Annotated in this window: 106 protein-coding genes (2 of these 106 only partly in view); 63 read left to right on the forward strand and 43 right to left on the reverse strand. The window is 69.6% G+C overall.

The window, feature by feature from the left end; all coding sequences use genetic code 11:
* A protein-coding gene (locus OG947_RS20560) for an ATP-dependent helicase (RefSeq protein WP_328812761.1) crosses the window boundary here: on the reverse strand, nucleotides 1–2,616 show its 5' portion. The gene continues 1,944 nt to the left of window position 1, outside the view; only the first 2,616 of its 4,560 coding nucleotides appear in the window; the start codon lies at nucleotides 2,614–2,616; the stop codon falls past the left edge of the window.
* Between the two features lie 137 nt (nucleotides 2,617–2,753).
* Nucleotides 2,754–3,356: a hypothetical protein gene (locus tag OG947_RS20565; protein ID WP_082544656.1), complete on the reverse strand. Its 603-nt coding sequence runs from the start codon at nucleotides 3,354–3,356 to the stop codon at nucleotides 2,754–2,756.
* A 71-nt stretch (nucleotides 3,357–3,427) separates the two neighbouring features.
* Between OG947_RS20565 and OG947_RS20570 the strand changes: the two genes are divergently transcribed.
* The 3 genes from OG947_RS20570 to OG947_RS20580 all read left to right on the forward strand — a co-directional run bounded on the left by OG947_RS20570 (nucleotide 3,428) and on the right by OG947_RS20580 (nucleotide 5,861).
* Nucleotides 3,428–4,582: an NAD(P)H-binding protein gene (locus tag OG947_RS20570; protein ID WP_328812762.1), complete on the forward strand. Its 1,155-nt coding sequence runs from the start codon at nucleotides 3,428–3,430 to the stop codon at nucleotides 4,580–4,582.
* 69 nt (nucleotides 4,583–4,651) lie between these two features.
* A complete protein-coding gene (locus OG947_RS20575) occupies nucleotides 4,652–5,362 on the forward strand; it encodes a CPBP family intramembrane glutamic endopeptidase (RefSeq protein ID WP_056447710.1) in 711 nt (236 codons plus the stop codon).
* Nucleotides 5,363–5,396: 34 nt separating this feature from the next.
* Nucleotides 5,397–5,861, forward strand: coding sequence for an Lrp/AsnC family transcriptional regulator (locus tag OG947_RS20580; protein ID WP_027503691.1), 465 nt, complete (start codon nucleotides 5,397–5,399; stop codon nucleotides 5,859–5,861).
* Here the strand turns inward: OG947_RS20580 and OG947_RS20585 are convergent.
* Genes OG947_RS20585 through OG947_RS20595 form a run of 3 tightly spaced genes read right to left on the reverse strand, consistent with a single transcriptional unit; the run spans nucleotide 5,849 to nucleotide 10,762 of the window.
* A complete protein-coding gene (locus OG947_RS20585) occupies nucleotides 5,849–8,551 on the reverse strand; it encodes a molybdopterin-dependent oxidoreductase (RefSeq protein ID WP_328812763.1) in 2,703 nt (900 codons plus the stop codon). The genes OG947_RS20580 and OG947_RS20585 overlap by 13 nt on opposite strands.
* On the reverse strand, nucleotides 8,548–9,360 hold the full coding sequence (locus OG947_RS20590; RefSeq protein WP_328812764.1) for an FAD binding domain-containing protein: 813 nt from the start codon (nucleotides 9,358–9,360) through the stop codon (nucleotides 8,548–8,550). Before OG947_RS20590 ends, OG947_RS20585 begins: the two co-directional genes overlap by 4 nt.
* A 4-nt stretch (nucleotides 9,361–9,364) precedes the next feature.
* Nucleotides 9,365–10,762 carry an 8-oxoguanine deaminase gene (locus OG947_RS20595; protein ID WP_231476080.1) on the reverse strand — a complete coding sequence of 466 codons (1,398 nt, stop codon included), beginning with the start codon at nucleotides 10,760–10,762 and terminating at the stop codon, nucleotides 9,365–9,367.
* 113 nt (nucleotides 10,763–10,875) lie between these two features.
* Between OG947_RS20595 and OG947_RS20600 the strand changes: the two genes are divergently transcribed.
* The gene (locus OG947_RS20600; RefSeq protein WP_328812765.1) at nucleotides 10,876–12,429 is read left to right on the forward strand and encodes a PucR family transcriptional regulator; all 1,554 of its coding nucleotides are present in this window, start codon (nucleotides 10,876–10,878) and stop codon (nucleotides 12,427–12,429) included.
* Here the strand turns inward: OG947_RS20600 and pucL are convergent.
* The 4 genes from pucL to OG947_RS20620 are packed head-to-tail and all read right to left on the reverse strand — an operon-like array spanning nucleotide 12,411 to nucleotide 16,100.
* Complete coding sequence (pucL, locus tag OG947_RS20605; protein WP_328812766.1) at nucleotides 12,411–13,331, reverse strand: factor-independent urate hydroxylase; 921 nt, start codon at nucleotides 13,329–13,331, stop codon at nucleotides 12,411–12,413. The genes OG947_RS20600 and pucL overlap by 19 nt on opposite strands.
* A 4-nt stretch (nucleotides 13,332–13,335) precedes the next feature.
* The gene (gene uraH / locus OG947_RS20610) at nucleotides 13,336–13,659 is read right to left on the reverse strand and encodes a hydroxyisourate hydrolase (protein ID WP_027503685.1); all 324 of its coding nucleotides are present in this window, start codon (nucleotides 13,657–13,659) and stop codon (nucleotides 13,336–13,338) included.
* A complete protein-coding gene (gene uraD / locus OG947_RS20615; RefSeq protein WP_328814081.1) occupies nucleotides 13,656–14,165 on the reverse strand; it encodes a 2-oxo-4-hydroxy-4-carboxy-5-ureidoimidazoline decarboxylase in 510 nt (169 codons plus the stop codon). Before uraD ends, uraH begins: the two co-directional genes overlap by 4 nt.
* A 30-nt stretch (nucleotides 14,166–14,195) precedes the next feature.
* Nucleotides 14,196–16,100 carry a solute carrier family 23 protein gene (locus OG947_RS20620; protein ID WP_328812767.1) on the reverse strand — a complete coding sequence of 635 codons (1,905 nt, stop codon included), beginning with the start codon at nucleotides 16,098–16,100 and terminating at the stop codon, nucleotides 14,196–14,198.
* 202 nt (nucleotides 16,101–16,302) lie between these two features.
* On the opposite strand from OG947_RS20620, the gene OG947_RS20625 reads away from it, so the two are divergent.
* The 3 genes from OG947_RS20625 to OG947_RS20635 all read left to right on the forward strand — a co-directional run bounded on the left by OG947_RS20625 (nucleotide 16,303) and on the right by OG947_RS20635 (nucleotide 18,326).
* The gene (locus OG947_RS20625; RefSeq protein WP_328812769.1) at nucleotides 16,303–16,944 is read left to right on the forward strand and encodes a pyridoxamine 5'-phosphate oxidase family protein; all 642 of its coding nucleotides are present in this window, start codon (nucleotides 16,303–16,305) and stop codon (nucleotides 16,942–16,944) included.
* Between the two features lie 287 nt (nucleotides 16,945–17,231).
* On the forward strand, nucleotides 17,232–17,771 hold the full coding sequence (locus tag OG947_RS20630) for a nucleotidyltransferase family protein (protein WP_328812770.1): 540 nt from the start codon (nucleotides 17,232–17,234) through the stop codon (nucleotides 17,769–17,771).
* A 42-nt stretch (nucleotides 17,772–17,813) separates the two neighbouring features.
* A complete protein-coding gene (locus tag OG947_RS20635; protein ID WP_328812771.1) occupies nucleotides 17,814–18,326 on the forward strand; it encodes a class I SAM-dependent methyltransferase in 513 nt (170 codons plus the stop codon).
* Here OG947_RS20635 and OG947_RS20640 read toward each other — a convergent pair.
* The 12 genes from OG947_RS20640 to OG947_RS20695 all read right to left on the reverse strand — a co-directional run bounded on the left by OG947_RS20640 (nucleotide 18,305) and on the right by OG947_RS20695 (nucleotide 31,480).
* The gene (locus OG947_RS20640) at nucleotides 18,305–19,030 is read right to left on the reverse strand and encodes a haloacid dehalogenase type II (protein WP_328812772.1); all 726 of its coding nucleotides are present in this window, start codon (nucleotides 19,028–19,030) and stop codon (nucleotides 18,305–18,307) included. The two genes, OG947_RS20635 and OG947_RS20640, sit on opposite strands and share 22 nt — an antisense overlap.
* Before the next feature lie 115 nt (nucleotides 19,031–19,145).
* Nucleotides 19,146–20,939 carry an acetyl/propionyl/methylcrotonyl-CoA carboxylase subunit alpha gene (locus tag OG947_RS20645; RefSeq protein ID WP_285188779.1) on the reverse strand — a complete coding sequence of 598 codons (1,794 nt, stop codon included), beginning with the start codon at nucleotides 20,937–20,939 and terminating at the stop codon, nucleotides 19,146–19,148.
* Between the two features lie 89 nt (nucleotides 20,940–21,028).
* Nucleotides 21,029–22,486 (reverse strand): condensation domain-containing protein, encoded by a 1,458-nt coding sequence (locus tag OG947_RS20650; RefSeq protein ID WP_328812773.1) that lies wholly within the window; start codon nucleotides 22,484–22,486, stop codon nucleotides 21,029–21,031.
* Nucleotides 22,487–22,588: 102 nt separating this feature from the next.
* A complete protein-coding gene (locus tag OG947_RS20655; protein ID WP_037186768.1) occupies nucleotides 22,589–23,008 on the reverse strand; it encodes a SufE family protein in 420 nt (139 codons plus the stop codon).
* Nucleotides 23,005–23,892 (reverse strand): sulfurtransferase, encoded by an 888-nt coding sequence (locus OG947_RS20660; RefSeq protein ID WP_222627152.1) that lies wholly within the window; start codon nucleotides 23,890–23,892, stop codon nucleotides 23,005–23,007. Before OG947_RS20660 ends, OG947_RS20655 begins: the two co-directional genes overlap by 4 nt.
* Nucleotides 23,893–23,974: 82 nt before the next feature.
* A complete protein-coding gene (locus OG947_RS20665; RefSeq protein WP_222638696.1) occupies nucleotides 23,975–24,655 on the reverse strand; it encodes a Maf family protein in 681 nt (226 codons plus the stop codon).
* Complete coding sequence (locus tag OG947_RS20670; protein WP_027506905.1) at nucleotides 24,652–24,909, reverse strand: acyl-CoA carboxylase subunit epsilon; 258 nt, start codon at nucleotides 24,907–24,909, stop codon at nucleotides 24,652–24,654. The genes OG947_RS20665 and OG947_RS20670 overlap by 4 nt, the downstream gene beginning before the upstream one ends.
* A 36-nt stretch (nucleotides 24,910–24,945) precedes the next feature.
* Nucleotides 24,946–26,334 carry a condensation domain-containing protein gene (locus tag OG947_RS20675; protein ID WP_328812774.1) on the reverse strand — a complete coding sequence of 463 codons (1,389 nt, stop codon included), beginning with the start codon at nucleotides 26,332–26,334 and terminating at the stop codon, nucleotides 24,946–24,948.
* Nucleotides 26,325–27,755: a condensation domain-containing protein gene (locus OG947_RS20680; protein ID WP_222650395.1), complete on the reverse strand. Its 1,431-nt coding sequence runs from the start codon at nucleotides 27,753–27,755 to the stop codon at nucleotides 26,325–26,327. Before OG947_RS20680 ends, OG947_RS20675 begins: the two co-directional genes overlap by 10 nt.
* On the reverse strand, nucleotides 27,752–29,212 hold the full coding sequence (locus OG947_RS20685) for a condensation domain-containing protein (RefSeq protein WP_328812776.1): 1,461 nt from the start codon (nucleotides 29,210–29,212) through the stop codon (nucleotides 27,752–27,754). Before OG947_RS20685 ends, OG947_RS20680 begins: the two co-directional genes overlap by 4 nt.
* 58 nt (nucleotides 29,213–29,270) lie before the next feature.
* Nucleotides 29,271–30,146 carry a glycosyltransferase family 2 protein gene (locus OG947_RS20690; protein ID WP_328812778.1) on the reverse strand — a complete coding sequence of 292 codons (876 nt, stop codon included), beginning with the start codon at nucleotides 30,144–30,146 and terminating at the stop codon, nucleotides 29,271–29,273.
* Nucleotides 30,143–31,480, reverse strand: coding sequence for a glycosyltransferase (locus tag OG947_RS20695; RefSeq protein ID WP_328812779.1), 1,338 nt, complete (start codon nucleotides 31,478–31,480; stop codon nucleotides 30,143–30,145). The genes OG947_RS20690 and OG947_RS20695 overlap by 4 nt, the downstream gene beginning before the upstream one ends.
* A 443-nt stretch (nucleotides 31,481–31,923) precedes the next feature.
* Between OG947_RS20695 and OG947_RS20700 the strand changes: the two genes are divergently transcribed.
* The 3 genes from OG947_RS20700 to OG947_RS20710 are packed head-to-tail and all read left to right on the forward strand — an operon-like array spanning nucleotide 31,924 to nucleotide 35,946.
* Nucleotides 31,924–33,219, forward strand: coding sequence for a glycosyltransferase (locus OG947_RS20700; RefSeq protein WP_328812780.1), 1,296 nt, complete (start codon nucleotides 31,924–31,926; stop codon nucleotides 33,217–33,219).
* A complete protein-coding gene (locus OG947_RS20705; protein ID WP_328812781.1) occupies nucleotides 33,216–34,562 on the forward strand; it encodes a hypothetical protein in 1,347 nt (448 codons plus the stop codon). The genes OG947_RS20700 and OG947_RS20705 overlap by 4 nt, the downstream gene beginning before the upstream one ends.
* Nucleotides 34,549–35,946, forward strand: coding sequence for a hypothetical protein (locus OG947_RS20710; protein WP_328812782.1), 1,398 nt, complete (start codon nucleotides 34,549–34,551; stop codon nucleotides 35,944–35,946). The genes OG947_RS20705 and OG947_RS20710 overlap by 14 nt, the downstream gene beginning before the upstream one ends.
* 3 nt (nucleotides 35,947–35,949) lie before the next feature.
* Here the strand turns inward: OG947_RS20710 and OG947_RS20715 are convergent, their stop codons facing one another.
* Nucleotides 35,950–37,611, reverse strand: coding sequence for an acyl-CoA carboxylase subunit beta (locus tag OG947_RS20715; protein WP_261769639.1), 1,662 nt, complete (start codon nucleotides 37,609–37,611; stop codon nucleotides 35,950–35,952).
* A gap of 77 nt (nucleotides 37,612–37,688) precedes the next feature.
* Between OG947_RS20715 and OG947_RS20720 the strand changes: the two genes are divergently transcribed.
* Genes OG947_RS20720 through OG947_RS20740 form a run of 5 tightly spaced genes read left to right on the forward strand, consistent with a single transcriptional unit; the run spans nucleotide 37,689 to nucleotide 41,728 of the window.
* The gene (locus tag OG947_RS20720) at nucleotides 37,689–38,543 is read left to right on the forward strand and encodes a biotin--[acetyl-CoA-carboxylase] ligase (protein ID WP_056448034.1); all 855 of its coding nucleotides are present in this window, start codon (nucleotides 37,689–37,691) and stop codon (nucleotides 38,541–38,543) included.
* Nucleotides 38,544–38,569: 26 nt separating this feature from the next.
* Nucleotides 38,570–39,112 carry a PH domain-containing protein gene (locus tag OG947_RS20725; RefSeq protein WP_027506896.1) on the forward strand — a complete coding sequence of 181 codons (543 nt, stop codon included), beginning with the start codon at nucleotides 38,570–38,572 and terminating at the stop codon, nucleotides 39,110–39,112.
* A 9-nt stretch (nucleotides 39,113–39,121) separates the two neighbouring features.
* Nucleotides 39,122–39,805: a response regulator transcription factor gene (locus OG947_RS20730; RefSeq protein WP_027506895.1), complete on the forward strand. Its 684-nt coding sequence runs from the start codon at nucleotides 39,122–39,124 to the stop codon at nucleotides 39,803–39,805.
* A gap of 12 nt (nucleotides 39,806–39,817) precedes the next feature.
* Nucleotides 39,818–41,143 carry an ATP-binding protein gene (locus OG947_RS20735; protein WP_222647012.1) on the forward strand — a complete coding sequence of 442 codons (1,326 nt, stop codon included), beginning with the start codon at nucleotides 39,818–39,820 and terminating at the stop codon, nucleotides 41,141–41,143.
* 27 nt (nucleotides 41,144–41,170) lie between these two features.
* Nucleotides 41,171–41,728 carry a TetR family transcriptional regulator gene (locus tag OG947_RS20740; RefSeq protein ID WP_222650405.1) on the forward strand — a complete coding sequence of 186 codons (558 nt, stop codon included), beginning with the start codon at nucleotides 41,171–41,173 and terminating at the stop codon, nucleotides 41,726–41,728.
* A gap of 33 nt (nucleotides 41,729–41,761) precedes the next feature.
* On the opposite strand, the gene OG947_RS20745 is transcribed toward OG947_RS20740, so the two are convergent.
* A complete protein-coding gene (locus OG947_RS20745) occupies nucleotides 41,762–44,203 on the reverse strand; it encodes a cytochrome P450/oxidoreductase (RefSeq protein ID WP_328812784.1) in 2,442 nt (813 codons plus the stop codon).
* A gap of 164 nt (nucleotides 44,204–44,367) precedes the next feature.
* Nucleotides 44,368–44,958, reverse strand: coding sequence for a GtrA family protein (locus tag OG947_RS20750; protein WP_037186749.1), 591 nt, complete (start codon nucleotides 44,956–44,958; stop codon nucleotides 44,368–44,370).
* 54 nt (nucleotides 44,959–45,012) lie between these two features.
* On the opposite strand from OG947_RS20750, the gene OG947_RS20755 reads away from it, so the two are divergent.
* The 5 genes from OG947_RS20755 to OG947_RS20775 are packed head-to-tail and all read left to right on the forward strand — an operon-like array spanning nucleotide 45,013 to nucleotide 48,046.
* Entirely contained in the window at nucleotides 45,013–46,305 is a 1,293-nt protein-coding gene (locus tag OG947_RS20755) for a 5-(carboxyamino)imidazole ribonucleotide synthase (RefSeq protein WP_442973076.1), read from the forward strand.
* Nucleotides 46,298–46,816 carry a 5-(carboxyamino)imidazole ribonucleotide mutase gene (gene purE, locus OG947_RS20760; protein WP_328812785.1) on the forward strand — a complete coding sequence of 173 codons (519 nt, stop codon included), beginning with the start codon at nucleotides 46,298–46,300 and terminating at the stop codon, nucleotides 46,814–46,816. Before OG947_RS20755 ends, purE begins: the two co-directional genes overlap by 8 nt.
* Nucleotides 46,813–47,253, forward strand: coding sequence for a fluoride efflux transporter CrcB (gene crcB, locus OG947_RS20765; protein ID WP_222650409.1), 441 nt, complete (start codon nucleotides 46,813–46,815; stop codon nucleotides 47,251–47,253). Before purE ends, crcB (OG947_RS20765) begins: the two co-directional genes overlap by 4 nt.
* Entirely contained in the window at nucleotides 47,250–47,636 is a 387-nt protein-coding gene (gene crcB, locus OG947_RS20770; protein ID WP_027506888.1) for a fluoride efflux transporter CrcB, read from the forward strand. The genes crcB (OG947_RS20765) and crcB (OG947_RS20770) overlap by 4 nt, the downstream gene beginning before the upstream one ends.
* Nucleotides 47,633–48,046 (forward strand): hypothetical protein, encoded by a 414-nt coding sequence (locus tag OG947_RS20775; protein ID WP_328812787.1) that lies wholly within the window; start codon nucleotides 47,633–47,635, stop codon nucleotides 48,044–48,046. The genes crcB (OG947_RS20770) and OG947_RS20775 overlap by 4 nt, the downstream gene beginning before the upstream one ends.
* Here the strand turns inward: OG947_RS20775 and OG947_RS20780 are convergent.
* Complete coding sequence (locus tag OG947_RS20780; RefSeq protein ID WP_307108964.1) at nucleotides 48,027–48,740, reverse strand: TIGR03089 family protein; 714 nt, start codon at nucleotides 48,738–48,740, stop codon at nucleotides 48,027–48,029. The genes OG947_RS20775 and OG947_RS20780 overlap by 20 nt on opposite strands.
* 27 nt (nucleotides 48,741–48,767) lie before the next feature.
* Nucleotides 48,768–50,204, reverse strand: a complete 1,437-nt coding sequence (locus OG947_RS20785; protein ID WP_027506885.1) for an LCP family protein — start codon at nucleotides 50,202–50,204, stop codon at nucleotides 48,768–48,770.
* A 267-nt stretch (nucleotides 50,205–50,471) separates the two neighbouring features.
* On the opposite strand from OG947_RS20785, the gene rfbD reads away from it, so the two are divergent.
* From rfbD to OG947_RS20800, 3 genes are read left to right on the forward strand one after another with little or no spacing between them, the layout of a single operon-like run.
* Nucleotides 50,472–51,380: a dTDP-4-dehydrorhamnose reductase gene (gene rfbD / locus OG947_RS20790; RefSeq protein ID WP_285188816.1), complete on the forward strand. Its 909-nt coding sequence runs from the start codon at nucleotides 50,472–50,474 to the stop codon at nucleotides 51,378–51,380.
* Between the two features lie 10 nt (nucleotides 51,381–51,390).
* The gene (locus tag OG947_RS20795) at nucleotides 51,391–52,281 is read left to right on the forward strand and encodes a glycosyltransferase family 2 protein (protein WP_222647020.1); all 891 of its coding nucleotides are present in this window, start codon (nucleotides 51,391–51,393) and stop codon (nucleotides 52,279–52,281) included.
* A 26-nt stretch (nucleotides 52,282–52,307) separates the two neighbouring features.
* Entirely contained in the window at nucleotides 52,308–53,384 is a 1,077-nt protein-coding gene (locus OG947_RS20800; RefSeq protein ID WP_328812788.1) for an NDP-sugar synthase, read from the forward strand.
* Nucleotides 53,385–53,438: 54 nt separating this feature from the next.
* Here the strand turns inward: OG947_RS20800 and OG947_RS20805 are convergent, their stop codons facing one another.
* Genes OG947_RS20805 through cofD form a run of 3 tightly spaced genes read right to left on the reverse strand, consistent with a single transcriptional unit; the run spans nucleotide 53,439 to nucleotide 56,318 of the window.
* A complete protein-coding gene (locus OG947_RS20805; RefSeq protein ID WP_328812790.1) occupies nucleotides 53,439–53,996 on the reverse strand; it encodes an NUDIX hydrolase in 558 nt (185 codons plus the stop codon).
* A 10-nt stretch (nucleotides 53,997–54,006) separates the two neighbouring features.
* Nucleotides 54,007–55,365, reverse strand: a complete 1,359-nt coding sequence (locus OG947_RS20810) for a coenzyme F420-0:L-glutamate ligase (protein ID WP_328812791.1) — start codon at nucleotides 55,363–55,365, stop codon at nucleotides 54,007–54,009.
* Complete coding sequence (gene cofD, locus OG947_RS20815; protein WP_027506879.1) at nucleotides 55,362–56,318, reverse strand: 2-phospho-L-lactate transferase; 957 nt, start codon at nucleotides 56,316–56,318, stop codon at nucleotides 55,362–55,364. Before cofD ends, OG947_RS20810 begins: the two co-directional genes overlap by 4 nt.
* Before the next feature lie 603 nt (nucleotides 56,319–56,921).
* Between cofD and OG947_RS20820 the strand changes: the two genes are divergently transcribed.
* Nucleotides 56,922–57,152: a WhiB family transcriptional regulator gene (locus OG947_RS20820; RefSeq protein ID WP_197027846.1), complete on the forward strand. Its 231-nt coding sequence runs from the start codon at nucleotides 56,922–56,924 to the stop codon at nucleotides 57,150–57,152.
* 50 nt (nucleotides 57,153–57,202) lie between these two features.
* Here the strand turns inward: OG947_RS20820 and OG947_RS20825 are convergent, their stop codons facing one another.
* The gene (locus tag OG947_RS20825; protein ID WP_051613606.1) at nucleotides 57,203–57,625 is read right to left on the reverse strand and encodes a metallopeptidase family protein; all 423 of its coding nucleotides are present in this window, start codon (nucleotides 57,623–57,625) and stop codon (nucleotides 57,203–57,205) included.
* 167 nt (nucleotides 57,626–57,792) lie between these two features.
* Between OG947_RS20825 and OG947_RS20830 the strand changes: the two genes are divergently transcribed.
* From OG947_RS20830 to secA, 14 genes are all read left to right on the forward strand, one after another.
* Nucleotides 57,793–58,200 (forward strand): DUF3499 domain-containing protein, encoded by a 408-nt coding sequence (locus OG947_RS20830; RefSeq protein ID WP_200933827.1) that lies wholly within the window; start codon nucleotides 57,793–57,795, stop codon nucleotides 58,198–58,200.
* 136 nt (nucleotides 58,201–58,336) lie between these two features.
* Nucleotides 58,337–59,707 (forward strand): phosphomannomutase/phosphoglucomutase, encoded by a 1,371-nt coding sequence (locus OG947_RS20835; protein ID WP_056448043.1) that lies wholly within the window; start codon nucleotides 58,337–58,339, stop codon nucleotides 59,705–59,707.
* A 56-nt stretch (nucleotides 59,708–59,763) separates the two neighbouring features.
* Complete coding sequence (locus OG947_RS20840; RefSeq protein ID WP_328812792.1) at nucleotides 59,764–60,918, forward strand: tobH protein; 1,155 nt, start codon at nucleotides 59,764–59,766, stop codon at nucleotides 60,916–60,918.
* Between the two features lie 49 nt (nucleotides 60,919–60,967).
* Nucleotides 60,968–62,215: a mannose-6-phosphate isomerase, class I gene (gene manA, locus OG947_RS20845; RefSeq protein ID WP_328812793.1), complete on the forward strand. Its 1,248-nt coding sequence runs from the start codon at nucleotides 60,968–60,970 to the stop codon at nucleotides 62,213–62,215.
* Nucleotides 62,216–62,393: 178 nt separating this feature from the next.
* Nucleotides 62,394–63,821, forward strand: a complete 1,428-nt coding sequence (locus OG947_RS20850) for an amino acid permease (RefSeq protein WP_222628507.1) — start codon at nucleotides 62,394–62,396, stop codon at nucleotides 63,819–63,821.
* A gap of 155 nt (nucleotides 63,822–63,976) precedes the next feature.
* A complete protein-coding gene (locus tag OG947_RS20855; protein WP_328812794.1) occupies nucleotides 63,977–65,137 on the forward strand; it encodes an alkane 1-monooxygenase in 1,161 nt (386 codons plus the stop codon).
* A 114-nt stretch (nucleotides 65,138–65,251) separates the two neighbouring features.
* Nucleotides 65,252–66,763 (forward strand): adenosylhomocysteinase, encoded by a 1,512-nt coding sequence (ahcY, locus tag OG947_RS20860; protein WP_037186733.1) that lies wholly within the window; start codon nucleotides 65,252–65,254, stop codon nucleotides 66,761–66,763.
* Nucleotides 66,764–66,803: 40 nt separating this feature from the next.
* A complete protein-coding gene (locus OG947_RS20865) occupies nucleotides 66,804–67,487 on the forward strand; it encodes a dTMP kinase (protein WP_222638677.1) in 684 nt (227 codons plus the stop codon).
* A gap of 5 nt (nucleotides 67,488–67,492) precedes the next feature.
* Complete coding sequence (mtrA, locus tag OG947_RS20870; protein WP_027506869.1) at nucleotides 67,493–68,170, forward strand: MtrAB system response regulator MtrA; 678 nt, start codon at nucleotides 67,493–67,495, stop codon at nucleotides 68,168–68,170.
* Nucleotides 68,171–68,198: 28 nt separating this feature from the next.
* Nucleotides 68,199–69,884 carry an MtrAB system histidine kinase MtrB gene (mtrB, locus tag OG947_RS20875; RefSeq protein ID WP_027506868.1) on the forward strand — a complete coding sequence of 562 codons (1,686 nt, stop codon included), beginning with the start codon at nucleotides 68,199–68,201 and terminating at the stop codon, nucleotides 69,882–69,884.
* Between the two features lie 11 nt (nucleotides 69,885–69,895).
* Nucleotides 69,896–71,665 carry an MtrAB system accessory lipoprotein LpqB gene (gene lpqB / locus OG947_RS20880; protein WP_328814082.1) on the forward strand — a complete coding sequence of 590 codons (1,770 nt, stop codon included), beginning with the start codon at nucleotides 69,896–69,898 and terminating at the stop codon, nucleotides 71,663–71,665.
* 42 nt (nucleotides 71,666–71,707) lie between these two features.
* A complete protein-coding gene (locus OG947_RS20885; protein ID WP_056447788.1) occupies nucleotides 71,708–72,376 on the forward strand; it encodes a ComF family protein in 669 nt (222 codons plus the stop codon).
* 446 nt (nucleotides 72,377–72,822) lie between these two features.
* Nucleotides 72,823–73,410 carry a ribosome hibernation-promoting factor, HPF/YfiA family gene (gene hpf, locus OG947_RS20890; protein ID WP_027506865.1) on the forward strand — a complete coding sequence of 196 codons (588 nt, stop codon included), beginning with the start codon at nucleotides 72,823–72,825 and terminating at the stop codon, nucleotides 73,408–73,410.
* Nucleotides 73,411–73,628: 218 nt separating this feature from the next.
* Nucleotides 73,629–76,541, forward strand: coding sequence for a preprotein translocase subunit SecA (gene secA, locus OG947_RS20895; RefSeq protein WP_328812795.1), 2,913 nt, complete (start codon nucleotides 73,629–73,631; stop codon nucleotides 76,539–76,541).
* 30 nt (nucleotides 76,542–76,571) lie between these two features.
* Here the strand turns inward: secA and OG947_RS20900 are convergent, their stop codons facing one another.
* Nucleotides 76,572–77,123, reverse strand: coding sequence for an Rv3235 family protein (locus OG947_RS20900; protein WP_328812796.1), 552 nt, complete (start codon nucleotides 77,121–77,123; stop codon nucleotides 76,572–76,574).
* A 253-nt stretch (nucleotides 77,124–77,376) separates the two neighbouring features.
* Between OG947_RS20900 and OG947_RS20905 the strand changes: the two genes are divergently transcribed.
* The 5 genes from OG947_RS20905 (at nucleotide 77,377) to OG947_RS20925 (ending at nucleotide 83,302) form a co-directional block, all read left to right on the forward strand.
* Nucleotides 77,377–78,801: a WS/DGAT/MGAT family O-acyltransferase gene (locus tag OG947_RS20905; protein ID WP_027506863.1), complete on the forward strand. Its 1,425-nt coding sequence runs from the start codon at nucleotides 77,377–77,379 to the stop codon at nucleotides 78,799–78,801.
* A 24-nt stretch (nucleotides 78,802–78,825) separates the two neighbouring features.
* Nucleotides 78,826–79,365: a DUF6912 family protein gene (locus OG947_RS20910; protein ID WP_442973077.1), complete on the forward strand. Its 540-nt coding sequence runs from the start codon at nucleotides 78,826–78,828 to the stop codon at nucleotides 79,363–79,365.
* Nucleotides 79,366–79,447: 82 nt separating this feature from the next.
* Entirely contained in the window at nucleotides 79,448–80,563 is a 1,116-nt protein-coding gene (locus OG947_RS20915) for a ferredoxin reductase (RefSeq protein WP_027506861.1), read from the forward strand.
* A gap of 143 nt (nucleotides 80,564–80,706) precedes the next feature.
* Complete coding sequence (locus OG947_RS20920) at nucleotides 80,707–81,972, forward strand: fatty acid desaturase family protein (RefSeq protein WP_056447798.1); 1,266 nt, start codon at nucleotides 80,707–80,709, stop codon at nucleotides 81,970–81,972.
* Nucleotides 81,973–82,051: 79 nt separating this feature from the next.
* Nucleotides 82,052–83,302 carry a fatty acid desaturase family protein gene (locus OG947_RS20925; protein WP_027506859.1) on the forward strand — a complete coding sequence of 417 codons (1,251 nt, stop codon included), beginning with the start codon at nucleotides 82,052–82,054 and terminating at the stop codon, nucleotides 83,300–83,302.
* Nucleotides 83,303–83,321: 19 nt separating this feature from the next.
* On the opposite strand, the gene rsgA is transcribed toward OG947_RS20925, so the two are convergent.
* From rsgA to OG947_RS20945, 4 genes are read right to left on the reverse strand one after another with little or no spacing between them, the layout of a single operon-like run.
* Complete coding sequence (gene rsgA / locus OG947_RS20930; protein WP_155957112.1) at nucleotides 83,322–84,299, reverse strand: ribosome small subunit-dependent GTPase A; 978 nt, start codon at nucleotides 84,297–84,299, stop codon at nucleotides 83,322–83,324.
* A gap of 8 nt (nucleotides 84,300–84,307) precedes the next feature.
* Nucleotides 84,308–85,594 carry a 3-phosphoshikimate 1-carboxyvinyltransferase gene (gene aroA / locus OG947_RS20935; RefSeq protein WP_328812797.1) on the reverse strand — a complete coding sequence of 429 codons (1,287 nt, stop codon included), beginning with the start codon at nucleotides 85,592–85,594 and terminating at the stop codon, nucleotides 84,308–84,310.
* Nucleotides 85,595–85,596: 2 nt separating this feature from the next.
* Nucleotides 85,597–86,106, reverse strand: a complete 510-nt coding sequence (locus tag OG947_RS20940; protein WP_222638672.1) for an aminoacyl-tRNA deacylase — start codon at nucleotides 86,104–86,106, stop codon at nucleotides 85,597–85,599.
* A 26-nt stretch (nucleotides 86,107–86,132) separates the two neighbouring features.
* A complete protein-coding gene (locus OG947_RS20945) occupies nucleotides 86,133–86,261 on the reverse strand; it encodes a hypothetical protein (protein WP_328812798.1) in 129 nt (42 codons plus the stop codon).
* Nucleotides 86,262–86,549: 288 nt separating this feature from the next.
* Here OG947_RS20945 and OG947_RS20950 point away from each other — a divergent pair, with 288 nt between their 5' ends.
* Complete coding sequence (locus OG947_RS20950; protein ID WP_037186858.1) at nucleotides 86,550–87,176, forward strand: sigma-70 family RNA polymerase sigma factor; 627 nt, start codon at nucleotides 86,550–86,552, stop codon at nucleotides 87,174–87,176.
* Complete coding sequence (gene rsrA / locus OG947_RS20955) at nucleotides 87,173–87,445, forward strand: mycothiol system anti-sigma-R factor (protein ID WP_027506855.1); 273 nt, start codon at nucleotides 87,173–87,175, stop codon at nucleotides 87,443–87,445. The genes OG947_RS20950 and rsrA overlap by 4 nt, the downstream gene beginning before the upstream one ends.
* Nucleotides 87,446–87,509: 64 nt before the next feature.
* On the opposite strand, the gene OG947_RS22695 is transcribed toward rsrA, so the two are convergent.
* Entirely contained in the window at nucleotides 87,510–87,584 is a 75-nt protein-coding gene (locus OG947_RS22695) for a 50S ribosomal protein bL37 (protein ID WP_110293457.1), read from the reverse strand.
* Between the two features lie 139 nt (nucleotides 87,585–87,723).
* Between OG947_RS22695 and OG947_RS20960 the strand changes: the two genes are divergently transcribed.
* Nucleotides 87,724–87,939, forward strand: coding sequence for a biotin/lipoyl-binding carrier protein (locus tag OG947_RS20960; protein WP_027506854.1), 216 nt, complete (start codon nucleotides 87,724–87,726; stop codon nucleotides 87,937–87,939).
* 52 nt (nucleotides 87,940–87,991) lie between these two features.
* Nucleotides 87,992–89,506, forward strand: a complete 1,515-nt coding sequence (locus OG947_RS20965; RefSeq protein ID WP_222638671.1) for a sensor histidine kinase — start codon at nucleotides 87,992–87,994, stop codon at nucleotides 89,504–89,506.
* 81 nt (nucleotides 89,507–89,587) lie between these two features.
* On the opposite strand, the gene OG947_RS20970 is transcribed toward OG947_RS20965, so the two are convergent.
* Together OG947_RS20970 and OG947_RS20975 are read right to left on the reverse strand one after the other, a co-directional pair.
* On the reverse strand, nucleotides 89,588–89,842 hold the full coding sequence (locus OG947_RS20970) for a WhiB family transcriptional regulator (RefSeq protein ID WP_027506852.1): 255 nt from the start codon (nucleotides 89,840–89,842) through the stop codon (nucleotides 89,588–89,590).
* A gap of 259 nt (nucleotides 89,843–90,101) precedes the next feature.
* Entirely contained in the window at nucleotides 90,102–91,067 is a 966-nt protein-coding gene (locus OG947_RS20975; RefSeq protein WP_027506851.1) for a diacylglycerol/lipid kinase family protein, read from the reverse strand.
* A gap of 87 nt (nucleotides 91,068–91,154) precedes the next feature.
* On the opposite strand from OG947_RS20975, the gene OG947_RS20980 reads away from it, so the two are divergent.
* Nucleotides 91,155–91,577 carry a hypothetical protein gene (locus OG947_RS20980; RefSeq protein WP_442973138.1) on the forward strand — a complete coding sequence of 141 codons (423 nt, stop codon included), beginning with the start codon at nucleotides 91,155–91,157 and terminating at the stop codon, nucleotides 91,575–91,577.
* A 27-nt stretch (nucleotides 91,578–91,604) separates the two neighbouring features.
* Here the strand turns inward: OG947_RS20980 and OG947_RS20985 are convergent, their stop codons facing one another.
* A complete protein-coding gene (locus OG947_RS20985) occupies nucleotides 91,605–92,264 on the reverse strand; it encodes an acid phosphatase (RefSeq protein ID WP_081821426.1) in 660 nt (219 codons plus the stop codon).
* Between the two features lie 173 nt (nucleotides 92,265–92,437).
* On the opposite strand from OG947_RS20985, the gene OG947_RS20990 reads away from it, so the two are divergent.
* On the forward strand, nucleotides 92,438–94,009 hold the full coding sequence (locus tag OG947_RS20990) for a DHA2 family efflux MFS transporter permease subunit (protein ID WP_222650426.1): 1,572 nt from the start codon (nucleotides 92,438–92,440) through the stop codon (nucleotides 94,007–94,009).
* A gap of 96 nt (nucleotides 94,010–94,105) precedes the next feature.
* Complete coding sequence (locus OG947_RS20995) at nucleotides 94,106–94,900, forward strand: ParA family protein (protein ID WP_328812799.1); 795 nt, start codon at nucleotides 94,106–94,108, stop codon at nucleotides 94,898–94,900.
* A gap of 3 nt (nucleotides 94,901–94,903) precedes the next feature.
* Here OG947_RS20995 and OG947_RS21000 read toward each other — a convergent pair whose 3' ends face one another.
* Together OG947_RS21000 and OG947_RS21005 are read right to left on the reverse strand one after the other, a co-directional pair.
* Nucleotides 94,904–96,136 carry an Rv3212 family protein gene (locus OG947_RS21000; RefSeq protein WP_222638668.1) on the reverse strand — a complete coding sequence of 411 codons (1,233 nt, stop codon included), beginning with the start codon at nucleotides 96,134–96,136 and terminating at the stop codon, nucleotides 94,904–94,906.
* Between the two features lie 16 nt (nucleotides 96,137–96,152).
* Entirely contained in the window at nucleotides 96,153–97,823 is a 1,671-nt protein-coding gene (locus tag OG947_RS21005) for a DEAD/DEAH box helicase (protein ID WP_037186721.1), read from the reverse strand.
* 320 nt (nucleotides 97,824–98,143) lie between these two features.
* On the opposite strand from OG947_RS21005, the gene OG947_RS21010 reads away from it, so the two are divergent.
* Together OG947_RS21010 and OG947_RS21015 are read left to right on the forward strand one after the other, a co-directional pair.
* Nucleotides 98,144–98,875, forward strand: a complete 732-nt coding sequence (locus OG947_RS21010) for a ferritin-like fold-containing protein (RefSeq protein WP_051613614.1) — start codon at nucleotides 98,144–98,146, stop codon at nucleotides 98,873–98,875.
* A 109-nt stretch (nucleotides 98,876–98,984) separates the two neighbouring features.
* Nucleotides 98,985–99,218: a DUF3107 domain-containing protein gene (locus OG947_RS21015; protein ID WP_027506844.1), complete on the forward strand. Its 234-nt coding sequence runs from the start codon at nucleotides 98,985–98,987 to the stop codon at nucleotides 99,216–99,218.
* An 83-nt stretch (nucleotides 99,219–99,301) separates the two neighbouring features.
* Here the strand turns inward: OG947_RS21015 and OG947_RS21020 are convergent, their stop codons facing one another.
* Entirely contained in the window at nucleotides 99,302–99,952 is a 651-nt protein-coding gene (locus tag OG947_RS21020) for a TetR/AcrR family transcriptional regulator (protein ID WP_027506843.1), read from the reverse strand.
* A 149-nt stretch (nucleotides 99,953–100,101) separates the two neighbouring features.
* Here OG947_RS21020 and OG947_RS21025 point away from each other — a divergent pair, with 149 nt between their 5' ends.
* From OG947_RS21025 to OG947_RS21035, 3 genes are all read left to right on the forward strand, one after another.
* Nucleotides 100,102–101,115 carry a DUF3152 domain-containing protein gene (locus OG947_RS21025; protein ID WP_051613603.1) on the forward strand — a complete coding sequence of 338 codons (1,014 nt, stop codon included), beginning with the start codon at nucleotides 100,102–100,104 and terminating at the stop codon, nucleotides 101,113–101,115.
* 19 nt (nucleotides 101,116–101,134) lie between these two features.
* Nucleotides 101,135–102,313, forward strand: a complete 1,179-nt coding sequence (gene moeB / locus OG947_RS21030) for a molybdopterin-synthase adenylyltransferase MoeB (RefSeq protein ID WP_328812800.1) — start codon at nucleotides 101,135–101,137, stop codon at nucleotides 102,311–102,313.
* 82 nt (nucleotides 102,314–102,395) lie between these two features.
* Nucleotides 102,396–103,250 carry a TIGR02569 family protein gene (locus OG947_RS21035; protein WP_027506841.1) on the forward strand — a complete coding sequence of 285 codons (855 nt, stop codon included), beginning with the start codon at nucleotides 102,396–102,398 and terminating at the stop codon, nucleotides 103,248–103,250.
* Here the strand turns inward: OG947_RS21035 and OG947_RS21040 are convergent.
* On the reverse strand, nucleotides 103,247–103,942 hold the full coding sequence (locus OG947_RS21040) for a FadR/GntR family transcriptional regulator (protein ID WP_037186716.1): 696 nt from the start codon (nucleotides 103,940–103,942) through the stop codon (nucleotides 103,247–103,249). The two genes, OG947_RS21035 and OG947_RS21040, sit on opposite strands and share 4 nt — an antisense overlap.
* Before the next feature lie 87 nt (nucleotides 103,943–104,029).
* Here OG947_RS21040 and OG947_RS21045 point away from each other — a divergent pair, with 87 nt between their 5' ends.
* From OG947_RS21045 to OG947_RS21080, 8 genes are all read left to right on the forward strand, one after another.
* Nucleotides 104,030–105,346: an MFS transporter gene (locus tag OG947_RS21045; protein WP_328812802.1), complete on the forward strand. Its 1,317-nt coding sequence runs from the start codon at nucleotides 104,030–104,032 to the stop codon at nucleotides 105,344–105,346.
* Between the two features lie 134 nt (nucleotides 105,347–105,480).
* Nucleotides 105,481–106,953, forward strand: a complete 1,473-nt coding sequence (locus OG947_RS21050) for a nitrate/nitrite transporter (protein ID WP_373425225.1) — start codon at nucleotides 105,481–105,483, stop codon at nucleotides 106,951–106,953.
* The gene (locus OG947_RS21055; protein ID WP_222638665.1) at nucleotides 106,950–109,115 is read left to right on the forward strand and encodes a molybdopterin oxidoreductase family protein; all 2,166 of its coding nucleotides are present in this window, start codon (nucleotides 106,950–106,952) and stop codon (nucleotides 109,113–109,115) included. The genes OG947_RS21050 and OG947_RS21055 overlap by 4 nt, the downstream gene beginning before the upstream one ends.
* Nucleotides 109,112–110,647: an FAD-dependent oxidoreductase gene (locus OG947_RS21060; RefSeq protein WP_328812803.1), complete on the forward strand. Its 1,536-nt coding sequence runs from the start codon at nucleotides 109,112–109,114 to the stop codon at nucleotides 110,645–110,647. Before OG947_RS21055 ends, OG947_RS21060 begins: the two co-directional genes overlap by 4 nt.
* Nucleotides 110,648–110,694: 47 nt before the next feature.
* Nucleotides 110,695–113,208: a nitrite reductase large subunit NirB gene (gene nirB / locus OG947_RS21065; protein WP_328809906.1), complete on the forward strand. Its 2,514-nt coding sequence runs from the start codon at nucleotides 110,695–110,697 to the stop codon at nucleotides 113,206–113,208.
* A 69-nt stretch (nucleotides 113,209–113,277) separates the two neighbouring features.
* On the forward strand, nucleotides 113,278–113,733 hold the full coding sequence (nirD, locus tag OG947_RS21070; protein ID WP_051613601.1) for a nitrite reductase small subunit NirD: 456 nt from the start codon (nucleotides 113,278–113,280) through the stop codon (nucleotides 113,731–113,733).
* The gene (locus OG947_RS21075) at nucleotides 113,733–114,938 is read left to right on the forward strand and encodes a uroporphyrinogen-III synthase (RefSeq protein WP_442973139.1); all 1,206 of its coding nucleotides are present in this window, start codon (nucleotides 113,733–113,735) and stop codon (nucleotides 114,936–114,938) included. Before nirD ends, OG947_RS21075 begins: the two co-directional genes overlap by 1 nt.
* On the forward strand, nucleotides 114,935–115,343 hold the 5' portion of the coding sequence (locus OG947_RS21080) for a sirohydrochlorin chelatase (protein WP_328812804.1). Its footprint extends 320 nt past the window's final position; the window shows 409 of its 729 coding nt (coding positions 1–409); it begins with the start codon at nucleotides 114,935–114,937; its stop codon lies off the right edge, out of view. The genes OG947_RS21075 and OG947_RS21080 overlap by 4 nt, the downstream gene beginning before the upstream one ends.

Below are 115,343 nucleotides of genomic sequence, written 5' to 3' on the forward strand. Positions count from 1 at the left end.
ATCGCCCTCGTACATGAACTGCCCGACGTAGCTGAACAGCAACGAGGTGGCGAAGGGTGACGGGGAGTCGGTCTCGACGTCGACGATGCGGATCTGGCGGCGCGCGATACGCACGCAGAGGTCCTCGAGTGCGGGCAGGTCGTACACGTCCTGGAGGCACTCGCGCACCGTCTCGAGCAGGATGGGGAACGTCGGATACTTCTTGGCGACGTCGAGGAGCTGCGCGGCACGTTGACGCTGCTGCCAGAGCGGTGCTCGCTTGCCCGGATTGCGGCGGGGCAGAAGCAGTGCGCGCGCGGCACATTCACGGAACCGCGACGCGAACAGGGCGGAGCCACCGACCTGCTCGGTGACGATGTCGGTGATCTCGTCCTTCTCGAAGACGAACAGGTCCGGGCCCGGCGGCTCGTCGTCGGTGTCCGGGAGCCGCACGATGATGCCGTCGTCCGATGCCGTCGGTTGGGAGTCGATGCCGTACCGCTCGATGAGGCGCGCGCCGATGGCCAGGGCCCACGGTGCGTGCACCTGCTGGCCGTACGGGGAGTGAAGAACCAGACGCCAGTCGCCCAGCTCGTCGCGGAACCGTTCGACGACCAATGTGCGATCGGTGGGCATGTGGCCCGTCGCAGTGCGCTGCTCGGTGAGCAGTGCGGACAGGTTGTTCACCGCGTTGACGTCGAGCCCGCTCTCCTGCAGCCGGCCGCGCAGCGCGTCGTCGTCCGACGACTCGCGCAGGAACGCGCCCAGTGCCTCCCCGAGTTCGGCCGGACGTCCGAGGCCGTCACCGTGCCAGAACGGAAGCCGGCCCGGTTGACCGTAGGCAGGGCTGACAAGCACACGGTCGTGCGTGATCTCCTCGATGCGCCAACTGGTGGCACCGAGGGCGAAGACGTCTCCGACGCGGGATTCGTAGACCATCTCCTCGTCGAGTTCACCGACGCGGCTGGCCTTCTCGCCGACCATGAAGACGCCGAAGAGTCCGCGGTCGGGAATGGCGCCGCCGGAGGTGACCGCCAGACGCTGGGCGCCGGGGCGACCGGTCAGCGACCCACCGTCGCGGTCCCACACCAAACGTGGTCGCAGCTCGGCGAACTCGTCCGACGGGTACTTTCCCGACAGCAGGTCCAGCGTGGACTCGTAGGCGGACCGCGGCAGCGACCCGAAATTGCCGGTGCGCCTGACCATGTCGAACCACTCGTCGGCGTCGATGGGTTCGAGGGCGCACGCCGCCACGGTGTGCTGGGCCAGGATGTCGAGGGGATTGGCCGGCACCTTCAGAGCCTCGATGTGCCCGTCTGTCATTCGCTGCACGGTGACAGCGCAGTGGATCAGGTCGGTGCGGTGCTTCGGGAACAGCACGCCGCGGGAGATCTCGCCGACCTGGTGGCCGGCGCGACCGACACGCTGCAGACCACTGGCCACGGACGGCGGCGCCTCGACCTGCACCACCAGATCGACTGCGCCCATGTCGATACCGAGTTCGAGGCTGCTGGTGGCCACGACGCAGCGGAGGCGGCCGGACTTGAGATCGTCCTCGATGAGCGCGCGCTGATCCTTGCTCACGCTGCCGTGGTGTGCGCGGGCCAGCAGCGGCTCGGCACCGTGGACGACGTCACCGGAGGCGCCGATCTGCGAGGGCGGTGCGTGGTCGACGGGTGCACCGTCACCGAGGCGTTCGGCGTAGATCTCGTTGAGGCGCGCGGTGAGTCGCTCCGAGAGCCGTCGAGAATTGGCGAAGACGATGGACGACCGGTGCTCCAGGACGAGGTCGACGATCTGCGCCTCGACATGCGGCCAGATGGACCCCTGCTGCGGAGCGGCGGAGGCCGACCCCTCCTGCGGCTCGGTGGTGCCGAGTTCCGTCATGTCCTCCACCGGAACGCGCACCGAGAGGTCGAACGTCTTCGGCGACGGCGGGCACACGATGCTGATGGGTGCGGACCCGGTGAGGAAGCGTCCCACCTCCTCGTGCGGACGGACGGTGGCGGACAGACCGATGCGCTGAGCGGGCTTGTCCAACCTCGCGTCGAGACGCTCCAGCGACAGCGCCAGGTGCGCGCCGCGCTTGGTGCCGGCGACGGCATGCACCTCGTCGACGATGACGGTGTCGACGCGCTCGAGTGACTCTCGCGCTGCAGACGTCAGCATCAGGAATAACGACTCGGGTGTCGTGATGAGGATGTCCGGCGGCGTCTTGAGCATCAGACGACGATCGGCGGGGCTGGTGTCGCCGGAGCGCACACCGACCGAGATCTCCGGTGGCGCGACGCCCTGCAGCTTGGCAGTCTGGGTGATGCCGACCAGGGGAGCGCGGAGGTTGCGCTCGACGTCCACCGCGAGCGCCTTCAGCGGAGAGACGTACAGCACGCGGGTGCCGGGTGCCGTGTCCTCGGGATCACGGCTGACCAGCTTGTCCAGCGCCCACAGGAACGCGGACAGGGTCTTGCCGGAGCCGGTCGGGGCGACGACGAGGGTGTGCGCGCCGCTCGAGATGGAGTCCCACGCACCGAGCTGAGCGGCGGTGGGCGCGGGGAAGGCGCCGTCGAACCACGCCCGCGTCGGAGCCGTGAATCGCGCGAGCACGTCCTCCGGTGCCGGAGTGGGAGGGTTCTTCACCTCTCCATAGTGCACGGACCCCCCGACACGGTCGCCGGATGCGCGTCCCCACCCCCCGCGAGTACGTCGATGAGGTCGCTGAGAAGGCCGGGATCACAACACTCTGGACGTACTCGCGAGGTGTGGCGGCGCGACGATCAGTCGTGCAGGCGTTCCTCGCCGCGATTGCGGAAGAACTTGAACCCCGGGATGCCGATGACGGCCTTGCGCACGTCCTTGGTCACCTCGAGCAATTCGTGGATCTCGGGGGAGACCGTGTCGAGCGTCGCGAGGATCGGCATGATGCCCTCCATCCGCTGCACCAGCTCCGGCAGCTGGTCCACGAGCTTCACCGCCGCCTCCACCTCGGCCTCGGAGAAGTTGTCCACGAAGGTGCGGCCCAGCGGGATCGCGCGCGCGGTGATGGGTTCGAGCTCGGAGATCATCGCCAGCGCCTTGGACGAGGCGGACTCCGCTCCGACGATGACGCCCTGCGCGTCCTCGGTGGTGGCCGAGACCTTGCCGATGACCGTCTGGGCCTGGTCGGTGATGCGCTCGATCGCGGCGATGACCTCGTCGACACGAACGAACAGGTCGTCGATCCGCCGGGGCAGCTGAGCGACGAACGCGACGGTGTCGAGCGACCAGAGAACGGTCCCGCGGGCGAGTCCGAGCATGTTGCCGAGTGACGGTACGGGCAGCCGGACGGTACGCACCGACAGATCGTTGTCGGGTGCTCGGTGTCGATCCACGTCGGCCATGAGCACAGTCTGCACGGTGACGCCCCTCACGCGGCGGTATGCGAGCGCACCGCACCCGTAATGTCGAGAACATGACTGCTTTCGTGACCGGGGCCAGCGGCTACATCGGTTCTCGCCTCGTCGACGCGCTCGTGTCGGCCGACGAGAGCGTCGTCGTGGGCTCGCGCACGCCGGAGAGGCTGACCGCCTTCGACTGGCACGACGACGTGCGGGCGGTGCGACTCGATGTGACCGACGCCGACTCGTGCGCCGAGGCGCTGTCCGCGGAGGACATCGACGTCGCGTACTACCTGGTGCACGCCATCGGGGAATCCGGCTACCGGGCCACCGACCTCGCGTCCGCCCGGCACTTCGCCGAGGCGGCACGCGCCGCGGGTGTCCGCCGCATCGTCTACCTCGGTGGCTTCGTCCCCGAGGGCGAGAAGCTGTCCGAGCACCTCGCGAGCCGCGCCGAGGTGGGCGAGGCGCTCACCATCGACGGCATCGAGGTGGTGTGGCTGCGCGCCGCCATCGTCATCGGCGCCGGATCGACGTCCTTCGAGATGATCCGGTACCTTGCCGACCGGCTGCCTGTGCTGCCGCTCCCGAGCTGGTTGAGCAAGCCGGTGCAGCCGATCGCCGTCGACGACGTCGTGCACTATCTCCTCGCGTGCGCGTCACCCGACGTGCCCGCCGACGCGTACGACATCGCGGGCCCCGAGATCCTTCCGTACAAGGACCTCGTCTTCGCCTACGTCCGCGCCGCCGAGCTGCATCGTCTGGGTGTGCCCACCCCGGGCATCCCGACCAAGCTCGCGGCTCTCGTGATCGGCCGACTGATCCCGGTTCCGGGACTGCTCGCCGACGACCTGGTGCAGTCTCTCGTGAACTCGATGACCGCCTCGGAGAACCGCATCTCGGAGTTCGTCCCCGAGCCTGAGGGCGGTCTCACCGACGTCGACGACGCCATGCGCCGAAGCCTGCTCGGCGCGAGCGCCACCCGCGGCCTGGCCACGACGCCCGACTCGCTGCGCCTGGTGTCCTCGGACGCGGAGTGGACCGGCGGCGACGTCCGCAGCATTCGCCGCCGCGGCGCCGATCTGCTGAGCGAGGACGGGTGGAAGCTCGCCGAGGCACTCGGCATCGGCGCGGTGCTCTACTCGTGGCCCGTCGCTCCGGTCGTCCGGACCAATCTGGACGTGGTTGCCGCGGTCTCGTCCCGGGTACGGTCTCTTCTGAAGTTCTAGTCGGTCTCTCGTTCACAGACCGCAAGTTCCGACACGACCGACAGGTTCGACGAGCCGGAGGAGTACTTCATGGTGTCCTGGCAGATGAGGGCCGAATCCATCGTGCGCAACGCGCTGGTGGACAAGGTCGACCGCGACCATCACGAGACCGATCGCGCCTTCCTACGGCGGCGCATCATCGTGGCGGTCGTGCTCGTCGTGGGCGCGACGCTGCTGGGAGTGTCGCTGTCGACCGAGCCCGGCGACCCCATGTTCTACACGCTGACCATCGCGCTGGCATTGGTGTGGATCGTCGGCGGGTTCCTGTCCGGGCCACTGCACCTCGGTCGCATCAACTTCCGCGGGACCCTGCGGCGACCGATCATCACGCCGATCGCGATCGGTCTGGCCGCAGGTGGCGTGTTCATCCTCGGCGCACTCGTCGTGCGGGAGATCCCGCCGCTGCGGGACTTCACGGCCAACGTCCTCGATCACGCGCGCGTCGGACCGCTCGCGCTCATCGTCTTCATCACGTTGTTCAACGGGGTCGCCGAGGAGATCTTCTTCCGCGGCGCTCTGTTCTCGGCCATCGGCGTGAAGCGGCCGGTCGTCATCTCGACGATCGTCTACACCATCGCCACTCTGGCCACGGGCAACCCGATGCTCGGCTTCGCCGCCATCACCCTCGGTTTCGTGCTGGGACTCGAACGCCGGGCGTCCGGCGGCATTCTCGCGCCGATCCTGACGCACGTCGCGTGGTCGACGGTCATGGTCTTCGCCATGCCACCACTGTTCGCCTGACGCTCCCCGATCGGGACGTGGCAGGGTAGCGCCCATGACCGGTGCACGAGGCAAGTCCGTCCGCTCGGACGATCTGGACGCCACCGATCGCGTGCTGGTGGAGGAACTGATCACCGACGGCCGCGCGACTCTCGCTCACCTCGCGGAGCGGGCGGGCCTCTCGGTCTCGGCCGTGCAGTCACGAGTGCGCAGGCTCGAGTCGTCCGGGGTGATCCTCGGATACACCGCGCGCGTCGATCGGGAGGCCATCGGCCAGCCACTGTCGGCGTTCGTGGCCATCACCCCCTTGGATCCGACGGCGCCCGACGACGCGCCCGCGCGTCTGCGGCCACTGCCCGAGGTGCAGGCGTGCCATTCCGTGGCGGGGGAGGACAGCTATGTGCTGCTGGTCCGCGTCGCGTCACCGCGGGATCTCGAGCGACTCCTGCAGCAGATCCGGACCACTGCCAACGTGCAGACCCGCAGTACCATCATTCTGCAGACCTTCTACGACTCCTGATCGCGCTGCAGCATTCTCCAGACGCGGTCCGCCGACATCGGCAGTGCGTGCGGCCGTACGCCGACGGCGTCCGTGACGGCATTGGCCAACGCCGGTGCGACGGGGTTGTACGGAGACTCGCTCATCGACTTGGCACCCAGCGGCCCGAGCGCGTCATAGGTGTCCGCGAACAACACTCGGGTCGTCGGAACGTCGGCGAGTTGCGGGATGTGGTAGTTCCGTAGCGACGCTGTGGTCACGTGCCCCGTCTCGTCGAGCCTCATCTCCTCGTAGAGCGCTGCGCCCAGCGCTTGCGCCACACCACCTTCCACTTGCCCACGGCACTGCACCGGATTCATGACCGTGCCGGCGTCGACGGCCTGCACGGAGTCCAGGATCGCGACGCGGCCGCTCCCGGGGTCGACCGCGACCCGAAACCCGTGGACGTTGAACACCACCGAGCGAGGCGATCCGCCGTGGTACCCGTCCGCCGCCAACGGTCCGTCGTGGGCCGCGACGATCTCGTCGAGTGAGCACAGTGCGCCGTCCACCGTGACGCCCTCCGGACCGAGCACGCCCTGCGTCGGCAGCGATCCGGTCAGGCTCGATGCGGCACCGATGATGCTCTCGCGCAACGACTCGGCGGCGAGTGCGACAGCCTTGCCGGCGACCACCGTGCCCGCCGACCCGAAGGCGCCCGTGTCGTGGGAGGTGACGTCGGTGTCCGACTGTGCGATCTCGATGCGGTCGACGGTCGTGTTCAGGATCGACGCCGCGATCTGACCGTGCACCGTCGTGGTGCCGTTACCGAACTCGGCGGTGCCGACGCGCACCAGGTAGCGCGCTCCGGGCAGAGCGGTGATCGACGCGTCGGAGACGTGGCCGCGCGGCGGCACGGTGGCATTCATGCCGATGGCCACGCCGACGCCCACCTGCCATCCGTCGGGCGCCGGCGATCCGGGCTCGGCGAGTGCCTCGTCCACGAGATCGAGGCACTGGTCGAGTCCGTAACTGCCGAACAGGAGGTCGCCGTCGAGGACGTGCGCGGCGACGAACGGATCACCCGGCACGACGACGTTGCGACGCCGGAACTCGATCGGATCGATGTGCAATCGGTGCGCCAACTCGTCGAGCGCCGACTCGACGGCGAAACAGGTCTGCCCGACGCCGTATCCGCGGAACGCGCCGGACGGAATCGTGTTCGTGTACACCGCTCTCGCCTCGACGCGCTTGGCCGCGCAGCGGTAGAGGGCGATCGAGTCGGTGGAATGGTGCAGCACACCGGGACTGTGGTTGCCGTAGGCGCCGGCATCGCTCAGCACGTCGAGGGTCAGCGCGGTGAGCGTGCCGTCGGCCGTGGCGGCTGCGGTGACCGACACCTCCATGGGATGCCGACAGGGCGCGACGGTGAACTGGTCGGCACGGGAGAACTCGAGCTGTACCGGTCGACGCACCGTCAGAGCGGCGAGCGTCACGAGATCCTCGGTGAGCATCTCCTGTTTGGCGCCGAACCCGCCACCGACCCGCGTCGTGAACACCCGCACGGTGTCGGGATCGAGGTCGAAGATGTGACACAGCTCGTCCCGTACGAGGAACGGGACCTGCGAGCTCGTGCGGACGGTCAGGCGCCCGTCCTCCGCGAACCAGGCGATCGCACCGTGCGTCTCGAGGTGAGTGTGCTGCACGCGGGCGGTGCGCCACGTTCCGGTCACCACGGCGTCCGCGGCCGCCAGGCCCGCCTCGACGTCGCCGGTCGTACCGCTCACCTCGGCCACGACGTTGCGCTCGACGTCCGCGATCCTGGCCTCGGTACCCTTGCCGGCGTGGACGATCGGGGCTCCCGGTGCGAGCGCGTCCGCGGGATGCAGCACGGCGGGCAGCACCTCGTACTCGACGAGGAGGCGCCCTCTGCCCTCCTCCGCGGCGGCCACCGACTCGGCGATCACCGCCGCCACCCGCTGCCCGACGTAGCGGAGCTCGCGATCCAGAACGAGAGTGTCGTCGGGATCGTCGTCCCGTGACTCGTGGCGTGCGGTGGAGAAGGCGACGGGCGGCGCGTCCTCGTGGGTGAGCACCGCGACCACGCCCTCGACGGCCAGCGCGGCCGACGTGTCGATCGAGACGATGCGCGCACGGGCGTGGGGGCTCCCCAGCACCGACAGATGCAGCAGACCCGGCATCGCGACGTCGAGCGTGTAGGGCTCCGTTCCCGTGACGACGCGAGCGCTGGCCGGTGCGGCGACGGAGCGTCCGCACGCCGGTCCCTCGGTGGACTTCTCGATGGTGCGCACACCCGTGACCGCGTCGGTGATCGCCCGATACCCGGTGCAGCGACACAGGTTTCCCTTGAGCGAGGTGTCCAGATCCTCGGTCTGCTCGTCGGTGAGGGCGGCGGCGGTGACGATCATGCCGGCCGTGCAGAAACCGCACTGGAATCCGGCGGCGTCGACGAATCGCTGCTGCATCGGATGCAGGTCGTCCGGCGTGCCCAGCCCGGCCACCGTGGTGACCTCCCGACCGTCGGCGCGGTAGGCCGGAACGATGCACGACTGGACGGCGGCACCGTCCAGCAGCACCGAGCACGCGCCGCAGTCGCCCGCGTCGCACCCCTTTTTCACCTCGAACCGTCCGATGTCGCGCAGGGCCGTGCGCAGGCACTGGCCCGGTCGCGGCGACATCTCCACGGTCTCCCCGTTGACTCCCACTCTCATGACAGCTCCTCGCAGATCTGCTGTGCCAGCACGCCGCTCACGTGGCGTCGCCAGTCCGGCGCCCCGTGCACGTCGTCGTACCACTGGTCGGCGGGTATCGCGGCGTCCAGCAGCGCGGCCACGTCCTCGGCGTGCGGCACTTCCTCGAGTCGCAGCTGGTGTGGGCGGCACGTCGATGCGGTGACGGTGAGGACGCACGATCCCTCGGCGTCCCGGCGACCGATCACGACGGCGCCGGAGCGCCCGCGAGGTGCCAAGGACATTCTGCGGCAGGCGAATCGGGAGCGCAGAACGGCGTCGTCGATCTCGATGCTGCGTATCACCTCGCCCGGTGCGAGCGACGTGCGCTGGGGTCCGGTGACCAGCGCCGCGACGGGCACGCGCCGTTCGTGACCGTCGGGGGTCCAGATCACCGCGACGCCGTCGAGCGCCGAACAGAGCGAGGTCATGGATCCCGCGGGAAGTCCGAGGGCGATGTTCCCACCGACCGTGGCGAACTGCTGCACCTTGAACGACGCGAGCAACGCGTCGGAGCAGAGGGCCACCAGCGACTCGAGGTCCGGCCACCGCGGCGGCCACGACATCCGACGCAGCGTGTCCACGGTGCACGTCGCGGCGATCTCGAGCCCCTCGCCGACGACGACGGGTTCCCAGCCGAGGTCCGTCAGATCGACCAGTCGGTGCACCCCCACCTGCGGTTCCGAGAAGACCCACGTCCCACCTGCCACCACGGCGGTGCCGCCGTCGATGACCGAGAGATCGCCCCGCGTACGAGCCCGGACGACCTCGCGCACGGTGTTCAGGTCCACGGAATCACCGCCCGGCCTTCGTGAGCAGCGCCGTGTGCGCCGCCGCCACGTCCCGGGCCACTGTCTCCTCGTCGACGGTCATGACCACCCCGTTCTCGACCACCACCCGCCCGTGCACGAGGAGCCGTTCGAGGGGCGGCCGGTCGCCCAGTACCAACGCGGCGACGGGGTCGGTGATGCCGGCGTGGGCGGCGCCGTCGATGCGCCACAGCGCCAGATCGGCGAGCTTCCCCACCTCCAGCGAGCCGATCTCGTTCTCGCGCCCGAGGACTCGGGCACCGCCGAGTGTCGCGAGGTCGAGGCTCTCGCGCACGGTCATGGCGCGGGGTCCGCCGCGCGCCCGTGCGAACAGTGCTGCGTGGTGCGCCTCCTCGAGCATGCTGCAGGACTCGTTGCTGGCGGCACCGTCGACGCCGAGCCCCAGGGGAACCCGCGCGTCGATCAGATCGCGCGCTCGGGCGATACCGGCGCCCAGCCGCGCGTTGGACGTGGGGCAGTGGGCCGCCCCGGTTCCGGTGGCCGCCATGGTCGCGATCGCGGCGTCGTCGAGATGCACGGCGTGCGCGTACCAGACGTCGTCGCCGACCCAGCCGACCGATTCCATGTACTGCACGGGAGTCATGCCGAAGTTGCTGCGGCAGAACTCCTCCTCGTCCAGGGTCTCGGCGAGGTGTGTGTGCAACCGGACGCCCAGCTCGCGCGCCAGCGTCGCCGATTCGCGAAGGAGGTCGCCGGTGACGGAGAACGGCGAGCACGGTGCGAGAGCGATGCGCAGCATCGATCCGAAGGACGGGTCGTGCCAGCGGTCGACCGCGGCGCTGCTCGCGGCCAGGATCGCATCGAGCGACTCCACGACGCTGTCCGGCGGCAGACCACCCTGACTGTGTCCCAGGTCCATCGATCCGCGCGTCGGGTGGAACCGCAGACCGACCGTCCTCGCGGCGTCGATCTCTGCGCCCAACACGTCGCCGCCGTCGTGGGGGAAGACGTAGAGGTGGTCGGTGGTGGTGGTGCATCCGGTCGCGGCCAACCGAGCGAGCCCACCCGTCGCTGCGACGCGGACCGAGTCGGCGTCGATGCCGGCCCACACGGGATACAGCGTCGTCAACCACTCGAAGAGCGTCGAGTCCGCGGCCAGACCGCGGGTGATCCACTGATAGAGATGGTGGTGCGTGTTCACGAGGCCGGGAGTCAGGACGCAACCGCGGCCGTCGATGACGGTGACCTCCGGACCGTCGGGACGCGGCGGCGGTGTCCCGTCGCCGAGCGCCGCGATGAGCCCGTCCTCGATCAGGACCCAGCCCGCCGCCCACTCGGAGCGGGCGGGATCCACGGTGATCACGTGGGCGCCCGTGATGAGAATGCGGTCCGGCACGTCGTACTCCTGTCCTCGCTGTGTCACCGAGTCAACACCGTGTCGGCCACCCGCGCAGGGCGCGCGCCGACGAAACGTGGTCGAAACGAGCGGCGCCTACTGTCGGATCCTCCAACGACGATGCGGGCGGGTGAACGGGTGTGCTGATCCAGGACGTGCTCGACGTACCGGAACTCGCGCTGCGGCGCCTCGTCGGCACCGACGACCAACTCGGTCGGACCGTGCGGTGGGCCTTCGCGACCGATCTGCCGGACCCGTCGCGCTACATCGTGGGCGGCGAGCTGGTCGTCACCGGCATGGTGTGGCGCCGCGCGCCGGAGGACAGCGATGCCTTCGTGGGGTCGGTCGTCGCGGCGGGCGCTGTGGCGCTCGCGGCGGGCGACGAAGTGTTCGGTTCCGTCCCCGACGACGTGGTGCGTGCGTGCGAGAAGTACTCGCTACCGCTGCTGGCGGTGCCGTCGGCGGTCGCGTTCGCGGACGTCATCGATGCCGTCACCAGCCGGGTGACCGGCGATCGGGTGGCGCGGCTCTCCGCCAGTCTGGCCCGCCAGCACCGATTGCTCACCGCGGTCACCGACGGACGCGCGCTCGCGGACCTCACGAACGAGACGGCGCGGGACACGGGCGTGACCTGCCGGATCATCACCGCGGTGGGCCGGCCCGTGGTGTCCGCCGAGCCGTTGGCCACGGAGGTGGTGGACGCTCTCGTACGGGCTGCGGCGCAGAGTCTTCCGTGCCGCGTGGTCACCGAGAACGCGGTGCGGTCCGTGCTGCCCGTCGGATCGAGTTTCGGTCACCGTGCGACTGCGTGGTACCTCGTCGTGGACGGTGACCACGAGTGCATGGACGGGCAGGTTCTCGAAGCGCTCGGTCAGCTGGCGAGCATCGCGGCCCTCGATCGCGTGCGCGTGGACGACGGCGCGCGGGTGCTGCGCACCATGGCCGACCGCGCGGCCGAACTCCTCGTCGACGGATCCGGAGAGCAGGCGCTGGAACGCATTCGACAGATCGGCGTCGACGTGACAGGAGACGTCGTCGCGCTGGCCGCCACGTCGGATATGCCTGTCGAGGTCCTGGCCGCGGTGCTCACCGACGCAGTGCGGGAGTCGGTCGACGGTGCGGTGAGTGTGGGAGTCACCGACGGGGACCTCGTGATCGGTGTCGTCGGGCTACCTCCCGGTCGGACGTCCACCCGCATGGCCGCCGATATCGCCCTTGCACTGCGGCGACTCGAGGACACCGTGGCCGGACGGATCGCCGTGGGCGTGGGTACGGCGTCCGAGGCCGCGGCCCTCGTCGGATGTGTGCGGTCGGCGCAACACGCACGCGAGGTCGCCGCGGCGTCGGCCGACCGCATCGCGGTGCGGACCAGCGCGGACACCGGATCGGCCGCCGTCCTGCTCTCGGTGGTGCCGGACGGACTGCGCGCTGCCTATGCCCGGCGGGTGCTCGGCGCGGTACTCGACCACGACAGCCGCACCGACGCGGGACTGCTGGACACGCTGCGGGCGTACCTGCACCACGACGGTTCCTGGAGTCGCACGGCGGACGCCCTTCACGTGCACGTCAACACGGTGCGGTACCGCATCGGACGGGTGGAGGCGCTGACGGACCGAGACCTGGGGACGACGGAGGACCGCACCGACGTCTTCGTCGCGTTGGCCGTGCTCGGGCCTCAGCCGACGACGCTGTAACCCCGCCAGGCGGATCCCGCGTCGGGGGCGTCCTCGCGTTCGACGGTCGCCTGGATGAGCCCGTAGGGACGGTCGTCGGCGTGGAACACCTCGCCGTTGTTCTCGACACCGAACCGGTCGAGGTCGTACAGGAAGTGGTGCTTGTTCGGTGCACTCATCCGGAGCTCCGCGATGAACGGGAATGCCTCCAGCGCAGCGCGTCCCATCGCGAACAGTGTCTGTTGCAACGCGAGCGACTGGAGTGTGGCGAACTGCTCGATCATCACTGCCTTGACGCCGGCATACACCTCGTCCCACGCCACGTCGGTGGTGGTGTAGCGCCACCGGGCCTCGAGCGAGGTGGCCATGACGCGATCATGAGTCGGGGCGAGCACGGTGTAGGAGTCCTCGAGGAAGCCGGCGAACTCGGACCCCGTCGACTTCAGAATGATCAGATCCTTGAAACCTGCAGTGACCCAAGTCTTCTGCTCCGATCCTGCGCCCGCCACGGTGATCGAGGCGACCCGCGTCTCCTGGCCCTTGCGTACCCACGTGTGATCGTGCGGACGTCCGTCGACGGTGACGCGCTCCCACGCGTACTCCTCGAGTTCGATCCGCGCCTCCGTCACCGGCTCGACGTCGTCGACGAAATGCCGTGCCAGATCCAGGCCGTACGACTCGAGATGCAGCAGGCCCTTCTCCTTCGCGTAGGCGTACGCGGTCTGCTTCTGGGTGTCCGTCGGCAGGACCGCGCCCTGGTCACCGACGAGATGGGCGGCGGAGAAGTCGCCCCGCAGTGCCGAGGACACGGAGATGTCCCGGATCTCGTGGCGAGCGGTGTCGCGGTAGATGCGCACCACTCGGTTCTCGGCCTTGCCGTACTGGTTGGCTCCCAGGACGATGTTCCCGGTCAGATCGGTCATGGGGTCAGCTTCCTCGATAGGTGGAGTACGCGAACGGGGACAGCAGCAGCGGAACATGGTGGTGCGCATCGACATCGAGGACGGTGAAGGTGATGGAAACCTCGGGGTAGAAGGTCTGCGTCCCGGACTGCTCGAAGTACGCGGCGGTGTCGAACACGAGAGTGTAGACACCGGCAACGGCGTCGTCCGGGAGCAGTTCCTTGGCGCGTCCCTCCTCGTCGGTGATGCCGGTGGTGACCACGTCGCCGTGCTCGTCGACCACCGCGAGACCCACCCCTGTCGCCGGTGTCCCGTGCACCGCGTCGAGGACGTGGGTGCTGACGCTCACTGTTCGGTCCGCTCGGTCAGCATGCGGGTCAACCTGATTCGATTGATCTTCGCCAGTTCGGTTCTCATCACGCGCCTCTCCGTCTCCCGATCGTTGTCGAGCCTCTCGGTGAGGATAGCGAGAAGCTCCGTCGCAGGGCGGCCCGTCGCACACACCAGGTAGACGTGGCCGAACTTCTCCTCGTAGGTCCGATTCCCCGCCGCGAGCGCGTCCTTGACGCCCTGGTCCGCCGCGCTCACGGCCGCTTGCTCGCGCTGTGACGACGAGCCGGCGGTCACCGAGGCACCGATACGTGGATGACCGTCGAGTGCGCGGTCGATCTCCGTCTCGGACAGTTCCGCCAACTCGCTGTCGGCGCGTTCCAGGAGGGCCTCGGCGCTGTCGAAGGGGCGACCGACGGCCACCCGGCGCGCCCAGATGGACGACGAGCAGCACTCGAACAAGGCGTGCATCGCGGCGCGATCGGACAGCCGATTGAATCCGTCGAGCCCGAGTGCTTCGTGCAGGAACACGAGCGTTCCCTTCTGTGGTGGGGATCAGGACAGGTCGTTCAGTCTGCCGAAACGCGCCGCGGCGATGGGATTCGCATCGGCGACCAGGTCGTCGAACCGGTGGTTCGCGATCTTCGCGACCTCGATCATGGCGAACGACCGCTCCGCACCCGGTGAGTTCTCCATCCGCGACCACCCGTTGGCGAGCACCCGGTCGTAGTGCTCGGTCTCGGCCGCGCAGATGACGAGGGGGAAGCCGAAGTGATCCCGGTAGGCGGTGGCCAGGTCGACCACCGAGCGGTGCTCCTCGTCGCCGAGGTGCGCGAGCGAGACGTGGTCCTTGGCGAACGCGGTGCCGGTGTCGTCCTCGCTGCCCAGATCGGGGAAGGCGCTGATCAGCTCGACCTGCTCCTCCGTGGTGCCTGCGAGCAGGGAATCCTGGAACGCCTCCCGCAGTGCATGAGCATCCGCGTAGGGCCGCTGCTCGTACGCGCGACGCACCACCCAGTCCGATCCCTGCACCACGTCGCCGAACGTCGTCGAGAACTCGTCGAGGCTCATCTCGTTGACGGCGTCGAGGGTGATCGAGTAGCCGGGGGAGCCCGCCACCGTCGCCCCGCGCGAGCCGCCCACGTGGAAGAACAGGATGTTGAGGACGATCGCGGTGAACGCACCCAGCACGATGCCGCTCGAGAACAGCAGCTCGAGCCAGCTCGGAACACCCTCCGAGACGGTCGGCTGGATCGTGACCAGCAGGGCCAGACCGAGACTCGTCGCGACGATGATGAGGTTGCGGTGGTCGGTGAAGTCCACCTTCGACAGGGTCTGGATGCCCACGACCGCCACGGTGGCGAAGAGCGCCAACGCGGCGCCGCCCAGGACGGGTGACGGAATGGACGCGACCACCGCCGCCGTCTTCGGCAGCAGGCCCAGGACGATCATGATGACACCGGCGGCAGCGACCACCCACCGGCTGCGCACGCGAGTCAGGCGCACCAGGCCGACGTTCTCCGAAAAGGCCGTGTACGGGAACGAGTTGAAGGAGCCGCCGATCACCGTGGCCACGCCGTCGGCACGCAGGGTGGCGGCGATGTCGTCCTTCGTGATCCGCTTGCCGACGATCTCACCCGTCGCGAAGACGCTGCCCGTCGACTCGACCGCCGTGATCATCAGGACCACGCTCATCGAGATGATGGCGATGACACTGAACTTGGGCGCGCCGAACAGGAACGGCTGCGTGAACCCTACCCACGACGCCTCGGAGACACCGTCGAACGTCATGTCGCCCAACACGTACGCGGTGGCGCTGCCGATGACGAGTCCCAGCAGCACGGCGATGGTGGCGGTGAAGCCGCGGAAGAATCGCTGGATCAGCACGATGATCACCAGCGTGCCGATCGCGTAGGCCATCCAGCGACCGTTGGTCGGATCCTGTTCGTGCGTAGCAGGATTCGTGACGGCATCGTTGACGGCCACCGGCAGCAGGGCGATACCGATGATGGCAATGACCGTTCCGGTCACCACCGGCGGGAAGAACCTCAGCAGCCTGCTGAACCAGGGGGCGATGAGAAACGTGAACAGGCCCGCCACGATGACGGCGCCGTACACGTACAGCAGGCCCTCGGTCCCGCCGCCGTTCGCCATCGCGATCGCGATGACCGGGCTGACACCGGCGAAGGTGACGCCCTGCAGGAGCGGCAGCTTCACGCCGATCTTCCGGAAGCCGACCGCCTGGATGATCGAGGCGATGCCACACGTGAAGAGGTCGGCGTTGATCAGGTGGATCAACTGCTCGTTGGTGAGGCCGATGGCCCCACCGATGATGATCGGGACCAGCACCGCCCCGGCGTAGAAGGCGACGACGTGCTGGAACCCGTAGGCCGCCAGCTTGTGGGCGGGGAGAACCTCGTCGACGGGGTGACGCCGCGTGACGGCGGAGCGAACAGTCATGAGTGGACCTGGTTCCAGGCGAGGGCCGAAAAGGCCTGAGGCGGTGCCCTGCGACGGTGCAGGGCGGCGAGTGACCGGAGTGCGGTGCGATCAGACTCCGCCATGCGGGGCGACCCCGCCAGTCGAGACCGCACAAAGTCGGGGCACCGGTCCGCGCTGGTCGTTGGGTGATCCGCCAACAGGTGGTGAAGAGTGAGGGGCGATGAGTAACCACTATCACCACCTGGTGTTCGGACCCTCGGCGCTGGCGCGGCAGCGCGCGAAGGGCAGCTACACGGCCTACGGTGCACAGACGGAACGCGGCGACGACGGACCCGACGAACTCGACGGCCGCGAGAAGGTGATCATCCGCGCCGCGGACCAGTTCTACCTGTCGACGGTCACCGAGACCGGATGGCCCTACGTCCAGTACCGCAGCGGGCCGGCCGGGTTCCTGCAGGTGCTCGACGACCGCACACTCGCGTTCGCCGACTTCGCCGGGAACAACCAGTACGTGACGGCCGGCAATCTCGACGCGAACGACCGCGTGGCGCTGATCGTCGTGGACTACCCGCGCCGCCAGCGCGTGAAGATCTACGGGCGCGCGACGGTGGTCGAGGGAAGTGCGAACCCGGCGTTGCTCGAGCGACTTCGGCAGGTGCCCGGCGGCACCGTCGAGTCGCGGTGCGAGCGCAGCGTCGTGATCTCCGTCGAGGCGATCGACTGGAACTGCACCCGCAGCATCATTCCGCGCTACGACCAGGACTACGTGAGCCGGATGGGGGCGCTCTACGAGCGTGACGCTGCGGCACGGGAGAAGGTGCTGCTCGACCGCATCGCGGAGCTCGAGGCGCGGCTGGAGTAGGCGTGGGGCGGGGTGTTCCACTCGCGGCCAGTGGGGGCGGGTTCCCGCGCGTGGGTGCGAAAAGTGGGACGTGGCGCCCGGGAGGTGGAGTTTCTGGTCCCCTCGGCGGCGGATGGGGCGGGATCCCGCGCCATTCCGCGTCGAGCGGAGCGTCACGTGCGTGGGGTGTTCCACTCGCGGGCGCTGGGGGCGGGTTCCCGCGAGTGGGTGCGAAAAGTGGGACGTGGCGCCCGGGAGGTGCTCGGCGCGCACTGGCGCCGGGGACGCAGCCCGTGCAGGGTGGTCGCATGACGACGGTCGGCGTGGTGCTCGCGGCGGGTGCGGGCACCCGGTACGGCGCCCCCAAGATCCTGGCGCACGACGGGCTCTGGTTGGACCTGGCGGTGCGGGCGCTGCGCGATGGCGGGTGCGACGTGGTCCTGGTCGTCGTGGGTGCCGCGGCGCCGGAGATGCCTCCCGGCGCGCAGGCCGTGGTGAACGACGAGTGGCGCACCGGCATGGGCAGCTCGGTGCGGGTGGGCCTGCAGGCATGTGAGACGACCGACGCCGACCTCGCGGTGCTGCACCTGGTGGACACCCCCGACATCGGCGCCGAGGTGGTGGGGCGGGTTCTCGACCACGCCGCGAGCACTGGAATCGCGCGGGCCACCTTCGATGACACTCCCGGTCACCCCGTGGTGCTCGCGCGCCGGTGGTGGGCGGAGGTCGCGGAGGCGGCGACGGGGGATCAGGGCGCCCGCACCTTCCTCCGCGGCAACCCCGACGTGATCACCGTCGAGTGCGGGGACCTCGCGACGGGTCGCGATCACGACCGCCCGAGCCCCTGACGATTACGCCGAGGCCCGGCTGGGCACAGGACAGTCATGCCGATGAGTTCGTCCGAAGGTAAGTCCTGGACCCGCGACCGTGTCCACGCCCTGGGGTCCGAGCGACCCGTCTCCGTGCTCGACATCGGACCGGGGGTGGGGACCTACGCGAAACTGCTTGCAGGGCCGCAGCTCTCCCGCCTCACCGGTGTCGAGATCTGGGAGCCGTACGTGGAGACCTACCGCCTCCACGAGTACTACGACGAGATCATCCTCGGTGACGCGCGCACGGTGGACCTGCCGACGGCGGACGTGGTGATCATCGGCGACGTGGCGGAGCACATGACCGAGGCCGACGCGGTGGCGCTGTGGGCCAGGTGCTGTGCGGCCGCGACGCGGGCGGCGTACCTGTCGATCCCGATCGTCCACTACCCGCAGCACGAGATCGAGGGCAATCCGCACGAGATCCACGTCGACGAGGACTGGAATCACGAGCGCGTGCTGTCCTCCTTCGAGGGCATCGGCGCCTGGGAACTCGGGTCCGAGGTCGGCGTCTACGAACGACTGCTCGCCTGACCGGACCGGAGAAGCCTGCCCAGTTCCTCGAGGTCGTCGACGACGAACTCCCAGTCGTCGGTGGGTTCGGACTCGGTCTGCTGCGGTCCGTGCTCGTGCGGGCGGCGCACGAAGGCGGTCTGTAGTCCGCACCCACGGGCGGCGGCGAGATCATCGTTGTGTGTCGCGACCATCAGGCACTGGCCGGGAGCGAGATCGAGCAACTCCGCCGTCCGCAGATACGACTCGGGAGTCGGCTTGTAGGCCTGCACCACCTCCGCGCCGAGCACCGCGTCCCAGGGGATGCCGGCACGCTTGGCCATGTCGAGGAGCAACGACACGTTGCCGTTGGACAGGGGTGCCACGATGACGGACTCGCGGACGGCTGCGATACCGGCGACCGAGTCCGGCCACGGCGGCAACCGGTGCCACGCCAGAGTCAGATCGTCGACCGCCTCGGTGGGGAGCACGTACTCCGCCAGCAGTTCCACGAGACTCTCGCGGTGCAGCACGTCGAGCTTGGTGAAGGGGCGCTCACCGGTCCGGATCGGTTGCATCGAGGGCTGGTACCTCGCACGCCACAGGTCCGCGAAGTCGCCCGGATCGATGTCGTCGCGTTCGGGGGCGTACTCCTCCAGCCAGCGCCGCGCCTCGTCGGCGATACCCCCGCGCCAGTCGACGACGGTGCCGAACACGTCGAAGAGAGCGGCCCGGACCTCTGTCACGACGCGTGCCCGTACGAGCCGGGAGACGGGAACGCCCGCCCTCGTCGATCGGTTCTCACATGCGGACTGTCGTCGGCCATGAGAGGAGCGTAACGGGGGCGGGCGTCCGGCCGGCTCACTTCAGTTCTGCGAGAACAGTTCCCTGGGTGATCGCGGAGCCGGGCTCCACGGCGAGTCCGGTGACGACGCCGTCCTTGTGGGCGGTGACGGGGTTCTCCATCTTCATGGCCTCGAGGACGGCGATGAGGTCGCCGGCGACGACTTCCTGGCCCTCGGTGACGGCGACCTTGACGACGGTGCCCTGCATGGGTGCGGTGACGGCGTCACCGGACGCGGCCGCGCTGCCGGCGCCGCCACGGGTGCGCGCCTTGGGCTTGCGACGGATGACGTTGCCACCGGCAGCAGCGTTGCCGCCGAGCGAGAACTGGCCGGGCAGGGACACCTCGACACGGCGGCCGCCGACCTCGACGACGACGTTCTGTCGGGGTCCGTTCTCGTCGTCCTCGATGGGGGCGCCGGCGGTGAACGGTTCGACGGTGTTGTCCCACTCGGTCTCGATCCACCGGGTGTGAACGTCGAAGGACTGACCGTCGCCGATGAAGGCGGGGTCGGAGACGACGGCGCGGTGGAACGGGATGACGGTGGCGAGGCCCTCGACGCGGAACTCGGCGAGGGCGCGGCGGGAGCGGGCGAGGGCTTCCTCGCGGGTGGCGCCGGTGACGATGAGCTTGGCGAGCATGGAGTCGAACTGGCCGCCGATGACGGAGCCGGACTCGACACCGGAGTCGACGCGCACGCCGGGGCCCTCGGGGGCGATGAAGGTGGTGACCGGTCCGGGAGCGGGGAGGAAGCCGCGGCCGGCGTCCTCACCGTTGATGCGGAACTCGAAGGAGTGTCCGCGCGGTGCCGGGTCCTCGGTGATGGAGAGTTCGTCGCCGTTGGCGATGCGGAACTGCTGCAGCACCAGGTCGATGCCGGAGGTCTCCTCGGTGACGGGGTGTTCGACCTGCAGGCGGGTGTTGACCTCGAGGAAGGAGACGAGTCCGTCCTGGCCGACGAGGTATTCGACGGTGCCGGCGCCGTAGTAGCCGGCTTCCTTGCAGATGGCCTTGGCGGAGGCGTGGATCTCGGCGCGCTGGTCGTCGGTGAGGAACGGTGCGGGAGCTTCCTCGACGAGCTTCTGGAAGCGGCGCTGCAGGGAGCAGTCGCGGGTGCCGGCGACGACGACGTTGCCGTGCTGGTCGGCGATGACCTGCGCTTCGACGTGGCGGGGCTTGTCGAGGTAGCGCTCGACGAAGCACTCACCGCGGCCGAAGGCGGAGACCGCTTCGCGGGTGGCGGAGTCGAAGAGCTCCGGAATCTCCTCGCGGGTGCGGGCGACCTTCATGCCGCGTCCGCCGCCGCCGAAGGCGGCCTTGATGGCGATGGGGAGGCCGTGCTCGTCGGCGAAGGCGAGGATCTCGTCGGCGTCCTTGACGGGCTCGGACGTACCGGGCACGGAGGGGGCCTTGGCGCGGGTGGCGATGTGGCGGGCGGTGACCTTGTCGCCGAGGTCGCGGATGGACTGCGGGGACGGTCCGATCCAGATCAGGCCGGCGTCGAGGACGGCCTGGGCGAAGTCGGCGTTCTCGGAGAGGAAGCCGTAGCCGGGGTGGATCGCGTCGGCGCCGGACTTGGCGGCGGCGTCGATGATCTTGTCGATCGCGAGGTAGGACTCGGCGGAGGTCTGACCGCCGAGGGCGAAGGCTTCGTCGGCGAGGCGGACGAAGGGCGCGTCGGCGTCGGGTTCGGCGTAAACCGCGACGGAGGTGTAGCCGGCGTCGGCCGCTGCGCGGATCACACGTACCGCTATCTCACCGCGGTTCGCGACGAGAACCTTGCTGATGCGGGCAGTGGCGTGGCTGGGCACGAAGCCTCCTGTGAGGTCGGGTGGGCCGTCGCGTGGTGTCGCTCCGGCGGACGAGCACGGGCCTTCGCCCGCGCCATCGGTTGGTCATCCTAGTTTCGGAGTGTAGGGGTGAGCTCACTCCGGGCCCGCACGAGGTGTGTCCCGGTGGTCACGACGTCGCTGAGCACGGTCCGCAGTTCTGCCACGAACCGGTGGACGGCAGCGGTGGCGACCTCGCTGCTGGGGAACCGGGCCGAGATGTTGACGCCCTGCGGAGTGCGATGCACCCACAGGTAGACGTCGTGGTCGTACTTCCTGCTCCGCAGTGCGCGCGCGTTGACGTCGGGCCACGTCCGCGCGTCGGGTGCGAAGCGCACGTCCATGAAGGAGACGACGAAACGCGGGGTCTCGTGCAGGTCGATCGCCTCGGCGACGAGATCGAGGGGGACGCGCGAGATCGGACGGGTGCGTGCGATCTCGGCTCCGGCGCGCACGACGACGTCCCCGAACGACTCGCCGTCCGCGACGTCGAACGCGAGGGGAGCCACGCCGACGAACCAGCCGAGGGACGCGGCCCACGACGGGTCGTGACGGGTGTGCATCGGGGTGACCGTGCGGAAACGCCCCGCACCGGACACGGCAGCCGCCGCAGCGCCCATCGAGGCCATGAGGCCGGCGGAGAAGCCCGGACCGGCGCGGCGGCACGCCACGGTGAACGCGTCCGCCTCCTCGGGCGAGAGGACCCACGCGGACAGTCCGGCCTGCGGGAGCGGCACCTCCGGGACGGGTCCGATGTCGAGCGGGAAGGACGGGAATCGTCCCCCGTCCTCGGCGAGGAAGTTCGCCCACTCCACGGCGGCGTCGTGCGTCCGGTCGACCCCGCTGCAGAGGGTGCGCTCGAGTTCGCCGAAATCGAGGTAACTGCCGGTGGGGAAGAGCCCTGCCGGGGCGCCGGTGGTCTCCTGCTCGTAGAGGCGGGTGAGTTCGTGCGCGATGAGCACGATGGACAGCCCGTCGATGATCGAGTGATCGGCGGCGAAGAACACGGTGAAGTGGTCCGGTGCCGCGTCGCCGCCGGAGTGTCCGGTGGGTTCGAGAGTGACGAACGCGTACGACGGCCACACCAGCGGCGACGTGTACTCGTCGAACAGGTGCTGAAGATGCTGGTATACCTCGCCGGCCTGCGTGCACGTGTCCTGCTGGATGACCCAGATGTCGGTGGCACCGACCGGGGCCGTCACGCGTGAGAGCAGGCCCGTGTCGGGGTCGACGGTGGCGTTGGACCGCATGCCCTCGTGCCGGTCGATCCACGCCAGCACCGCGCGCCGGAACGCGGCGGTGTCGAGCGGGCCCGCGATGTCGAACGCGGTGCCGAGCCACGACTCGCGACCGGCAGACGGCCTGGCCAGGGTGCGACGCAGGTGCGCCTCGTGCACGTAGGAGGTGGGCCGATCGTCGGGCAGCCACCCCGCGTCCTCCGGCGTCGATGCGTGCGGACCGACGCTTGGGATCCATTCGGTGAGGGTGCCTGCCGGAATCGGGTAGTCGACCAGTTCGGTGAACTCCACGATTCGGCTGTCCTTTCAGACCGGCGCGGCGCCCCGTCCGGACGCCGCTCTCGGTACCTCAGTCTACCGCCGAGAGCGACATTGTCCGAACAAAGCGGCGAGTCAGGACCGCAGGTGCTGTTTGACGCGGCTGAGCATCGCCGACATCCCGCGCAGCCGTAGCGGACTCACGGCCGCCGCGAGTCCCAGCTCGGTGTAGAAGTCGTCCGGGACGTCGAGGATGTCGTCGGCGGGAAGACCGTCGAGCCCCTGCGCCAGGATCGACGCGAAGCCGCGCGTGGTCGGTGCCTCCGGCGGGGCGCTGAAGTACAGGCGCACCGCAGACCGGTCGGACGAGTCCACCGACAGGAACAGCGGTGACTGGCACTCCGGGACGGGCTCCATCGCGGCCTGCTCGAGACCTGCGGGCAAGGCCGGCAGCTCCTTGCTGAACTCGAGCAGCATCGTGATCTTGTCCTGACCCTCGACTGCCGCGAAGTCGTCGACGATCTCGGCCAGCGGCGCGGGCAGTGTTCCGCTCACTGCAGGGCTCCGGGCTCCTCGCCGCGCGCGATCGGTGTGCGCACGGCGTTGCCCCACTCGGTCCAGGAACCGTCGTAGTTCCGGACGTTCTCGTAGCCGAGCAGATGCGTCAGCACGAACCACGTGTGCGACGACCGCTCGCCGATGCGGCAGTACGCGATGACGTCGGCGTCGGAGGACACGTCCCCGTAGACCTCGTCGAGCTCGGTGCGGGACTTGAACCGGCCGTCGGGTGCCGCGGCCTTCGCCCACGGGATGCTCAGCGCTGTCGGGATGTGTCCACCGCGCAGCGCACCCTCGTCGGGGTAGTCGGGCATGTGGGTGCGCTCGCCGGTGTACTCGGCGGGGGACCGCACATCGACCAGCGGGCCGGATCCGAGGTGTGCGAGGACGTCGTCCTTGAACGCACGGATGGCGGCGTCGTCGCGCTCGACGACGGGGTAGTCCGCCCCGGAGATGTCGGGGACGTCGAGTGTGGTGTCGCGATTCTCGGCGAGCCAGGCGTCGCGTCCACCGTCCAGCAGGCGCACGTCCTCGTGGCCGAACAGGGTGAAGACCCACAGCGCGTACGCGGCCCACCAGTTGCTCTTGTCGCCGTAGATGACGACGGTGTCGTCGCGCGAGATGCCCTTGCGGTTCATCAGGTCGGCGAACTTCTCGCCGTCGACGTAGTCGCGCGTGACGGGGTCGTTCAGGTCGAGATGCCAGTCGATCTTGACCGCGCCGGGGATGTGGCCGACGTCGTAGAGGAGCACGTCCTCGTCGGACTCGACGACCTTGAGTCCGGGTGTGCCGATGTTGGCGGAGAGCCACTGCGTCGTGACGAGTCGTTCGGGGTGCGCGAACGACGCGAAGGCGGGGTGGGGATCTGGCGCGACGGACACGTGCGTCTCCTGAGGTTGTCAGACGGGGGGTCGAACTGGTTGTGCGTGACCACACGATCCTAGGGCGCGCGTCGGGACGGCGTCAGACGCTGGTGTCGTCGATCCCGTCACGATGCGCCGCGGCGCTCTCCCACAGATCGGCGATGCCGACACCCACCTCGGCGAGCAACCGGCGTACCAGCGGCAGCCCGATACCGATGACGGACGACGGGTCACCCTCGATGCCGTCGACGAACCAGCCACCGAGACCGTCGAGGGTGAACGCGCCCGCGACGGCGAGTGGCTCGCCCGAGCGAAGGTATGCCTCGAGGTCCCGCTCGGTCGGCGAGGAGAAGTGCACCGTGGTCCCGCAGTGGGCCGCGCCGCGTGCGGTCACCCGGCCGTCGTCGAGCCGTAGGACGCAGTGACCGGTGAGCAGGTCACCGCTCGCACCGGCCATCGCCGCCCAGCGTTCGCGAGCGACGGCGACGTCTCGTGGTTTGCCCACGAGGTCGCCGCCGATCGACAGCATGGAGTCGCAGCCCACGACGACGACGGTGCCGGTCGACAGCTCCGGATCGTGGGCGAGAGCCTCTGCGATCACGGCCGCCTTGGCCGCGGCCAGCTCGGTGACCACCACCTCGTGGGGGGAGTCGGAGGGCAGTGCTGCGGCGACCGCGTCCTCGTCGACGTCCGAGACTCGGACGATCGGATCCACCCCGGCTGCCCGCAACACGGACAGGCGGGCGGGCGAGCGCGACGCGAGTACGAACCGGACCGTCACCGCGGTCCGGTGACCCCGGTGGTGAACGAGTAGGGCGAGAAGGCCGTGCCCGCGCGGTGCATGGTGGACGGGCGACCCCAGTGATCGAGCACGGGGATCTCGGTCGGCCCGGCGTCGGCCGTGGCGGCGGACAGGACGGCCACGAGGGCGGCGATCTCCTCGTCGGTCGGGTTGCCCGACTCGACGCGCAGGAAGGGCGCCGAGGGAGCGGTCTCGTCCGTACCGGACTCGGTCCGGTCGTCGGCTGATGTCACGAAGCGTCTCCTCCAGGTGCAGGTGTTCCCCGAACTCTAGGGGACGGTGACCGGCGCGTCGGCCGCGGTCCGGGTGTCCACCGCGAACCGTAGGGCGGCCTCGCACGGCTGGGCGACGAGTGCGAGATGGTCCGTGACGGCGGCCACGAAGACCTCGATCGTGGTGCGGGCGGTCGGGTTGTCGGGGAACCGGCTCCGCAGTGCGAGACCGTCCGCGGTGCGGGAGATCCAGAACTGCGCGTCGTCGGAGACGGTGACGTTGGAGATGTGGTGGGCGTCGATGCTGCGCAGCAGGTCGTGTCCGGGGGCCGACCGGTAGTCGACGTAGGACACCATGAAGACGTCCTTGCGCGGGCGCCGGAGTCCGCCCGCGGCCTCGACCACGCGGGCGATGGGCACCTCGCCCAGCGCGACCGCGCGTCGCACCGCCGGACCGGCCGAGCGGATCGTGGCCCTCAGGTCGCTCTCGGTGACCACCTCGAGCGGCGCGTTGGTGACGAACCAGCCGACGGACGACCGCCACGCCGCGGATCGACGGGTGTGCAGCGGGAACAGCAGGGGAACCGTGGCGCCACCACCGAGGTCGCGTACCGCGTGCGCCATGGCCGCGAGCACACCGGCGTAGAGGCTGGCCCCGTCGGCCCGGCACCCGGTCTCGGCCGCGTCGGCCTCCCGTGCGGTGAGCAGGGTGTCGACGCGGACCGCACAGCGGTCCGTGCGCCCGTGCGGGACTCCGAGATCGAGAGGGAACTGCGGCGGAGCGCCGGCGCCCGCGTGCAGGAACTCGACCCACGTGCGGAGCCGGTCGTCCTCGAGGTCGATCGGCGTGCCCGCGGACTCGGCTGCGCAGTAGTCGACGAAGTCACCCGGATCCGGCGCGGTCTCCGGCTGGCCGAGATAGCCCCGACGGACGTCGTCGATGACGACCGCCAGCGAATACGCGTCGACGTGCGCGTGATCGAACCCGCACACCACCGTGGAGACGTCCGGACGATCGATGGCGAGGAAGGTGTAGGCCGGTGCGGAGAAGGGAGCGCACGCGGCGTCGAGCGCACCGCGCACGACGCGGTGTGCCTCCGGGACGGACGGGACCGCGATGTCCGGTCGTCGTCGGAGGGTGAGCGCACCCTGCGGATGGTTCACGCGTGACGGACCGGAGTCGGACCGCACGAACCCGGTCCGGAGCGAACCGTGGCGTGCGACCAACCGCTCGAGAGAACGCTCCAGGGCATCGGTGTCCAGCGGCCCCGGGACGTCGAACGATGCTGCGAGCCACGTGCTGCCGTCGTCGACGTCGGCGAGGTGCGCACTCTGGTTGAACGACGGCGGGACCGTCGACGGGACGGGTTCGGCGTCGGAACGCACGAGCCACTGCAGGATGACGCCGGGGCGCGGGGCCCAGGCGTCCACTCCGATCACGTGCACGCGCCACCACCGACGACGCGGTTCCCGTCCCGCGCGACCGTCTGCAGGACCTCCCGCAGGTGCTGGTGGTATCGCGCCACCTGCCGCTGAGCCTCGGGCGTCGCGGGAGTCTGCGACCCGAGATAGAAGTGGCGATCGTCCCGGTTGAACCACATGGACGCGTTCGCGGTGCGGCCCTCGCCGGTGAACAGGATCGCGTCGTCGTCGGCCTCGGAGCCGTGGCCGGGGAACCAGCGGAAATCAATGTAGGACAACAGGTGCGGGCTCGATGCCAGTCCGGCGCCGCCGACACCGGACTCGAAGAGCAGCTGCAGCACCTTCCCGATCGGCGCTGCCGCGGTGGCCTTCGTGCGGGCGTAGGCCTCGCTCGCTCGACCGACGAGGGTGCGGAAGTCGCCGACGCCCGCCACGGGGAACGTCACGGGCGCGAAGTTGCAGAACCAGCCCTGGGACAGGGCGAAGTCCCCGAGGTGGCGGGTACCGAGCACGGTGATGCCGGCGTAGTCGTCGCGGCCCGCGAGCTCGTGATCGGTGATCGCGACCGCGGCGAACAGGCCCGTGACGAACTTCCCACCCGCCTCCCGGCACGCGGCGTCGAAGGCCGCGGTGTCGTCCGCGCCCAGCAGGTCCATCTCGATCGGTTCGACGGGAGCGGTCTCACCCGGTGCGAGTCCGAGGTCGAGCGGGAAGGACGGCATCGCGCCGCCGTGGGCTCGCACGACGTCGATCCACTCGGCCAGCTCGGGGGAGTCGGCGTCGACGGCCTCGGCCCTCTCGTTCTCGATCGCGACGTGCTCGAGGAAGCTTCCGGTCCACGCCGAGATGTCGGTGGGTGCACGGTTCGACTGCGCCGCGCGATAGAGATCGATCAGCTCCGCCAGGACCAGGACCTGAGAGGCGCCGTCGGAGAACGCGTGGTCCGCACCGTAATAGAGCGTGAATCCCCCCGGTCGCGCCACCGCCCCGAACGCCACGGCGGGCCAACTCAGGGGTGTGGCGTCCCGCGAGAGCCGATCGCGCACGTAGTCGAGGAACTGGTCGGGCGCCGAGCACTCGCCCGCGGAGACGGCCCGCAGGCGCGCGGCCGCCGGGGGAACGCGGCGCCGCACGACCGCGCCGCCGTCCGTCTCGAACCACGTCTGCAGTCCCTCGTGGCGCAGGAGGAACTGCTCGAAGGCGAGGGTCAACGCGGCGACGTCGAGATCTCCGGCGACCTCGGTCGCGGAGCCGAGGTACGCGGTGTGCGTGCCTCCCCGGTCCGCCACCGCGCGCACACCGCGAACATGGTTCTCCTGCAGAAACGACGGCGGGGTGGGATCGACCGGTGCGGACTCGACGAGCGGCCGTGCGTCGTCGACCGGATGCCACTCGAGCAGTTGGCCGGGTGCGGGTTTCCAGTTGCGCATCGCCGTGATGATCATGCGTGCACCGTCCTGTCCGCCCCGCTCTCGACGACGGCGCCGGCGGACTCGCGCAACACCTCCTGGAATCGGGCGAGGTAGGCGTGCACGTTGCGGACCGCCTCCTCGTGGCCGGGGAACCGGGCCGCGATGCTGAGGCCGAGCGGCGTGCGGAGAATCCAGAAGTAGACCTCGTCGCGGGAGGCGGTGGCACTGCGGAGTGTGCGCGTGTTCCACAGCGGCCACGACTCGGCATCGGGGGTGTGCCGCAGATCGAGATAGGACACCACGAACTGCGGCACCGAGTCCACGTTCAGCAGCCGCGCGACACGGGAGTACGGCTGGCGTGCATAGCCCTTGACGGCGTCCAGGCCGGCGGCGGCGCGGCGCACGGCGTCGTCCACGTCCGAGCCGGGGTCGACGTGGACGTCGACCGGCACCACTCCCACGTACCAGCCGACCGATTCGGCGTACTGGGGCTCGAAGCGCGTGTGCATGGGCATGGTCACTCGCAGTCGGCGTTCACCAGCGAGGTCGCGGGAGGTCAGTGCCAGCGCACCGACCACGGCCGCGGTCATGGACGCACCCCGCGCGCGGGTGTGTGCGGCGAGCGCGTCGGTGTCCGCCGCACTCAACAGGTAGCGGGAGAGACTGCTCTGCCGCTCGGGACCGTGCTCGTCGTCGGCGCCGACCGGGAGGGGGAACGGGGGGAAGCTGCCGTCGGAGAGGAAGGACGACCAGGTGCGGACCACCTCGTGGTCGGGGGTCAGGCAGTCACCGGTCTCCCGGTCGACGACGCTGAAGTCGAGATGACTGCCGATCGCCGCCAGCCGTGGATCGCGCGCGTGGATCTCGAACTCGTACAGTCGGCGGAGTTCGCTGACGGCCAACAGCATCGAGTACGCGTCCATGACGGAGTGATCGGCTCCGAAGACGAGCAGGAACCGGTCCGTCTCGTCGTCCTCCTCGGTCGACGAACTCGGGGCGATGTCCTCGACCGTGGCGACCACGCAGTGCGGCCACCGGAACGGCGACAGGGTGCGGGCGAAGAAGTCGGAGACGTCGGCGTGCACGTCGGATCCAGTGCGCCGACGCCCGAGTACACGCGGAACCACGTCCACCGCATCCTCCGGGACGGTGGAGCGGGCGAGACGGGCGCCGCCGTCGGCGTCGACGCCGTCCGTCGTGACCGTCGAGCGGAAGGTCTCGTGGCGAGCGGTCCACGCGCGCAGAGCACGACGCAGCGCCTCGGCGTCGTACCGGTCGTGGATCTCGAACACCGCCCCGATCCAGGCGGCGCCGATCTCGTCCGAGGATCCCGTGGCAGCCTTGGCGAGGCTGTGACGGCAATGTTCCTCGTGCGTGTAGGCCAGTGGTCGGTCGTCCCGATACCAGCGGTCGGTCGCGGTGACGGTGGGGATCCACTCGGTCACCACGCCCCGGGGGAGCGGGTGATCGGCGAGCTCGGTGAATTCCATCTTCGGTCTCACGTCCGTTCGGGTCGAGATCGCAGGGTCGGGAAGTGGAGCGGTGCGCTCAAGGCATTCCGCGATCGGTGCGGGGGCGCAGGAGATGTCGCGCGGAGAAGGATCCGCTGTCGCTGTCGTAGGCGCGGATCATCACGAGTCGGCAGGCGTGGAGCACGGACACCCCCGGCACGTACAGCACGAGCGCTGCCGCCGCGAGCGCGTGGCGTCGATGCAGTCGCAGGGTTCGGGGGAGGCACGCCATGTAGCGGACGAATGACCGCATTCCCGATTCCATTCGGCGCGGCGACACTCCCACGGTGAGGGAGGGCAGAAAGGCGTTGCGCCCGCCCGACTCCTGGACGCAGAGCCCCATGTCGACGTCCTCGAAGACGTCGCGGCGCAGCGAGACGTCCTCGCGGATCAGCTTCCACGTCTCGCGGCGCAGGATCATGTTCGAGCCGTACAGGACCGGAACGTCGCGGACCTCTGGGGTGGACGGCGACCGCCGGGCGAGCGGTGACCACCGCGCCTTGATGCGGGCGGCCGCGTCGCCGTAGGGCAGCTCGTACGCCTCACCGCGTCCGCACGCGGCGGCCCAGTGCTGATCGACGTCGGCGGCGAAGAAGTCGAGAATCGTTGCCGCCCAGTCATCGGGCACGCGGGTGTCGGCATCGATCCGGGCGACGAGATCCCCGGACGCCGCATCCATACCGGCGTTCCGGGCGAAGACGAGACCCTGCTGCTTCTCGGTCACCACGCGGATCTCGGGGTGGTCCGTGGCATGTCGTCGCACGACGTCACGGGTGCCGTCCGCGGAGTTGTTGTCCACGACGATGATCTCGGTGATGCAGTCGAGCTGGGTGCACAGCAGGTCCAGGCACGCGCCGATGCACTCCTCCTCGTCGAATGCCGGGACGACGACGGACAGGGACAGTCGGTTCATCGGGAGGTCTCCGTTCGCGAGGCGGTCGGGTGCAGCGGGGCCGTGCGGCGCTGCGCTGCCGCCTCGACGAGGTCGGCGCACCGCCGGACCGCATCGGTGGGCGAGACGAGGGAATCCGCGAGACGCTCTGCAGCAGAACGTGTCCGTGGGTGGAGCACCCGGGCCAGAGCGGCATCGAGCGAGGCGGAGGACGCCGATCGTGCGGCGACGCTCGCGCCGACTCGCGAGGCGACGACGCGTCGTCCCCACAGGGGTTGATCGGCACCGACGTGACACACGAGGGTGGGTCGACCGGCGCGCAGACCGGCCGCGGTGGACCCGGCGCCGCCGTGGTGGACGACGGCCTCGCACTGAGGGAGCACCGCGGTGTGGTCGACGGCCGACACCGAGAGGACATCGTGCCCGAACTCGCTGGAACCGGGGGCGTTCTCGCGCAGCAGCCGGTCGTCCCAGCCGCCGACGAGCAGAACGCGTCTCCCGGCACGCCGAACGGCAGCGACGAGTTCGTCGAGAAGAGCCGCGCCGCCGGGGACCGTCATGCTGCCGAACCCGATGTACACCGGTGGTGTGCCCGCGCGGAGCCAGGAATCGAGACCGTCGGTGACCGGGGCAGCTCGCTGCACCGCGGCGCGAGTGCGGGCGTCGGGATGCAGGAAACCGGTGAGAGGTCGCGCCGGGCCCCATTCCTCCGTGAGCCCGGGGAACAGCGCCGCGTCGTACGCCTGGATCTCGGTGACGCCGGAACGCGCCAGCGCCCCAGCGACACTGGATGTCATGGGCGGAAGTCCGAGTTCTGCTCGGAGGGTGGTGTGCGCACCACGGGAGGCGCGCCACAGTGTGGTGTCGAGCGCCCACCACGCCGCGCGGTGCACGAACCCCGGGAGGGCCGACGGTACCGGGACGACGGAGGCGACGCCGTTGCTGCGAACCGGGCAGAAGTGCAGGGGTGCGTAGGGGATCGAGTGCACCTCAGCCACGTCGTACGCGCTCTCCTGACCGACGGACGACCCCACGAGGACATCGCTGCCGGCGGCCAGGTCGGTCAGCGCGGCTCGCGCGGCGCGACCTCCCGCGACGGTGACGGCCGTGATGGCTGCCAGCCGGCGGCGCGGGTTGCGCGAGGCCATGTCTCGGGTCACGAGGGGCGAGGTGAGCAGCTCCGCGGTGTCCACACCGCACGGGCGAGCATCGAGTCCGGCGGACGCGGCGAAGGCGACGAGGTTCGGCGGAACGGCGAGCACCACACGGTGTCCACGTCGTTCCAGCTCGGTGGCCAGGACGACGCCGGGCTGCACGTCGCCTCTACTTCCCTGAAATGCCAACGTGACCTGCATGTCTCACCCCCTCGAGCGTTGCTTCGCGACCCCCGCGCGCCGAGCGTCCGCAACTGATGACCTCCGCGAACTGTTCGTGGAACGACCATTGCAGACATGGTGGGACTCCGCCAATCGTGACGTCCTACGCCACACCGACACGCCAGGGTGACGAGTGTCTCGCTGTCCGAGTTGCGATCGGGCCCGTCGTGACATCCCACGCCGCTGCGCCGACCCGACCTCCTTGTTCGGCGTATTCTGCTGTCAGCCTTGACAAGTCGACTGCGGCACTGCTTGTGACCAGCGTGCGTTCCCGACCTCGAGGTCTGTCCGTGGTCCAGTTCTCGGATCGGCACCACGACATGCCGTCCCGTGCGTCGAATGGTACGAACAAGTGACACAAGCGGACGAGACGCCATTTCCGGCGCACTCCACATCAGGTATGTCCGAGGGGGAATCGAGTCGTGCGTATCGTCATGGCCGTCAGCGGAACGCGAGGCGACGTACAACCTGCCGTCGTCCTGGGTTCGGATCTGGCGGGCCGGGGCCACCACGTGGTCATGGCAGTTCCGCCCAACCTCGTGCACCTGGCCCGCGGGGTCGGACTCGAGACGGTGCCGTTCGGGTACGACACCCGCGAGCACATGAACTCGGACCTGGTCCGTCACGGCCTGTCCCGCGGGTCGGTCGCCGACCGTGCGCGGGCGCTCGCCGCACTGTGGAACTTCGGGTGGGACCATATGGTGACGGAACTGCGCGACGTCGTCGACACCACGGCGCCGGACGTGCTGCTCACCGGCATCACCACCGAACAGATCGCGCTGCCCCTCGCCGAGGCGCGCGGGATCGGTCTCGTCGCGCTGCATCACGCGCCGGTGCGCGCCAACCCGCGGTACTCACCTGTGCCCGGCATCGACGGTGCGCCGGCTGCGGTCGTCGGACTGGCCTGGACCGTGCTGGACCACGTCCTGTGGACGGCGACCCGGCGGCGCGAGAACACGCTGCGCCGCTCCCTGGGCATCCCCACGGTGTCGTCACCGCTTCCCGGTCGCATGGCCCGTCGCCGGACCGTCGAGATCCAGGCCTACGACCGGGTGTTCTGCCCCGAACTCGCCGTCGACTGGGACGGCACGCGTCCCCTCACCGGTTTCCTCGAGGTGTGCCCGGAGCTGCGGGCACGGATGGATCCGCAGCCGTCCGACCCGTCCCTGGACGAGTGGATCGACGACGGCCCCCCGCCCGTCTACGTCGGCTTCGGATCCATGCCGGTGACGAACCCGGCGGCCGTCCTGGCCGCCGTCGCGGATGCCGCGGTGCGCGTGGGCGAACGGGTTCTGCTGTGCGCCGGCTGGAACGACGTCGACTCCGCAGACGCGCTCGGTGATCACGTCCGTGTGACCGGCGCCGTCGACCACGCCGCGGTCTTCCCCCGATGCCGCGCCGTCGTGCACCACGGCGGCGCGGGGACCACCGCGGCGGGACTGCGGGCCGGGCGGCCGACGGTGGTGTGCTCGGTGTCGTCGGATCAGCCCTTCTGGGGTCGGCGGGTCGTCGCCCTGTCGTGCGGCGCCGCGATGTCCGCCTCCGACATCACGGCGCAGTCGTTGGAGAAGGCGTTGCGCCTCGCTCTGACGCCCGAGGCGGCCGCGGGCGCTGCTGCCGTGGCCGCCGCCATGACGAGTCCCGCGGAGGCGGTTCGCCGCGCGTCCGACCTCGTGGAGTCGGCCCGCCCCGCACCGACGGACGCGGTGGTCGCATGACGGCGCGCCTTCAGGATCAGGACTTCACCTACTGGTTCCTCTCCGAGGCGTTCGGGTGGGACGTGGTCCTGCAACTCGTGTGGCGCTTCGACGACGCGGTGCCGGACGCCGACGTGACGGCGATGGCGGTGGGACTCGCGCGCGGAGCACTGCATCGACGCATCGTGCGACCGTCGATTCCCGTCGCCCGCCCGAGCTGGGTCCGGTCCGACCGGGCTCCCGCCGTTCGGCTCGACGACGAGTCTGTGACACCGGACGAGGTCCTCGACTGGGCGACGCGCGATCTCGAGACCGTCGACCTCGACGTCGAGGAGGGTCGCTGCTGGGCGCTGCGGTCCACCCGGACGACCACCGGTGGATCGGCGCTGTCTCTCACCTGCCTGCACCTCGTCGCGGACGGCCGAGCGATGACGGCGGCCGCTGTGGCCGCCGTCGCCGACACGGCCGGGGTGCGCGACGACGTCGGCGCCGCGCCGACCGGGCCGGCCGCACTCGTCGGGGACGTCGGCGACGCAGCACGTCAGGTGGTCGGAGCCGCGGCCGGCGTGGCACGGACCGCCGCCGCCTTGGTGTCCGATCTCCGCTCGACCGGCTCCGGCGTCGCACGTCCGGCCCCCGTCACCCCCCGCGCTCCCGCACACACCCGTGCGCCGCTGGCTCGTCCGTCCTGGGCGACGGTCACGGTGCCGCTGGCGGAGTGGGACGCCGTCGCGCAGCGTCACGGCGGGACACGGAACTCGTTGTTCGTCGCGGTACTCGCCGGTGCGCTCGTCGCCACCGGCTACGCAGACGACGGGCTGCCCGTGAAGGTCGGCATCCCGATGAGTCTGCGCCGGGGGGAGGACGATCAGCGCAGCAATGCCACCGGGGGCGTGTCGATCTCACTCGCCGAGCGCGTGATTCCGGGCTCCGATCTGGGCGGTGTCCGCGCGCTGTGCCGGGACGCGTTCGCGGCGCTGTCCGCCGGACGCCGGCCGGCGATGATTCATCTGCAACCGCTGCTCCAGGTACTCCCGCTGTCCGTCGTGACGTCCGTGGTGACGGGCGGCGGGTCCGGTATGCCCGACGTGGTCGCGTCGAATCTCGGGTCCTTCGACGGTCTCCGCCGGGTCGGCGGCCGTACCGCCACGGACGTCGCCTTCCGGGGAACAGCGCACCACGTCGACCCCGCCGGCACGCAACGCTTCGGCGAGGGCGTGCAGTCCTGGTACCTGGAGACGGACGGTGCGGCGACCTTCGCCGTGGCCGGGTTCGACGAGACACGCGTGGGTTCCGCGCAGGCGCTGACGGCAGCCCTGTCCGCGGAGCTCACCGGATGGGATGTGCCGCATGAGTTCTGGTGACGTGACCACTGCTCCGGTCCGCCCGGCAGACCGCGTGGCGGGTGCCGACGAGTCGTACGCGTTGGCGGAGCGACTCTTCGGATGGACGGCGCCGATCCAGTACCTGTGGATCTTCCCGGCCGACCCGGGTGCGGACGCCGTCGCGACGCTCGCCGACCGGCTCGCGTCGGGATCGTTCGACCGCCGGGTGGTCCCCACCTCCGTGCCGTTCGGCCACGACCGATGGGTGCGGGCCGAGCGCCCCGCCACGGTGTACACCGAACCGGGCACCATCGCGGATGACGCGGTGGGGGACTGGGTCGATGCGCGGCTCCGTGCGGCCGATCTCGACCCGTCTGCCGGACGCGGTTTCACGCTCGAGTGCGCGCACACCGATACCGGACGAGTCGTCGTGGCACTGCTGGTCTCGCACATGATCGCCGACGGTCAGGCCGTGTACGCGGCGCTCGATGCGGCTCGCCGGGGGCCGACGCGCTCGGCACTGCCCACCGGGCGTGACGTCGCCGGGTGGGCCGGCGTGCGGGGCGATCTCCGTGACGCGGGGGCGCAGATTCCGGCGGTGGCGCGGGCTCTCGCGGTGATCGGGAAGGCGGCGGCGACGGCCGGCGCGACGGCGCTGCGGACGGCGATCACACGATCCGACGAGACTGCCCCGACCGCCGCGCCGGTCGAGGCTCGCGCGGACGAACCCACTCCGACCGAGTCCGACACCACCCTCGCCGTGGTGGATCTCGATCGCCGTGAGTGGATCGCCCGCGCGGCCGAGCACGGTGGTACGCCGAACAGCCTCTTCACAGCCGTCATGGGCGGGGTTCTGCGTGCGTCCGGCCATCCGACGGGTCCCGAGGGCACGCGCATCTGCATCGCGGTGAGCAACCGCGCCGACGGCGACGACAGAGCGAATGCGTCCGGGGGCGTGTGGATCCGGGTGCCCGGGCCGATCGGACCCGAGGTGGGGCTCGGCGAGATCCGCGCGCTGAGCAAGGCGGCGTTCGCGAAGTACGCGACCACGGACGACGCGGTCACCGACCACCTGCAGGCGGTGGCCAGGTTGCTTCCGGACCGGGTGCTCGGGCGGATGATGACGTCCATCGCCGGGCCGGACACCACCGTGTCGAACCTGGGCGCCGCGCCGCAGAGCGCTCTCGAACTCGGTGATCAGGTCGCGGAGTCGTTCGGGATCCGCGCGATCATGCAGGGCCGCGACGCGGCCGCCCGGCGTCGACAGGGACCGGCGATCGCCGCGTGGGCGGTGGAGTACGGCGACAAGGTGACGGTCACCGTGTTCGGCATCCACCCCGAGTACGCGGGAGACACCGGCCGGCTCCGCGAGACGGTGTCCGCGGAGCTCGACCGGTGGTCACTCGAGCACTCGTTCTGGTGAGGTCTAGAGCGGGATGTTGCCGTGCTTCTTCGGAGGCAGGGTGACCATCTTGCGTTCGAGCAGGCGCAGTGCGGTGACGATCTGTCCGCGGGTGTGGCTCGGGGGGATCACCGCGTCGACGTAGCCGCGTTCGGCGGCGACGTACGGGTTGACGAGGGTGTCCTCGTACTCGTTCTGCAGCTCGAGGCGCAGTGCGTCGACGTCGTCACCGTTCTTGGCGGCCTCGAGGAGACGTTTGCGGTAGACGAAGCCGACGGCGCCGGAGGCGCCCATGACGGCGATCTGCGCGGTGGGCCACGCGAGGTTGAGATCGGCGCCCATGTGCTTGGACCCCATCACGTCGTATGCGCCGCCGTACGCCTTGCGGGTGATGACGGTGATCTTGCCGACGGTGGCCTCGCCGTAGGCGTAGAGCAGTTTCGCGCCGCGGCGGATGATGCCGTTGAACTCCTGATCGGTGCCGGGCAGGAAGCCGGGGACGTCGACGAGGGTGATGATCGGGATGTTGAAGCAGTCGCAGGTGCGCACGAACCGGGCGGCCTTCTCGGACGCGTCGATGTCGAGGGTGCCGGCGAACGCGGTGGGCTGGTTGGCGACGATGCCGACGCTGCGCCCGTCGACGCGGCCGAACCCGACGATGATGTTGCGGGCGCGCCCTTCCTGCACCTCGAGGAACTCGTCGTCGTCGAGGATGCGGCGGATGACCTCGTGCATGTCGTACGGGGTGTTCGGCGAATCCGGGATCAGGGTGTCGAGTTCCAGATCCTCGGCGGTGAGGGAGTCGGCGATGGCCCCGTCGATGGGGTCCGAGGGGGCAAGGCGGGGCGCGGTGGCCTGGTTGTTGGAGGGGAGGTAGCCCAGGAGTTCGCGGACGTAGTCGAGGGCGTCCTGCTCGCCGGAGGCGACGTAGTGGGCGACGCCGGACTTCTCCATGTGGGTGTGGGCGCCGCCGAGGTCCTCCATGGTGACGTTCTCGCCGGTGACGGTCTTGATGACGTCGGGTCCGGTGACGAACATCTGGGAGGTCTTGTCGACCATGACGACGAAGTCGGTCAGCGCCGGGGAGTAGACGTGCCCGCCCGCGGCCGGTCCCATGATCAGCGAGATCTGGGGGACGACGCCGGACATGCGGACGTTGCGGTGGAAGATCTCGCCGTAGAGGCCGAGGGAGACGACGCCTTCCTGGATACGGGCGCCGGCGCCCTCGTTGATGCCGACGAGGGGGCGTCCGGTCTTGAGGGCGAGGTCCATGACCTTGACGATCTTCTCGCCGTAGATCTCGCCGAGGCTGCCGCCGAAGACGGTGGCGTCCTGGGAGAACACGCACACGTCGCGGCCGTCGACGGTGCCGTAGCCGGTGACGACGCCGTCGCCGAAGGGGCGGTTGTCGGCGAGGCCGAAGTTGACGGAGCGGTGGCGGGCGAGGGCGTCGAGTTCGACGAACGAGCCCTCGTCGAGGAGGGCGGTGATGCGTTCGCGGGCGGTGAGCTTGCCCTTGGCGTGCACCTTCTCCACGGCCGCCTCGCCCATGGGCTTCTCGGCCTGGGCCTGGCGGGCGGCGAGCTCGGCCAGCTTTCCGGCAGTGGTGTGGATGTCGGGTGCGGCAGCCCCCGTCTCTTCTCGAGCCACTGATTCCTGCGCGGACGCATCCTGAACACTCGTCATAGACCAGCACTGTATCGACGCCGCGCCGCCGGACGTGGCAGGGGTGGTGCGTCGGCCGCGTCTCTATGCTCGGCCCCATGTGGGAGAACCTGGACAGACCGCCGCTCGACGGGCGTGCGCTCACCCGCGCACTCGTCGAGGGACCCCGCGGATCGTGGTCGCGTGTCGACGTCGTGGCGCGGACCGGATCGACCAACGCGGACCTGCTGGCCGTCGCCGACACCGCCGGTGACCGCACCGCGCTGATCGCCGACGTCCAGGACGCGGGCCGCGGACGGCACTCGCGGTCGTTCACCGCTCCCGCGCGGTCGCAGGTCATCGTGTCGGCGCTGGTCAAGCTGCCCGGCGTGCCGCCCGGATCGGTGGGGTGGCTCCCGCTGCTCACCGGTGTCGCGGTGGTCGACGTGCTGCGCACCGTCACCGAGGTCGACGCGGTGCTCAAGTGGCCCAACGACGTCCTCATCCGCGGCGACGAGTCGTCCGGCTACGCCGGAGGCAAGGTGGCGGGCATCCTGGTGGAGGTGGCCTCGACCCATCCCGTCGTGACGGCGGTGTCCGGAGTCGGCATCAACGTCAGCCTCACCGAGGCGGAGCTGCCCGTCCCGACGGCGACGTCCCTGCAACTGGCCGGCGCGGCGGTGATCGATCGCGGCACCGTGGTGCGCGCCTTCCTGCGGGCCATGGGTTCGGCACTGGACGAGTGGCGGGAGTCGGGGTGGGACACCGCGCCGATCGCGGAGCTGTACCGCTCCCGGTGCGATACTCTCGGCCGCCGCGTGCGGGTCACGATGCCGGGCGACACCGAGCTGGTGGGCGTCGCGACCGACATCGACGAGCACGGTCGGGTGGTGATCGTGCCCGAGTCGGGGGACACCACGCCGGTCGCCGTCTCGGCGGGCGACGTCACTCACCTCCGCGCGCTCGACGCCTGACCGCCCCTTCCCCTCAGGAGAATCGCATGTCGTTTCCGCAGGACGCACTGGGGCACGAGGAGGACCTGATCCTGCATCGGCACCCGCACTGGAAGATGCTCGTGCTGCCGGTGCTGACGTTCCTCGTCGCGACGCTTCTCGCGGGCTTCCTCGTGGGTCTGATCGGACGGTCGCTGGAGTCCACGGCGCGGTCCGCCGCGCTGATCGCCGTCGCGGTGGTGTGGGTCGGGCTGATCGCCTGGCGCACCGCTGTCCCCGTACTGCGGTGGCGGTCCACACATTTCGTCGTGACCGACCGACGCGTCCTCGTCCGCCAGGGTGTGCTGTCGCACTCGGGCATCGACATCCCGGTACGCCGGGTGTCCAACGTGCAGTTCCGTCACGGTCTTCTCGACCGGCTCCTGAAGACCGGCACCCTGGTGATCGTGGCGAGCTCCGACGACCCCCTCGAGTTCGACGACATCCCCGACGTCGAGCGGGTCCACTCCCTGCTGTACCACCAGGTCTTCGACTCCCAGAATCACGGCTGGGACGACGGAGACGATCTCGGTCCCGCGCGCACTACGTAGGGTGGTCCGGTGACCGAAGTCCTGCTCGCCGAAGACGATGAAGCCATCGCGACCCCGCTGTCCCGCGCACTCGGACGAGAGGGGTACACGGTGACGGTCGAGCAGACCGGTCCGGCAGCGCTCTCGCGCGCCCTGGAAGGCTCGTTCGATCTCCTGATCCTCGATCTCGGGCTCCCCGGGATGGACGGCCTCGAGGTGTGCCGGCAGATCCGCGCCACCAGGTCCGACCTCGCCGTCCTGATGCTCACCGCACGCACCGACGAGGTCGACTTCGTCGTCGGTCTCGACGCGGGAGCCGACGACTACGTGAGCAAGCCCTTCCGCGTCGCCGAGCTCATGGCGCGGGTCCGGGCCCTGCTCCGGCGCCGCGGCGCGGCCTCCGAGGACGGCACCATCGAGGTGGGCGGCCTGCGCCTCGAACCCGCCGCACGGCGCGTCCTGCTCGACGGCCACGAGATCCCCCTGGCCAACAAGGAGTACGAACTTCTCAAGATCCTGCTCGACCATGCCGGTCAGGTGGTCTCGCGCGAGACCATTCTGCGCGAGGTGTGGGGCGACGCCGAGCTGCGCGGCTCGAAGACGCTGGACATGCACATGTCCTGGCTGCGCCGCAAGATCGGCGACGAGGGCTCGGTGGCCGAACGACGCATCGCGACCGTGCGCGGCGTCGGCTTCCGGATCAACACGGACTGACCGGGCCACCGCATGAGGCGTCGGATCCTGCAGTCGATCCTCGCGGTCGTCATCCTCACCGGCATGCTGCTCGGCATCCCGTTGACCTACACCGCCTGGCTGTGGGTCGAGGACTTCACTCGCGGCGACCTGCGCACCCGGCTCGAGCGCATGGCGTCCGAGATCATCGATCAGGAGGGCGGGGACGGCCGCGTGGACGGCGGCCTCGACACCGCCTCGCTGCGTCTCGTCGTGCCCATGGGCGGGCGCCTCGTCGTCGTCTACCCCACCCCCGAGAACCCGGCGTCCCGCATGGACATCGGCGCACCGTCCGTCGAGGATCCGATCGAGGAGTCCCTCTCGATGGGCACCTCCGGGTCGCTGCTCCTCGAAGTGCCGTCCGACGAGATGCGCACCGCCCAGAAGCAGGCCGTCGGCGCGGTGGCGCTCGTCGTCCTGGCCTCGATCGCGGCCGGCACCGTCGTCGCCGTCCTCACGTCCCGTCGACTCTCCACGCCCCTGCAGCACGTCGCGGGGCGGGCCGCCCGGCTGGCCGAGGGCGATTTCCGCAAGGACCCCACCCGCCACGGCATTCCCGAACTCGACCGGGTGTCCGACGTGCTGGACTCCGCATCGGTGGAGATCGTGGGGCGCCTGCAACGCGAACACTCCCTCGTCGCGGACGTCTCCCACCAGTTGCGCAGCCGTCTCACCGCGGTGCGCCTGCGTCTCGACGAGCTGTCCGGCCACCCCGATCCCGAGGTGGTCACCGAGGCCAACGAGGCGATGGCCCAGGTGGACCGGCTCACCACCGCGATCGACGACCTCGTGCGATCGTCCCGCAGTGACGGCGCGGCCGACGCCTCGACCGTGCGCGTACGCGGCGAACTCGAACCCGTCATCGACGACTGGCGCGGGCCGTTCGCCGATGCCGGCCGCGACCTCGAGCTGCGCGGCGACTCGTCGGTCACCGCCCTGGTCACGGGTTCCCGGCTCCGCGAGGCGGTGTCGGTGCTGCTGCACAACGCGCTGGACCACGGCGGCGGGCGCTGCGTCGTCACGGTGCGCCTCGTGGGGGAGTCGCGTGCACCCGCGCAGGACGGACCACGGCCGCCCGTGGTCGTGGAGGTCTCCGACGAGGGAACCGGTGTCAAAGACGAACTCGCGCCGCACATCTTCGACCGTGGCTTCTCCGGCGCCGGATCCACCGGGGTGGGCCTCGCCCTCGCCCGCGCGCTGGTCGAGGCGGACGGGGGACGACTCGAACTGCAGCGCCGACGTCCGGCGCTCTTCGCGGTGTTCCTGCCCGCGGCACGCGTCGACCAGGTGATCCCGGCCGGGATGTCCGAACCGCGCTGACCGGCTCGACTCACCTAGGCTCGCGACGTGACTGCGCCCGACTTCTATTCCGAACTGCGGACTCTGCGACTCGAGCGGGTGCTCGACGCCGGGGTGGAGATCATCGCCGACCGCGGGTGGGACGGCCTGAGCATGACCGAGGTCGCGAAGCGTTCCGGGGTGCCCCGGCAGAGCCTCTACAAGGAGGTGGGTACCAAGGACGACCTCGGTCGCGCCGTCGTGGACCGCGAGGTCGAGCGATTCCTGGAGCAGGTGCGCACCGGGCTGGCAGCGCATCCCGACAGCTTCGAGGACGGCATCTCCGCTGCTGTTCGGGGCGTGCTCGAACACGGTCGGGCCAATGTCGCTCTCGCAGCCGTTCTGCGGCCGGGGCACGATTCGGGTCTGCTCGCCCTGGTCACGGTCCACCCCGACGCCGTGTTGGGCCACGCGAACGGTGCCGTCGGTGCGTTGGTGGGCGAGAGAGCGCCGGACGCGTTGGTGGACTGCGTGGTTCGACTGACGCTGAGCCATCTGGTGCAACCGTCCGTGGACGTGGACGAGGCGGTGGATCGCATCGACCGGGTGGTCCGCGGGTTCGCCTGAGCGGACTCGGCTCGGTCCCACCGGCCCGGCGCACTACAGGTCGAGCACCAGCTTCGACGACAGCGACCGCGAGACACACATCATGACCGTGTCCCCGCGTTCGCGTTCGCGACGCGACAGCACGGAGTCGCGGTGGTCGGGAGTGCCGCTCAGGACGTCGGCCTCGCACGTCCCGCAGATGCCTTCCATACACGACCCGATGACGTCGGCACCGGCCTTCTCGACGGCGTCGAAGATCGACGTGCCGTCGGGGACGGTGACGGTCACCCCCGAGCGCGCGCACTCGACCTCGAACGAGTCGAGCGCGTCGTCGGGTGCCTCGACGGTCTCGGCCGCGAAACGCTCCAGGTGCAGGCTCCCGTCCGGCCACGCCGCGCACGCGTTCTCCACGGCATCGAGGAGCGGGCCGGGCCCGCAGCAGTAGATCAGGGTCTCGGGCCGGGGCTCACCCAGCACGGTGTCGAGATCGACACGCTCGCCGCGTTCGTCCTTGGCCCAGACCGTCACGCGGTCGTCGCCGTCGAACTCGTCGAGGAACGCCATGGACGAACGAGATCGACCGGCGTACACCAGGTTCCACTCGGCGCCGCCGGCTCGGGCAGCGGCGATCATGGCGCGGATCGGTGTGATGCCGATGCCGCCGGCGATGAAGAGATAGCTCGGTGCGGGATCGAGTGCGAAGTGGTTGAGCGGCCCTCGTGCTCGCAGAGTGGCTCCCTCCGGCAGGTGGTCGTGCACGTGCGCCGAGCCGCCGCGGCCGTCCGGCTCGCGCAGGACCGCGATCGTCCACGAGGACTCGTCGGCGGTGTCCCCACAGAGTGAGTAGTGCCTGACCAGGTCGGGGCGCAGCATCAGTTCGACGTGCGCGCCGGGCGTCCAGGACGGCAGCGATCCGCCGGCGGCATCGGTGAGGACGAGTTCGACGACGCCCTCCGCCGCGGTACGCCGGTGCGCGACCCGCACATCGAGCTGCGTCCGCTCTGCTCCGTCGCCGTCGCGGCGCTGCCGAGGGGGCGTGACGGTGGACGTGTCCACCACGGGAGCGGCGCCGGCGGCCTTCCGGTCGGTGCGGTAGGTGCCGTGCCGTCGACGCTCCCCGCCCTTCGGTGTCGTCGTCACCATCATGGAGCTGTAGCCACGAACGAAGTTGGACTGCACGCGCGTCGGCTCCGCGAGGACCTCGATGTCGTCGAAGCGCGTCAGCAGCTCCTCCCAGAGGATTCGCAGCTGCATCTCCGCGAGCCGACTTCCCATGCAGCGGTGGGTGCCGATGCCGAACGCGAGGTGATGCCGTGCGTTGCGCCGGTCGATCACGAAGCTGTCCGGGTCGTCGAACGTGCGCTCGTCGCGGTTGGCCGAGGCGTACCACATGACGACCTTGTCGCCCTCGCGGACGAACTGACCGTTCAGGACGGTGTCTCGAGTCGCGATGCGGCGCATGTAGGCGAGGGGCGTCTGCCACCGCAGGATCTCGTGGACCATCTTCGGTACCAGGCCCGGATCGGCGCGCAGGCGATCGAACTGCTCCGGGAACTGGTTCAGGGCCAGCAGTCCGCCCGTCATCGAATTGCGGGTGGTGTCGTTGCCTCCGACGACGAGCAGGACGATGTTGCCCAGGAACTCCATCGGGCGGTCGATCAGGTCCTTCGTGTCCTCCGAGAGCTGCATGAGGGTGATGAGGTCGTACCCGGGCTTCTCGCCGGCTGCGAGGCGCGCCGCCTTGTCGTGCCACAGCGCACTGAAACTGCGCGCTGCTTCCGCCGCGGCCCGATACGCCGCGTCCGTGTCGGTGGACCCGCCGGTGGCCGACGCGCTCGCGGCCACCAGATCGGTCCACTCGACCAACTTCCGACGTTCCTCGTACGGGAAGTCGAGCAGCGTCGCGAGCATCCGCGAGGTCAACTCGATGCTGACCCGGTCGACCCAGTCGAAGGGCTCGCCCACCGGGAGCTCGTCGAGGACCTCCGCGACCCGCGAGCGGATGAGACCCTCCATCTCCTCCAGATTCCGAGGTGCGACGACGCCTTGCACCGCGGCGCGCTGCTGATCGTGGCGCGGCGGGTCCATCGCGATGAACATCTCGATGTCGAGACCCTCCGGCGGTGTGCCCAGGATGATCTGCGGTTCCGCCGAGAACGTCTCGAAATCCCGGTCGACTGCGACGATGTCGTCGTAGCGCGTGACGGACCAGAACGGCCCGAACGCGCTGTCGGCCCGGAAGTGCACGGGCGACTCGTCTCGCAGTCTCCGGAAATAGGCCTCCCACGATCCCTGCCGCCACAGGAACGGGTTGCTGACATCGATCTCGGTCAGATCCAGCTCCGCCACGTCGGGGATCGCGGACTCACGGAAGTGGGGCTGCCCGTCGCTCACCACGAGCCTCTTCGCGCGCTGCCACAGATGCAGTCCCTGGATCTGACGCTCCATCGGGACCAGTGCCTGTGTTTTCGTGATGATCGTGTCGCGAACGCTCATGACGACTACCGCCTCGGTGCTGGGATGGTTCTGACGAGTGGGATGACAGAACTAAACCATGTGTATCCGGAGATGACAATAGTCGACTTATTGTCGCCACTGAGCGACAGCGCATCAGCGGGCCCGCCGCCGGGTGAGTGAGGAGAGGGGCCTGACGCGTCGCGTCAGCTGTGACCCATGAACTGAGTCTGCTCGTCGTCCGGGTCGACGTCGGGATCGAGATCGGGGTCCGGCTCGTCCTCGATCAGCGGATTCGCGATGATCCCGCGGCCGTTCTCGTCCGGGAACGCGAAGCGACGCAGTGCCCAGAATCGGAAGACCATCTGCAGCAGATTGCCGATGACGTAGTTGAGGACGAAGTCGATGATGATCAACGCGGTAAGGGTGGTCTGTCCCTCGCGGATGTCGAAGACGTTGTTCGCGATCCAGAGCGGAGCGGCGGCGAGGATGACGCCGATGCCACTGATGGTGAAGAACAACAGCGCCTCGTGATGACGCTCGCGGCCACCACGGTTCTTGAACGACCACTCGCGGTTGAGGATGTAGCTGAGAATCGTCGCCATCACGCCGGAGAAGATCTTGGCGACGACGGGCTTCGACTCGAGCACGGTGAGGCTCAGTGAGTAGAAGATCGCGAGGTCGAACACCATCGTGGTCGCGCCGACGATCGCGAACTTGATCAGTTCGGAGTGGCGGAGGGCGATGCTTCGGAACGGCTGCGGGATACCGGCAACCACACGGTCGATCAGAGGCACGGTGACCCACTTTACGAAGAGCAGTGACCAAACACTAATCGGACTCGTGACACGATGAGCGGCGTGACAGCAGGAGACACCGTGAATTCGGACATCCCCCAGCAGACCCCGCGCACCGACCCGCCGCGGCAGCGCACCTCGTCCCTGCCCGTCGTCGCGATGGTCGGCGGAGGACAGCTCGCACGGATGACCCACCAGGCCGCCATCGAGCTGGGCCAGACCCTGCGCGTGCTGGCGGCCGGGGAGAACGATCCGGCGGCTCGGGTGAGCGCCGACGTGGTGCTCGGCGAGCACACCGATCTCGCGGCACTGCGTGCGGTCGCCGCCGGTGCCGACGCGCTGACGTTCGATCACGAACACGTTCCCACCGAGCATCTCGACGTCCTCGTCGCCGAGGGCGTCAACGTCCAGCCGCCTCCCGAGGCGCTGATCTTCGCGCAGGACAAGCTGCGGATGCGCGTTCGCCTGCGGGAACTGGGACTACCGGTACCGGATTTCACGGAGGTGGCCTCCGTCGAGGACGTCGTCACCTTCGGTGACGCCCACGACTGGCGCATCGTGATCAAGGCCGTGCGCGGCGGCTACGACGGTCGCGGCGTCTGGATGCCCGACGACGCCGACGAGGCGCGCACCGTGGTGTCCGACCAGCTCGCCGCCGGAGTGCCGCTGATGGCGGAACAGCGTGTCGACATGGCGCGCGAACTCTCGGCGATGGTCGCGCGGTCCCCGTTCGGGCAGGGAGCGACCTGGCCCGTCGTCGAGACCGTGCAGCGGTCCGGACAGTGCGCCGTCGTCATCGCACCCGCTCCCGGCCTGTCCGAGGACCTGGCTGCGGACGCCGAGCACATCGCGCTCCGCATCGCGTCCGAGCTGGGTGTGGTGGGAGTCATGGCCGTGGAGCTGTTCGAGAAGGTCGACGGCACCCTGTCGATCAACGAACTCGCCATGCGCCCGCACAACTCGGGCCACTGGACGCAGGACGGTGCCCGGACCTCGCAGTTCGAGCAGCACCTGCGCGCGGTGCTCGACTATCCCCTCGGTGACTGCGCGCCTCTCGCGCCGGTGTCCGTCATGGCCAACGTCCTCGGCGCCGAGGAGCAGCCGTCCTCGACCATGGACGAGCGGGTGCATCACCTGTTCGCGCGGATGCCCGACGCCAAGGTGCACCTCTACGACAAGGGTGAGCGCAAGGACCGCAAGATCGGCCACGTCAACATCGTGGGCCCGCGGAACGGCTCCGCGTCGGATGCCGAGCACGTCGCCGAGGTCCGGGAGCGTGCCGAGCGTGCCGCGCACTGGCTCTCGCACGGCGTCTGGACCGACGGATGGGATCCGCATCATGGATGAGAACAGCAACAGCACGGCCGTCCGGGTCGGCATCATCATGGGCAGCGACTCGGACTGGCCGGTGATGGAGGACGCCGCCCTGGCGGTCGCCGAGTTCGGCGTCCGCTTCGAGGTGGGTGTGGTCTCCGCGCACCGGACGCCGCAGCGCATGCTCGACTACGCGCGGGACGCGGCGGACCGCGGAATCGAGGTGATCATCGCCGGCGCCGGCGGTGCCGCTCACCTGCCGGGCATGGTCGCCTCCGCGACGCCGCTCCCCGTCATCGGTGTCCCGGTTCCCCTGAAGTACCTCGACGGGATGGACTCGCTCCTGTCGATCGTCCAGATGCCGGCGGGGGTTCCCGTCGCGACGGTCTCCATCGGCGGCGCACGCAACGCCGGTCTGCTCGCCGTGCGCATTCTCGGTGCCGCCGATCCGCAGCTGCGTGGACGGATGGCCGAGTTCCAGCGCGGACTCGAGCAGATGGTGCTGGACAAGGACGAGGCGCTGCGTCGCAGTCTGCTGGAATGACCGCGTCCGCGGACTCGGTCCGTCCTCTGCACCGCACGCCCGCTGCCCTGGCCGCGGTCGTCGTCGGCGGTGCCGCGGGGACGGGTGCCCGCTACGCGGGGGAGTCCTGGGTGCCGCACTCCGGAACGGGATGGCCGTGGGCCACGTTCCTGATCAACCTGAGCGGTGCGTTCGTCCTCGGTCTGCTGCTGGAAGCGTTGGCGCGCTCGGGACCGGACGTCGGGCGGCGTCGGTGGGTGCGCCTGGTGGCGGGCACCGGTTTCTGTGGCGCGTTCACGACCTACAGTACGTTCGCCCTCGAGACGGTCGAGCTCGTCCGGGACGGCGCACCGACGACTGCACTGACCTACGCCGCCGTCGGAGTCGTGGCGGGACTGATCTGTGCCTGGGCGGGCATCGTGACCGGTGGCACGCTCCATCGGAGGCCACGCACATGACGGTCGCCGCGGTGCTGCTCGCGGGGGCGCTCGGGGCGGTGGTCCGCTTCGTCGTCGACGGCGAGGTGACGGCTCGTTTCGGTCGGCCGTTCCCCCTGGGGACTCTGATCGTCAACGTCAGTGGGTCGTTCCTTCTCGGCATCCTGGCCGGGCTCGTGCTGTTCGCCGGCCGGCCCGCCGAGTGGCAGGCCGTCGCCGGCACCGGGTTCTGCGGCGGGTACACCACGTTCAGCACCGCGAGCGTGCAGACGGTCCGACTCGTGCAGGAGGGTCGGCACCGGGCGGCCGCGGCGAACGCGGGGACCACCGTGATCGCCTCCGTCCTGGCCTGCGCCGGTGGACTGGCTCTCGTGTGGGCGGCGTCGGGTGGGAGCTCGGTGTGACGTCCTCCGGTCCGCGGGGGTCGAGCCCGCTGCGACGGGTGTCGCGCGGCAGCATCCAGTCGCTCGTCGTCACGGCCACGGCGCTCACCTGGGCTCGTCTGTGGCGCTCGCGGATCTCGTACGACGCGTCGTCGAACCTGATCGTGTGCGAGGCGATGCGAGGCGGATACGTCCGCGGCGGAACGTGTTTCGGCGGAGCGTTCCTCACCGGACACGCGCTCGTCGATCCCCGTCGACGGCGGGCGATGCTGCGCCACGAGTCCGTGCACGCCGACCAGTGGGCCCGCCACGGGTTCTCGTTCGCGATCCGGTACCTGGTGGAGGAGATGCGCCGGCCGGGCGCCGCCAACCGCTTCGAGGTGGAGGCCGGACTCGGCGACGGGGGCTATCTCACTCGAGGACCGTCGTGACCTTCTCCGTGGCGACGCGGCGATCGAGTGCCGCCGGGTCCAGCGCGGTCACCTGAACCAGTGACGCGCCGGCCGCGAGCACCGCGACGAGACCGTCGAGCAGGCCGTCGGCGTCGTCCCACGACCCGGTCGCGAGAACCCGGTCCGTCGCCGACAGTCCGCGCGCTGCGGCGCGGCCCTGTGCATCGGTCAGGACGTCCTGGACGGAGCGACCCTCCAGGGCCGGCCCGGCGCCGACGGGAACGAACTGATCGCCGTGCACGCGAACCGACGTCGCGTAGTCGGTGACTCCGAGGGGGAGGTCGTCGACGGGCCGACCGAACGGGTCGAGCGACAGTGCGGCCACCTCACCGGCGTCGGCGGTCTCCACACCCGAGGCGGTCACCAGGGCGACCGCCGCGTCCGGATCGGGCCGGAGAGTCACCTCGGCGCCGGCCCACCACGCGCCGAGCAGCACCGAGGCGGTCTGCCAGTGCGCGGGGAGCACGACGCTGACGACGTCGCCGGGCGACACACCGAGCTCGTCTCTGAGGAAGTTGGCCGTCTTCGCGGCCCAGTTGGCCAGAGTCAGCGCGGACAACTCGATGCGCTCACCGGTCGAGTCGTCGTAGTAGGTGATGCGCGGTCCCGCCGCGTCCGCCGCGAGGATTGGTCCGAGAAGCGCGTCCGTGAGCGTCGTGCCACCTGAGGTCATCGACGACATTCTTCCGAACGGGCCCGATCAGTTGACGCACTGGGGGCCCGTGGACCCGGCGTCGATCGGGTCCGCGGCCGCGGGAGCCGGGGTAGCGGTGTCGCCTGCGGGCGAGACACCGGCCGGAAGTGAGCCCGCCGCCGCGGGAGCGGAGTAGTCGGAGGCCAGCACGACGCGCACGGTCCCGGACGGCAGCGAGTCGTCGGTCTCGGTCCGGTCGGTGCCCACTCGCGCGGCGACGGCCGCCGCGGCGTCACCGTCCGACGACGCGGCGTACACGGTGGTCCGGTCGACGCTCGCACCCTCGTTGTTGCCGACCTCGCCCGGAACGAAGCCCTCGCCCGACAGAGTGTCGGAGACCGAGGACGCCAGACCGTCGACGCCGCTGTCGTTCGCGACGTCCACGGTGACACTCGAGGCGTCGATGTCGGGAACGGTGGGCGTCGGCGTCACGCTCTCGGACGGCGCCGCGTCGCCGATCAGGCCTCGCACCCACGTCTGGACCTCGACGGGGTCGACCGCGACGATCGACTCGCCGTAGTCGGTGACGCCGTTGATGTCCGCGACGGGAATGGTGTCGAAGGTGACCGCGCCGCCGGCGACGTCCTGCAACTTCGTGGCGAAGTCGAGGACGTCCCAGTCGTCGTCGATGGTGACGGAGCGCTGCACGGCCGACCCGAGCTGCCCCAACGTGCCGGGGTTGCTGAGCGTGCGGGCGCTGAGCACCTTGCGGACCAGCGACGCCATGAACACCTGCTGACGGACGATGCGGTCGAGATCGCCACGGGGGAGATCGTGGCGCTGGCGCACGAAGCTGAGTGCGTCGGCACCCGAGAGCGTCTGCTGCCCGGCCGCGAAGCGCGCGCCCGAGAGGGGCTCGTCGACCGGCGCGTTCAGACACACGTCGACGCCGCCGACGGCATCGGTGAGCAGGACGAATCCGAGCAGCCCGACCTCGGCGTAGTGATCGACCGTCACGCCGGTGAGGCCCGCGACGGAGTCGATGAGCGCCTTGCGGCCCGCGAGCGTCGACTCGCTGTCGGCCTCGGCGTCGGGCACCCCGCTCTCGACGAGTTCGAGGCGCTTCTCCTCCTTGGTGGCTCCGTACGCGGCATTGATCTTGCTGTCGCCGATGCCGGGCACGTTCACGTAGGCGTCGCGCGGGATGGAGATCGCCGACGCGGACGATCCGTCGTTGGGAACGCGGATCAGAATGATGGTGTCGGTGTTGTTGGCCACCTCGTCGCCGGCGCGGAGCGAGTCGAGCTCGTTCTGCGAGAGGGCGTTGCCGTGCGCGTCGGTTCTGCTGTCGGTGCCCACGAGCAGGATGTCGACCGCACCGTCGGCCCCGTCGCCGAGATCGAGGTTCGACACCGTCGCGAGGTTGCTGCGCAGCGAGTCGATGCTCTGCCATGCCACACCCGTCACCAGCAACGCGCCGGCGGAGAACAGTGCGACGGCTATCCGGCCGGCGTTGGAGTGCCCCGGCGTCCGCGAGGGGCGGTGGCTGGTCGGAGGTCGACGCCCCCGGTCGGAGCGGGTGGAGGAGCGCCGCGCACCCGGTTCCGACTCGCGAGAATCGGGTCGCCGCTGCGCACCGCGCTGTGTCCGAGGTCTGTACGGATCGCGCGGTGTCCCGGGGCCCGTCACAGAATCCGTCACGATCCCCAGGCTAACGGCAGGGTCGCCGTGCTCCGCGCAACCCGCCACGGCGTGCCACACTCTGTCGCTGTGACCACCGACGCAGAGCAGAGTTCGGACAGGACGATCGTGGTGACCGGAGCCGGAGGTCAGCTCGGTCGCCGACTCGTCGACCGCGCGCGGGACGGGTACCGCGGGGCCCGCGTGCTCGGCTTCGGATCAGCCGACCTCGACATCACGGATCCGGAGTCGATCGCCGCCGCCGTCGTGCCGGGCACCGTGGTGATCAACTGCGCAGCGCACACGGCGGTCGACGCGGCGGAGACCGAGGAGGACCGCGCCGCACTGCTGAACGAGGTGGGACCGCGCCTGCTCGCCGAGCGGTGCGCCGAGGTCGGTGCAGGTCTCGTGCACGTCTCGACCGACTACGTGTTCGCCGGAGACGCGCGGACCCCGTACGAACCCGACGATCCCACCGCGCCGGCGACGGCCTACGGGCGCACCAAGCTGGCAGGGGAACGGGCGGTCCTGGAGGCGTTGCCGTCCGCGACGATCGTGCGGACCGCGTGGGTCTACACCGGCACCGGCTCCGACTTCGTCGCCACGATGCTCCGGCTCGAGGCCGAGCGGGAGACCCTCGACGTCGTGAACGACCAGGTGGGTTCGCCGACGTACTCGGGTGATCTCGCGGACGCGCTCCTCGAGGCGGCGACGTCGCCGCGAGCGCTGCCGCAAATTCTGCACGCCACCAACGCCGGCACGGCGTCCTGGTTCGATCTCGCTCGGGCGACCTTCGAGACCGTGGGCGCCGATCCCGACCGTGTTCACCCGTGCGGCAGTGATCGCTACGTGCGGCCGGCGCCGCGTCCCGCCTACTCGGTGCTCTCGCCCGCGGCCTGGAAGGGTGCCGGGCTGACCCCGCTGCGGCCCTGGCGCGACGCCCTGACGGCCGCGCTGGCGGCTCGGGCGGTCGCGGACCCGCCCGGAGCCGCCCAGTAGGGTGACCGGCGTGAGTGCCCCCCTGGCCGTCGTGACGGTGACCTATTCGCCCGGCGAGCACCTCGACGCATTCCTCGAGTCCCTGCGGGATGCGACGACGCGGCCGGTGTCGGTGATTCTCGCGGACAACGGGTCCACCGACGGCGCGCCCGAGGCGGCCGAGGCCGCATACGACAACGTCCGACTGCTGCGCACCGGAGCGAACATCGGCTACGGCGGCGCCGCCAATCGCGCTGTCGCCGAGGTGGATCCGGCCACCGAGTTCGTCATGGTCGTCAATCCCGACGTCCAGTTCGGCCCCGGGTCGATCGACGAGCTGCTGGCGGCCGCCGAACGGCATCCGCGGGCCGGGTCGCTCGGGCCCCTCATCCTCGAGCCGGACGGTTCGCGCTACCCGTCAGCCCGCCGCGTTCCCGATCTCACGTCCGGGTCGCTGCACGCACTGCTCGGTTCGGTGTGGCCGTCGAATCCGTGGACGCAGCGCTACCGGCAGGACAACGACGAGGTCAGCGAGCGGTCGGTCGGGTGGCTGTCCGGCTCGTGTCTGTTGCTGCGCCGTGCCGCGTTCGACTCGGTGGACGGGTTCGATTCCCGGTATTTCATGTACATGGAGGACGTCGATCTCGGAGATCGCCTCGGACGAGCGGGCTGGACCAACATCTACGTGCCCACGGCCGTCGTGACGCACGCCAAAGGTCATGCCGCGGGGCGTCATCCGGAGTCGATGCTGCCGGCGCACCACCGCAGCGCCTATCGCTTCCAAGCTGATAGACACCCGCGGAGATGGCAAGCTCCTCTCCGGTGGACGTTGCGCGCCGGACTGGCGTTGCGGTCCAGGGTGGTCGTGACTGCCGCACTGCGGCAACGCGACGACACGGTGGGGTCAGGTTCGAGCTCGTGAGAAGTTTCTGAGAAAGGCGATACGCGATGACTGCTCCGGCGACCGATGCCGTAGTTCTGGTCGGAGGAAAGGGCACGCGACTGCGTCCGCTCACGCTCTCCGCCCCCAAGCCGATGCTGCCCACGGCAGGTCTGCCGTTCCTCACCCATCTCCTGGCGCGCATCAAGGACGCCGGGATCGACCACGTCGTACTCGGCACGTCCTTCAAGTCGGAGGTGTTCGAGCAGCACTTCGGTGACGGCAGCGCACTCGGCCTCGAGCTCGAGTACGTGTTCGAGGAGGAGCCGATGGGCACCGGCGGCGGTATCCGCAACGTCCTGCCCCGGCTCCGCGCCGACAACGTCATGGTCTTCAACGGTGACGTGCTGGGCGGTACCGATCTGCGCGGCGTGCTCGACACCCACCGCACCACCGAGGCGGACGTCACCCTGCACCTCGTCCGCGTCGGTGACCCGCGTGCGTTCGGCTGCGTGCCCACCGACGAGTCCGGCCGCGTCACCGCGTTTCTCGAGAAGACCCAGGATCCGCCGACGGACCAGATCAACGCCGGCTGCTACGTGTTCAAGCGGGAGATCATCGAGAAGATCCCGTCCGGTCGTCCGGTGTCCGTCGAGCGTGAGGTGTTCCCCGCACTGCTGGCCGAGGACAAGCGAGTCTTCGGACACGTCGACGCCGCCTACTGGCGCGACATGGGTACGCCGGAGGACTTCGTGAAGGGCTCCGCCGACCTCGTGCGCGGAATCGCACCGTCGCCTGCGCTGACGGGGACGCGGGGCGAGTCGCTGGTCCATCCCGGCGCGGGCGTCGCGCCCGGCGCGCTGCTGATCGGCGGCACGGTCGTCGGACGCGGCGCCGAGGTGGGAGCGGGCGCCCGTCTCGACGGTGCCGTCCTCTTCGACGGTGCCGTGGTCGAGGCCGGCGCGGTGGTCGAACGATCGATCCTCGGATTCGGCGCGCGCATCGGACCGCGGGCACTCGTGCGCGACGCCGTCATCGGCGACGGAGCCAACATCGGCGCGCGGTGCGAGCTGCTCCGCGGCGCCCGGGTGTGGCCCGGAGTGACGCTGCCCGACGGTGGAGTGCGCTTCTCGACCGACGTCTGAGGATCCAGGGCGTCCGAGAATCCAGGGCGTCCGAGAATCGAGGGCGCCCGAGGCTCAGCGAGCCGCCGCGCGGGAGATCATGTCCTGCAACGCGTCTCGTTCGGCGCCCGCCTCCCCGTCGGGGAGGTCGTCGACGGGCCACCACCGCAGGTCGTTCGACTCCGCGCTGCGGACGATGTGTGCACCGTCCGCAGCGCGTACGACGAAGCGCAGGTCGAGATGGCGCGTCGGCTCGCCGAGCGAACACGTGATCGGGTGTGTGTGAATGGAGAGCAGCTCCGGCTCGAGAACCAGGTCGTCGATGCCGCTCTCCTCACGCGCCTCGCGGAGTGCCGCGTCCCGGACGGTCTCGTCGTCGACCTCGCAGTGTCCGCCCAGCTGGAGCCATCGTCCGACCCGCGGGTGCAGCGTCAGGAGCGCGTGGCACCCACTCCGATCGAGCACCAGCGCCGACGCGGTGACGTGACCGGCCACGTTCTCGCGGAGACAGCCACGCGGCGCACTGTCGAGGAACGCCAGCATCGTGTGGCGCATCGAGTCGTCGTGCGGCTCGATGGTCGACCAGGAACGGAGCAGTTCTCTCGCGGACTCGTGGAGGCTCTCGGCGCTCACAAACGGTTCCTCACAGTTCTCGGAACGCGGAGCCGGGCGGCGTCGGCGCGCGAGGCGACAGGGGAGTGAGCGGGTGCCCGACGGCGACGGCCCCGACGGGATGCCAGTCGGCGGGCAGATCGAGCGTCTCGCGCACGGTGTCGGCGGCGAAGATGGTCGACCCGACCCAGCAACTGCCGAGGCCGCGCGCCGCGAGGGACACCAGGAACGCCTGTACCGACGCGCCCGCCGCCACCGTGAACATGACGGTCTCCGCGGACTGCCGTTCCGCGTCCGGATAGTCGTGCGCCTCGTCGAGCACCGCGAACGCCAGAATCAGTTCCGGCGCGGTGCGCAGCAGATCACCGCGTGCCAGACGGGCCTCGATCGAGTCCGCGGTCCGTCCGTCTCGTTCGAGATCGGCGCGCCACCGCGTTGCCATCGCATCGAGCAGTGCGGTGCGCACCGCCGACGTCCGGACGGCGACATAGCGCATCGGGTGAGAGTGATGGGGAGCCGGCGCGGTGACGGCGTCCGCCACGGCGGCCTCGACGACGGCGGGATCGACCGGGGCCGAGTCGAACTCGCGTACCGAGCGACGGGCGGGTACCGCGCCGAGCGCACCTCGTCGCAGCGCCTCCTGCGTTCCCAACCAGAAGAGGTCGTCCTCGCCCGGACGCACCAGATCGCGGGCGGAGGAGCCATCGTCGGCGTAGTGCAGACCCCGGACCACGGCGACGGGAACCGAGCCGAGCTTGCCCTTCACCAGATCCCCAGCGGACGCCAGCTCGTCCGCGAGCGCGACCTCGGTGACCATCAGCTCGTTGCCCTGCGCGTCGCGACCACCGGCGTACGCGTGCAGGACGGGCAACCCGGCCGATCCGATCGCGTTGTCCGTCTGGCCGTTCCGCCACGCGCGGCCCATCGTGTCGGTGACGACGACGGCGACGGCCACGCCCAGCGAACGGAATACACCGTCGCGCAGTGCCCGGGCGGACGCGTCGGGATCCTCGGGGAGCAGGGCCAACTCGTCCGTCGACACGTTGGATCCGTCGATGCCGGACGCGGCCTGCACGATGCCGAGGCGGTTCTCGGTGATGAGCGTGCGACCGCGCTGGGCGAGGACGCGCACGGCCTCCTGCTCGACGAGGATGCGGCGCAGTGCGTCCCGCGCCTCCGGGTCGGTCGGCGCGGTCACCAGGCGTCCCTCGACCTTGGAGACGATCTTGCTCGTGACCACCAGGACATCGCCGTCGGCGAGCCACGGTGCTGCCGTGGCGACTGCTGCCACCAGGTCGTCGCCCGGCCGGAACTCGGGGAGTCCCGCGACGGGAATCACCTCGATCGAACCGCCCGGTGCATGATCGCCGGGACCGTCGGATCGGGTCACAGGACGCCCGCTGCCTCGAGCGCGGCGCGCGCCATCCGTGCGGTCACCGCGGGCTCGGTCATGAGCAGAGGTACCGCGCGCACGTCCACGCCGGGAACGTCGGCGGTGTCGGTCTCGTGGATCAGCCAGGCGTCGAGGATGCCCGCCGCCGAGCGGGCGCCGTAGTGGCGGCCGATGGCCTCGGCCGTCGTCTCCACACCGATGACGGACAGGCACTCGTCGGCCATGCCGCGCAACGGCTTGCCGTCGATGACGGGGGAGAGCCCGACGACCTTCGCGGGTGTGGTGCGCAGTGCGGAGCGGATGCCGGGCACCGCCAGGACGGCGCCGATGCTGACCACCGGGTTGGACGGTGCGAGCAGTACCGCGTCCGCGGTCTCGATCGCCTCGACGACGCCGTCCGCCGGGGTCGCCTTGTCCGCTCCGACGTACGCGAAACTGTGAGTCGTCACAGCAGCGCGGTAGCGCACCCACCACTCCTGGAAATGAACGGCCTTGTCGGTGCCGTCGTCGGGATCGGTGATCACCACGTGGGTCTCGCTGCGGTCGTCCGTGACGGGCAGCAGGCGGACACCCGGAGACCACCTGTCGCACAGGGCCTCCACGACTGCGGACAGCGGGTACCCGGTGCGGAGCATGCGCGTCCGGATCAGATGCGTCGCGATGTCGCGGTCCCCGAGCCCGAACCAGTCCGGGTGGGCCCCGTACGCCGCGAGTTCTTCCTTGACGCTCCACGTCTCGTCGCGTCGACCCCAGCCGCGCTCGGTGTCGATGCCGTCGCCGAGCGTGTACATGCAGGTGTCGAGGTCGGGTGTGATGCGCAGGCCGTGCATCCAGACGTCGTCACCGACGTTCACCACGGCCGTGACGTCGCCGTCCGGCCCCAGCAGTTCTCGAACCCCCTGGAGGAACCGCGCGCCACCGACGCCGCCCACCACCACAGTCACCTTCATGACCCTCGACCCTAGGCGGTCGCCGTCGGCGCGATCGGGCCGGTGGGCGCGAACCACGGCGTGTCCGACGCGAAACACCGGGGAAGTCTCGCCTTCCGGGAAAACCGGAGATCGGATGGTATTGCAAATCGAGCGGTCCGCTTGACCGCGACACACCGCGGCGTGTCTAATCACAGTCATGTCATTAACGGTTCGAACAGCGGAATCGCTTGTAGCGAACCACCGTTCGAACACGTGTTCCCATGAGTCGACACGAGTTCGCGCGCTGCGTTCCGCAGCGTCACGTCCCATGGTTACACGAGGCTTCGCTCTTCGATCCGGCTTCGCGGTCGATCATCGACACAAGTGACCGACAACAACTGCGCTCGAACAGGTGAGGAGGCGGACGTGATGCCGGAACAACACCACGACCTCGGTCGACAGGAGTCCCCCGTCGGGGAACTCGACGACGTACTGCACGTGGATGCCGTGACGGAGGACGCCCCGGCGGACCTCGTGGACGGGATCGACCCGGAGGACGTCTCGGTCGACGACGTCGACCCGCCGCTCACGAGCCTCGGAATGCCTGCGCCCGCACTGCATCTGAGTCTGGTGCCGGGCGACATGGATCCGCTCGAGGATCAGTGGCAGGAGCGCGCTCTGTGCGCTCAGACCGATCCCGAGGCGTTCTTCCCGGAGAAGGGCGGCTCGACGCGCGAGGCCAAGCGCATCTGCCTCGGGTGCGAGGTGAAGGACGACTGCCTCGAGTACGCCTTGGCGCACGACGAGCGGTTCGGCATCTGGGGTGGGCTGTCCGAGCGCGAACGTCGCCGCCTCAAGCGCGGCATCATCTGACGCGTCGCGTCACCGCAGCCGCCGAACGACGCGCTGCAGGCGCCGGGGTGTCAGTCGTCCTCGGTGTCGGGGTCGACCACCTCGGGCGTGACCCCCAGGTAGGTCGCCACCTGCTCCACCAACACGTCGTGCACCAGGTCCGTCAGCTCCAGCGAGTCGTGTGCTCTCCGCTCGAGGGGCCGACGGAACAGCACGATCCGAGCCCGCGTCGTCGCTCCGCGCGTGTCCACTCCCGCCGGAACGAGTCTCGACAACGGCACCGGGCCCTCGGCCACGACCTCGGGTGGCCAGTTCACCGATTCAGGGTCCACCGCACGGATCTTCGGCACGTCGTCGACGGCGATGTCCAGTTTCGTCAGCCGGTCGTGCCACTTGCGGTCGATCTCGGCGAACGCGTCCAGCACCGCCGCATCGAACTTCTCGGCGCGAGACCTGCGTGCGGGCACCGTGTCGGGGAACAGGGTGCCGCGCATTCCGCGACCCCGCCGCGCCGCGGACCGCGAGCTGGACGCCCGATGTTCCCGTCCGGGACGGCCGCCGGCGCGGCCGCGGGGTTGAGAGGATCCGGTGAACGACACGCGCCCATGCTACGACCGTGTCCTGCGAGGCACGCCGGAGGACACGCGCTAGGGTTCGACCTGTGAGAGCTGTGCGGGGATGCTGCCGACCGGGATGCAAGAGACCGGCCGTCGCGACGTTGACGTACGTGTACTCCGACTCGACCGCCGTCGTCGGACCTCTCGCCACCGTGGACGAGCCCCATTCCTGGGATCTGTGCGAGGTGCACGGTTCGTCGATCACCGCCCCCAAGGGGTGGGAGATGGTGCGCTACGAGGGCGGGTTCTCCACGTCCAGCCCCGACGACGACGATCTGACCGCACTCGCCGAGGCCGTCCGCGAGGCCGGTGCGCGTGAGCGTCCCGCTCCGTCCCTCGGTCGACGTGGTTCGTCGTTCGACACGCGCACCTCCGCCGACGTACCGGCCGCCGCGCCGACACGCACGGGTCGACGCGGACATCTGCGCGTTCTTCCCGACCCCACCAGCTGAACGACTGTTCCTGCGCGCGGCGTCGGGCTGCAGGACTGCTCGCGCGTCGCCCCCGGGCACTAGGCTCCCAGCATGGTCTCGCCGACTCGTCGTCGTGCGTGATCCGTCCGGTTCGTCCCAGATGCAGGAGTGTGCAGTGGCCCGACCAGCTGACCTGGTTCACAGCGTCATCAAGGCGTACGACGTGCGCGGTGTCGTCGGAGAGCAGATCGACGAGGACTTCGTCGCCGACGTGGGGGCCGCCTTCGCGAGACTCGTACGCGGCGAGGGCGTCTCGCAGCGCGTCGTGGTCGGGCACGACATGCGCGACTCGTCTCCCGCACTGTCGGCCGCCTTCGCGCGAGGGGTGACCTCACAGGGTCTCGACGTCGTTCTCATCGGCCTCGCGTCGACCGACCAGCTCTACTTCGCCTCCGGTCGGCTCGACTGCCCCGGTGCGATGTTCACCGCCAGCCACAACCCGGCGAAGTACAACGGGATCAAGCTGTGCCGGGCCGGCGCGAAGCCCGTCGGCCAGGACTCGGGACTCGCCACCATCTCGGCCGAGATCATCGACGGCGTCCCGACGTTCGACGGTGCGCCGGGCACGATCAGCGAGCAGGACGTGCTCGCGGACTACGCCACGTTCGTGCGCGACCTCGTGGACATCAGCGACATCCGTCCGCTGTCGGTCGCGGTGGACGCCGGCAACGGCATGGGCGGGCACACGGTGCCCGCGGTCCTGGACCCGACGTCGGTGACCGTGCACCCCCTGTACTTCGAACTCGACGGCACGTTCCCCAACCACGAGGCGAACCCGCTGGAGCCGGCGAACCTCGTCGATCTGCAGAAGTTCGTCACCGAGACGGGCGCGGACATCGGCCTCGCGTTCGACGGCGATGCGGACCGCTGCTTCGTGGTGGACGAACGCGGCGAGCCCGTCTCACCGTCCGCGATCACCGCGCTGGTGGCCGAGCGGGAGCTGGGCAAGCACCCCTCCTCGACCATCATCCACAACCTCATCACCTCACGGTCGGTGCCCGAGTTGGTGGAGCTGCTCGGCGGTACCGCCGTGCGCACCCGGGTCGGCCACTCGTTCATCAAGGCACTGATGGCCGAGACCGGCGCGGTGTTCGGCGGCGAGCACTCGGCGCACTACTACTTCCGCGACTTCTGGGGCGCCGATTCTGGCATGCTCGCAGCGCTGCACGTGCTCGCCGCGCTCGGGACACAGGACGAGCCGTTGTCCGCCCTGATGCGCAAGTACGAGGTGTACGCGGCATCGGGCGAGATCAACTCGACGGTGGCCGACGCTCGTGAGCGCACCGCCGCGGTGGTCGCGGCGTTCGCCGATCGCACCGTCTCCACCGACGAACTGGACGGTGTGACGGTCGATCTCGGTGACAGCGCGTGGTTCAACCTCCGCGCCTCCAACACCGAGCCCCTGCTCCGACTCAATGTCGAGGCACGCACCCCCGAGGACGTGGACCGCCTGACGACGGAGATCCTGAGCATCGTCCGCGCGTGACGGTTGCGGACTGTCATAGTGGGGGATACGGAACGAGAGAGGCGGGTGAGGTGCCCATGACTGCTCCTTCGGCGTACGTCGATCTCGACGACGCGAGCGCGATACTGGCTGCGGACTCGTTGGGCGCACTGCACTCCGCCGCGCTGGCCGGCGCACAGATCCGCGCCACCGCGTCCGCCGTCCGCGAGGGCCTGCTGGCGCCGCTGGACGGTCTGCGTCCCCGCAGTGTCGTGCTCGTCGCCGCGTCCGGTCCCGCCCGGAGGGCGTCGGCGCTGGTCGCCGCGGTCCTCGCTCCGACCGCCGGCGTGCCGGTCGTCTCGCTCCCCGCGACCCCGCCGTGGGTCGGACCCCTGGACGTCGTGGTCGTGGCCGGCGACGACGCCGGCGATCCGGCCATCGCGGAGTCCGTCGCCGCCGGGGTACGTCGGCGCGCCGAGGTCGTGGTGGCCGTACCGGACGAGGGTCCTGTCGCGGACGCCGGTGCCGGCCGGGTGGTGTCCTTCCCGCCGCGAGTCCGTGTCCTCGATCGCAACTCCTACGCCCGGCACGTCGCGGTGATGGCCGCGGTACTCGCTGCGGTGGACCCGGCGTCGTCGGTCGGTGACCTCGACGCGGTGGCCGACGCGGTGGACGCGGAGGCCATGCGGCACCACGCGTCCGTCGAGGTGTTCCAGAATCCCGCGAAAGGTCTGGCGTCCCGGATGGCGGGTCGTCGGGTCCTCATGACCGGTGACGGCGTGGTGGCGACCGAGGTGGCCCGGCACGGAGCCGCGTCCCTGCTGCGGGCCGCGGGCGTCGTGGCGGCGGCCACCGAACTCTCCGATGCCGTCGGTGTGATCCACGACCTCGGCGCGATCGGTGGGGACTCCGCCGAGAGCGGCAGTGTCGACTACGACCCGCTGTTCCACGACGACCAACTCGACGGTCCGCCCCCGGCCGATCCCGTTCGGGTGTTCACCGTGTCGACCGACCCCGACGACAGTCTGGTCCGCCGGCGGGTGGCCGTCCTGGGTGAGGTCGACGTGGTGCGCGCCGACGACGACGGTGGTCCCCGCACGGATCTGGAGGCGCCCGCGCCCGCCGCGGTGCCCGGTCCCACGACGCCGGTCGGGGCGTCGCTGCGCAGGGCGCTCGTCCTGGCGGTGCGGATCGAGGCCGCGGCGGCCTATCTCCAACTCTCGAATTCTCAGGCCTCGGGAGGCAGGGCGTGACCCCAGCCGTGTCCGGGTTCGCAGCGATGACGACGGCAGGTGGTGGTCGGTGAATCTCCTCGACGGAACAGCACGGTCCTACGCGTGGGGTTCGCGCACGGCTCTCGCCGAACTGCGCGGCGTGCCCGCACCCACCCGGCATCCCGAGGCGGAGATGTGGTTCGGTGCTCATCCGGGCGACCCGGCGCATCTCGTCACGCCGCGCGGTCGGGTCTCGCTGCTCGAGGCCATCGACTCCGATCCGACCGGACTGCTCGGCACCGGTGTGGTGGAGCGGCACGGTCCGCGCCTGCCGTTCCTCGTGAAGTTCCTGGCGGCCGAGGAGCCGCTGTCGCTGCAGGCTCACCCGTCCTCGGACCAGGCGCGCGAGGGTTTCCGACGGGAGAACGCCGCGGGCGTGCCCCTCGACGCCTCCGTCCGGAACTACAAGGACGCCAGCCACAAGCCCGAGCTCGTGGTCGCCCTGACGGAGTTCGACGCGCTCGCCGGGTTCCGCAGTCCCGCCGAGACGGTGGAGCTGTTCGGTCGGCTCGATGCGGACGAGCTGCGTCCGTACACCGAGATGCTTGCCGCGCAACCGGATTCGAGCGGCCTGCGCACCCTCTTCACCTCGTGGATCACTCTGCCGCAGCGGGCGTTGGACTCCGTGCTGCCGGCCGTGCTGGACGCGTGCGTTCGCGCCCTCGAACGTGCCGAGCAGACCGGGGACCGCACCTTCGTGCCGGAACTGCGCACCGCACTGGAACTGGGGGAGTACTACCCCGGCGATGCGGGAGTGCTCGCGGCGTTGCTGCTCAACCGGGTCACGCTGCAGCCGGGCGAAGCTCTGTACCTGGACGCCGGAAACCTCCACGCGTACCTGCGCGGAACCGCGGTGGAGATCATGGCCAACTCGGACAACGTGTTGCGTGGGGGACTCACGCCCAAGCACGTCGACGTCCCGGAACTGTTGCGGGTGCTCGACTTCGAGCCGCTCGACTCACCGGTCCTCGTCGCCGACACCAGCCGTCCGCACGTGGTGTGCTATCCCACGCCGGCACCGGAGTTCGCACTCGTCGGTGTCGAATTGTCCGCGGCGTCCAGCGACGGTGAGCCGTGGACGCTCGCGCACGACGGTGACGCCGCGCCGCGCATCGTCCTGTGTGTCGACGGTCGGGTACAGGTCTCCTCGGGTGAGTCCACCCTGGTCGTGGAGCGGGGAAGTGCCGTCTGGATCGCCGCGTCCGATCCGGACCCGCAGCTGTGTGCTCTCACCGACTCGGCTCGCGTGTTCGTGGCGGGCGTCGGCGGGATCTGACGGCCCCGACACGCTGGCGGATACGTCCCGCCGAGTTCACTGTTCGTGTGACGATGACCTCGGGCAGTCGACGGCCGCCCGGAGGACGTGAGGAGTTTCGACGGTGACCATCGACGGCAAGGACGCACCCGGTTCGCGCAACACCGGTCTGCGGAGAACAAAGTCCATCGAGCAGTCGATGCGCGACACGGACGAGCCGGACACCAAACTTCGCAAGAGCCTGTCCTCGTGGGATCTCACCGTCTTCGGTGTCGCGGTCGCCGTGGGTGCGGGCATCTTCACCCTGACGGCGCGCACCGCCGGGAACGTCGCGGGCCCGTCCGTCTCGCTCGCTTTCGTGTTCGCCGCGATCGCGTGCGGACTCGCCGCGCTCTGCTACGCCGAGTTCGCCTCGACGGTGCCGGTCGCGGGCAGCGCGTACACGTTCTCGTACGCCACTTTCGGCGAGTTCGTCGCGTGGATCATCGGCTGGGACCTGATCCTGGAGTTCGCCCTCGCGTCGGCCGTCGTGGCGAAGGGCTGGTCCCTGTACCTCGGTGAGGTGCTCGGGACGTCGTCGCCCGTGGTGTCCATCGGCGGACTCGACGTCGACTGGGGTGCCCTGGTCATCGTCGCGGTGCTCACCGTCCTGCTCGCGACGGGTGTGAAGATCTCCTCGCGCGTCTCCCTCGTCATCACCGCGATCAAGGTGGGCGTCGTGCTGCTCATCGTCGTGGTCGGAGCGTTCTACATCAAGGCGGCGAACTACTCGCCCTACATCCCGCCCGCCGTCCCCGCCGAGAAGGAGTCGGGCCTCACCCAGTCGCTGTTCTCCTTCGTCACCGGCGCCGAGGGCAGCAACTTCGGCTGGTACGGACTCCTGGCCGCCGCGAGTCTCGTGTTCTTCGCGTTCATCGGCTTCGACGTGGTGGCCACCACGGCCGAGGAGGCGTCCGATCCGCAGAAGGCCCTGCCGCGCGGAATCCTGGGCTCGCTCCTGATCGTCACGATCCTGTACGTCGCGGTCACCCTGGTGCTGACCGGAATGGTGAAGTACACCGAACTCGGTGGCGAGGGCGCGACCCTGGCCACGGCGTTCGAATTGAACGGCATCACCTGGGCGTCGAAGGTGATCTCCTTCGGTGCGCTGGCCGGACTCACGACCGTGGTCATGGTGCTCATGCTGGGACAGTCGCGCGTGCTCTTCGCGATGTCGCGCGACGGTCTGATGCCGCGTCGTCTCGCGAAGACGGGGAGCCGTGGCACCCCGGTGCGCATCACCGTGCTCGTCGGCATCGTGGTCGGCCTTCTCGCGGCGTTCTTCCCCATCGGGACGCTCGAGGAGATGGTCAACATCGGCACCCTGTTCGCCTTCGTCCTGGTCTCCATCGGTGTCGTCGTCCTGCGTCGAACCCGTCCCGACCTGAAGCGCGGCTTCCGCGTCCCCCTGGTTCCGCTGGTGCCGATCCTCGCCGTGCTGGCCTGCGTGTGGCTGATGCTGAACCTGTCGGTGGAGACGTGGCTGCGGTTCGTCGTCTGGATGGCGCTCGGAGTCGTGGTGTACTTCGGCTACAGCCGCCGCCATTCGGTGCTCGGAGCCCGGCAGCATGCGGACGACACCCACTAGTCACCAAATTTCGCGCCGATAACGGACCGATCTCACCATTCGGATCTTCGGACCGTCGCGCTACTTGCTCTACACTCGAATTCGAGACCGGAAGTTTGTTTCTGCGGTGGGCACGAGTCCGCCACGGAGTCCACTCGATGTCGAGGAGTTGACGTATGGCGCGGCGGTGGCACGACCCGAAGAAGCTGCTCTGGCTACTGGGAATGCTGGCGCCCGCCTCGGCACTGCTGCCGTCCCAACTGGTTCTGCACACGGGGGTGTCGGCCTTCTGGTGGAGCGGCGCGATGCTGTTCTTCCTGGTCATCCCCGTGGTCGACGCGCTGGCGGGGGAGGACGGCAACAATCCGTCCGACGCGCAGGTGCAGGACCTGCAGCACGACCGTTTCTACCGGTGGTGCACGTTCCTGTTCCTTCCGGTGCAGTACGCGGGGCTCGGTGTCGCGTGCTACCTCGTCACCTTCGGCACCCTGTCCGCCGTCGACAAGATCGGGTACGCGGTCAGTGTCGGTCTCGTCGCCGGCATCGGGATCAACGCGGCGCACGAGCTCGGTCATCGGGTGGAGAGCACCGAGCGCTGGCTGGCCAAGATCGCTCTGGCGCAGAGCCTGTACGGCCATTTTCACGTCGAACACAACCGCGGACACCATGCGCGTGTCGCGACGCCCGCCGACCCGGCCAGCGCGCGCATGGGCGAGTCCCTCTACCGGTTCCTGTCCCGCAGTGTCAGCGGCGGCCTCGTGTCCTCCTGGGAGCTGGAGAAGCAGCGTCTCGAGCGCAAGGGCAGCGGCGTGTGGACGATCCGCAACAACGTGCTCAACGCGTGGGCGATGTCCGCTGCACTCTTCGGTGTCCTGGTCGCCGTCTTCGGCGTCGGCATCCTGCCGTTCCTCGTGCTCCAGGCGGTGGTCGGCGTGATGACCCTCGAGTCCGTCAACTACATCGAGCACTACGGGCTGCTCCGGGGACGGACACCCACGGGCCGGTACGAGCGGTGCGCGCCGCGGCACAGCTGGAACAGCGATCGGATCGTCACCAATATCTTCCTGTACCACCTGCAGCGGCACAGCGACCATCATGCGAACCCGGGCCGCCGGTTCCAGACGTTGCGCACCTTCGACGAGGCGCCGCAACTGCCGGCCGGCTACGCGACGATGGTCGTCCTCGCGGCCGTCCCGCCCCTGTGGCGTCGCGTGATGGACCCCAGGGTCGTCGCGCACTACGACGGCGACGTCACCCGCGCGAACCTGCAGCCGAGCGCCCGCGCTCGACTGGAACGGCGCTGGGCGACCGTTCCCGAACGCGCCGCCGCCGCCTGACCCGTCGGCGCGAGACGACGGAACCGGACACGTCGTGGCCCCGACCCACCCGCGGGCAGCCGTGAGCCGATAGCCTGGAAGCCGATCATCAGCCGACAGGAGTGGCATCACACAATGACGACATCGACATCCCCCGACATTTCGAGCACCGAGGCGCTGCAGGCGGACATCCGCGGTGGCATCGAGTTCAAGGTCGCGGATCTCTCGCTGGCTGAGTACGGCCGCAAGGAGATCGGCCTCGCGGAGCACGAGATGCCCGGCCTCATGTCCCTGCGTCGCGAGTACGCCGACGTGCAGCCGCTGAAGGGTGCACGGATCTCCGGGTCGCTGCACATGACGGTCCAGACCGCCGTCCTGATCGAGACGCTGGTCTCGCTCGGAGCCGAGGTGCGGTGGGCATCGTGCAACATCTTCTCCACCCAGGATCACGCCGCCGCCGCGATCGTCGTCGGACCCCACGGCACGCCCGAGGATCCGCAGGGAATCCCGGTGTTCGCCTGGAAGGGCGAATCGCTGGCCGAGTACTGGTGGGCCGCCGAGAAGATGCTGACCTGGCCGGTCGCCGAGGACGGCACTCCCCGCCACGCCAACATGATCCTCGACGACGGCGGAGACGCCACGATGCTGGTGCTGCGCGGTGCGCAGTTCGAGAAGGCCGGCGTCGTGCCGCCCGTCGACGAGGACCGCGACTCCGACGAGTACAAGGTCTTCCTCGGACTGCTCCGCGAGTCGCTCGCGCAGGACGCCACCAAGTGGACGAGCATCGCCGAGTCGGTCAAGGGTGTCACCGAGGAGACCACCACCGGCGTGCTGCGCCTGTACCAGTTCGCCGCGGCCGGCGAGCTGACCTTCCCGGCGATCAACGTCAACGACTCGGTCACCAAGAGCAAGTTCGACAACACCTACGGCACCCGTCACTCGCTGATCGACGGCATCAACCGCGGCACCGACGTGCTGATCGGTGGCAAGAAGGTCCTGATCTGCGGCTACGGCGACGTGGGCAAGGGCAGTGCCGAGTCGTTGGCCGGCCAGGGCGCGCGCGTCCAGGTCACCGAGGTCGACCCGATCAACGCGCTCCAGGCGCTCATGGACGGGTTCGACGTCGTCACGGTGGACGAGGCGATCGGCAAGGCCGACATCGTCATCACCGCGACGGGCAACAAGGACATCATCACGCTCGACCACATGCGGTCGATGAAGGACAAGGCCATCCTCGGCAACATCGGCCACTTCGACAACGAGATCGACATGGCCGGTCTCGAGCGGTCCGGTTCGACACGCATCAACATCAAGCCGCAGGTCGATCAGTGGATCTTCTCCAGCGGCAAGTCGATCGTCGTCCTCTCGGAGGGTCGTCTGCTGAACCTCGGCAACGCCACCGGTCACCCGTCGTTCGTCATGAGCAACAGCTTCTCGAACCAGGTCATCGCGCAGATCGAGCTGTGGACGAAGCCCGACGAGTACGACAACGAGGTCTACCGCCTGCCGAAGCACCTCGACGAGAAGGTCGCCAAGATCCACGTCGAGGCTCTCGGTGGCACGCTGACCAAGCTCAGCAAGGAGCAGGCCGAGTACATCGGTGTCGACGTCGAGGGCCCGTACAAGCCCGAGCACTACCGGTACTGACACTCGGTCCCGTAGGCCTCGACAGGCAGGAGTGGAGTCGATGGGCACTCTCATCGCGATCGAGGGCGTCGACGGAGCAGGCAAGTTCACGCTCTCGTCCCGCCTCACGCACGCGTGGGAGGCCGCCGGGGTGGACGCCGTCCGCGTCGGCTTCCCCCGCTACGGGGAGTCGATCCACGCCGACCTGGCCGCCGAGGCGCTGGCCGGTGAGCACGGCGATCTCGCCGCCGGGGTGAACTCGATGGCAGTGCTGTTCGCCCTCGATCGTGCCGGTGCGGTGTCCGACCTCCGTCGGATGCTGCACCGGCACGACGTCGTTCTGCTCGATCGCTACGTCGCGTCCAACGCGGCGTACTCCGCCGCGCGGGTCCACCAGGACGCGGACGGTGCGATGGTCGAGTGGGTGCGCGCGCTCGAGTTCGATCGCCTCGTCCTGCCGCGTCCCTCCGCCCAGATCCTCCTCGACGTTCCGGTCGAGGTCGCGGAGCATCGCGCGCGTGGTCGGGAGCAGGAGGATCCGTCGCGGGCCCGCGACGCGTACGAGCGCGACGGTGGTCTCCAGGCCCGTACCGCGGCGGTCTACGCGGGACTCGCGGCTTCGTCGTGGATGTCGCCGTGGTTCGTCGTGAACGGCGCGCAGGCGGACGGTGAGCAGGTCGACGTGACGAGACTCGCCGCCGAACTTCTCAATCAGACTGCGGAGTACGACGGGATGACACGATAGTCGTCATGAAGCCACGAATTCTGGTCGTCGACGACGATACGGCTCTTGCCGAGATGCTCACCATCGTGTTGCGCGGTGAGGGATTCGAGCCGTTCGTGGTGGGAGACGGCACCCAGGCGCTGTCCGCCGTCCGGGAGAACCGACCGGATCTGGTGCTGCTCGACCTGATGCTCCCCGGTATGAACGGCATCGACGTCTGCCGCGTGCTGCGGGCGGACTCCGGTGTGCCGATCGTGATGCTCACCGCCAAGACCGACACGGTCGACGTCGTGCTGGGACTCGAGTCCGGCGCCGACGACTACATCATGAAGCCCTTCAAGCCGAAGGAGCTCGTGGCCCGCGTCCGCGCGCGCTTGCGACGCACCGAGGAGGAGCCGGCCGAGCTCCTGTCGATCGGCGACGTCGTCATCGATGTTCCGGCGCACAAGGTCACCCGCGACGGCTCGCTCATCTCGCTGACGCCGCTCGAGTTCGACCTGTTGGTGGCGCTGGCCCGCAAGCCTCGTCAGGTCTTCACCCGCGAGGTGCTGCTCGAACAGGTGTGGGGATACCGGCACGCCGCCGACACCCGCCTCGTGAACGTGCACGTCCAGCGACTGCGCGCCAAGGTGGAGACGGATCCGGAGAACCCCGAGGTGGTTCTCACCGTGCGCGGTGTCGGGTACAAGGCCGGCCCGCCGTGATCGGAGCCGATCGACTGCGGGACGGTCGGTGATCTTCACGTCCCGCTCCCGTCGACGCATCAACGGAACCTTCTCGCCTCTGGTGCGATGGTCCCGGTCCATGTGGGCTGCCGCCGGTCACGCGTGGCGTCGGTCGCTGCAGTTGCGCGTCGTCGTGTCGACGCTGACGCTCTCCCTCATCGTCATCACGATCCTCGGCGTCGTGCTCACGAGTCAGATCACGGATCGACTTCTCGACACCAAGATCGACGCCGCCACGAAGGAGCTCGATCGCGCGCGTGCGTCCGTCGAGAGCCAGTTGGCGGGCGACGACTCGACGTCGATCTCGAACCGTCTGGAGCTCGCTCGGTCCGGTCTGACGAGCCGGGACACCGAGAGCGGCGCGGACAGCACGTCCGCCGGCACGTTCGACCCCGTGCTCATCGTTCCCGGCGACGGAGCCCGCGACGAGTTGTTCACCGGTCCCGCCGACCAGATCCCGCAGACGTTGCGCTCGTTCGTCCAGGCCGGCCAGGTGAGCTACCAGTACGCGACCGTGTCGGAACCGGACGGCTACTCGGGTCCGGCCCTCATCGTCGGCAGTCCCACCGCGTCGGACCTCTCCACCCTCGAGCTGTACCTGGTGTTCCCCCTCGCGGGAGAGGACCGCAGCCTCGCCCTCGTGCGCGGAACCCTGCTCATCGGCGGTGCGGTCCTGCTGGTGCTGCTCGCGGCCATCTCGATGCTGGTCGCCCGGCAGGTGGTGGTCCCCATCAGATCGGCGTCGCGCATCGCGGTGCGCTTCGCGGACGGCCGGCTCAAGGAACGGATGCCGGTGCGCGGCGAGGACGACATCGCCCGGCTCGCCATGTCGTTCAACGAGATGGCCGAGAGCCTGTCGAAGCAGATCACCCAGCTCGAGGAGTTCGGAAACCTGCAGCGCCAGTTCACGTCCGACGTCTCGCACGAGCTGCGGACGCCGCTCACCACCGTCCGCATGGCCGCCGAGCTCATCCACGACGCCAGTGAGAGTCTCGATCCGCTGCTCAAGCGCTCGTCCGAGCTGCTTGTCGCCGAGCTGGACCGTTTCGAGACACTGCTCAACGATCTGCTCGAGATCTCCCGCCACGACGCGGGCGTCGCCGAACTGGCGTCCGAGCAACTCGATCTCCGTATGTGCGCCCGCGCCGCGGTGTCCACCGTGCGGCACCTCGCCCGCGAGACGGGCACCGAGCTGATCGTCGACATGCCCGACGAGCCGGTCAACGCCGAGGTGGACCCGCGCCGTGTCGAACGCGTGCTGCGCAACCTGTTGGCGAACGCTCTCGACCACGGGGAGGGCAAGCCCGTCCTGCTGCGCCTGCGCGCGGACGACGACGCCGCCGCCTTCGTCGTGCGTGACCAGGGTGTGGGACTGCGCCCCGGTGAGGAGAAGCTCGTGTTCAACCGCTTCTGGCGGTCGGATCCGTCCCGCGTGCGACGTTCGGGCGGTACGGGCCTGGGGCTCGCCATCAGTCTCGAGGACGCCCGCCTGCACGACGGCAAGCTCGAGGCCTGGGGCGAACCGGGCCAGGGCGCCTGGTTCCGCTTCACGCTGCCGCGCGTGCGTGGTCGCAAGGTCGTGTCCAGCCCCCTGCCGCTGCGACCCGCGGGCCGCAGGTACGCACAGGGACAGCCGCTTCCGGCGGCGCGCCCGACGAGTGTCGGCGCCACGGCGGGGGAGCAGCGACCGTGAGAGACCGCACCGTGCCGCGGCGACGAGCCGCCCTCGTGGCGTGCGTGGCCGCGCTCGCGCTCGTCGCGTCCGGATGCGCGTCGTTGCCCGCGTCGTCAGCGCCGCAGGCCATCGGCACCGTCGCGCGCGGGCCCGTCGAGCAGGAACTCCCCGTTCCCGCCGCGGGTCGTGAACCCAATCTTCTGGTCCGCGACTTCGTGAAGGCCAGCACCGATCCGGCGGACGACCACGCGGGTGCACGTCAGTTCCTGACGGCGAACGCCGCCTCGGAGTGGAACGACGGCGCCAGCGCGATCGTCGTGGACAAGGTGGACGTCCTCGAGGACTCCCGGTCGAGTGACGCCGCGCAGTACACGATCCGAGCAAACCGGGTGGGGCAGCTCGATCAGGGTGGGCAGTACCGCGCCGAGCAGGGATCGTTCGAGACCCAGGTGACGCTGGCCCGCGAGGACGGCGAGTGGCGGATCGACGAGCTGCCGTCCGGAGTCGTCATGGACCGCACCCAGTTCCTCACCTCGTACCAGCGCAAGTCGCTGTACTTCGTCGATCCCACCGGCGCCGAACTGGTGCCCGATCAGCGTTGGGTGAACACCACGCAGGACCGGATGACAGAGACCCTGACTGCACTGCTGCAGGCGGGTCCGCGACTGTCGCTGGAGCCGGCGGTGCGCAACGTGTTCAACGGTGTCACCACGGCCGGTCCCATCACGAAAGCCGACGGGCGTACCTCGGCCGTCGGCATCGGTCTCGGCGGTGTCCGCATCGACTTCCGGGGCGCCGGTGCGCTGGACCGCGCGACCCGCGAACTACTTGCCGCGCAGATCATCTGGACACTGGCCGAGGCCGAGGTGTCGGGTCCCTACGTCCTGCTCTCGGACGGCGCGCCGTTGGACCCGAACTATCCGGACGGCTGGACCACCGCCGAGGTCGCAGAATTCGATCCGTTGGCGGTGACGGGTGCCGACGTGGGCCTGCACGCACTGCGCAACGGCGGGCTCGTCCGCATCGGAACCGACGGCGTGACACCGGTTCCCGGCTACTTCGGCACCGTCAACAACATGCGGTCCATCTCGTTGTCCAGCGACGGAACGCTCGTGGCGGCCGTGTCGGACACCGGTCGTGCGGCGCCGCAGCCGCCCGACGCGCTGCTCATCGGCTCCTACGGCGGCAACGCCTTCCCGGTCGCGGAGGGTGGCTCGATCACCCGGCCCACCTGGGGTCCCGACCGCGACGCCGTGTGGGCCGTCGTGGACGGCACCGTGGTCAAGCGCGCCGTCCGCGACCCGGCCACCGGACAGGTGTCGGTGGTGGACGTCGATTCCGCCGACATCGCCGAGCTCGGCGGCCAGATCACCGAACTTCGGCTCTCCCGCGACGGGGTGCGAGCGGCTCTCATCGTGGACGGCGCCGTCTACGTGGCGGTGGTGGTGCGGCGCGCCGACGGCACCTACGCACTCCGCGAGCCCGAGGCGGTGGCCAACGGTCTGGCGAGCGCGGCGCTGTCCCTGGACTGGAGCACCGGTGACACGGTGGTCGTGGCCCGAGCGGCGACCGACATCCCGATCGTGCAGGTGGCCGTCGACGGCTCACGTCTCGACGGGCTGCCCAGCCGCAACCTCACCGCTCCCGTCGTGTCCGTCGACGCCTCCGCGTCGAGCACCTACGTGGCCGATTCGCGCGCCGTGTTCCAGATCGATGACAGCGACCCGGCGAGTGACCGCTACTGGCGCGAGGTGCCCGGCCTGACCGGCACGAAGTCCGTGCCCGTCCTACCGGGCTGACGAGCGGCGAACTCTGTCGGAGCCTCGCGACACAGTGTCCCGGTGCCGACGACCCTGCTGGACCTCATCCTGCCCCGCGAGTGCGGCGGCTGCGCCCGTGTCGACGCCTCGTGGTGCCCCGCCTGCGCCTGCGCGCTCGACGCGGCGCCGGGGTCGGTGCGGCCGCGTGTCGATCCCGGGGTGCCGTGCTGGGCGCTCGGCCCGTACGCCGGCCCGCACCGTGCGTCGATCCTGGCGATGAAGGAACGCGGTCGACGGGATCTCGCGGCACCGCTCGGGGTCGCCCTCGCCGCCGCCGTGACGCGCCTGCGCGACGCCGGGGAGATCGATCCACCCGAGCTGTCGCCCCTCGTGCTGGTTCCGGCCCCGTCCCGACGCCGCGCGGCACGGGCGCGCGGTGGTGATCCGATCCTGCGTACCTGCCGCCGTGTCGCGCGGGTGCTCGCGCCGGAGGACGTGCGCGTCGTGTCGGTGCTGCGGGTGGACGCGCAGGTGCGTGACTCCGTCGGTCTCACCGCCGACGAGCGTGCGGACAACCTGCGGGGGCGGGTCCGTGTCCGGAGCGGGGGCATCGCCGCGATCGGTCGCGGACCGGTGCTGCTCGTCGACGACGTGGTGACCACCGGAACCACCGCCGCGGAGTCGGTGGCGGCACTGCGACGGTCCGGTGTCGGTGTCGACGCGGTGCTCGTTCTCGCTGCCGTGCGCTGACGTCGCAGTGCCTGTCCCGGTGCCGGAATGGGAGCCTGAAAAGGTCCCGTGAATATCCCGTGAACAGTGGCAGACCATCCGGGGAGCGACTACGGTCAGGGCCACGATCGATCCTCGCTACCGGGTCTGGAGGTGATGCCTCACCACCGAAGGCGCCGGGCGGTCCGCGCTCCGGTGTCACCGTTCTTCCGCTGCGCCAGAAGCGATCTCGGCGCGGCCTCTATCGGGAGGTACGTATGACGACAACGTCACCAGTGACGACTGCACACACGAGCACCCACCGGGTGCACGCGCATCCCCGCGAAGCTCACGCCCATGGTCCGGAGCAGAACGACTCCACCGCCCTCGACTCGACCGACGCCACTGCGGATTCCGTCTACTTCGACGATGCACCCAGTGCCGTCCCGGCCGACGACAACTCGAGCGCCGAACCCGCCGCCGAGGTCGTGGTCAAGGGTCGCAACGTCGAGATACCCGACCACTTCCGCCTGTACGTCTCCGAGAAGCTCGCTCGACTCGAGCGCTTCGATCCCACCATCCATCTGTTCGACGTCGAGCTGTTCCACGAACGCAACCGTCGTCAGTCCAAGAGTTGCCAGCGAGTCGAGATCACCGTGCGGGGCAAGGGCCCCGTCGCGCGTGCCGAGGCCTGCGCGGACAGTTTCTACGCCGCCCTCGAGTCGGCGACCACCAAGCTCGAGAGCCGACTCCGACGGACGAAGGACCGCCGCAAGGTCCACTACGGGGAGAAGCGGCCCGTGTCGGTGGCCGAGGCGACCGCCGCGCTCGTCGAGGAGGCCGTCACTGCCCCCGTCGAGGAGGCGCCCGCCGTCGACGACCACGCCACCGAGGGCCCGGGCACCGTGGTGCGCGTCAAGGAACACCCGGCCGTGCCGATGACCGTCGACGACGCCCTGTACGAGATGGAGCTCGTGGGCCACGACTTCTTCCTGTTCCACGACAAGGAGTCCGACCGGCCGTCGGTCGTCTATCGCCGCCACGCGTTCGACTACGGACTGCTGCGTCTGTCCTGACGCTCGCACCGCCGCGCCGACCACATCGGGCGTCCGCTCCGGCGGGCGCCCGGTGTCGTGCGCGGAACATCCGGTGTGCCTCACAGCGCGCTGTCAGGCTCGACGCCTACGATGGTTCCGCCGGGAGACCGACGAGGTCTCTTCGCATCGAACTGCGCCCCCCGTGTGGACGGGCTCGGTTCACGCCCCACGTACCCGATATTGAGGACGAATAGCCCGTGCCGACGTTGTCGTTGTCCAAGTTGCTCCGTGTCGGTGAAGGTCGCATGGTCAAGCGGCTGAAGCACATCGCCGACCACGTGTCGTCCCTGTCGCCGGACGTCGAGTCCCTGACGGACGCCGAACTGCGTGCGAAGACCGACGAGTTCACGAAGCGGCACCAGGACGGCGAGAGCCTCGACGAACTGCTGCCCGAGGCGTTCGCGGTCGCCCGCGAGGCGTCCAAGCGGGTGCTGTCCCAGCGCCACTTCGACGTCCAGGTCATGGGCGGCGCCGCGCTGCACTTCGGCAACGTCGCCGAGATGAAGACCGGTGAGGGCAAGACCCTCACCTGCGTCCTCCCGGCGTACCTGAACGCGCTGTCCGGTGACGGCGTCCACGTCGTCACGGTCAACGACTACCTGGCCAAGCGTGACTCGGAGTGGATGGGCCGCGTTCACCGCTTCCTCGGACTGAGCGTGGACGTGATCCTCTCGGGCATGACGCCCGCCGAGCGGCGCGCCGCCTACGCGGCCGACATCACGTACGGCACCAACAACGAGTTCGGTTTCGACTACCTCCGCGACAACATGACGCACTCGCTGGACGACCTGGTCCAGCGCGGACACAACTTCGCCGTGGTGGACGAGGTGGACTCGATCCTCATCGACGAGGCCCGTACCCCGCTGATCATCTCGGGCCCCGCGGACGCGTCGTCGAAGTGGTACCCCGAGTTCGCCCGCATCGCCCCCATGATGAAGAAGGACGTCCACTACGAGGTGGACATCAAGAAGCGCACGGTGGGTGTGCACGAGGCGGGTGTCGAGTTCGTCGAGGACCAGCTGGGCATCGACAACCTGTACGAGGCCGCCAACTCGCCGCTGGTGAGCTACCTGAACAACGCCATCAAGGCGAAGGAGCTCTACCAGCGCGACAAGGACTACATCGTCCGAGACGGCGACGTCATCATCGTCGACGAGTTCACCGGCCGCATCCTGGTGGGGCGCCGCTACAACGAGGGCATGCACCAGGCCATCGAGGCCAAGGAGAAGGTGGAGATCAAGGCCGAGAACCAGACCCTCGCCACGATCACGCTGCAGAACTACTTCCGTCTGTACGACAAGCTCTCCGGCATGACCGGTACCGCCGAGACCGAGGCGGCCGAGCTGCACCAGACGTACTCGCTCGGTGTCATCCCCATTCCCACCAACCGCCCGATGGTGCGTGTGGACAACGGCGACCTCATCTACAAGAGCGAGGAAGCCAAGTTCAGTGCCGTCGTCGACGACGTCGTCGAGCGGCACGAGAAGGGTCAGCCGGTTCTGATCGGTACCACCAGTGTCGAGCGCTCGGAGTACCTGTCCAAGCAGTTCACCAAGCGCGGTGTCGCGCACAACGTGCTCAACGCCAAGTTCCACGAGCAGGAGGCGACCATCATCGCCGAGGCCGGCCGGTCCGGCGCGGTGACGGTGGCCACCAACATGGCGGGTCGAGGAACCGACGTGGTGCTCGGCGGCAACCCGGACATCATCGCGGACCTCGCGCTGCGCGGGCAGGGGCTCGATCCCGTCGAGTCGCCGGAGGAGTACGAGGCGGCGTGGGAGCCCACGCTGGAGAAGGTCAAGGACCAGGTCCGCGAGGATGCGGACAAAGTCCGCGACGCGGGCGGTCTCTACGTCCTCGGTACCGAGCGGCACGACTCGCGCCGTATCGACAACCAGTTGCGAGGACGCTCGGGTCGTCAGGGCGACCCGGGGGAGAGCCGGTTCTACCTGTCGCTCGGCGACGAGCTGATGCGCCGATTCAACGGTGCCGCTCTCGAGTCGATCATGACGCGACTCAACCTCCCGGACGACGTCCCGATCGAGGCCAAGATGGTCTCCAAGGCCATCAAGAGCGCGCAGACGCAGGTCGAGCAGCAGAACTTCGAGATCCGCAAGAACGTCCTCAAGTACGACGAGGTGATGAACCAGCAGCGCACCGTCATCTACGAGGAGCGTCGCCGCATCCTCCGCGGAGAGGACATGGAGGGCCAGGTCGAGCAGATGATCACCGACGTGGTCACCGCGTACGTCGACGGCGCCACCTCGGAGGGCTACGTCGAGGACTGGGACCTCGAACAGCTGTGGACCGCGCTGAAGACGCTCTACCCGGTGGGCGTGCAGCACACCGACCTCGCAGCGGAGAACGAGTTCGGCGAGAAGGGCGACCTGTCGCGGGACGACCTGCGCGAGGCGCTGCTCGAGGACGCCCGCGCGGCCTACGCCACGCGTGAGGCGGAGATCAACGAGATCGCGGGCGAGGGCGGTATGCGCGAGCTCGAACGACGGGTGCTGCTGTCCGTGCTCGACCGCAAGTGGCGTGAGCACCTGTACGAGATGGACTACCTCAAGGAGGGCATCGGTCTGCGCGCGATGGCGCAGCGCGATCCCCTCGTCGAGTACCAGCGCGAGGGCTACGACATGTTCACCGGCATGCTCGACGGGTTGAAGGAGGAGTCCGTCGGGTTCCTCTTCAACCTGCAGGTCGAGGCGGCGGCGCCGAGCCCCGCGGCCTCCGCGGGCCTGCAGGTGGGCGCGGGACTGCAGTCGCCCGTCGCAGCCCGACCGGCGCCGGCAGCGCAGGCCGCCCCCGCAGCGCAGGCCGCCCCCGCGGCGCCGGCGCAGCGTCGACCCGAACCCACTGCGGAATCGGCGCCCGAACCGCGGCCCGCCGCACCTGCTGCGCTGCGCGCCAAGGGGCTGGACGACGAGTCGACCGGTCGCCTGACGTATTCCGGTCCCGACGAGACGGGCGGCACCTCGGTCCGCCGCGCCGGGTCGGGGTCGCCGACGGGCGAGTCGAGCTCCGGCACTCGACGCGAGCGCCGCGAGGCGGCTCGGGCCGGGGTCAAGCCGGTCAAGCGCGCACCGAAGGCCAAGCGGCGCAAGTGATCTGCTCGTCCGGGGGCGGCGACCGCCGCCTCAGGACAGGCGCAGGCTCGTGAGCACCCAGGCCGGACCGGTGGTGTTGTGCCGTGCCGTCAGTCGTGCCGCGACGGCGAACACGCGGTCACCACGCGAGTAGGTGCCGAAGACCTCGACGTCGCCGTGCCCGGCGCCGTCTGGCACCGGACCGCCGGCGCGCACGTGCACGGTCCGGACGACGGCGACACCGAGTGTTCGGCCCGGCACGGCCGCCGTCGACAGGGCCGTCGCCATTCCGACCATGGCCGGTGACAGCACCGCGCGCAGGGACGCCGCGGGTCGGCGGCGGTCCACCACCTCGAGTGTCAGACGCAGGACGCGATCGGCGACGTGCCGCGCCGCGGCGGCGGTGCGCGCGTCGGCCTCCGACGGTCCGACGACGGGCCGGGTCGGTCGCGAGGTCGATCGTCCCGAGTGCGGGCCGGGGCGCGGCGACGAGAGCGCTCGGCCCGCGGACCGGGTCGTCGGGCGTGCACGCGTGGAAGTCGCGCCGACCTCGGGTGGCTCGGATCTCGGCAACCGCGCCACGTGAACGACCTCCGATGTCATGCGTTCTCCTCCATGCTCGTACCTGTGCGGCCACGGCCGGTGTGCGGCGAGTGTCGCACGCACGGACGCGGTTCCGGCCCGTCGAGGCAGACGCGGGGCGTCGTCACACCGCAGCCGGTCAGGGTCGGTGAATTCCGACGAGGACGACGGGGAACCGACACGGCGCGGACCACGAGGACGATCGTGAGCGTGGTCGGTCTCATCTGTCGTGCGAGACTGGGACCCGTCACACTCGACCGAGGGGATTCGCGCGTTGGCCACCAGACTCACCACTCAGGACGCGTCCTTCTACTTCCTGGAGGCCAGTACGACTCCCATGCACGTGGGGTCGCTCGCCATCTTCCGGCTCCCGCGCGGGGGTTTCAGTTACGACGAACTGCTCACCCTCGTCGAGAGCCGGCTCGCTCTCGTTCCGCGCTATCGCCAGAAGGTGCGCGAGGTGGCCTTCGGCCTGGCTCGCCCCGTGTGGGTCGACGACCGCGACTTCGACATCACGTACCACATCCGGCGTTCCGCGCTGCCCAAGCCGGGATCCACCGAACAGCTGCACGACCTGGTCGCGCGACTCACCTCACGCCCTCTCGATCGCACGCGTCCGCTGTGGGAGATGTACCTGGTCGAGGGTCTGGCACGGAACCGGTTCGCGATCTTCACCAAGTCGCACTCGTCGATCGTGGACGGCGACAAGGCACTCGAGATCAGTCAGGTCATCCTGGACGCCACCAAGGCTCCGACTCCGATGGCCGAGGAGCTGTGGATGCCCGCGCGGGAACCGTCGGAGAAGGCGCTGGTCGCCGGGGCGCTCGCCGAGATGGTGTCGCGGCCGGGGGAGGGCGTGGAGGCGGTGCGCGGAGCCGTCGGTGACGTCACCCGCGCCGCCGGCGAGGCGGTACGCGCCGTGGGCAAGTTCGCGGCGGTGGTCCGCACCGCGGCGCAGACGGCACCGACGAGTCCACTGAACACGACCATCTCCCGCAACCGCCGGTACTCGGTGGCCAAGACCGATCTCGACGACTACCGGATGGTGCGGTCGAAGTTCGGGGGGACGGTCAACGACGTCGTGCTCACGGTCGTGTCCGGTGCTCTGCGGAACTGGTTGCTCTCGCGCGGTGAGCCCATCGGCCCGTACACGACGGTGCGCGCGATGGTGCCCCTGTCGGTGCACGCGGCCGCCACGGGGACGGGCGACGAGGGCGACGTGCCGCCCAACGAGGTCGAGTCCTTCCTCATCGATCTGCCCGTGGGCGAACCGAACGCCGTGGTGCGGTTGTCCCACGTGTCGCACGCGACGGAGGCTCACCTGGGACAGAGTCGCGGTGTGACGGCGTCGACCCTCATCACGCTGTCCGGGTTCGCGCCGGCCACGCTGCACGCGATGGGTGCGCGCGTCGGGTCGAGCCTGTCGCAGCGCATGTTCAACATCATCGTCACCAACGCCCCCGGCCCCCAGTTCCCGCTCTACGCGGGCGGTGCACGCATGCTCGAGATGTATCCGGTGCCGCCGCTCGTGCGCAATCAGGCGCTCAGCATCGGCCTGACGTCGTACGACGGCAACGTCTACTACGGTGTGAACGCGGACCGGGCAGCGATGCCGGACATCGACGTGATCACCACGTTGCTGCACGAGGCACTCGAGGAACTGGTCGACGCGGCGCGCGACGACAAGAACGTCCGCTGACGACGGTGAGGGAATGAGGCGCAGGTGAGGGTGTTCGTTCCGGCGACCATGCGGATGTTGCAGACACTGGTGGACGAGGGTGAGTTCTCGCCGATCAGTCGGACGGCCTTCGCCGTGACGCCGACGTTGCGGGAGGCGTACGTCTCCGGTGACGACGACGAGTTGGCCGACGTCGCGCTGCGGGAGGCCGCGCGGGCGTCGCTGCGCCTGATCGGCGGTGAGCCGGAACTCGACTCAGACGATGACGGGGACGCCGACGAGGTCGCCGACGCCACTCCGAGCTTCCGCCGCGTCGTCATCGCCGCCGACGTCGATCCGGTGACCCTGCGTCCCGATCTCGATGACGCCGTGGTCCGCCTGCCGGCACCGCTCGCCCTGACGGAGGTGGCGGCGGTCCACGTCGATCTCGCGGCGGCCGAGTCCGCCGTGAGCGCCGCTGTCGCCGCGGTGGACGCGGCCGACCTGGGGGATCCCGACGCCGAGTTCGTGCTGGGCGACGTCGAGGATCACGAACTCGCCTGGTACGCACCGCAGGAGATACCGTTTCTCCTGGAACTGCTCTGACACCGGAACTGCTCTGACACCGCCCTGTTTCGTCGCAGTCGTCGACTGCGTCCGTGGTGGCCGCTCGACCGAGGAGATGTGAATGGGAATCAAGGACTGGCTCGAAGCCCCGGCCGCGAGTGTGTCGTCCCCGCGGCGCCCGTCGCTGAACGTGGTGCGCGGTGCGTTCGCGCGCATCACCACGCCGTTGATTCCCGACGACTACCTGCACCTGGCAAATCCACTGTGGTCCGCGCGCGAATTGCGCGGCCGCATCGTGCGGATCGAGAAGGTGACCGGCGACGCCGCGACCATCGTCATCAAGCCCGGATGGGGCTTCGACTTCGACTACCGGCCGGGGCAGTACATCGGCATCGGCCTCCACGTCGACGGTCGGTGGCACTGGCGGTCGTACTCCCTGACGTCGCCGCCCGATTGGAAGGACAAGCAGATCTCCATCGCCGTCAAGGCGATGCCGGAAGGTTTCCTGTCCTCGCATCTCGTCGGCGGTGTGCCGTCGGGCACGATCGTGCGGCTCGCCGCGCCGAAGGGGAACTTCGCCCTTCCGGAGCCGCCGCCCGCCAAGATCCTGTTCGTCACGGCCGGCAGCGGCATCACACCGGTGATCGGCATGCTGCGCAGTCTCGACTCGCGCGGCCACATGCCCGACGTGGTGCACGTGCACTCGGCTCCCACGGCGGACGACGTGATGTTCGCCTCGGAGTTGGCGGCGCTCGACGCGAAGTACGACTCGGTCGTGTCCCACGTGCAGCACACCCGCTCGGACGGCAAGTTCGATCTGGGCTCGCTCGACGAGCACTACCCGGACTGGCGCGAGCGTCAGACGTGGGCGTGCGGTCCGGCGGCGATGCTCGACGACATCGAGAGGGTGTGGCGGGAGGCAGGCATCTCGGAGAACCTGCACACCGAGCGTTTCGAGATCGTGCGCACCGGCGCGCCGAGCGACGGCGGCACGGTCACGTTCTCCGTCTCCGACCGCACGGTGGCGGTGGACGGCGCCACCACGTTGTTGGAGGCCGGTGAGAAGGCCGGTGTGCGAATGCCTTTCGGCTGCCGCATGGGTATCTGCCAGACGTGCGTGGTGCCGCTGACCGACGGTCACGTCCGAGATCTGCGCTCGGGCAAGGAGCATGCGCACGGCGAGCGGATCCAGACGTGCATCTCCGCGGCTGCCGGGGACTGCACGCTCGAACTCTGACTCCGTCGGCCCCGGGTCGCGCCGCAGGGGTGATCGCACACACACCCTGCGCACAGGCTCGTCCGCTATTCTCGGAAAGGCCTGCCCGCCGATACCGAATCGGTGCGAGGAACGGCATACCGCGATCCGGGGAGTAGACCAGCATGGCCATCACGGACATCTTGGAGTTCGCACATCTGACCGACGAGGACATCGAGTCCCTCGGTCGTGAACTCGATGCCATCCGTCGGGACGTCGAGGACACCCGAGGACGCAAGGACGCGGAGTACATCCGCCGCACCATCGCGCTGCAGCGCGCGCTCGAGGTCGGCGGACGGCTCGCGATCATGGGTTCCCGCTGGCGCTCGGCCGCGCTGGTGGGCGCAGGTCTGCTGGCGGCCAGCAAGATCATCGAGAACATGGAGTTGGGCCACAACGTCTCTCACGGTCAGTGGGACTGGATGAACGATCCGGAGATCCACTCCACCTCGTGGGAGTGGGACCAGACCGGTCCGTCCGCGCACTGGAAGCGTGCGCACAACTACTCGCATCACACGTACACCAACATCGTCGGCATGGACCACGACGTGGGCTTCGGGATCCTCCGGATGACCCGCGACGAGAAGTGGCGGCCACGCAACCTGGTGCAGCCCCTGGGCAACCTGGTGCTGGCACTGACGTTCGAGTGGGGCATCGCTCTGCACGACCTGGACGCGGCGAAGCTCGAGGCCGGTGTTCCCGCGACGCAGCTGCTCTCGGAGCCGAACAAGGAGTTCGCTCGGAAGGTCGCGTCGCAGGTCGGCAAGGATTTCGTGCTCTTCCCGCTGCTCGCGGGTCCGGCGTGGCGTCGTGCACTCGGGGCGAACCTCACCGCCAACGTGGTGCGGAACCTGTGGGCGTACGCCGTGATCTTCTGCGGTCACTTCCCGGACGGCGCCGAGAAGTTCACGATGGGCCAGTTCGAGACGGAGACCCACGAGGAGTGGTACCTCCGGCAGATGCTCGGCAGCGCCAACTTCACGGCCGGCCCCACGATGGCGTTCATGAGCGGCAACCTCTGCTACCAGATCGAGCATCACCTGTTCCCGGACCTGCCGAGCAACCGGTACGCCGAGGTGGCCGTCCGGGTGCGCGCCCTGTGCGACAAGTACGACCTGCCGTACACCACCGGCAACCTGGCGACCCAGTACTGGAAGGCGCTGCGCACCATCTTCAAGCTGTCGCTGCCCGACCAGCTGCTTCGTCGCACGTCGGACGATGCGCCGGAGACCAGTTCGGAGCGCCGTTTCCAGAGCTCCGGCTCCTCCGTCGTGGACCGGGTGCGGTTCGATCCGGTCACCGGTCGCAAGCGCGGACTGCGGTCGGCCCTGCACGAGGCGCGGCTCGAGGCGCGTCAGGCAGTGAAGCGGGTCACAGATACGACGGCGTAACCTACGGGTGCGTAACTTCCGGTAGAGTAACCACGGTCAGGCCCACACGGGCATCGACCACCTGCCGAGGAGTGACCACATGGCGATTTCCGACGTCAAGGAATATGCCCACCTCACCGAGGCCGACGTCGAGGCGCTGGGCCATGAACTCGACGCGTTGCGTCGGGAGATCGAAGAGTCGCGCGGCGAGAAGGATGCGCGGTACATCCGCAACACCATCCGTTTCCAGCGCTCCCTCGAGGCCCTCGGCCGCACCACGATGCTCGCCAGCAACCACCGCGCCGCGTGGTGGGCCGGTAGCGCGATGCTCGGTGTCTCGAAGATCGTCGAGAACATGGAGCTCGGCCACAACGTCATGCACGGCCAGTGGGACTGGATGAACGACCCGGAGATCCATTCCACCTCGTGGGAATGGGACAACACCGGTCCGTCCGAGCACTGGAAGCAGACCCACAACTACATCCATCACAAGTACACCAACGTGCTGGGCATGGACGACGACGTGGGCTACGGCCTCATCCGCGTCACGCGTGACCGCAAGTGGGTCCCGTTCAATGCCGGCAACCTCGTGTACAACACGCTGCTGATGCTCCTGTTCGAGTACGGCGTGGCGGTACAGCATCTCGAGCTGGGCAAGGCCGTGAAAGGCCGTGTGCCCAAGGAGGAGACGCGACGCAAGCTGAAGGAGGTCGGCGACAAGGTCGGCCGCCAGATGCTGAAGGACTATGCGATCACGCCGGCCATCACGTCGCTGTCGCCCGCCGCGTCCTACCGGAAGACGTTGACCGCCAACATCATGGCGAACGTCATCCGTAACATCTGGACGAACGCCGTCATCTTCTGCGGTCACTTCCCGGACGGTGCGGAGAAGTTCACGCGCCACGACCTCCAGGACGAGACGCAGGGGCAGTGGTACCTCCGACAGATGTTGGGCAGCGCCAACTTCCACGCCGGACCGACCCTCGCCTTCATGTCAGGCAACCTCTGCTACCAGATCGAGCACCACGTGTTCCCCGATTTGCCGAGCAACCGGCTCGCCGCGATCAGTGTGCGGGTCCGCGAACTGTGCGAGAAGTACGACCTGCCGTACACCACAGGGCCTTTCCTCGCCCAGTACGGCAAGTCCTGGCGCACCATCGCGAAGCTGTCGCTCCCCGACAAGTACCTCAAGGCCACGGCGGACGACGCACCGGAGACGGCATCCGAGCGCAAGTTCGGGGGCAACGTCACCTCGACGGTCGACCCGGTGACCGGACGTCGTTCCGGTCTGCTGAGCGCGATAAAGCAGGGTAAGGGCGGCACGGGACTGCGAAAGCTGCTCTCGCGCTGATCGATCGGTCGGAGCTCCGTCAGTAGGAGTCGTTCGACATCACGGCCACCAACAGCAGGCGAACCGCGGCGACGCGGTTCGCCTGCTGTCCTGTCAGGGTGTCCAGAGCGCACTCCGGGTCGGCCGGCGGCCCGAGGTGTGTGCAGCCGCGCGGGCAGTCCTCGATGGTGACGGCGAGGTCCGAGAACGCCGCGACGACATCCTCCGGCGAGATGTGGGCCAGCCCGAAGGACCGGATACCGGGAGTGTCGATGACCCAGCCTCCACCCGGAAGATGCAGCGACACCGACTGAGTCGACGTGTGCCGTCCCTTGCCGACGCCGGAGACGATGCCGACGGCGCGATGTGCCTCCGGCACCAGCCGGTTCACCAAGGTCGACTTGCCCACCCCCGAGTGGCCGATCAGCGCGGACGACTTCCCAGTGATCATCGCCAGGAGCTCGTCCAGCGGACGGTCCCGGCCCACCAGCACCACCGGCACGTCGAGGTCGGCGAAGACGGCGGCGAACTCGTCGGACGACGCCAAGTCGTCCTTCGTCAGACACAGCACGGGTCGGAGACCACCCACGAACGCTGCCACCATCGCGCGCTCGACGAAGCCCGAGCGGGGTGGCGGGTCGGCCAACGCCACCACGATCAGCAGCTGGTCCGCGTTGGCCACCACGACACGCTCGTACGGATCCGTGTCGTCGGCGGTGCGCCGCAGCACCGTTCGTCGTTCGTCCACGCGGACGATGCGGGCCAGGGCGTCGACGCGTCCCGAGACGTCGCCGACGATGCCCACCGCGTCACCGACGACGATCGGGGTCCGGCCCAGCTCGCGCGCTCGCATGGCGACCACGAGGCGCTCTGGATCATTGTCGATCACGCAGCCCCACCGGCCGCGATCCACCGACACCACCATCGCGTCCGAGGCGTCGGCGTGGGTGGGCCGGGTCTTCGTTCGTGGGCGCGTGCCCTTGCCCGGCCGGACGCGGACGTCCGACTCGTCGTACACCCGCCGGATCAGCGTGCACCACCTCCGGCCAGCATGGCGCTCCAGAGGGTCGCGAACCCCGGCAGCGTCTTGGCGGTGGAGTCGATGTCGTCGACCTCGACGCTCGGGACGACCAGACCGATCACGGCGCCCGCCGTGGCCATGCGATGGTCGGCGTACGCCCGCCAGGGTCCGCCGTGCAGCGGCGCCGGCTCGATGATCAGGCCGTCCTCGGTCTCCTCGACACCGCAGCCGAGAGCACCGAGTTCCGCCGTGAGTGCGGCGAGCCGATCCGTCTCGTGCCCGCGCAGATGGGCGATCCCGCGCAGGCGCGAGGGTGACCCGGCCAGGGCCGCCATCGCCGCGACCGTGGGGGTCAGCTCGCCGATGTCGTGCAGGTCCACGTCGACGCCCTCGAGCTTCTCGGGCCCCCGCGCCGTGAGCGACTCGGCAGTGAGCAGCACCTCGGCCCCCATCGACGTGAGGATGTCGCGGAACGCGTCACCGGGCTGCGTCGTCCGGGCAGGCCACCGGGGCACGGTCACCTCACCGCCCGTGACGGCCGCCGCGGCGAGGAACGGGGTCGCGTTGGACAGGTCCGGTTCCACGACACGGTCGACCGGAGCCACGGCGCCGGGATGCACCCGCCACCGGTTCGGAATGCCGGAGTTCTTGGGAGTCTCCACCTCGATCCCGCTCTCGCGCAGCATCTCCACCGTCATGTCGATGTGAGGCATCGACGGCACCGGGGGACCGACGTGCTCGACGACGAGGCCCTCGTCGAACCGCGCCGCCGAGAGCAGGAGCCCCGACACGAACTGGGACGACCCGGACGCGTCCAGTCGGACCGTGCCCCCGCGGACACGGCCCGTGCCGTCGACGACGAACGGCAACCGGTCCCCGCTCACGGGAACACCCAGGGCGCGGAGCGCGTCGAGAATGGTCTGCTGCGGGCGCGAGCGGGCGTGCTCGTCGCCGTCGAAGCGCGAGCGACCGGTGGCCAGCGCGGCGACGGGGGGAACGAAGCGCATGACGGTGCCCGCCAGCCCGCAGTCCACGTCGCCGCCGCGGCCGGGTCCGGGGGTGACCCGCACCGTCGTCCCGTCGTCGTCGGGAGACTCCACGACGGCACCCAGGGTGCGCAGCGCATCGATCATCAGATCGGTGTCACGGCTGCGCAGAGCGCCGGTCACCGTCGACGGTCCGTCCGCGAGCGCGGCCAGGATCAGGGCGCGATTGGTGATCGACTTCGACCCCGGGAGGTCGACGGTCGCACGGACGGGCTGCGGGGCGAGGGGCGCGATCCAGGACGTCACGGTCACAGTCTCTCACTGGCGGACGCGCGTCGGATGTCCGCGACGGTCGCGGCGGTCGCCCGGACGAGATCCTGTGCGGAGAGTTCGATCTCCAGACCGCGCCGACCGCCGCTGCAGAAGAGGGTCGAGTGCCCGAGTGCCGACGTGTCGACGACCGTGGGCAGGGGCGTGCGCTGACCGAGCGGGGAGACGCCCCCCAGGACGTAGCCCGTCGACCGGCGCACGGCTGCGGGATCGGCCATCGACACCTTGCTCGCCCCGAGGGCGGCGGCGACGGACTTCAGGGCGAGCATGTCCGGCACGGGAAGAACCGCGACCGCCAACGAGGAGCCCGTCGACACGACCAGGGTCTTGAACACCCGATCCGCCGACACACCGAGGCCGGCGGACAGTGCGTCGACCGCCTCGTCGCCGTACTGCTCGGTGCCGCGGTCGTGCTCGTAGGTGTGGACGGTGAACTCGATTCCGAGACGCGTCAGCATCGTCGTCGCGGGAGTAGCCGATCCGGCCATGGCGTCGTGGTCCCTTCCCACCGTGATCACCCGCCCCGCGAGTACGGCCAGAACGTCGTGATCGGCTGCTGGTACACGACATTCTGGCCGTACTCGCGGAGACGGTCCGGCAGCGGGGGGAACACGACGGCGGCCACGGCTGTTGCACGCAGCATCAGGACGGCGCGCACTGTGCGCCGCCGCTCGACGGAGGAGGGCGTGTGAACGTCGTTGCACCGGAGCGCTCCGGAGCCGAGAGGCTCTCGGCGACGCTGACGAATGTGGTGGTGATCCCATCGGTAAAGTGGAGTCCGGACGACCACGGTGAGCTCACCGGTTCCCGGACGTCCGAGGTCGACACCTCGGAGGACGGGGCGGTCGCCGCGGGGCACACGAGAGGGGCCAGCGTGACGGATCAGCCACAGACCGAGACCGGCACCACGACGGGCGCCGTCGATCCTGCGATCCTCGAGACAGAGGACGGCATCCGCTCGCGGGAGAACGCTGCGGATCTGACGGCGCGGTTCGAGCGTGACGCGCTCCCGCTGCTCGACCAGCTGTACGGCGCGGCCCTGCGGATGACGCGGAACCCGTCCGATGCCGAGGACCTGGTCCAGGAGACGTACGTCAAGGCGTACACGGCGTTCAAGAGCTTCCGCGAGGGCACGAACCTCAAGGCGTGGCTCTACCGGATCCTGACCAACACCTACATCAACTCGTACCGGAAGAAGCAGCGTCAGCCGGCGCAGTACCCGACGGACGAGATCACCGACTGGCAGCTCGCGGCCACCGCTGAGCACTCGTCCACCGGTCTACGGTCGGCCGAGGTCGAGGCGCTGGACGCCCTGCCCGACGACGACATCAAGGCGGCGCTGCAGGCGTTGCCCGAGGAGTTCCGCATGGCGGTGTACTACGCCGACGTCGAGGGCTTCCCGTACAAGGAGATCGCCGAGATCATGGGCACGCCCATCGGCACCGTGATGTCGCGGTTGCACCGCGGCCGCAAGCAACTGCGCAACGAACTGGCGGAGGTCGCTCGCGACCGTGGATTCAACCGGTCCGCCGCGGCGACCGAGGAGGTAGCACGATGAGCGGCAACGAGTTCGAGGACCTGGACTGCTCGGCCGTCATCGCCGACGTGTGGACGTTGCTCGACAACGAGTGCGACGAGGCCAGCAGGCAGCGCGTGCAGCGTCACCTCGACAGTTGTGGTTCGTGCCTCGCGCAGTACGGCATCGAGGAGAAGATCAAGTCTCTCGTCGGCCGCAAGTGCGGCGGCGAGCGGGCTCCGGAAGGCCTGCGGGAGCGCCTGACGCTGGAGATCCGGCGGTCGGTGACCATCACCGCCACCGAGGACTGACCGCCTACACGACGAAGGGCCGGGACGCTGTGCGTCCCGGCCCTTCGTCGTGTGGTGCTCGTGATCAGCTGTTGGGGCGCTTGCCGTGGTTGGCTGCATTTCCCTTACGGCTGCGCTTCTTGCGTCCTCGCTTGCCCATGGTGGATCTCCTTCCTGTTCCACCCAGTTTCTCACGTGTGGTTGGCTGTACGACGAGCGGCCGTGCCTCCGGCGTGGTCCGTTCACCGAACGAGTCGACACGCGCGTGCAGACGAGCGGAACGGAACAGGGGGACCGTGATGGCCGAGGACGTCCGAGCCGAGATGGTGTCGACGGTATTCCAGATCGTCGTCGCCGAGGGTGATCACGTGAACGAGGGCGACGCCGTGGTGGTGCTCGAGTCGATGAAGATGGAGATTCCCGTGCTCGCCGAGTCCGCGGGCACCGTGACGTCCATCGGAGTCGCCGTGGGCGACGTCATCCAGCAGGGCGACCTGATCGCCGTCATCTCCTGATCCGGTCACCACTCTGATCAGCCGACGACGTACCGGGACAGGGTGATTCGTCGTGTCCACGCTGTCCGAGATGCTCGCCGAGCACACCGACCTGCCGGGTACGGCGGTCGATCATCTGCAACGCGTCGTGGGGGAGTGGCAGATCCTCGCGGACATCTCCTTCGCGGACCTGCTGCTCTGGGTGCCCGTCGACCATCCCGGATCGCGTGCGGTGACGTCGTCGGACACGGCGACGGTGGTGTGCGTCGCGCAGTGTCGTCCGACGACGGCCCCCACGGTGATCCCGTCGGACACGGTCGGTGCGGTGGTCGGGGAGACCGAACATCCCCAGGTCGCGGAGTGCCTGCGCACGGCGTCGATCGTGCGCGGCGGTGGTCGCCTCCCCGACGATCAGGGTCCGCCCCACGACGCCGTTCCCGTGCGCGTCGACGGCCGCGTGGTCGCCGTGCTGACGCGTGACTCCGCGCCGGTCTCCGGCCGACCGCCGAGCTTGCTGGAGGCCGCGTACCGCGACTGCGCCCACCACCTCTCCGACATGATCGCGGAGGGGTCGTTCCCCTCGCCGTCCGAGAAGACGGACGTCAACTCGAGCCCACGCGTCGGCGACGGGTTCATCCGCCTCGACACCGCCGGCATGGTCACCTACGCGAGCCCCAACGCGGTGTCCGCCTACCACCGGATGGGGTTGACGGCAGATCTCCCCGGCCACGACCTCGCTGCGTCGACCCGGTCGCTCGTCACCGATCCCTTCGACGCGGAGGAGATCGCCGCCACCATCGGAGCGGCCGTCACGTCCGCCGGGGGACGACGGATGGAGGTGGACGCTCGCGGTGCCACCGTGCTGCTGCGCACGGTTCCGCTGCGCCCGGCCGGCACGTCCGTGGGCGCTCTGGTACTGGTCCGGGACGTCACCGAGGTGAAGCGTCGCGATCGCGCGCTGCTGAGCAAGGACGCGACCATCCGCGAGATCCATCACCGGGTCAAGAACAACCTGCAGACCGTCGCTGCTCTCCTGCGTCTGCAAGCTCGCCGGACCGACAACGACGAGGCCAAGGTCGCGCTGAGCGAGTCGGTCCGCCGGGTCACCTCCATCGCCCTCGTCCACGACGTGCTGTCGACGTCGGTGGACGAGGTCGTCGACCTGGACGAGGTGGTCGACCGCCTGGTCCCCGTCATGGTCGACATCGGCTCGCTGTCCGCGGACGTCACCGTCGGTCGCGAGGGCAGCCTGGGCGTGTTCCCGGCCGAACGGGCCACTCCGCTGATCATGGTGCTCACCGAGCTGGTCCAGAACTCGCTCGAGCACGGGTTCGATCCGGGTGCGCGAGGCCGTGTGACCATCGAGTCCCGACGGTCCTCCCGCATGCTGGAGGTCACCGTGCGCGACGACGGCCGTGGAGTCTCCGACGACTTCGACGCGTCGGCGTCCGACCGGCTGGGACTGCAGATCGTCTCGACACTCGTCACGGTGGAGTTGGGCGGCACCATCAGCGTCGCGGCCGGGCGGGACGGGGGCACCGCCGCCGAGCTCCGCGTCCCGCTCGGACGCCGGGAGCCACGCGGCTGACCCGGGTTGCGAACTCCCGTCGGACACACAAAAGGCCCGGCACCATGCGGTGCCGGGCCTGCGTGCGTCTTACGAGCTGTGTCAGACCGCCGAGCGTGCGCGGGTACGCGCGTTACGACGCTTCAGCGCGCGACGCTCGTCCTCGCTCATGCCGCCCCAGACGCCCGCGTCCTGACCGGACTCGAGAGCCCAGGACAGGCAGTCCGCGGTGACGGGACACCGGTTGCACACGACCTTGGCATCAGCGATCTGTGCGAGTGCCGGGCCGCTGTTTCCCACCGGGAAGAACAGTTCCGGGTCCTCGTCGCGACAGATAGCCTTGTGGCGCCAATCCATCCTCTTACTCCTCACTGAGCGCACGACGGCGCTGTCGAATAACTGATCCTGGACTCTCGTCCGGATCGTGGGCTTGTTGTCCTGCAGTTCGCGAGCGCGGCAACCAATGTTTCCGCACTGTTACTTGTGAATGCTTTCACGAACCAAGCAGAAGTCAAGAGATGACGCGGTGCGGGTGGCCAAGCTCACTGGACCCGATTTGGTTTCACACCCGACGTCTGGTACCCGGATCGGGAGATGTGAAACACAGTAGCTTGGCCTACGGGGTATCGCCAGGTAAAGGCGCCACGACGGCGAGGGCGTCCGGTGCGGACGCGAATTCGACCTCGGTGCGTTCTCCCAGGTAGTCGCCGTCGACCTGCAAGCCGGTCGGTTCCACCGAACGCACGCGAATCCATTTCACGTCGTCCTCTCGGAGAAGCGCCCGAGAATGCGGACCGGACGTTCCGGACAGCATTTGCACGACCACTCGCAACGTCGTGAACACCTTCGTGGATCGCATTGCGAATATGCCGAGTCCGCTGTCGAACGAGGTGCCGGGGTTCGTCCGGACCGGGCGTGCGTCGAGGAACGTCCACGGATCGGAGTTGGTCACGAACGCGAAGTGAACGCCCGTCACGGCCTCGCCGGTGTCGGTCTCCACGGTGAGGTGCGGGTCGCGGCGCTTGCGGCGGAAGAACGTGGTGACCGCGGTCCGGACGTAGCGCGAGGGCGTGACCGCCTCGCCGCCCTTGCGGCCTCGATCGATCGCGTCGCACACGTCCGCGTCCCATCCGAGGCCGGCGTTGAACAGGAACCATGTCTTGTCGCAGTGCCCCAGGCCGATACGCCTGCTCGTTCCCGACTCCAGCAGATCGATGAGCTGGTTGGTGGCCTCGACCGGATCCCTCGCGATGCCCAGCGAGCGAGCGAACACGTTGGCGGATCCGCCCGGGACGACCGCCAGCAGCGGCACGGGTCCCACGGTGACCGACTGCATGGAGGTCGGGGCAGGAACACCGAGAAGTCCGTTCACCACCTCGTTCACCGTTCCGTCGCCGCCGTGCACGATCACCAGATCGATACCGGCCCGGCGGGCCTCGGTCGCGAGTTCGCTCGCGTGTCCACGGTGCGTGGTGTGGAGCACTCTGAGCGACACCCTGCTCGCGAGCGCATGCGCCACCAGGTCTCGGCCGGCAGCCGTGGTGGACGTGGCGTTCGGGTTGACGATGAGGATGGCTCGCACGATCACTCAGAGTAGACGCGAGCGGCGGCGGCTCACGACCACCGGCGCGTGACCGTCGGCCACCTCGCGCGTGTGCTCTAGGGTGGCCTGGTGCGTCCGAAGCTGCCCGATTCCGGTGTTCCGACACCGGTGCGCGCCGCGGGCCTGTTGGTGTCCGTGCAGGGCGCCACGGCGGTCGTGGTGGCACTCGTCCTGGTGATCCGCGGCGCCGCCGGCGCCGACGAGAGCGTCATCAACGGTTTCGGCACCGCGATCTGGTTCGCCGCACTCGGGGGCGCCGTGCTCACCGGTGGTATCGCCCTGATCCTCGGGCACCGCTGGGGCCGCGCCATCGCGATCGTCGCGCAGCTGTTGTTGCTCCCGGTGGTCTGGTCGCTCCTCACCGATTCCGGGCGGCCCGTGCTGGGCTCGTTGCTCGGCATCGTCGTCATCGGCGTCCTGGTCTGTCTGTTCAGTGGCCCCGCAACGCGGTGGCTCGCCGACGACTACGTCGAGACCGACGACGCCTGAGCGGCTCTCCGACCGACGCCGGGCACCTCAGGAACCGAGGCGAGGATCCACGTTGTGGGTGTGGATCTGCCGGTACTCGTGCTCGTACCCCAGCACGGTGAAGCCGGCGGGCGCCAGCGCGAAGCGCTTTCCCTCGGTCACCGGTTGCTCGACCCACCGCGCGATGACCGACCTGGAGAAGTGGCCGTGCCCGACGAGCACGACGTCGCGCTCGGCGAGGGTGGGAACGACGACGGACAGGACGAGATCGGCCCGTGCGGACACGGCGTCGATGGTCTCGCCGGACGGTGACGGATGCGTCCAGACGGTCCAGTGCGGCGCGGTCTCCCGGATCTGCGGAGTGGTCAGGCCCTCGTAGTCGCCGTAGTCCCACTCGACCAGCGCGTCCCACACCCGATCGACGGTCAGTCCGGCCAGCTCCGCCGTCCGCAGCGCCCGCGATCGGGGGCTGCTGACCACCAGGGGACGTTCGAGCCCGAGCGCCGCGATGCGGTCCCCGGCGGCGCGGGCCTGGTCCTCCCCGTCGGCGGTGAGAGCGATGTCCGTCCGTCCGGTGTGTCGACCGCTCGCCGCCCACTCCGTCTGACCGTGACGGATCAACACCAGTCTGGCGTCGGAGCGCCGCGGCGACGTCCCGGACCCTCCGGACGATGCGGGTGCCGGGTCACGGGGGTCGGGGTCTGCCATGGCTCGATCATGCTCCCGGGTCGCGTCGCGTCGATGACGGAGGTCGTCCCGGTGACGGAGGTCTCGTGAAATCCGCTGGTGATCGCCGCCGGTTGGGGTGTTTACTTCCTTGGTCCGATCACGCAACACCCGGCCTCGATGCCGGCGGATACAGATCAGCCAGGAGACTCCGCATGACCGATCAGAGCACCGAGCAGGGCGCGCAGGGGTCCCCGAACACCCCCGGGCAGGGTGGTGTCGACACCGGTCAGGGGCTGGACGCGGCCGTCCTCAAGATCGCGGCCGTCATCGTCATCGGCGCCATCATGTCGATCCTCGACGTGACCGTCGTGAGCGTGGCGCTGCCGACCTTCGCCTTCGAGTTCCAGACGTCCTACGCCAACGTCGCCTGGACCATGACCGGCTACACCCTCGCTCTCGCGACCGTCATCCCGCTGACCGGCTGGGCCGCGGACCGGTTCGGTACCAAACGCCTCTACATCCTGGCGCTGATCCTGTTCGTCGCCGGATCCATGCTGTGCAGCGTCGCGTGGGACATCACGTCGCTGATCGTGTTCCGCGTCCTGCAGGGCTTCGGCGGCGGCATGCTCATGCCGCTCGGCATGACGATCCTGACCCGCGCCGCCGGTCCCGAGCGCATCGGTCGTGTCATGGCCGTCCTGGGCGTACCGATGCTGCTCGGTCCGATCGCGGGCCCGATCCTCGGCGGGTGGCTCATCGACGCGGCGAGCTGGCACTGGATCTTCCTGATCAACGTGCCCATCGGCGCCGTGGCGCTGGTGGCCGCGTGGGTCATCCTCCCGAAGGACGCACCCGAGCCCTCGCAGTCCTTCGACTTCGTCGGCATGCTGCTGCTGTCGCCGGGCCTCGCGCTCTTCCTGTTCGGCGTCTCCTCGATCCCCGAGACCGGAACGGTGATGTCGGCTCGCGTACTGGTCTCCGCCGTCGTCGGGCTCGTCCTGGTCGCGGCGTTCGTGCGCCACGCCCTGCGGACCGAGCACCCGCTGATCGACCTCCGGCTGTTCGCCAACCGTCACCTGTCCGTCGCGGTGATCGCGATGAGCCTGTTCGCCATCGCGTTCTTCGGCGCGGGCCTGATCTTCCCGAGCTACTTCCTGCAGGTCCGCGGGGAGACCACGCTCATGGCCGGCCTGCTGCTCGCCCCGCAGGGACTCGGGGCGATGGTGTCGATGCCCATCGCCGGACAGCTCGCCGACAAGATCGGGCCGGGCAAGATCGTGATCACCGGCATGGTGTTCGTGACGCTGGGCATGGCCGTCTTCACGCAGGTGGGATCCTCGACCTCGTACGTCGTCCTGCTCGGCGCCCTGTTCGTCATGGGGTTGGGACTCGGCGCGACGATGATGCCGATCATGACCGCCGCGCTCCAGACGTTGGACGACGCGTCCGTCGCCCGCGGTTCGTCGCTGATGAACATCATCCAGCAGTCGGCCGGGTCGATCGGTACGGCCGTGATCTCGGTGGTGCTCACCAACCAGCTGCTCGACCGGGCGGCTGCGGGACCCGCCATCGCGGCACAGCGTGACCCGGCGATCGCCGAGCAGATCGGGCCGAATGCCGTGCAGGCCGGACTGGCGCAGGCAGCCGACGCGTTCGGCGGCACCTTCCTGGTGGCCACGATCATCGTCGCGTTCACCTTCGTGCCCGCACTCCTGTTGCCGCGCAAGAAGTTCCAGCGTGCAGACCAGGGTGACGCCGTCGCGCGCGGTGCGATGCTGCACTGAGCTCGGCCTCCGTTCCACCCCGTTCGGCCCGGTGCGGCATCACGCCACGCCGGGCCGAACGTCGCTCGACACACCGAGTGATGCCAAGATCGTGCTGTGACGACGATCCTGGCAGTGGCCAACCAGAAGGGTGGCGTCGCCAAGACGACCACCGTGGCATCGCTGGGAGCGGCGCTCGTCGCTCTGGGCCGACGAGTACTCGTGGTGGACCTCGACCCGCAGGGAAGTCTGACCTTCTCGCTGGGGCACAACCCCGACAAGCTGGAGACCTCGATCCACGAGGTCCTCACCGCCGGGGTTCCCGTGGGCGACGCCGTGCTCGGCACGGACGAGGGTGTGGACCTGCTCCCGGCGACCATCGACCTGGCCGGCGCCGAGGCGCTGTTGCTCATGCGTCCAGGCCGCGAGTACACCCTCAAACGCGCCCTCGCGCCCCTCCTCGAGAACTACGACGTCATCGTGCTGGACTGCCCGCCCTCACTGGGCGTGCTCACCCTGAACGGGCTGACGGCCGCGACGAGCGTGCTGATCCCGCTGCAGTGCGAGACGCTCGCTCACCGCGGTGTGGGTCAGCTGTTGCGCACCGTCAGTGAGGTCCAGCAGATCACCAACCCCGATCTGACACTCCTGGGCGCTCTCGCGACCCTGTACGACGCCCGCACCACGCACAGCCGTGACGTCCTCGCGGACGTGTCCGGTCGGTACGACATCCCGGTGCTCGCGCCGCCGATCCCGCGCACCGTGCGGTTCGCGGAAGCGTCGGCGTCCGGCACCTCGGTGATCGCGGGACGTGAGAACAAGGGCGCTCAGGCGTACCGCGACCTCGCCGACAACCTGGCCGCGCACTGGACCGAGGGCGCACCCCTGGCCACGTACGACGCCGACGCCTGAGGCTCAGCCCAGGGCGACGGTCTCGGCACCGCGGCGCTCGAACACGCTGGTGCCGAGGACGGACAGTGCGACCGGTCCGGTGTACTCGCCGCGGTCCACCGCGATCGTGCGGGAGGCGACGCCGTTCTCCGGATCCACCACCGCGATACCGCCGGGAACCGGGACGAGGAGCTGACCGGCCATCACAGCACCCGCGCCGAGAGTTCCGGCGAGAACCCAGCGCTGTGACAGATCGGACTGCGTGAAGCCGACGGTGTCGGCGCCCGTCCACCAGGAGACGACGGAACCGGTACGCACGATGTCGGATGCGAGGGCGTCGGCGGACGGTGTGGTGACGTCGGCGGTCACGGCCTGCGCGGAGACGAAGTTGGCGGACCCGTCGAAGAGTGCCACCCGGGCGACCTCGCTCCCGGCCGGGGGGAGGTAGACCGCGAGGCGATCCCCGACCACCGCGAGGACGCGTGCTGCCGCTGCGTCCGCGGGGACGTCGGCCAGGATGGTCGAGCCGTACACGTCGGGCACCGTGTTGTCCTTCGGTGCGGGGTTCATCGACGTCAGGCGCAGGCCTTCCTCACCGGGACACCGTTCCAGCACGGCGAGGCGGGTGCTCGCGGACGCGCTCGACACGAGGTCGCATCCGGTGCGGGGTTGGCTGCGCGGGTTGACCGGGGCGTCGACACGCCCGTACTCGAGTGTGCGCACGAGGTCGGAGCGCCAGAGTTCGAGGCGCGTGGCGCCGAGTTCGGTCACGTACGTGCCGTCGAACGACAACCGGACCGGGTCGTCGGCGTCGTTGGTGCGCTGGTCCTCGCGCGCTCCGGTGGACCCGTCGAGCTCGGTGACCTGGCCGCATCCCCGGCCGTCCCGGAACACCGCCACCGCCGCGTCCCACGCCCCCACGACCGAGCAGAGGGCCCGATCACGCGTGTAGGACCAGGACGGCGAGCCGGTGGCGGGATCGAGTCCGGTCACCGCGTCGCCGGTGGAGACGACGACGGCTCCGCCGACGGTGGTCGGTGCCCCGGTTCCGGTGTCGTCGGCGCGCCAGATCTCTGAGAACGACTCGGGCACCGACAATGCCGACGCCGGGGCGGTGAGAGGCACGTCGGCAACCACGGACGTGGTGCCGCGAGCGTCGCTGCGGAACCAGATCACCGAGGCGCCCACCAGGACGACCACGACGATCACCACAGCGGCGATCACGTCGACGCGGGTGCGCCGTTCGGGAGCGAGCACGTCAGGTACGTGACGGTCAGTCGGACGTACCGGCGGACGACGAGGCCTCCGCCGACGCGCCGTTCTCACCGGCGTGCGCCGCGGACCCGGCGGACGACCGGCGTCGACGGCGACGACGGGGCTTGTCCGACGTGGATCCGTCACCGGACGCCTCGGCGGGACCTGTCGTGGCCGAACTGTCCGCGGTGGCGGCAGCGTCGGCGTGGCCCCCGCCGCGGGTGCGGCGACGTGACCGGCTCCGGCGCGACGTGGTGGTGGCCTCGCCGTCCGACGCCTGGTCCGAGTTCTCGCTCCGGCTCGAGCGGGTGTCCGTCTTCTCGGCGGCGGGAGTCTCGGCGCGCCGCTTCGCGATGCTGCCCGTGGTGCCGTGCGGGATGTTCAGTTCCGCGTACAGGTGCTCGGAGCTGGAGTACGTCTCCACCGGGTCGGGGATGTCGAGGCCCAGGGCCTTGTCGATCAGCTGCCAGCGGGGGATGTCGTCCCAGTCGACCAGCGTGACGGCGATACCGGTGCGGCCCGCACGACCCGTACGTCCGATGCGGTGGACGTACGTCTTCTCGTCCTCGGGGCACTGGTAGTTGATGACGTGGGTGACGTCGTCGATGTCGATACCGCGCGCCGCGACGTCGGTGGCGACGAGCACGTCGATCTTGCCGGAGCGGAACGCCGCGAGCGACTTCTCGCGGGCGACCTGCCCGAGATCACCGTGGACGGCGCCGACGGAGAATCCGCGCTCGGCGAGATCGTCGGCGACCTTCTGGGCAGTGCGCTTGGTGCGCGTGAAGATCATCGTGGCGCCGCGGCCCTCGGCCTGCAGCACCCGCGCGACCATCTCCGCCTTGTCCAGTGCGTGTGCCCGGTAGACGTGCTGGGCGGTGCGCTCGTGGATCGCGGAGGACTCGGCCTCCTCGGCGCGGATGTGCGTCGGCCGAGTGAGGAACGTGCGGGCGAGCGTGATGATCGGCCCGGGCATGGTCGCCGAGAACAGCATGGTCTGACGCTTCTCCGGCACCATGCTCATGAGGCGCTCGATGTCGGGGAGGAAGCCCAGGTCCAGCATCTCGTCGGCCTCGTCGAGCACCAGGACGCCGACCTTGCCCAGCACGAGGTGGCCCTGTTTGGCCAGGTCGAGAAGTCGTCCGGGGGTGCCGACGACGACGTCGACGCCGGTCCGCAGGGTCTCGATCTGGGCCTCGTAGGGCCGTCCGCCGTAGATCGACATGACCTTCACGCGACCGTTGGCCGAGTGCAGGTGCTTCGACGCGTTCTCCAGGTCGGAGGTGACCTGGACGCACAGCTCGCGCGTGGGAACGATGATCAGCGCACGCGGGGTGCCGTCCAGGACCGTGGTGCCCGAGCCGTCGGCCGGACCGGTGGCGAGACGGTGCAGCAGCGGGACGCCGAAGCCGAACGTCTTGCCCATGCCGGTGCGGGCCTGGCCGATGAGGTCGTCGCCCGCGAGTGCCAGGGGAAGCGTGAGTTCCTGGATCGCGAACGTGCGCTCGATGCCGATGTCGGTCAACCCACGGACGATCTCGGGGTGAACGCCCAGCTCGGCGAAGGTCGGGGGAGTGTGGGTGGTGTCCAGGGTGGCCGAGACGGTGGTCTCCGCCACGTCGTCGGTCTCGTGGTCCACAGTGATCTTGCTCAGTGTTTCGGCCTTTCTCGTCTCTCGCCTCGCACGCACGACGAGGGCCAGGCCGCTCCGCGGCCGGTGTCGAAACCCTCGATTCGTCGACAGGCGCGATCGGGGTCGGCCGCAGATGCGGCGACACGATCGGCGGCAGACACGAATCAGGTGCGCGCACAATGTCGTGAGCACGGCTCCCGGTGCTCGCCGCGATCGCCTCCGACGGAGGTGACCACGGTGCGTCGGGCCGGCGTGCGGACTGTCTCGGTCCCTGCTGCCGGCACCGGTGGAGCGTGCTCGCGACCTATTCTACCTGGTCGGCACCCGACGCCGCGGTTCCGCTCGCGCGAGCCGTGTCGACGGTAGTCTCGGCAGCCATGCGAACAGATTCGGATCCACAGCACGGCGGGTCCACTCCGAACGTCCCGTCCGGGTCCGACGAGGGCCTTGCGACCGGGGGAACCGTGCCGGGTGATCACCCCGGAATCATCAGTCTCCTGGGCGTTCTCGCGTACGGCGAGATCTCGGCGTTCTACCGGTTGGTCGACGACGCTCGAATGGCCCCGACGCTCGGCGACCGCATCGCCATGGCGAGCATGGCGGCCGCCGAGATGAACCACTTCGAGGTGCTCGAGGCGGCCCTCGCGGAGCGCGGGCGGGACGTCCTGTCGGTCACCGAGCCTTTCGCCGCCGCTCTCGACGCTTACCATGCCTCGACGCTGCCCTCGACGTGGATGGAGGTGCTCGTCAAGACCTACGTCGCAGACGGCCTCGCCGCCGATTTCTACCGCGAGATCGCGCACAGCCTCCCGGACGACATCGCCGCCACCGTGCGCGAGGTGCTCGCCGAGACGGGCCACTCGGAGTTCGTCGTCACCGAGGTGGTGGCGCGTGTCGCGGCGAGTGCCGCGGACAAGGACCGGTTGATGCTCTGGGGACGCCGCCTGCTCGGGGAGGCCATCACCCAGGCGCAGTTCGTCCTGGCGCAGCGCGAGGAGCTGACCGAACTGGTCATGACGGCGTCGGGCGATTTCAACGGCATCGTGGCGCTGTTCGACCGCATGCAGGTCCGGCATTCCGAGCGGATGGCGATTCTCGGCCTCGTCTGACTCGTGTCGGTGTTCGCTGTGGGCGTGTGCGTCACGCACTCACCGGCGGCCGGTGCTGCTCTAACCTGAAGTGGACAGCAGGTTCGCGACAACGTTTCGGAGGTCGGCCGTGGAGGTCAAGATCGGAATTTCGGACAGCCCACGGGAATTGGTCATCAACAGCGCGCAGACGCCCGACGAGGTGGAGACCCTGGTCTCGAAGGCCTTCGGCGGCGAGGGTGTGCTGTCGTTGGTGGACGAGAAGGGCCGCAAGTTCCTGGTGCCCGCGGGCAAGCTCGCGTACGTGGAGATCGGTCCGTCCGACAGTCGTCGGGTCGGTTTCGCGTCGTCCGGCACCGCCTGACCGACGCGCCCACCGCGCACGAGGAACGGCCCCGCACCTGCTGGTGCGGGGCCGTCGTGGTTCGTGGGACCGGGGTGCGTCGCCTACTGGGACTGCAGGGGGACGTGCGAGAGACCACCCCAGGCGAGGGTGACGGTGGTGTCCACCGCTTCCTCCTTGGTGATGGGACGATCCGCCTCGAGCCAGTAGCGGGCGGTGAACTGGCTCGCGCCCACGAGGCCGACGGCGAGGATGCGGGCACGGTGCGGGTCGAGTCCGGAGTCGTGGCTGACGAGGTCGAACACGGCGTCGACGCAGGCCTCGGTGGCCTGATCGACGCGGCTCTGCACCTGAGGATCGCCCATGAGGTCCGACTCGAACACCAGGCGGAATCCCTGGCTGTCGTTGTCGACGAAGTCGTAGAACGCGAGCACGGCGGCCCGGACGCGCTTGTGGTTGTCCGTCGTCGACCGCAGCGCCTGGCGCAGACCCGAGATGAGGCTGTCGACGTAGTTTTGCAGCACCGCGACGTAGAGGTCGAGCTTGCCGGGGAAGTGCTGGTACAGAACAGGTTTGCTGACGCCCGCGCATTCCGCGATCTCGTCCATCCCCGCGGCGTGGTACCCGCGGGCGACGAAGATCTCCCCGGCAGCGGCGAGGAGTTGGGCGCGGCGTGCATCACGGGGCAGTCGAGCACTGCGCCGGCCACTCCCGGTCCCGCCCACGGAGGAGCTTCGGTCGGCGACGTCTGTCATGTGTTTCGTGTGTCCCATCCGCCGCGACACCGGTGGACGAGGATCACTCAGACATCGGAACTACGCGGCATGAAAGTTCTTCCGGATCGTGACGACGATACCCCGGCGCGCCGACCGAAGGCCGCAGACGCGTGTGAGAACCTGGATCGGTGAGTGACCGACGGCAACCGCAGAGAGAGCCTGCGACGCGTGACGACCGTGCGCGACGCTCGCATCAGCCTCTGCGCGCCCAGTGGGATCCCACCGCGGTCGATCCCGGACGCACACGCGCCGCACGGCCGGAGCGCAGCGCCCGGAAGCAGAGCCGGCTGGGGCGGTTCACGTCGACCTACGGTTGGCGCGCCTACGCGATCCCGATCCTCGCGGTCGTGACGGTACTCGTGGTCGTCGACGCGATACGCGATCCCGGAACCGCGTCCACGACGGACTCGGCACCCGGATTCCCCGCGCTGAGCAACACGACCGACGACACCGGCATCATCGGTGTCCCGCCGCAGGCCGACGGGAACTTCGCCGAGACGGTGTCCAGCGGTCAGCTGCCCGACGGCGGTCAGTTCGCGGTGCAGGGCGCAGGCACGTGGCGCGTGGTGCCGGGAGTCACCGACCAGGTGGGCCAGGGCACCGAACGCACGTTCACCTACACCGTCGAGATCGAGGACGGCGTGGACACGACGGGCTTCGGAGGCGACGAGTCGTTCGGTCGCCTCGTCGACCAGACTCTCGCCAATCCCAAGAGCTGGACGAATGATCAGCGTTTCGCCTTCCGCCGCGTCGACACCGGTGATCCGGACTTCCGGGTCTCGCTGACGTCGCAGATGACCATCCGCGACGCGTGTGGGTACGACATCCAGCTCGAGGTGTCCTGCTACAACCCCGGTATCGGCAGGGTGGTGCTCAACGAGCCGCGCTGGGTGCGCGGCGCCGTGGCGTTCCAGGGCGACATCGGGTCGTATCGGCAGTACCAGATCAACCACGAGGTAGGCCACGCGATCGGGTACCAGGCGCACCAGCCCTGCGAGACCGACGGTGGCCTGGCCCCGATCATGATGCAGCAGACCTTCGGCACGGCGAACGACGACATCGCGGTACTCGATCCTGCGGGCGTGGTGCCGATGGACGGCAAGACCTGTCGCTTCAACCCCTGGCCGTACCCCAGGGCCTGACCGGGGAGGTACGAGGAGCATGACGATCGTCGACCCGGTGGTGGAACCGGGCCCGGAGCTGAGCCGCGAGCAGGTCGCTCGGTACAGCAGACACCTGCTGCTACCCGACGTCGGAGTGCTGGGCCAGCGGCGTCTACGCAACGCGAGAATCCTGGTGATCGGTGCCGGCGGCTTGGGTTCGCCCGTGCTGCTGTATCTCGCCTCGGCGGGCGTGGGCACCCTCGGCATCGTCGAGTTCGACGACGTGGACGCCTCCAACCTGCAGCGACAGATCATCCACGGCGAGGCCGACATCGGTCGGCCGAAGTCGGTCAGCGCCCGCGAGTCGATCCGGGCTGTGGACTCCACCATCGAGGTCCGGCTGCACCAGGTCCGGCTCGAGCCCCGCAACGCGGTGAACCTCTTCCGCCAGTACGACCTGGTGGTGGACGGCACCGACAACTTCGCGACGCGGTACCTCGTCAACGACGCGGCCGCCGTCGCCGGCATCCCGTACGTGTGGGGATCCATCTATCGCTTCGACGGGCAGGTGTCCGTGTTCTGGGATGCCGCACCCGGCGGTCTCGGCGTCGACTACCGGGACCTCTACCCGGATCCGCCCGCGTCGGGCACTGTGCCGTCGTGTTCGGAGGCCGGCGTGCTGGGCGTGCTCTGCGGGGTCGTGGGCTCGATCATGGCGACCGAGGCCGTCAAGCTGGTGACGGGCATGGGCGACACGCTGCTCGGGCGTCTGCTGGTCTACGACGCGCGCACCATGACCTTCCGCACGGTCACCCTGCGCCGGGACCCCGGTCGCGTGCGGGTGTCCGAGGTGGAGGAGGACTACGAGGTGTCCTGCGGTGTGGCCTCGCCCCTGCCGTCGGTGGACTCGGTGGACGGCGACCTCGATCCGGCGGCCGTGCGCGCGCTGCTGGACGGCGGTGCCCCGGTGGCACTGATCGACGTGCGGGATCCGGTCGAGTGGGACATCGTGCACCTCGACGGCGCAACGCTGATGCCTCTGCCGACGGTGGTGGCCGGTGACGCGGTCGCGTCGCTGCCGACGGACCGGCCGGTGGTGCTCTACTGCAAGACGGGTGTCCGCTCGGCCGAGGCACTCGCGGTCCTGCGGTCCGCCGGCATGGCCGACGTCCACCACCTGCGCGGCGGACTCGAGGCGTGGGCGCGCGACGTCGACCCCACCGTCCCGACGTACTGACACCGGGTTCGGTCACGCGTGCCGGGACACGCGCTCACCGGGGTCTGCGGACTCGCACCGCGGCGGCGGTACGGTGGCCGTCATGACATCGGCGGAACCTCCCCAGCACGTCATCGGCACGTTCGGGCTCCGAGACGTCGCGCCGGTGGCTCTGGGAGCGGACTGGGACGGCGGTTGGCGTCTCGGTGACGTCGTCCTGTCCCCGGTGGCCGATCACGCCCGCGGTGCCTGGTCGGCGAAGGTGCGCGAAACCCTTGCGGTGGAGGGGGTTCGGCTCGCGCGGCCGGTGCGGTCGACCGACGGCCGCTACGTCGTGTCCGGATGGCGCGCGGACACGTACATCGAGGGGGTTCCCGAACCCCGCCACGACGAGGTCGTCTCGCTGGCGACCCGGCTGCACGTCGCGACGTCGCAGCTCGAGAAACCGCGGTTCCTGACCCAGACGCCGGTCGCGCCGTGGAGTGACGTGGACGTGTTCGTCGCCGCTGATCGTGCTGCGTGGGAACAGGTTCCGTTCCGCTCCGCCCGTGCCGGGGGAGCGGTGGAGCCGACGTCGCCGGACGGTGTGCGCAGTGTCGAGGTGATCGGTCAGCTGGCCACCCTGCGTCGGCCGGTGCGCGAGCCCGACCAGTTGGTGCACGGAGATCTGTTCGGCACGGTGCTGTTCGACGGCGTGCAGGCTCCCGGTATCACCGACATCACCCCGTACTGGCGCCCCGCGTCGTGGGCCGCGGCCGTGGTGGTCGTCGACGCGCTCTCCTGGGGCGGCGCGGACGACGGGCTCATCGGCCGCTGGGAGGATCTCCCCGAGTGGCCGCAGATGTTATTGCGGGCGGTGATGTTCCGCCTCGCGGTGCACGCTCTGCATCCGCGCTCGACCGCCGAGGCGTTTCCCGGTCTGGCCCGTACCGCCGATCTGGTGCGCCTGATCCTCTAGTCGGTCGGCAGTGCGCCGGTGTCCCGATCATCGGCACCGTCCGCGGCGAGCTCGGTGAAGAAGCAGCGTGCGGCGGTGGCCGCCGCGTCGGCGTCCCCGGACACGACCGCTCGGACCAGGGCCGCGTGCTCCTCGTGGAACGCACGGTCGGAATCGGCGTCGTGGTCGAGGATGGTCTCCTCGATACTGGGGAGCAGGAAGTCGTAGACCTCCAGGTAGATGCTGTTGTGGCTGGCCGCGACGATGGCACGGTGCAGGGACACGTCGAGATGCAGGGCCCGGGTGCGGTCCACGTCCCACAGTGCGGTCCGATGCGCCAGGGTGTCCTCGAGCATCCGGACGTCCTCGTCGGTCCGCCGCTCGGCGGCCAGTGTGGCCGCGGTGATGTCGAGCGCCCGCCGCAGCTCCAGGACGTCGCGTCGCCGCGCGGACGAGAAGTACTTGCCGAGGGCCGACGGCATCTCCGACGACGCGAGCACGTAGGTGCCCGATCCCTGGCGCCGCTCGAGCATGCCCGCGTGCACCAGCGCCTGGACGGCCTCGCGAACGGTGTTGCGTCCCGTGCCGGTCAGCTCGGTCAACTCCGGTTCTGTGGGTATCCGCGTACCGACGGCCCACGTCCCGGACTCGATCTCGCCTCGTAACTGGTCGGTGACCTGCCCGATGAGGCTCTGTCGGCGTACGGGTTGCACGTCAGTGTCTTTCTCTCGTGTGGTGTCGGTCTCGGCCAGTCTAATAGTCCTTTGCCAGACAGGTCGGATCATCCTATGATTCGTCCCATGACTGCGACCGCCACCACTGCCGAGCCCGGGTCACGCTCGACACTGCAGGGACGGCTGTTGGTGTTCGCGGCACTCATCCTGTCCGCGTTCACACTTCGGGCAGCGGTCACCTCGGTGTCGCCGCTGTTCCCCCGGATCGGCGACGACCTCGGGTTCGGCGCCGGCGCCATCGGGCTCCTCGGGATGCTCCCGACCGCGATGTTCGCGCTGTTCGGCGTGCTCACCCCGGTCATCGCGACTCGTCTCGGACTCGAACGGACGGCACTCGCCGCGGCGGCTCTGACCGGTGTCGGCATCTTCGCGCGGGCGTTCGCCCCCGGGCTCGGGTCGCTGGCGCTGCTCTCGGCGGTCGCCCTGGCCGGTATGGGCATCGGCAACGTGGTCATCCCGCCGCTGGTCAAGCGCTACTTCTCCGACCGGCTCGCCATGATGAGCACCGTCTACATCTGCCTCCTGCAGCTGGGCACCATCGTCCCGTCGCTCACGGCGGTCCCCGTCGCCGACGCGGTCGGGTGGCGCTGGTCGCTCGCGATGTGGGGTGTGGCCGCCGTCGCCGCCGTGGTGCCGTGGACGGCCATCATGCTGACGCGACGCACTCGCCCCGCCGCCCCCGCGGTGCGCGGTGCGGAGTCTCCGGCGCAGGACGCCGCCGTGGAGGCCGAGCTCGACGGGCCGCTCACCGAGCCGTCGGCCCATTCGGTGGCGCCGCCCGTCCCGGTCTGGCGCACCTCGCTCGGCTGGGGGATGGCCGGCATGTTCGCGATGACGTCCATGGTCACGTACTCGATGCTGACGTGGCTGCCCTCCCTCCTGGTCGAGGCCGGCATCAGCGAGGGTGCCGCCGGTGCCTCGCTCGGGGTGTTCGCCGCGGTCGGTCTCGCGGGTTCCCTGCTCGCGCCGTCCTTCACCAGTCGGATGGTCGACCCCTATCCCATCGTCATCGGCTGCGCGGTCTGCTATCTCGCAGGCTTCGCGGGCCTGCTGTGGGCGCCCGCGACGGGCACGGTGCTGTGGCTGGTGTTGGTCGGTGCAGGTCCGACGACGTTCCCGATGTCGCTCACGCTCATCAATCTGCGCACGCGCACGGCCGTCGGCTCGGCATCCCTGTCCGGCTTCACGCAGGGAGTCGGGTACACCATCGCCTGCGCCGGCCCCATTCTCTTCGGTGTGCTGCACGAGAACACGGGGGGCTGGGAGTGGTCGTTCGCATTCCTCACGTGCGGCATCGCCGTGCTGCTGGTCGCCGCCAAGGCCGCCTGCCGTCCGCGCGTCCTCGAGGACGGGCCCGTCCGCCAGGCTCAGTCGCGACCCTGACCCTCACGAACCGGACCCTCACCAACCCTGAAACACGGACGTGAGGTCAAGTTCACGCACGGGTCACAGCGTGCAGCGCCCCCGCAACATGGTTTTCCTATCTTTGGGCTTCCCCAGAGATCAGGAGGCCACTCGTGACCAGCTTGTCGGATACCGGCGCTGCCACGGCGCCCACCGGTGCCCCCGGTGCAGTCGCTCGTAAGCACCACATCACGAACTGGGACGCGGAGGATGTCGAGGCCTGGGAGGCCGGCGGCAAGCACATCGCCCGCCGCAACCTGATCTGGTCCGTCGTCGCGGAGCACGTCGGCTTCTCCATCTGGTCCATCTGGTCCGTGATGGTGCTCTTCATGCCGATGGCGCAGTACGGCATCGACCCGGCCGGGAAGTTCTTCCTGGTGGCCGTGCCGACATTGGTCGGCGCAATCCTGCGAATCCCGTACACGTTCGCCACCGCGAAGTTCGGCGGCCGCAACTGGACGATCTTCAGCGCCCTCGTGCTGCTGATCCCGACCGTGCTGACGCTGTACTTCATGATGAATCCCGCCTCGTACACGACGTATCTCGTCGTGGCCGCGTTCGCGGGACTGGGCGGCGGCAACTTCGCCTCCTCGATGACCAACATCAACGCCTTCTATCCCCAGCGTGAGAAGGGGTGGGCTCTCGGACTGAATGCAGGCGGCGGCAACATCGGTGTCCCCGTCATCCAACTCATCGGGCTCCTCGTCATCGCGACGGTGGGCAACACCGCACCCGAGATCGTGTGCGCCGTCTACCTCGTCCTGATCGCGGTCGCCGCCGTGGGCGCGGCCCTGTACATGGACAACCTGGACAACCAGAAGACCAACGGCCGCTCCATGATCGACGTGCTGCGTTTCTCCGACTCGTGGTGGATCGCGTTCCTCTACATCGGTACGTTCGGGTCGTTCATCGGCTACAGCTTCGCGTTCGGGCAGATCCTGCAGATCAACTTCCTCGCCGGTCTGGCCGACGGGGGTGCGGTCACCCCGGCCATGCAGGCACAGGCCTCCCTGCACGCCGCTCAGATCGCGTTCATCGGCCCGCTCCTCGGTTCCCTGTCCCGACCGATCGGCGGCAAGTTCGCCGACCGCGTCGGCGGCGGCCGCATCACGATGTACACCTTCGTCGCGATGATCTTCTCCGCCGGCATCCTGGTCGCGACGTCGATGACGGACGACGCCACGGCCGGAGCGGCGACCGGATCGATGATGGTGTTCTACGTCGTCGGCTTCATCCTGCTGTTCGTGCTCTCGGGGCTCGGTAACGGCTCCGTCTACAAGATGATCCCGGCGATCTTCGCGTCGAAGTCGACGTTGCTGGTGGGGATGTCGGCCACCGAGCAGGCCGCGTGGTCCCGCCGGATGTCCGGTGCGCTCATCGGTATCGCCGGTGCGATCGGCGCGCTCGGTGGAGTGGGCATCAACCTGGTCCTGCGCGCGTCGTACTCGGGCGCGGAGAAGTCGGCGACGTCCGCCTTCTGGGTCTTCCTCGTCTTCTACGTCCTCTGCGCCGCGGCCACGTGGGCCGTGTACCTCCGCCGATCCGGCGCGCGTACCGCGAACGAGCAGGACGTGGTCACCGTATGACCGTCGCTGCATCCGTGCCGGAGACCCTTCGGCCACCGGCCACCCGAGCAGGAACGGCGACGCACTGCCCGTACTGCGGGCTGCAGTGCGCGATGACCGTCACCGGCACGGATGCAGCGAGCGCCGGGATCGAGGCCCGCCAGTTCCCGACCAACAAGGGTGGTCTCTGCCAGAAGGGGTGGACCGCCGCCGAGGTGCTGCGAGTGCCCGGCAGGCTCACCACACCACTGGTGCGTGTCGACGGGGAACTCGTCCCGACGACCTGGGACGCCGCACTCGACGCGGTGGCCACGACGCTTCGACGCGTCCGGGCCGAGCACGGCGCCGACGCGGTCGGGATCTTCGGGGCGGGCGGGCTGACCAACGAGAAGTCCTACATGCTCGGCAAGTTCGCCCGTGTCGCGCTGGGCACGTCGAACATCGACTACAACGGGCGGTTCTGCATGTCGTCGGCCGCGGCCGCCGGCAACAAGTCGTTCGGAATCGACCGAGGACTGCCGTTCCCGTTGGCGGACATCGGTTCCGCGCGGGCCGTGCTGGTGCTGGGCGGCAACGTCGCGGAGACGATGCCCCCCTTCGTGCAGCATCTCCGGACCGCCGCCGACGCGGGCGGGCTCATCGTCGCCGACCCACGGCGCACCGCGACGGTGGACCGGGCGGTGTCCGCCGGCGGAGTGCACCTGCAACTGTCGCCGGGCACCGACCTGGCCCTCGCACTGGGCCTGGTGCACCTGGCAGTGGTCGAGGGGTACGCCGATCGCGACTACATCGACTCACGCACCGAGGGTTTCGACGAGTTCTGGACGGCGGCGGCGCAGTGGTGGCCGGAGCGGACCGAGCGCGTCACCGGCGTTCCCGTCGCTCGCCTGCGGGAGACGGTGCGGTTGCTGGCGCAGTCACGGGACGCGGGTACGGGCGCCTACGTGCTCACCGCCCGTGGCGCCGAACAGCACGCGTCCGGAACCGACACGGTCTCGGCCGTCATCGGACTCTCTCTCGTGCTGGGGCTGTGCGGACGACACGGAACCGGATACGGCTGCATCACCGGCCAGGGCAACGGACAGGGCGGACGCGAGCACGGGCAGAAGGCGGACCAGCTTCCCGGATACCGCAAGATCACCGATCCCGCAGCGCGTGAACACATCTCCGCCCTCTGGGGTATCGAGGAGTCCGCACTCCCGGGTGCGGGACTGAGCGCCTACGAACTGCTCGACGCCCTCGGCACCCCCGGTGGTCCCCGCGCGCTCATGGTGCACGGCTCGAACATCGCCGTCTCGGCCCCGCGGGCCGGTCACGTCGTCGACCGGCTCGCCTCACTCGAGATGCTCGTCGTCACCGATTTCGTGCTCTCCGAGACTGCCGCGATGGCCGACGTCGTGCTGCCGACGCTGCAGTGGGCCGAGGAGGAGGGCACCATGACCTCCCTCGAGGGCCGCATCCTGCGCCGGCGCAGGGCCGTGGACGCTCCCGAGGGCGCGCGCGGGGAGCTCGACATCCTCGCCGATCTCGCCGTTCGCCTGGGCCAGCCCGCCGACCGCTTCCCCCGCGACGCACGGACGGTGTTCGAGGAGTTGCGCCGAGCGTCCCGCGGTGGCATCGCCGACTACTCGGGCGTGACCTACGAGCGTCTCGACGCCGGGGAGGCGCTGCACTGGCCGGTACCGTCGGAGACGCACGGCGGCACACCGAGACTGTTCCTCGATCGTTTCGAGACACCCACCGGACGAGCACGTTTCGTCACGGTCGACCAGGTCGGGCCCGCAGAACCCACCGATGCCGACTTTCCTCTCCTCGCGACGACGGGGCGGGTGCTCACGCACTACCAGTCCGGTGCGCAGACCCGGCGCGTACCGTCCCTGTCGGAGGCGGCAGGCCCGATGTTCGTCCAGGTCCACCCGGATACCGCCGGTCGCGCGGGGCTCGAGGACGGCGACGACGCGGACGTCGTCTCGCGCCGCGGAACGGTCGTCGCCCGCGTGCGGTGCGACGCGTCGATGCGGCTCGACACGGTGTTCCTGCCGTTCCACTTCGCCGATGCGGCGCGCGCCAACCTCGTGACCAACCCGGCACTCGATCCCACCAGCCGGATGCCCGAGTTCAAGGTCTGCGCGGTGCGCATCGCCGCGCACCTGGTCGGCGCGACGGACGGGGAGACGGCATGAGTGCACCTCATCGCGTCGTCGTGATCGGGAACGGCCTCGCCGGTGCCCGGTTGCAGGAGGAGATCCACCGACGCGACGCGGATGCGGCCCGCGTCCAGGTGGTCGTCTACGGCGACGAGAATCACGCCGCGTACAACCGCATCCTGCTCTCCAACGTGGTCGCCGGGCACCTGACCCCGAGGGACACTCGAATCAAGCCCGAGAACTGGTGCGAGCGCAACGGTCTGGAGACGCACATCGGGGTCGCGGTCACGTCGATCGATCGCGAGCGCCGCACGATCACGCGCTCGGACGGGTCCACGGACACCTACGACACGCTCGTCCTCGCCACCGGCTCGCGGTCCTTCCTGCCGCCCGCGCCCGGCATGACCGACGCGGACGGTCACCCCGCGGACGGTGTGGTGGCGTTCCGCACTCTCGCCGACTGCGACGCCATCACCGCAGCAACGGGACCCGGTTCCCGCGTCGTCGTGATCGGCGCCGGGCTTCTCGGCATCGAAGCCGCACGCGGCGCCCTCATGCGCGGATCGGACGTCACCATCGTCCACCCCCGCGCGTATCCGATGGAGAAGCAGATGGACGCCGGTGGCGGCGCCGTGCTGACCCGAGTGTTGCGAGAGCTGGGGATGGACGTGGCGCTGGGCGCTCGGGCCGAGGCTCTGCGTACCGCGCCCGACGGCACGCGCGAACTCGTGTTGTCCGACGGCAGCGCGTTGCCCGCCGACCTGGTCGTCGTCGCGGCCGGGATCCGTCCGAACATCGACCTCGCCGTCGCGGCCGGGCTCGACGTCGACCGCGCTGTCGTCGTCGACGACGACCTGCGCACCTCCGACCCGCACATCCGCGCGATCGGCGAGTGCGCCCAGCACCGCGGTGAGGTCTACGGCCTGGTCCAGCCCGCCTGGGAAATGGCCGGGGTGGTCGCGGACCAGCTGTGCGGCAGCGCGTCCCGCGCCGAGTACCACGGCACCGCGCAGATCACCCGCCTCAAGGCGCACGACGTCGACCTCGCCTCGATGGGCGAGATCGACGTCGACCCGAACGACACCGAGTCCGAGGTCCTGGTCATGAGCGACCCCACCCGCGGCCGGTACGCGAAGGTCGTCGTCCGCAAGGACCGCCTGGTCGGCGCGGTGATGCTCGGCAACCCGGAAGTCGTCGGAACGCTCAGCCAGTACTTCGACGGCGGATCGCTCGTCCCCGTCGACCGTATGACCCTGCTGCTCGGGCACCTCGTCGGTGGACCCACCGAGAGCGCCAACCCGTCGACCATGCCCGACGCAGCCGTGATCTGCCGCTGCAACACCGTCACCAAGAAGCACTTGGTCAGCGCGTGGCGCGGCGGTGCCCACACCCCCGAGGCCATGGCCGAGAAGACCCGCGCCACCACCGGTTGCGGTAGCTGCGTGGGTGTCGTCGACGGCCTCTGCGACTGGCTGCACCGAGCGGATCCCGTCCCCGACAACGACCGGCCTCCGGCCTTCCCGGTCCCCGACAACGACCGGCCTCCGGCCTTCCCGGTCACCGCATGACCGACCCGAGTCACACCACCCGTTCACCGTTTCCCGAGGAGATTGTCATGACCGACCAGACCGCTCACCGCACAGTCGTGGTGGTGGGACACGGAATGGTGGGCCACCGGTTCGTCGAGGCGCTGCGCGCACGCGACACGGCCGGCGAGTGGTCCGTCACCGTCCTCTGCGAGGAGGCCCTCCCCGCCTACGACCGCGTCGGGCTCTCGTCCTACGTCGGCGCCTGGGACCACAAGGAACTCGCGTTGGCGGGCAACGACTATGTCGGGGACACCGCGGTGACCCTGCGTACCGGCGTGCGGGCCGAGTCGATCGACCGCGACGCTCGGGTGGTCACCACCTCGGACGGTGCGGTGGTGCCGTACGACGCGCTGGTCATGGCCACGGGGTCCTACCCGTTCGTCCCCCCCATCGCGGGGCACGACCTCGATCGCTGCTTCGTCTATCGCACGATCGACGACCTGGATCGTATCCGCACCTGCGCCGACGCGGCCGGCCCCGGCGCAGTGGGAGTGGTCGTCGGCGGCGGCCTGCTCGGTCTCGAGGCCGCGAACGCCCTGAAGCAGATGGGCATGACGCCGCACGTTGTGGAATTCGCGCCGCGACTGATGCCGCTGCAGGTCGACGAGGGCGGCGGTGCGGTCCTGGCGAAGCTCGTCACCGAGCTCGGTGTCACCGTCCACGCCGGTGTCGGCACCTCGGCCATCGCCGAGAACGATCACGGCATCGACGTCACTCTGGCGGACGGCAGCGTCATCGACGCCGCCCTGCTGGTGTTCTCGGCGGGTGTCCGCCCGCAGGACGCTCTCGCCCGTACAAGCGGCCTCCCGGTCGGCGAGCGTGGTGGCATCCTCACCGACATCGGTTGCCGTACCGAGGATCCCGCGATCTACGCCATCGGCGAGTGTGCGGCCATCGAGGGCCGGTGCTACGGCCTCGTCGCTCCGGGGTACTCCAGCGCGGAGGTCGTCGCCGATCGGCTCGTCGGCGGTACCGCCGAGTTCCCGGGCGCGGACCTCTCGACCAAGCTCAAACTGCTCGGTGTCGACGTCGCCAGTTTCGGGGACGCGATGGGCGCCACCGAGGGCGCACTCGAGGTGGTGCTCAACGATGCCGCGAAGGGCACCTACGCCAAGCTCGTGCTGTCGGACGACGCGAGGACTCTGCTCGGCGGCATCCTCGTGGGGGACGCGTCGGCGTACGCGACGCTGCGCCCGCTCGTCGGCCGCGAACTCCCGGGCGATCCGGCTGCACTGATCTCGCCGAGCGGCGAGAAGCTCGGCGCCGGAGCGCTTCCCGACGATGCCGAGGTGTGCTCGTGCAACGGTGTGGACAAGGGGACCATCTGCTCGGCCATCGCTGCGGGCGCCTGCGACATCGCTTCGGTCAAGTCCTGCACCGACGCCGGCACCACGTGCGGTGGCTGTCTCCCCACGATCAAGCAGTTGCTCGCCGCGTCGGGCGTGGTCATGTCGAAGGCCCTGTGCGAGCACTTCTCCCAGTCGAGGCGCGAGTTGTTCGAGATCGTCGCCGGCGCGGGCATCCGCACGTTCTCCGGTCTCGTCGCCGCTCACGGCCGCGGCGCCGGTTGCGACATCTGCAAGCCGGTCGTGGCCTCGATCCTGGCGTCCACGTCCTCGGAACACATCCTCGACGGTGAGCAGGCTGCCCTGCAGGACACCAACGATCACTTCCTCGCGAACATCCAGAAGAACGGCACCTACTCCGTCGTTCCTCGTATGCCGGGTGGCGAGTGCACACCGGAGCAGCTCATCGTCATCGGTGAGGTCGCGCGCGACTTCGGGCTGTACACCAAGGTGACGGGCGGCCAGCGCATCGACATGTTCGGCGCACGCGTCGAGCAGCTCCCCGCCATCTGGAAGCGACTGGTCGACGCCGGCATGGAATCGGGCCAGGCGTACGGCAAGTCGCTGCGCACGGTGAAGAGCTGTGTCGGCTCGACCTGGTGCCGCTACGGCGTCCAGGACTCGGTGGGAATGGCCGTCGATCTCGAGAAGCGGTACCGCGGTCTGCGGTCGCCGCACAAGATCAAGTTCGGGGTGTCCGGTTGTGCGCGCGAATGTGCCGAGGCGCGCGGCAAGGACGTCGGCATCATCGCCACCGAGAGCGGATGGAATCTCTACGTCGGCGGCAACGGCGGCCAGTCGCCGAAGCACGCGCAACTCCTCGCGTCGGGGTTGGACGACACCACCCTCGTCCGGTACATCGACCGGTACCTCATGTTCTACGTGCGCACGGCGGACCGCCTGCAGCGCACGGCGCCGTGGGTCGAGAGTCTCGAGGGCGGACTCGACCACCTGCGCGCCGTCGTGTGCGAGGACAGCCTGGGTATCGCCGCGGACCTCGAGGCAGCGATGGCGTCGCACGTCGAGGGCTACAGGGACGAGTGGCGGGGTGTGTTGGAGGACGAGACCAAGCTCGCGCGCTTCGTCTCGTTCGTCAACGCCCCGGAGGAGTCCGACCCCACCGTCTCGTTCGACGAGTCCGGTGCCCGCAAGGTTCCGGTCCTGATGGGGATGCCGTCCGTTCCGGTCGGGTGAGTGGCGGTCATGTCGCCGTAACGGCCGAGTAACACCAGCCCCGTAGAACTGTCCCCAGGGAGGACCACCATGACTGTCATCGACTCAGCACCTCGCCATTCCACGACCGTGACCAGCGGCGACACCGACGAGTGGATCACCGCGCTCGCACTCTCGGAACTCACTCCGGGTCGGGGAGTCGCCGTGTTGCTGCCCTCCGGGGCGCAGGTGGCGTTGTTCCGCACCGGCGACGAGGAGCTGTTCGCCGTGAGCAACATCGACCCCTTCGGACGGGCCGCCGTGATGTCGCGCGGACTGGTCGGGGACCGCGGCGGCGAGCCGACCGTCGCGTCGCCGTTGCTCAAGCAGGTATTCTCGCTGGTGGACGGCCGTTGCCTCGACGACCCGGACACGACCTTGGCGGTACACGAGGTCACCGTGATCGACGGCGTCGTCGCAGTGTCCGCCCAGCCCTCGGGCGCATCGACCCAGACCTCGGGCACATCCGTCCGGCCGAGAAGTGGAACGGAGACGACATCCCCGTGATCGATCAGCCGACCTCGTCCGACGCTCCCCTCGCGGGGTTCACCGTGGGCGTCACCGCGGCTCGACGCGCCGACGAACTGGCCTCGCTGCTGGTACGGCGCGGAGCGAACGTGGTGCACGCCCCGGCGATCAGGATCATTCCGCTGTCGGACGATGCGGAGCTCGGTCGTCGTACCCGCGAGATCATCGAGTTTCCGCCGGCTGTCACCGTGGCCACCACGGGCATCGGTTTCCGTGGCTGGATGGAGGCCGCCGACGGGTGGGGCGACGCCGAGGAGCTCACTCGGGCCCTCGAGGGCACCCGCATCCTCGCCCGTGGGCCGAAGGCCAAGGGAGCCATCCGTGCAGCAGGTCTGCGCGAGGAGTGGTCACCGGAGTCCGAGTCGTCCGCGGAGGTGCTGGAACATCTGTTGGCGGAGGGCGTGGACGGCGTCCGCGTCGCGGTGCAACTGCACGGCGCCACCACCGAGTGGGAGCCGGTTCCGGACTTCTGCGAGGTGCTGCGGCAGGCCGGCGCGACGGTCATCCCGGTTCCGGTCTACCGCTGGGTGCAACCCGACGACTCGGCACCGATGGACCGCATGATCGAGGCCGTACTGTGTGGTGACCTCGATGCGGTGACCTTCACCAGTGCCCCCGCCGTGGCCTCGATGTTGATGCGCGCCAAGGAGAACGGTGTGCTGGAACCGATGCTGCAGTCGTTCCGCGATCGGGTGCTCGCCGTGTGCGTCGGGCCCGTGACCTCCGCTCCGCTCGACGTACTGGGTGTTCCCACGACGGCGCCCGCGCGGGCGCGTGTCGGAGCTCTCGTGCGCCACGTCGCCGACGAACTTCCGCGTCGAGCGGGCATCGTCCGGGCCGGCGGTCACGAGTTGCGCGTTCTCGGCGCGTGCGTCGTCGTCGACGGCACACCCAAGGCTCTGTCACCCGCGGGCATGGCCGTGCTGAAGACTCTCGCTCGCCGTCCCGGACAGGTGATCTCCCGCGAGGACCTGCTCGCCGCTCTGCCGGGTGGGGGCGGCGACACCCATGCCGTCGAGACGGCCATGGCGCGAGTGCGGTCCGCGCTCGGCGCACCCAGAGCGATCCAGACCGTCGTCAAGCGGGGATACCGCCTCGCCGTCGACGACAGCGCGGACGACCTGATCGACGCCGTGTCGAGTGCTCCGGGCGGCGGCCTCGGCCGGACGGGGGAGGCGTCGTGAGCGATCCTCGACTCGTCCTCGTCGCGCACGGCACGCGCAACCCCGCCGGCGTCGAGGTGATCGCCGCGCTGGCCGACGCCGTGGCTCCGCACGTGGGCTCGGTGCGGGTCGCCTTCGTCGACGTGCTGGGACCCACTCCGTCGGAGGTCCTGCGCGATGTCGACGGTCCCGTCGTGGTCGTGCCCGCCTTCCTGGCCTCGGGCTATCACGTGCACGCGGACGTGCCCCGCGAAATCGCCGAGAGCGGTCACGACGACGTCCACGTCACCCGCGCACTGGGCCCGGATCTCGATCTCGCGCGGGTACTGCGTGACAGGCTCGAGCAGATCGGATGGACGACCGGCGATCGCATCGTCCTCGCCGCGGCGGGCTCCTCCGACGTGCGGGCCCTCGACGACGTGCACA

The sequence above is a fragment of the Rhodococcus sp. NBC_00297 genome, from assembly GCF_036173065.1.
Taxonomy (GTDB): domain Bacteria; phylum Actinomycetota; class Actinomycetes; order Mycobacteriales; family Mycobacteriaceae; genus Rhodococcoides.

Coding starts and splice junctions, on each gene's coding strand:
- OG947_RS21035 (WP_027506841.1), top strand. CDS start 102,396: ATGACATCGGCGGAACCTCCCCAGCACGTCATCGGCACGTTCGGGCTC.
- OG947_RS20585 (WP_328812763.1), bottom strand. CDS start 8,551: ATGAGAGTGGGAGTCAACGGGGAGACCGTGGAGATGTCGCCGCGACCG.
- OG947_RS20680 (WP_222650395.1), bottom strand. CDS start 27,755: ATGATCATCACGGCGATGCGCAACTGGAAACCCGCACCCGGCCAACTG.
- cofD (WP_027506879.1), bottom strand. CDS start 56,318: ATGAAGGTGACTGTGGTGGTGGGCGGCGTCGGTGGCGCGCGGTTCCTC.
- OG947_RS20630 (WP_328812770.1), top strand. CDS start 17,232: ATGACGACGGTCGGCGTGGTGCTCGCGGCGGGTGCGGGCACCCGGTAC.
- OG947_RS20850 (WP_222628507.1), top strand. CDS start 62,394: ATGCGCGACACGGACGAGCCGGACACCAAACTTCGCAAGAGCCTGTCC.
- OG947_RS21010 (WP_051613614.1), top strand. CDS start 98,144: ATGCGAACAGATTCGGATCCACAGCACGGCGGGTCCACTCCGAACGTC.
- OG947_RS20710 (WP_328812782.1), top strand. CDS start 34,549: ATGAGTTCTGGTGACGTGACCACTGCTCCGGTCCGCCCGGCAGACCGC.
- OG947_RS21060 (WP_328812803.1), top strand. CDS start 109,112: ATGAGTGCACCTCATCGCGTCGTCGTGATCGGGAACGGCCTCGCCGGT.
- OG947_RS20825 (WP_051613606.1), bottom strand. CDS start 57,625: ATGCGCGGCACCCTGTTCCCCGACACGGTGCCCGCACGCAGGTCTCGC.
- OG947_RS20985 (WP_081821426.1), bottom strand. CDS start 92,264: ATGGCAGACCCCGACCCCCGTGACCCGGCACCCGCATCGTCCGGAGGG.
- OG947_RS20940 (WP_222638672.1), bottom strand. CDS start 86,106: ATGGCCGGATCGGCTACTCCCGCGACGACGATGCTGACGCGTCTCGGA.
- purE (WP_328812785.1), top strand. CDS start 46,298: ATGGATGAGAACAGCAACAGCACGGCCGTCCGGGTCGGCATCATCATG.
- OG947_RS20915 (WP_027506861.1), top strand. CDS start 79,448: ATGGGAATCAAGGACTGGCTCGAAGCCCCGGCCGCGAGTGTGTCGTCC.
- OG947_RS20855 (WP_328812794.1), top strand. CDS start 63,977: ATGGCGCGGCGGTGGCACGACCCGAAGAAGCTGCTCTGGCTACTGGGA.
- OG947_RS20970 (WP_027506852.1), bottom strand. CDS start 89,842: ATGGATTGGCGCCACAAGGCTATCTGTCGCGACGAGGACCCGGAACTG.
- OG947_RS20755 (WP_442973076.1), top strand. CDS start 45,013: ATGAGCGGCGTGACAGCAGGAGACACCGTGAATTCGGACATCCCCCAG.
- OG947_RS20780 (WP_307108964.1), bottom strand. CDS start 48,740: ATGACCTCAGGTGGCACGACGCTCACGGACGCGCTTCTCGGACCAATC.
- OG947_RS20745 (WP_328812784.1), bottom strand. CDS start 44,203: ATGAGCGTTCGCGACACGATCATCACGAAAACACAGGCACTGGTCCCG.
- OG947_RS20720 (WP_056448034.1), top strand. CDS start 37,689: ATGTGGGAGAACCTGGACAGACCGCCGCTCGACGGGCGTGCGCTCACC.
- OG947_RS20840 (WP_328812792.1), top strand. CDS start 59,764: ATGACTGCTCCTTCGGCGTACGTCGATCTCGACGACGCGAGCGCGATA.
- ahcY (WP_037186733.1), top strand. CDS start 65,252: ATGACGACATCGACATCCCCCGACATTTCGAGCACCGAGGCGCTGCAG.
- OG947_RS20570 (WP_328812762.1), top strand. CDS start 3,428: ATGACTGCTTTCGTGACCGGGGCCAGCGGCTACATCGGTTCTCGCCTC.
- mtrA (WP_027506869.1), top strand. CDS start 67,493: ATGAAGCCACGAATTCTGGTCGTCGACGACGATACGGCTCTTGCCGAG.
- OG947_RS20925 (WP_027506859.1), top strand. CDS start 82,052: ATGGCGATTTCCGACGTCAAGGAATATGCCCACCTCACCGAGGCCGAC.
- OG947_RS20820 (WP_197027846.1), top strand. CDS start 56,922: ATGGATCCGCTCGAGGATCAGTGGCAGGAGCGCGCTCTGTGCGCTCAG.
- OG947_RS21045 (WP_328812802.1), top strand. CDS start 104,030: ATGACTGCGACCGCCACCACTGCCGAGCCCGGGTCACGCTCGACACTG.
- OG947_RS20565 (WP_082544656.1), bottom strand. CDS start 3,356: ATGGCCGACGTGGATCGACACCGAGCACCCGACAACGATCTGTCGGTG.
- OG947_RS20705 (WP_328812781.1), top strand. CDS start 33,216: ATGACGGCGCGCCTTCAGGATCAGGACTTCACCTACTGGTTCCTCTCC.
- OG947_RS20575 (WP_056447710.1), top strand. CDS start 4,652: ATGGTGTCCTGGCAGATGAGGGCCGAATCCATCGTGCGCAACGCGCTG.
- crcB (WP_027506888.1), top strand. CDS start 47,250: ATGACGGTCGCCGCGGTGCTGCTCGCGGGGGCGCTCGGGGCGGTGGTC.
- crcB (WP_222650409.1), top strand. CDS start 46,813: ATGACCGCGTCCGCGGACTCGGTCCGTCCTCTGCACCGCACGCCCGCT.
- OG947_RS20800 (WP_328812788.1), top strand. CDS start 52,308: ATGACTGCTCCGGCGACCGATGCCGTAGTTCTGGTCGGAGGAAAGGGC.
- pucL (WP_328812766.1), bottom strand. CDS start 13,331: ATGACCGATCTGACCGGGAACATCGTCCTGGGAGCCAACCAGTACGGC.
- OG947_RS21055 (WP_222638665.1), top strand. CDS start 106,950: ATGACCGTCGCTGCATCCGTGCCGGAGACCCTTCGGCCACCGGCCACC.
- OG947_RS20690 (WP_328812778.1), bottom strand. CDS start 30,146: ATGAACCGACTGTCCCTGTCCGTCGTCGTCCCGGCATTCGACGAGGAG.
- OG947_RS20920 (WP_056447798.1), top strand. CDS start 80,707: ATGGCCATCACGGACATCTTGGAGTTCGCACATCTGACCGACGAGGAC.
- OG947_RS20715 (WP_261769639.1), bottom strand. CDS start 37,611: ATGACGAGTGTTCAGGATGCGTCCGCGCAGGAATCAGTGGCTCGAGAA.
- rsrA (WP_027506855.1), top strand. CDS start 87,173: ATGAGCGGCAACGAGTTCGAGGACCTGGACTGCTCGGCCGTCATCGCC.
- OG947_RS20735 (WP_222647012.1), top strand. CDS start 39,818: ATGAGGCGTCGGATCCTGCAGTCGATCCTCGCGGTCGTCATCCTCACC.
- OG947_RS20990 (WP_222650426.1), top strand. CDS start 92,438: ATGACCGATCAGAGCACCGAGCAGGGCGCGCAGGGGTCCCCGAACACC.
- OG947_RS20960 (WP_027506854.1), top strand. CDS start 87,724: ATGGCCGAGGACGTCCGAGCCGAGATGGTGTCGACGGTATTCCAGATC.
- moeB (WP_328812800.1), top strand. CDS start 101,135: ATGACGATCGTCGACCCGGTGGTGGAACCGGGCCCGGAGCTGAGCCGC.
- OG947_RS20945 (WP_328812798.1), bottom strand. CDS start 86,261: ATGCTGCGTGCAACAGCCGTGGCCGCCGTCGTGTTCCCCCCGCTGCCG.
- nirD (WP_051613601.1), top strand. CDS start 113,278: ATGACTGTCATCGACTCAGCACCTCGCCATTCCACGACCGTGACCAGC.
- OG947_RS20635 (WP_328812771.1), top strand. CDS start 17,814: ATGAGTTCGTCCGAAGGTAAGTCCTGGACCCGCGACCGTGTCCACGCC.
- OG947_RS20620 (WP_328812767.1), bottom strand. CDS start 16,100: ATGACTGTTCGCTCCGCCGTCACGCGGCGTCACCCCGTCGACGAGGTT.
- OG947_RS20695 (WP_328812779.1), bottom strand. CDS start 31,480: ATGCAGGTCACGTTGGCATTTCAGGGAAGTAGAGGCGACGTGCAGCCC.
- OG947_RS20580 (WP_027503691.1), top strand. CDS start 5,397: ATGACCGGTGCACGAGGCAAGTCCGTCCGCTCGGACGATCTGGACGCC.
- nirB (WP_328809906.1), top strand. CDS start 110,695: ATGACCGACCAGACCGCTCACCGCACAGTCGTGGTGGTGGGACACGGA.
- OG947_RS21020 (WP_027506843.1), bottom strand. CDS start 99,952: ATGACAGACGTCGCCGACCGAAGCTCCTCCGTGGGCGGGACCGGGAGT.
- OG947_RS20625 (WP_328812769.1), top strand. CDS start 16,303: ATGAGTAACCACTATCACCACCTGGTGTTCGGACCCTCGGCGCTGGCG.
- OG947_RS20685 (WP_328812776.1), bottom strand. CDS start 29,212: ATGGAATTCACCGAGCTCGCCGATCACCCGCTCCCCCGGGGCGTGGTG.
- OG947_RS20725 (WP_027506896.1), top strand. CDS start 38,570: ATGTCGTTTCCGCAGGACGCACTGGGGCACGAGGAGGACCTGATCCTG.
- OG947_RS20900 (WP_328812796.1), bottom strand. CDS start 77,123: ATGACATCGGAGGTCGTTCACGTGGCGCGGTTGCCGAGATCCGAGCCA.
- OG947_RS20865 (WP_222638677.1), top strand. CDS start 66,804: ATGGGCACTCTCATCGCGATCGAGGGCGTCGACGGAGCAGGCAAGTTC.